We start from the raw sequence: 113,977 nt of genomic DNA on the forward strand, positions 1-113,977 counted from the left end.
GGAAGCGCTCCTCGTACCAGCGCGCGATGTCGCTCGTGCGCGCGTCGACGTACACCGTGAAGTCGAACAGGTCGCTGACCGCGAGGCCGTGGCCGGGCGCAGGCGGCTGCAGCACGTTCAGTCCCTCCACGATCAGCACGTCGGGTCGGCGGACCACGATCTCCGCGTCGTGCACGATGTCGTAGGAGAGGTGCGAGTAGAACGGCGCGCGCACCTCGGCGGCCCCGCCCTTCACCTCCGAGACGAAGCGCAGCAGCGCCCGGCGGTCGTACGACTCCGGGAAGCCCTTGCGGCTCATCAGCCCTCGCCGCTCCAGCTCCTTGTTGGGCAGGAGGAAGCCGTCGGTCGTCACCAGCTCGACGCGCGGGGTGTCGTCCCAGCGGGCGAGCAGCTCGCGGAGCAGGCGGGCGATGGTCGACTTGCCGACCGCGACCGAGCCGGCCACGCCGATCACGAACGGGGTGGGCTGCGCGCGCTCGCCGAGGAACGTGCTCGTCGCCCGGTGCAGCTGGCGCGCGCCCCCGGCGTAGAGGGTGAGCAGTCGCGACAGCGGCAGGTAGACCTCGGCGACCTCGGTGAGGCTCAGCCGGTCGCCGAGCCCGCGCAGCTGCACGACCTCGGTCTCGCTCAGCGGCAGCTCGGTGCTGCGGGCGAGCTCGGCCCAGTCGGAGCGGACGATCTCGACGAACGGGGAGGGGTGCGCCTCGCGCCCGGGTTCGCGAGCTGACGAGGACATCTGCACGATCCTAGCGGCCGCTGCGGCTCTGGCCCGTCGCCGCGGGAGCGCCCCCGCGCGCGATTAGGATCGAGCGCATGTGTGGAATCGTTGGATACGTCGGCGCGCGCGACAGCCTGGCCGTGCTGCTCGGGGGACTGAAGCGACTGGAGTACCGCGGGTACGACTCCGCCGGTGTGGCCGTGATCGACGCCGACGGCCGGATCGACAGCCGCAAGCGCTCCGGCAAGCTCAGCGTCCTGGTCGACGACCTCGAGGCGCACCCGATGGCGCAGGGCACGACCGGCATCGGGCACACCCGCTGGGCGACGCACGGCGGCCCGACCGACCGCAACGCGCACCCGCACCTCGCGGACGACGGGCGCCTGGCCGTCATCCACAACGGCATCATCGAGAACTTCCAGCCGCTCAAGGAGGAGCTGCTCGCGGAGGGCGCGGTCTTCGAGAGCGAGACCGACACCGAGGTCGCCGCGCACCTGATCGCGCGGGAGCACCGTCGCACCGGCGACCTGGTGCTCGCCTTCCAGGCCGTCGTCGCCCGCCTCGAGGGCGCGTTCACGCTCCTCGCGCTGCACCAGGACCAGCCGGGTGTCGTCGTGGGCGCCCGCCGCAACTCGCCGCTCGTGATCGGCCTCGGCGACGGGGAGAACTTCCTCGGCTCCGACGTCGCCGCGTTCGTCGAGTTCACCCGCCGCGCAGTCGCGATCGGGCAGGACCAGATCGTCACGATCACGCCCGAACTCGTCACCGTCACCGACTTCTTCGGCAACCCCGTCGAGACCGAGCCGTTCGAGATCGCCTGGGACGCGTCCGCCTCCGAGAAGGGCGGCTGGTCGAGCTTCATGGCCAAGGAGATCAGCGAGGGCCCGGAGGCCGTCGCCAAGACGCTGCTCGGCCGCCTCCAGGACGGCGTGGTCGTGCTGCCCGAGCTCGCGGCGCTCGACGCCACCCTCGCGGACATCGACCGCATCACCGTGATCGCCTGCGGCACCGCCGCCTACTCCGGCATGGTCGCGAAGTACGCGATCGAGAAGTGGGCGCGCGTGCCCGTCGAGGTCGAGCTGAGCCACGAGTTCCGCTACCGCGACCCGGTGCTGACGCCGCGCACGCTGGTCGTCTCGATCAGCCAGTCCGGCGAGACCATGGACACGCTGATGGCCGTGAAGTACGCCCGGGAGAAGGGCGCCAAGACGCTCTCCGTCTGCAACACCCAGGGGGCGACGATCCCGCGCGAGTCCGACGCCGTGCTCTACACCCACGCCGGTCCGGAGGTCGCGGTCGCCTCGACCAAGGCGTTCGTCGCGCAGATCGCGGCGCTGTACCTCTTCGGTCTGCACCTGGCCGCGGTCCGCGGTGCGGCCTCGCCCGAGCTGATCGCCTCGCAGGCCGCGCAGCTCGCGGCCATCCCGGAGAAGCTCTCGCGCGTGCTGGACGCCTCGGAGGCGATCGCCCAGCTCGCCGGCTGGATGGCGGACACCCGCGCGGTGCTCTTCCTCGGCCGCCACGTGGGCTACCCGGTGGCCCTCGAGGGCGCGCTCAAGCTCAAGGAGCTGGCCTACATCCACGCCGAGGGCTTCGCCGCGGGCGAGCTGAAGCACGGGCCGATCGCGCTGATCGAGCCGGGACAGGTCGTCTTCGTCATCGTGCCGAGCCCGAGCGAGTCGTACGAGCTGCAGCGCAAGGTGATCTCGAACATCCAGGAGATCAAGGCGCGCGGCGCCCGGGTCATCGCGATCGCGGAGCAGGGCGATGCCGCCGCCATCCAGATCGCCGACGAGGTCGTGCCGATCCCGCTGGCCGACCCGCTGTTCGAGCCGCTGCTCGCCGTCACGCCGCTGCAGATGTTCGCGATGGAGCTCGCCTCCGCCAAGGGCCTCGACGTCGACCAGCCGCGCAACCTCGCCAAGTCGGTCACGGTCGAGTGACCCTGCCGTGATCGTCGGGATCGGCGTGGACGTGGTGGATCTCGCGCGCTTCGAGCGGGCGATCACGCGCACCCCGCGACTGCGGGAGCGGTTGTTCGCCGAGAGCGAACGCGATCTCCCGACGGCGTCGCTGGCGGGGCGGTTCGCGGCCAAGGAGGCGCTGATCAAGGCGCTCGGCGACTCGGCGGGTGCGCGCTGGCACGACATGGTGGTCGAGCGCGACGAGCACGGGAACCCCTCCTTCGCCCTGCACGGGGCGGCCCGCGCGGCGGCCGAGTCGCGGGGGATCGTCCGCGTGCACCTCTCGATGAGCCACGACGCCGGCGTCGCCTGCGCGTTCGTGGTGGCCGAGTCGTGATCGCGCCGCTCGCCTACCGCGAGGCGCTGATCGACCTGGACGCCGTCGCGGCGAACACGGCGCGGCTCCGGGCGCTGACGGCCGCACCCCGGCTGATGGCGGTCGTCAAGGCGAACGCCTACGGACACGGCGCGCTCGCGGTGGCGCAGGCGGCGCTCGCCGGCGGGGCGGACGCGCTCGGCACCGCCGATCTCGAGGAGGCGGTGGCGCTCCGCGAGGCCGGGATCCTCGCGCCTGTGCTCTGCTGGCTGCACGACCCCGAGCAGGACTTCGACACCGCCCTCGAGCACGGCATCGAGGTCGCCGTGTCCTCGGTCGCGCAGCTCGACCGGCTCGCGCAGGCCGCCGAGGACCGCGGCGTGCGCGGCGCGGTGCAGCTGAAGGTCGACACCGGTCTGAGCCGCAACGGGGCGCCGGAGGCGGAGTGGGCGCCGCTCGCGCAGTCGCTCGCCCGGCACGCGGCGCGCGGCTCGCTGCAGCTCACCGGTCTGTTCTCGCACCTCTCGAACACCTCGCGCGAGGAGGACCTGGCGCAGCTCGCGGGACTGCGCCGGGCGGAGGAGGTGCTGCGCGCGCACGGGACGCCGGCGCCGCTGGTGCATCTCGCCGCGACGGCCGCCGCGCTCCGCCTGCCGGAGGCGCGCCTGGACCAGGTGCGCACCGGCATCGGCGTGTACGGGCTGTCGCCGTTCGACGACGAGACGTCCCTCGGGCTCGGCCTGGTGCCGGCGATGACTCTGCAGGGCCGCGTCGCCGGACTGCGCCGGGTTCCCGCCGGAACGGGGGTCAGCTACGACTACGCCTACCGGGCCGCCGGCGAGACGACGCTCGCGCTGGTGCCGTTCGGCTACGCGGACGGGATCCCGCGCGCCGCGTCCGGTGTCGCCGAGGTGTCGATCGGCGGGCGCCGCCACCGCATCGCCGGACGGGTCGCGATGGACCAGTTCGTGGTCGACGTCGGCGACGCTCGCGTCGCGGTCGGCGACCCGGTGACCCTCTGGGGCGACCCGACCACCGGCGTCCCGTCGGTCGACGAGTGGGCGCGCTGGTGCGGGACGATCAACTACGAGCTGGTCACCCGGATCGGGCACCGCGTCCCGCGCAGGACGGTCGGCGGCCCCGCGGGAGGCGCCCGTGCCTGAGCGCGGCTGGTTCGCCGACCGCACCGTCGAGATCGCGGATCCGGAGGCGATGGAGGAGCTCGGCCGCTCCCTCGGGCAGGTGCTGCGCGCCGGCGACCTGCTGGTGCTGACCGGGCCGCTCGGCGCGGGCAAGACGACCTTCACCCGCGGCCTCGGTGACGGGCTCGGCGTGCGCGGGCCGGTCACCAGCCCGACCTTCGTGATAGCGCGGACGCATCCTCCGCTGCACGGCGGGCCGCCGCTCGTGCACGTGGACGCCTACCGCGTCGGCTCCGCCGTGGAGCTGGACGATCTCGATCTCGACCTCGAGCACTCGGTCGTCGTGGTGGAGTGGGGCGCCGGGCTGCTCGACGGCGTGGCGGAGTCGTGGCTCGACGTCGTCCTCGAGCGTCCGACCGGCGGCTCCGACGCCGAGGACGGCGAGGAGCCGATCGAGCCGCGCACGGTGCGCTTCCGCGGCACGGGCTGGTCCTGACCGCTCTGCTCACGGCGGGTCCCGAGACGCCGCTGCGCGGCTGCTCGACCAGCACAGGGAGCGCCGCAGGCTCCGCGGCCGGTGCCCCGTCGCCCGCGGGTAGCCTGTCAGGGTGCTGCTCGCGATCGACACCTCCTCCGGTACCTCCGTCGCCGTCGTCGGCACCGACGGCGTGGTCCGCGCCGAGCGCACCGAGACCGACACCATGCGGCACGCCGAGGTCGTCGGCCGGCTGATCCAGGAGGCCCTCGAGGCGGCGGGCGTCGGCCCCGACGCGATCGCGGCCGTCGCCGTGGGCATGGGCCCCGGCCCCTTCACGGGCCTCCGAGTCGGCATCGCCGCGGCCCGCGCCTTCGCGTTCGGCCGCGACGTGCCCACCCTCCCGGTCGTCTCGCACGACGCGGTCGCGCTCGGCGCGCTGCGCCACGGCCGCGCCGACGGCTTCCTCGTCGTCACCGACGCGCGCCGCCGCGAGCTCTACTGGAGTGCCTACGCCGGCCTCGACGAGCAGGGCCTCCCCGTCCGCACCGCCGGACCCGGCCTCGACAAGCCGCCGGCGCTGCCCTTCCCCGAGCTGCCCCGCCTCGAGGCGGAGACGGTGTCCGCCGCCGAGCTGGGCGTGGTCGCCGCTCTCACCCGCGCGGCCGGCCGCGCTCCCGCGGCGGACGAGCCGCTCTACCTCCGCTCGCCCGACGTCACGCTCTCGGCCGGCCCGAAGCGGGTCACCGCGTGAGCGCCGAGCTGCGCGACGCCACCGTCGACGACCTCGACGCGATCATGGCGATCGAGGAGTCGGAGTTCACCAGCGACGCGTGGTCGCGCACGATGATGCGCGAGGAGATCCGGAGCCGGCACACCCGCTACCTCGTCGCCGAGGACGCGGGCGAGCTGGTCGGCTACGCCGGGCTCCTCTGCCCGGTCGGCGCGCACGAGGGCGACGTGCAGACCATCGCGGTGCTCGCCTCCGCCCGCCGCACGGGGCTCGGTCGACGCCTGCTGCGCGCCCTCGTCGCCACCGCCGCCGAGCGCGGCGCCCGCGAGGTCTTCCTCGAGGTCCGCGCCGACAACCCCGCCGCCCAGTCGCTCTACCGCTCGGAGGGCTTCGAGGAGATCGGGGTCCGCCCCGCCTACTACCAGCCCGACGGGGTCGACGCGCTCGTGATGCGCGCGCCGATCCCCGCCCCTCGACAGGAGTCGTCATGACCGCCGGTCCGCTCGTCCTCGGCATCGAGACCAGCTGCGACGAGACCGGGATCGGCATCGTCCGCGGCACGACGCTGCTCGCCAACACCATCGCCTCGTCGATGGAGGAGCACGCCCGCTACGGCGGCGTGGTGCCCGAGGTCGCCGCCCGCGCGCACCTCGAGGCGCTCGAGCCGACGCTGCGCACGGCGCTCGCCGAGGCCGGCGTCTCGCTGCAGGAGCTGGACGCGATCGCGGTCACGAGCGGCCCCGGCCTGTCGGGCGCGCTGATGGTCGGCGTCGGCGCAGCGAAGGCGCTGGCGGTCTCGCTGGGGAAGCCGCTCTACGCCGTCAACCACCTCGTCGGGCACGTCGGCGCCGACGTCCTGCGCGCCGACGGCAGCACCGGCAGCCCGGTGGAGGTGCCGACGATCGCGCTGCTCGTCTCGGGCGGGCACACGTCGCTCCTGCACGTGCGCGACCTCGTCTCGGACGTCGAGCTGCTCGGCGAGACCATCGACGACGCGGCCGGCGAGGCGTTCGACAAGGTCGCGCGCGTGCTCGGCCTGCCCTACCCCGGCGGCCCGCAGATCGACCGCGTCGCCGCCGATGGCGATCCGAAGGCGATCCGCTTCCCGCGCGGCCTCACCCTCCCCAAGGACCGGGAGAAGCACCGCTACGACTTCTCCTTCTCGGGGCTCAAGACCGCGGTCGCGCGCTGGGTGGAGAAGCGCCAGGACGTCGGCGAGGAGGTCCCGATCGCCGACGTCGCCGCCAGCTTCCGCGAGGCGGTGGCGGATGTGCTCCTGACCAAGGCGGTCGCGGCCTGCGTCGACCGCGGGGTGCCGCGGCTGCTGCTCGGCGGGGGAGTGGTCGCCAACACCCGTGTCCGCGAGCTGGCCGAGGAGCGCTGCTCGGCGGCGGGCATCGCTCTGCGGATCCCCGCGCTGTCGCTCTGCACGGACAACGGCGCGATGATCGCCGCCCTCGGCGCCCAGCTGATCGAGGCCGGACACCCTCCGTCGAGCCTCTCCTTCGGTGCCGATTCGACGCTGCCCGTCACCGAGATCCAGGTCCGCTGATCGGGCTACCGCACCGTCGCGCTGTGTCACAAGCACCGTCCAGCCTTTTGACAGCCCAGCGGGGACACTGCCACAGTGAGCCCACTCACTCGTTCCTGATCAAGGGGGATCCGCCATGACCACTCCGTACACGCCCGCGTCCGACCGCTACAACATCCTGGCGATCATCGGCTTCATCGCCTCGTTCTTCGTCTCGATCGTCGGCATCGTCCTCGGCTTCATCGCCCTGTCGCAGATCAAGCGGACCGGCGAGCGCGGTCGCGGCCTCGCCATCGCCGCTGTCGTGATCGGCTTCGTCGCCATCATCGTCACCATCATCTCCGTCGTCGCCCTGTTCTCGATCGCGGGACTGGCGAGCACGACGACGGACTACTGATCGACAGCGTCCCGCGCCCCACCGGGCGGGACGTGACGTGCTCGAGGAGGGCGACGTGAACGACGACACCACCGGCGATCCGGCAGCGGGGTCGGCGGCACCGCCGCCGCGGTACGCGCCGCCCTCCGTCCCGCCGTCGCCGGAGTACGCGCCCCCGACGGAGCGGCCGGAGGCGGCGGGAACCGGGGAATCCGGCTCCGCCGTCGCGCCCGACGGGTCTGCCGACGGCGACGGCCGCCCCGGTGCCCCCGCACCGCGCCCGCCGCTGAACGGCCTGGCCGTCGCCGCCCTGATCTGCGGCATCCTCGGTCTCGCCCCCGCCGCGATCGTCCTCGGTCACGTCGGCTTCGCCCAGGCGCGCCGCTCGGGGCAGCGCGGCCGCGGACTCGCGATCGCCGGCTTCCTCCTCGGCTACCTCGCGCTCGTGCTGCTGCTCGTCGGCGCTCTGGCCTACTCGGCCTTCGTCGGCGGGCTCCGGACGGACGGCTACCTCCCGGCCTGAGCCGGGCGGCGACCTCGTCCTAGACTTCGAGGCATGAGCGACAGCAGCCAGCCCGGTTCCGACGACCGACCGGGTCGCCCTCCCGTCCCCCCTGCTCCTCCCGTGCCCCCGGCGCCCCCGACCCCGCCCGCGTACTCCGCCGGAGCCCCGGCGGCCCCCGGCCAGGGCGTTCGCGACACCCCGCCGCCCGCCTACGGGACGCCGCTCCCGCCGGCCCCGACCGCCGCGCCGCCGCAGTACGCCTACGTCCCGGCCCCCACGACGGTGCCCAAGACGCTGAGCCTCACCGGCATGATCCTCGGCATCGTGGGCCTGGTGATCTCGATCTTCGGCTGGGGCTTCGGCTTCATCCTCTCGGCGCCCGCGATCGTGCTCGGCTTCCTCGGTCGCCGTCGCGAGCCGGGTGCCCGCGGTCTCGGGCTGACCGCGATCATCACCGGCATCGCCGGCGTCGTGATCTCGCTGATCTACCTGGCCGTCACGATCGTGCTCCTCGTGCTCGCGCTGGACGCGGCGAGCTCCCCCGGCGGGCTCTAGGCGGCAGCGGTCGGTCTCAGGACACGCGCTCGGCCAGCAGGGCGCGGTGGCGCCCCTGGATCCTCGTGAGGATCAGGACGGCGCTGCCCCGCCCCGCGAGGCCGAGCCTCCTGCGGAAGCGTGCGGGATCGACGTCGACCCCGCGCTTCTTGATCTCCAGGACTCCGATGCCGCGGGCGCGCAGCTCGCGCGCGAGGGTGCGCTCGTCCAGGGGCAGCTCCGCGAGCACGCGGAAGCTGCGGAGGAACGGCGAGACGGCCGGCTCGTCACCCGTGAGGTAGGCGATGCCCGGCGAGAGCATGCGCGAGCCGCTGGTGCGGGCCAGCTCGCCGAGCAGGCGCGCGCGGATGGCCGACCCGTCCGGCTCGTGGACGAAGGCGCCGAGGTCGCCCACCTCCTCGTCCTCGCTGTCGGCCGGCGCGGTGAGCTCGACGGCGCCGGTCGCCCCGAGCAGGAGCGCGGAGCGGCGCACGCCCGGCCGGGCCAGCGGACCGAACCAGAGCCCCGTCTCGACCAGCTCGCCGTCGACCGACACCCACTGCGCCTCCGCGTCCGCGGGGATCCGCTCGCGGTCGAAGCCCGGCCCGAGCTTCACGCCGACGGGCCGCGCCTCCGCCAGCCCGAAGGCGAAGTCGAGCGAGGGCGAGTAGTCGTCGGGATCGTCGAGGCGCCGGGTCTCCCGGTGGCCGGCGGTGCGGCGGGCCGGATCGAGGTAGACGGCGTCGAAGCCGTCCAGGTCGAACGCCTCGGCGTCGCCGTGCACGGCCTGCGCGGAGGGGAACGGGGCGAGATTGAAGCTGGCCAGGGTGGCGGTGATCTCGTCCGAGTCGACGGCGGTGACCTCGAGGTCGATGGCCGCCATCGCCAGGGCGTCGCCGCCGATGCCGCTGCCGAGGTCGGCGATGCGGGTGAGGCCGGCGGAGGAGAACCGGCCGGCGTGCAGCGCCGCGACCCGGAGCCGGGTGGCCTGCTCGAGTCCGGCGTCGGTGAAGAGCATCGACCGCGCGAACTCGCCGAACTTCCCGGTGGCCTTCGCGCGCAGCCGCGCCTGGGTCAGCACGGCCGAGACCAGGCCGGGGGAGTGGCCCGCGGAGCGGAGCGTCGCGACGGCGCGCACCAGGTCGTCCGCGCGGTAGCCGTCGAGCGAGTCGAGGAGCCGGAGGCCCTCGGGGGAGAGGAGCTCGACCAGCTCGGCGCGTTGCATCCGGCCATGCTAGGCCACCGTCTCCGACCGTCGCGGCGCGCCTGCCTGGCACTCTGATTGCACGAGTGCCAGCGGAGCCTCTACAGTGGAGCTAGCACTCTCGGAGCGTGTCTGCCAACGGCGGCGCTCCGCCCCCGTCGTCGTCAAGAAAGAGGTCAACCGTGTCGGTGTCCATCAAGCCGCTCGAAGATCGCATCGTCATCAAGCAGGTCGAGGCCGAGCAGGTCACTGCTTCCGGTCTCGTCATCCCCGACACCGCCAAGGAGAAGCCCCAGGAGGGCGAAGTCGTCGCCGTCGGCCCCGGCCGCATCGACGACAACGGCAACCGCGTCCCGCTCGACGTGGCCGTCGGTGACAAGGTCATCTACTCCAAGTACGGCGGAACCGAGGTCAAGTTCGGTGGAGACGACCTCCTGGTCCTCTCCGCTCGCGACGTCCTCGCGGTCGTCGTCCGCTAGAGACGGATCCCCGAAGGGCCCGGCGACGACAGTCGCCGGGCCCTTCGTCGTCCAGCGCAGTGGGCCCGGCGACGGGAGTCGCCGGGCCCTTCGTCGTGCGCCCGCGGTCCTCTTCGCAACCGGTGGCCTGATCCTGACGTCGGGTGACCGTTCCGGGCGGTCGGCGGGTCCGCGTCCTGCGTAGCATCGGACGGGTGCCCGCCTCCCGCCTCCCCGCCGACCCCGCCTCGCCGACGACGAGCGACGCCGCGGCCGGCGAGGGCGTCGAGGCGCTCCCGGTGAAGGGCTCCGGTGGAGCGCTGTCGTCGACCGGCCTGTGGTTCGGCTTCTCCGCCTACCTGCTGTGGGGCGCGATGCCGCTCTACTTCATCGCGATGGCGCCCGCCTCGCCGTTCGAGATCGTCGCGCTGCGGGTGCTCTTCTCGCTGGTCTTCTGCCTGCTCCTGCTGACGGTGACCCGCAGCTGGCACGGCTTCACGGTCCTCTTCCGCGAGCCGAGGCTGCTGGGCGTGATGGCGATCGCCGGCGTGCTGATCTACATCAACTGGCAGGTCTACGTCATCGCGACGACCACCGGCCACGTGATCGAGGCGGCGCTGGGCTACTTCATGAACCCGCTCGTGACGGTGCTGCTCGGCGTGATCGTGCTCCGCGAGCGGCTCCGCCCGGCGCAGTGGGTCGCGATGGGGATCAGCGCCGTCGCCGTCCTCGTCATCGCCGTCGGCTACGGCTCCTTCCCCTGGGTCTCGCTGGCGCTCGCGTTCTCCTTCGGCCTCTACGGCCTGGTGAAGAGCCGCGTCGGCGGACGGATGGACGCGGTGAGCGGCCTCACGCTCGAGACGCTCTGGCTCACGCCGCTCGCGATCGTGCAGCTGCTGGTGGTCGGCTCGATGGTCGGGCTGACGCTCGGCACCGAGGGGACGGGGCACGCGCTCATCCTCGCCTCGGCCGGCATCGTCACCGCCGTCCCGCTGCTGCTCTTCGCCGGGGCGGCACGGCGACTCCCGCTCTCGATCGTCGGCTTCATCCAGTACCTGACGCCGGTGCTGCAGTTCGTCGTCGGCGCGTTCGTCCTGCACGAGGAGATGCCGCCGGAGCGCTGGGTCGGGTTCGCGCTGGTCTGGGCGGCCCTGGCGATCTTCTCAGTCGACCTCGTCTCGGCCGAGCGCCGGAGGCGCCGCGCGACGGCCCGACCTGCGGATCGCGTCGCCGCAGAGCGCTCCCACGACGAAAAGTAACGATCAGGTCGCGAAACGCATCTGAAACACCCCCGTATTGTTCACGGCTTCTCCGAAGGTTAGGTTGGCCGAGCGGTTGCCTCCGGCGCCGCTCCCACGACAGAACCTCTCAAGGAGAAACATGCGCGTTCACGCGAAGGCCGGGACGGCCCGTACGCGATCCCTCCGGGCGACCCTCGGCGGCGTCGCCTTCCTGGGCGCCAGCGCTCTCGTCCTCGCCGGTTGCGCCAGCGGCGGCGGCGGAGACGCGGGCACCGACGGCGGCGAGTCCGGCGACCTGTCCCTCAAGATCGGCACGATCCTCCCGCAGACGGGCACCCTGGCCGTCCTCGGCCCGCCCGAGATCGCGGGCGTCGACCTCGCCGTCAAGGACATCAACGACGCCGCTGCCGGCCTCACCATCGACGTCGAGCAGAAGGACTCGGGCGACACCACGACCGACATCGCGACCCAGTCCGCGACCTCGCTCATCGCCGACGGCGCGAGCGTCATCATCGGCGCGGCCTCCTCGGGCGTCTCGAAGACGTTCATCGACCAGGTGACCCAGGCGGGCGTCGTCCAGATCTCGCCGGCCAACACCTCGCCGGACTTCACCACCTACGACGACGACGGCTACTACTGGCGCACCGCTCCCTCGGACGTGCTCCAGGGCCGCATCCTCGGCAACAAGATCCTCGGCGACGGCAAGACCAACGTCTCGATCCTGTACCTGAACGACGCGTACGGCACCGGCCTCGAGTCGAACATCAAGGAGACCCTCGAGGCGGGCGGCGCGACCGTCGCGGCCGAGGAGATCTTCGAGCCGGCCTCGACCGACTTCAACTCGGCGCTGACCTCGCTGCTCGCCCCGAACCCGGACGCGCTCGTCGTGATCTCCTTCGACGAGATCACCACGATCGCGGAGCAGCTGGCCGCCAAGGGCTTCGACTTCGCGAACCTGTACGGCACGGACGGCAACTACGGCGTCATCACCGACGCGGACACCAACGTCGACATCGCCGGTGCGCAGTTCACCAACCCCGGTGTGCAGGCGTCGGACGAGTTCCAGTCGAACCTCCAGGCCCTCGTCGAGGAGCAGGGGAACGACGCGCTGACGGTGTTCAGCTACGCCCCCGAGTCGTACGACGCCACGGTGCTCGCCGCTCTCGCCGCTCTCGCGGGCGGTGCGACGGACGGTGCGACCATCCGCGACAACCTGCAGGACGTCTCGACCGAGGGCACGAAGTGCACCACGTTCGCCGACTGCGCCACGATGCTCGCCGACGGTGAGGACATCGACTACGACGGCCTCTCCGGCCCGATCTCGTGGGACGAGAACGGCGACCCGACCGAGGCGTCGGTGTCGATCTACAAGTACGGCACCGGCAACGTCACCTCGTTCGAGGAGACCGTCGACGGCTCGCTGAACTAGCACCCCGCTCGCGGCTCCGGCCGTGACGCGCGAAGGGGCCCGGTCATCCGACCGGGCCCCTTCGTCGTGCCCGGGGTCTCGATACGCCGCTGCGCGGCTACTCGACCAGCATGAAGCGCCGGCTTCCCGTCGCGGTGGAGCGAGTGCTCGAGGAGGGCGAGCCGCCTGATGCCGGAGGGGAGGCAGGCCGCCCCATGCCGGAGAGGAGGCGGGCCGCCCCATGCTGATCGAGTGGCCCTCGGAGAGGGCGTATCGAGATCCACCACCGGACGATCGTGGGTCCCCGCTCCGTCCCTCCCGGGGCCGCACACTGCAGCGAGCGCGCGCCCCCGAGGGGACGCGCGCTCGCTCAGAGCTCGGTGCGGCTCAGGAGGCGCGCAGCAGCTCGGCCTCCTGGGCCAGGCGGTAGGTCACGAACGAGCGGCTGTAGTTGCGGCGCTTGCCGCCGGTGGTCTCGGCGATCACGACCTGCGCGTAGACGCCGACGACGGACCAGCGCTCGTAGTCGCCGATCGCGCCGGTGCCGAAGGTCGCGCCGAGGGCGACGGGGGCGGGGGTGTAGCTCTTCATGGGTCGGCTCCTTCGAAGACGGGGACCGCGGCGCCGGAGGGGGCCGCGGAAGAGGGCAGGAGTCGGTGCCGAGGAGGCCGGGATCCGCCCCCTGATCAGGTGGGGAGGACTCGGGCGGAGCCGCGGGCGCCGACGTTTCTTGTCCCCAAAATTACGGCACGACGCCCTCCTGACCGGCCCTCGGAAGGGGGACGTGGGCGGAGAGAGAGACTCGGTGTCCCGGAGGTCCCCCAGGTCACTCCCAGTGGCAGGAGTCCCGGGCGATGAAGCGGTAGAGCGCTCCTCTCACGGCGTCGGAGACCCCGATCGCGACGACGCCCGACGTGCCGTCGTCGAGGGTGACGGCGACCGGGAGGAACGTCCCGCGCTTGTCCTCCGAGACGGTGTGCGTGCTGCAGTTGCTCGGCACGATCGCGAGGTCGACGCGGGTCGCCGCAGTGCCGGAGTCGACGCGCACGCCGACGGGCCAGGCGTCCTCGCCGGAGGCCGGGCGGAGCAGGATCGTGCGCCCGATCGATGCGATGGAGACGCCGCCGTCCGCCCCCGTCGGCGTCAGGGTCAGTCCGAGGTACGCGACGGGCGTCCCGCTCTCCTGAGCGACCGCGACGGCGTCTCCGGGCACGATCGAGACGACCTCCGCCACCCGCTGCGCGAGGCAGTCCTCGGCGTGGATGCGCGGCAGGCTGCCGAGCGGATCGTTCGGCGCGATCAGCGCCGTCCCCGAGACCTCGCCCTGCGTGAAGGCCACTCGCACCTGGGCCTCCGCACCGGTGCCGGTGCAGTCGGGCGGGGCGAGCTGCAGCCGGAGCGCGGTCGTCGTCCCCGGACGCACGGTGGTCGGGCCGTCAGTGCCGGCCGCCTCGGTGAAGGCGGGGGAGTCGAGCCGCGCCTCCCAGACGTCGAGCGGCTCGGTCGAGCCGTTCGTCACCAGGACCTCGAGCCGTCGAGGGCCGTAGTCGTCGCGGTTCTGCTGCACGCCCACGGAGACGCCCTCCGGCAGCTCGGAGACGGGGCCGGACCCGCAGCCCGTGAGGAGCCCCGTCGCGACCACGACGGCGAGCACGGCGGCGGTGCGGCGCATCCGGTCCTCCTCCTCGACGACGACGGGGCCCGCCGCCGCCGGAGCGGCGGACGACGGGCCCCGGAGGGTGCGGCGGGATCAGCCGCCGACGGTGGGCGTGCTCGTGGTGACCTCGTTGGTCGTCGCGAGCGTGCCGAGGTAGAGCTCGATCACCTTCGGGTCGTTCATCAGCTCGCGGCCGGGGCCCTCGTAGGCGTCGCGGCCCTGGTCGAGCACGTAGCCGCGGTCGCAGATCTGCAGGGCGCGACGGGCGTTCTGCTCGACGATCATGATCGAGACGCCGGCGCGGTTGATCCGCTGGACGTTGACGAACGTCTCGTCCTGGCGCATCGGCGAGAGCCCGGCGCTCGGCTCGTCGAGCAGCAGCATCGACGGGTCCATCATCAGCGCCCGCGACATCGCGACCATCTGGCGCTCGCCGCCCGAGAGGGAGCCCGAGCGCTGCTTGAGGCGCTTGGTCAGCTCGGGGAAGAGCTCCGTGACGAACTCGAGGCGCTCCTTGAACCGCTTCGGCTTCTGGTACATGCCCATCTCGAGGTTCTCCTCGATGGTGAGCGACGGGAAGACGTTGTTGTTCTGCGGCACGAAGCCGACGCCCTTCGAGACCAGCTTGTCGGCCTTGAAGCCGGTGATGTCCTCGCCGTTGAGCAGGACCGTGCCCTGGCGGATGTTCACCAGCCCGAACATCGCCTTGAGCAGCGTGGACTTGCCGGCGCCGTTGGGGCCGATGATGCCGACGAGCTCGCCCTTCTTCACGTAGACGTTCGACCCGTTCAGGATGTTGACTCCCGGCACGTACCCCGCGTGGAGGTCGTGCGTCTCGAGCGTGTTCTGGGTCACTTCTCGTCCTTTCCGAAGTCGACGGCGGGAGCGTCGGTCGTCGGCGCGATGCTCGTCGGGGCGCCGTCCGCGGGGGCGGCCGTCGCGGGGGCGCCCGTCGCGGGGGCGGTGCTCGCGGCGTGCGCGACGGCGGGGGAGGGCGCAGCGGTGGCCGCGGCGTCGTGGTGCGGGGTCACCGCGACACCGGCCGCCTCGGCCCGCTTCTCGACGTCCTCGCGGACCAGGTCCGAGTCCATCTCCTCCGCGACCTCGAGCTGGCCCTCGATCGTGCCGAGGTCGGTGTCGTGGTGGGCGCCGAGGTAGGCGTCGATGACCGCGGGGTCGTTCATCACGGTCGAGGGCGGACCCTCTGCGACGACCTTGCCCTCGGCCATCACGATCACCCAGTCGGCGATCGTGTTGACCATGTGCATGTCGTGCTCGACGAAGAGCACGGTCATGCCCTCGTCCTTCAGATTGACGATGTGCCCGAGCAGCGACTGCGTCAGTGCGGGGTTCACGCCCGCCATCGGCTCGTCGAGCATGACCAGCTCGGGCTCCGACATCAGCGCGCGCGCCATCTCGAGCAGCTTCTTCTGTCCGCCGGAGAGGCTCGACGCGTAGTCGTCCTTCTTGGTGTCGAGCTTGAACTTCTCGAGCAGCCGGATGGCCCGGGTCTCGATCGACTCCTCCTCCTTCGACCACAGCGGCCGGATGAGCGACGTGAGGATGTTCTCGCCCTTCTGGCCCTTGGCGCCGAGGAGCATGTTCTCGAGCACCGTCATGCCGCCGAGGGCCTTGGTGAGCTGGAAGGTGCGCACCATGCCCATCCGCGACACCTTGTACGCCGGGACGTTGGCGAGGTTCTTGCCCTTGAAGTTCCAGCGCCCGGTGTTGGGCTTGTCGAAGCCCGTCAGCAGGTTGAAGAACGTGGTCTTGCCGGCGCCGTTCGGGCCGATCAGGGCTGTGATCGAGCCGCGCGGGATCTCGACGTGGGCGACGTCGACCGCGGTGAGGCCGCCGAAGCGGCGGCTGACGCCGTCGGCGACGAGGATGGGGTCCTTCTTCGTGACCCCGGGGACGATTTCCTGCTCGGTGATGTCCGAGACCGGCGTTTTAGGCAAAGTGCAGATCCTTCTTCTTGCCGAAGATGCCCTGGGGTCTGAAGATCACCAGGAGCATGAGGGCCACACCCACCACGATGAACCGGATCGGTCCGGTCTGCACGGTGGTGAGCTTGATGAGGTCGTTGTTGAGGACCCCGGTGTCGATCCCGAGCGTGAGCAGTCCGTCGGTCAGACCGAGGACGACCCAGAAGATGATCGAGCCGACGACCGGTCCGAAGACCGTCGCGGCACCGCCCAGCAGCATGATCGTGTAGAGGAAGAACGTCAGCTGGGTGCCGTAGTTGTCGGGCTGCAGCGAGCGCGGCAGGATGAACAGCGCTCCGGCCAGGCCGCCCAGCACACCGCCGAGGATCAGGGCCTGGATCTTGTAGGAGAAGACGTTCTTGCCGAGCGAGCGCACGGCGTCCTCGTCCTCGCGGATGCCCTTGATGACGCGGCCCCAGGGGCTGCGCATCAGCAGGAAGACCAGCAGGCAGGCCAGGAGCACCAGGCTCCAGCCGACGATGCGGACCCACCACTGGTCCTGGTTGTAGGTGAGGATGCCGAGGCCGAAGCGCCCCTCGGGAAGCGGGTTGAGGTCGTTGAACGCCTTCGCCGCGCCGTTGATGCCCTCCGAGCCGCCGGTGACCGCCGAGAACTCGGGCGTCTTGACCGAGAGCCGGACGATCTCCGCCGCCGCGATGGTGACGATCGAGAGGTAGTCCGCCCGCAGTCTCAGCGTCGGGATGCCGAGGATGAGGGCGAAGAGGGTCGCCGCGACGATCGTCGCGAGCAGGGAGCCCCAGACGGGCCATTCGAACTTGACCGAGGTGATGGCGAAGGCGTAGCCGCCCACCGCCATGAAGCCGGCCTGGCCGAAGTTGAGGAGGCCGGTGAATCCGAAGTGGATGACCAGGCCGATCGTCGCGAGCGCGTAGGCGGCGACGGTGGGATCGACGATCTGCCCGATCGCCAGCCAGATGAAGTTGAGGTTCATGGTGTCAGCCGATCCGTTCCTTGCGACCGAGGATGCCCTGCGGTCTGACCAGCAGGATGATGATCATGAGGACGAGCGGAGCCACGTACTTGAGGTTCTCCGGGATCCAGATCGTCGAGATGTTCATCATCAGGCCGATGATGAGCGAGCCGACCAGGGCTCCGTAGGCGGAGCCGAGGCCGCCGAGCGTGATCGCCGCGAAGATCAGCAGCAGGATCGATGCTCCGGTGTCCCAGCGCAGCGACTGGTAGTAGCCGATGTAGACGCCGGCCAGCGCGGCGAGGGCTCCGGAGAGCACCCAGACCACGCGGATGACGCGCTCGACGTTGATGCCGGAGGCGGAGGCGAGGGCCCGGTTGTCGGACACCGCGCGCATCGCCTTGCCGATCTTGGTCTTCGTGAGCAGCAGGGCCACGCCGACGATGCAGACGATGCCGACGGCCGCGCCGACGAGGTCGGTGAACTTCAGGCTGATGCCGAGCGCCGGCACCGTGAAGAACGGCGCCGTGCTGTTGGGCAGCGAGAGCCGGTCCGCGCCGAAGAAGAAGACGAAGGTGTAGCGCAGCGCGAGGGACAGGCCGATGGTCACGATCATCAGCGGGATCAGCTGGATGTTCTTCTTGCGCAGCGGCTTCCAGAGCAGGCCGTCCTGCGCGAAGCCGAACACCCCGCCGAGGATCACCGCGATCGGGATGGCGAGCAGCGCCGGCAGCCCGAAGACGCCGGAGAAGAGGTACGCCATCAGCGCGCCGAAGGTGACCAGCTCGCCGTGGGCGAAGTTGTTCAGCCCGGTGACGCCGTAGATCAGGGAGGCGCCGATCGCCGCGAGGGCGATCAGGAGTCCGAAGATCAGGCCGGTGACGACCTTGGGCCAGAAGATGATCCAGAAGGTGTCCGCCGAGACCGGCTGGTTCGCCGCGCTCGACGTCCCGTCCGGATTCGTCGCGTCGTTGCCCGTGGTGCCCTCGGTGGCGGGGCTCGTCGGGGCGGCGGAGTCGCTGGGCACCGGAGCGCTCGCGCCCGTGCCGATCGGGTTCGCCGTCGAGACGATGAAGTTCACGATCTGGTTCTGCGAGGAGACGATCGTCACCTGCTTCGGGTTCTGACCCGCAGCGGGGTAGCCCTTGTCGGCGGGGAGCGTCGCCTCGTCGACCGTCACGCTGAACGTGCCGGCCTCCTCGAGCGGGAAGACGGCGCGGCCGTCGTCGCCCGTGGTCAGGGTCGCGGTGGCGTCGCCGCCGAGCTCGACGGTCACGCCCACGAGGTTCTCGTTCGTGCCCTGCACGCGGACCCAGGCGATGATCGACTGGTCGGCCGTGGTCTCGGCCGTCGCGGCGGGGGCTGCCGCGGCGACGCCGGTCAGGGTCGCGGCGAGCAGGCCGAGCGCGACGATGCCGTCGCGGAGCGTGCGCAGTGTGGGGAGCCTCCTAGGCACGGGGGGCCTCCCGGTCCGTCGGATGCAGGGTCGTCGCGCGCTTGTGGCGCGTCGAACGGCTGGCTGTGAGCAAGACGTCTACCTCTCGTCAGGGTGCACAGACGGATGGGGTCCTCGGGCGCGCCCGGATCGCCGTCGTCAAACAACGTTGGTTGACCATACGTTCCGCATGTGTCGGCAGTGTTTCCCACCTGCACTACTGCGTGACGACATTATGCGGGGCGGAGAGCGCTCCAGCGTCCCCCACACGGGTAGCGAGCGCGTCCGGAGCACATCGGAGGGGCGGCCGGGCAGGAATACCGGGGGCGTCCACGCGCTTAAGATTGAGCATCCGGGACACCCGTGACCGGATGCGCGACCACCACCTCCGGGCCACCCGCTCGACCTCATAAGGGGCATTGATGGACCAGCCGGATCCCTTCGGATTCCTCGGACTCACCTACGACGACGTCATGCTCCTCCCCGGGCACACGGACGTCATCCCGAGCGAGGCCGACACGGCCTCCCGGCTCACCAAGCGCATCACGGTCGCGACGCCGCTGCTCTCCGCGGCGATGGACACCGTCACCGAGTCGCGGATGGCGATCGCCATGGCCCGCCAGGGCGGGCTCGGCGTGCTGCACCGCAACCTCTCCATCGCCGACCAGGCCGATCAGGTCGACCGCGTGAAGCGCAGCGAGTCCGGCATGGTGTCGAACCCCGTCACCACGACGCCGGACGCGACCGTCGCGCAGGTCGACGAGCTCTGCGGGCAGTACCGGATCAGCGGCCTCCCCGTCGTCGACGGGAGCGGCGTCCTCGTCGGCATCATCACCAACCGCGACATGCGCTTCGTCTCGCCGTTCGAGAAGGCTTCCACCCTCGTCCGCGACGTGATGACCAGCACCGGCCTCATCACCGGCCGCGTCGGCATTCCCGACAGCGAGGTCATCGCCCTCTTCGCGCAGCACAAGATCGAGAAGCTGCCCCTCGTCGACGCGCAGGGCAAGCTCGCCGGGCTCATCACGGTCAAGGACTTCGACAAGTCCGAGCAGTACCCGAACGCGACCAAGGACGAGGAGGGGCGCCTGCGCGTCGGCGCCGCCATCGGCTTCTTCGGCGACGCCTGGCAGCGCGCCACCGCGCTCCTCGACGCGGGTGTGGACGTGCTCGTCGTCGACACCGCCAACGGCGACTCCGCCGGCGTGCTCGAGATCATCCGCCGCCTGAAGTCCGACCCCGCGTTCGCCGGCGTCGACGTCATCGGCGGCAACGTCGCCACCCGCTCCGGCGCCCAGGCGCTCGTCGACGCGGGCGCCGACGCCATCAAGGTCGGAGTCGGCCCCGGCTCCATCTGCACCACCCGCGTCGTCGCCGGCGTCGGCGTCCCCCAGGTGACCGCGGTCTACGAGGCGTCGCTCGCCGCCCGCGAGTCGGGCGTCCCGGTGATCGCCGACGGCGGGCTGCAGTACTCCGGCGACATCGCCAAGGCCCTCGTCGCCGGTGCCGACACCGTCATGCTCGGCTCGCTCCTGGCCGGCTGCGAGGAGAGCCCCGGCGACCTCGTCTTCCAGAACGGGAAGCAGTTCAAGACCTACCGCGGCATGGGCTCGCTCGGCGCGCTGCAGACCCGAGGCGAGCGCACCTCCTACTCGAAGGACCGCTACTTCCAGTCCGACGTCCCCACCGACGACAAGCTCATCGCCGAGGGGATCGAGGGCCAGGTGCCGTATCGCGGGCCGCTCGCGAACGTGGCGTACCAGCTGGCGGGCGGGCTGCGGCAGTCGATGTTCTACGTCGGCGCGCGGACGATCGCGGAGCTGAAGCAGCGGGGGAAGTTCGTGCGGATCACGGCGGCGGGGCTGAAGGAGTCGCACCCGCATGATGTGCAGATGGTGGTGGAGGCGCCGAACTACCGGCGCTGATGCTGCTGGGGTTCTGAAGGGGGTCGGCGTCGGGTCGTGAGGGCGGCCCCTCTGCCCGATGGGCCTTCGGCCCATACGCCCACCACACCGGAGGGGCCGCCCTCACGACCCGCCGCCTCCCACTCGGGCCGCGCGGACCTGTGGAAGACCGAGGGACGCAGCGCGAGCGGCGCTGAAGCGCCGCCGCGACTGCGGCCGCTGTCGGCAGCGCGAGCGCGCTGCGCCCGCCGCGACTGCCCCGCCAGGGACGCTCGGCAGCAAGGTGGGAGCGCTATCCGGCGATCCGCGTGTCAGCGGATCGGCGTGCGCGGACGCGGGACGCTCTGCGGGACGCGACCACCTGCCTGAGCCGACTGCGGCCGTGCAACGAGCGCAGCGAGGCGCACGGCGCGGGAAGCGCCGCCCGACTGCGGGTGAGCGACGAGCGGAGCGAGGAGCGAGCCACCGGTAACATCGCCCTCATGGAGATCGAGATCGGGCGCGCCAAGCGCGCTCGCCGCGCGTACGCCTTCGACGACATCGCGGTGGTCCCCAGCCGCCGGACCCGCGATCCGGAGGTGGTGTCGGTGAAGTGGGCGATCGACGCCTACCAGTTCGGCACTCCGATCCTCGCGGCGCCGATGGACTCGGTGGTGTCGCCGGCGACGGCGATCACGCTGGGCCGGCTGGGGGCGCTGGGCGTCCTCGACCTCGAGGGGCTGTGGACGCGCTACGAGGACCCGGAGCCGCTGCTGGCGGAGATCCGCGAGCTGCCGACGGAGCGGGCGACGCAGCGCATGCAGGAGATCTACTCGGAGCCGGTGAAGCCGGAGCTGGTGACGGCGCGTCTGGCCGAGATCCGCGCGGCGGGAGTGACGGTCGCGGGCGCGCTGTCGCCGCAGCGCACCGCCGAGCTGTACCAGACGGTCGTCGACGCGGGGGTCGACGTCTTCGTCATCCGGGGCACGACCGTGTCCGCCGAGCACGTCTCGCGGGACACCGAGCCCCTCAACCTCAAGAAGTTCATCTACGAGCTGGACGTGCCGGTCATCGTCGGCGGGGCGTCGACCTACACGGCCGCTCTGCACCTGATGCGCACCGGCGCCGCTGGTGTCCTCGTCGGCTTCGGCGGCGGCGCGGCCTCGACCACCCGCGCGACGCTGGGCATCCAGGCGCCGATGGCGACCGCGGTCGCGGACGTCGCCGGCGCTCGCCGCGACTACCTCGACGAGTCCGGCGGACGCTACGTGCACGTGATCGCGGACGGCGGCCTCGGCACCTCCGGCGACATCGTGAAGGCCGTCGCGGTCGGCGCGGACGCCGTGATGCTCGGCTCCGCCCTCGCCCGCGCGACCGACGCTCCCGGCGGCGGCTGGCACTGGGGCGCCGAGGCGCATCACCAGCAGCTCCCGCGCGGCCGCCGCGTCCAGGTCGGCACCGTCGGCACGCTCGAGCAGGTCCTCTACGGCCCCGCGACCGACGCGAACGGCACCGCCAACCTGATCGGCGCGCTCCGCCGCTCGATGGCGACCACCGGCTACTCCGACCTCAAGGAGTTCCAGCGCGTCGAGGTCGTCGTCGCCCCCTACCAGCCCAGCTAGCCGGGCGGCCGGCCGAGGCGTCCCCGAACGGACCCGCATCGGGCTCCGATCGCCGCGGGGAGCCCGGAACGCGTCCCCTCGAGGGCTGCGGTCCGCGCGAGTCGACCCGGACCGCGGACCGCGGCGGCGGCGAGCCCCGACGGGAGTCGTCTGACGCGTCCGCCCTCGCTCGTCCTTGCTGGTCGAGGAGCCCCGGAGGGGCGTATCGAGACCCGTCGTCGTCCGCAGGCGGGGTCGGCAGACCTGACTTCTGGTGGACGTGGATCTCGATACGCCCGCTTCGCGGGCTACTCGATCAGCGGAGGGGACGGCTCGGCGCCGGCGACCGGTGACCTGGTCCTCCGTGGGCGAACGGGGGACGGGGGTGGGCGGTGGCCGCCTAAACTGGGAGGAATCCCGAGGTCGGAGCGCTGCGAGGCGCGGATGGAGCACGCATGGTCGAGGTCCGCAGGGTCAAGCTGCCCGGTGTCGGTGTCCTGCACACCTTCCTCACCGCCGACGGCGGCAAAGTCGGCGTCATCGCGCACCGCTCGGGTCACAGCGACCTCATCACCTTCGCCGAGGGCGACCAGGACGGTGCGAAGGTCTCGCTCCGGCTCAGCGACGACGAGGCGCACACCCTCGCCGAGCTCCTCGGCGGCACCCAGATCACCGAGTCGCTGACCGCGCTCGACCAGATCCCCGGCCTCTCGATCGACTGGTTCACCGTCGATTACGACGACCACATCGCGGGCCAGCAGCTCGGCAAGCCCGCCGACCGCGGGATCGTCGGCCTGACGGTCGTCGCCGTCGTCCGCGGCGACGCGGCCAACCCCGCTCCCGCCCCCGACTTCCGGGTGTTCCCCGGCGACACGCTCGTCGTCGCCGGCAGCCCCGAGAAGGTCGCCAAGGCCTTCGCCTTCTTCCGCTCCGGCGTCTTCGCCAAGGCTCCCGAGACGCCGCCCGGAGTCTGAGGATGCACCACGGCGAAGACCTCATCGTCCTCGGTGTCCTGTTCGTCGTCGCCTACGTCCTCGGGCGGCTGGGGCGCACGATCGGCCTCCCGGCCATCCCGATCTACATGGTCGTCGGCCTGCTCGCGAGCCCGAACTTCCACCTCTTCCCGCTCGACTTCGAGTCGTCCTACATCGAGCTGACGGCGGTCTTCGGGCTGATCCTGCTGCTGTTCAACCTCGGCCTGGAGTTCGATCAGGACGAGTTCTACGGCAACGCGGGGCGGCTGATCCTCTCCGGCGGCTCCTACATCGCCGTCAACATGGCCGCCGGGCTCGCCTTCGGCTTCCTGCTGGGCTGGGGCAGCCGCGAGGCGCTGATCATCGCGGGCATCACGGCGACGAGCTCGAGCGCGATCGTGACGAAGCTGCTGATCGAGCTCAAGCGCCTCGCCAACCCGGAGACGCCGATGATCCTCGGCGTGACGGTGGTCGAGGACATCTTCATCGCGGTCTACCTGGCGATCGTGTCGGTCGTGCTCTCGGGCGAGACCGAGCCGTGGCCGGTCGTCCTCAAGCTGGTCATCGCGTTCGCGTTCCTCGTGGTGATGTTCGCGATCGCGCGCTGGGGCGGCCGGGTGGTCTCGCGGTTCTTCCGCACCCGCGACGACGAGCTGTTCACGATCCTCTTCTTCGGGCTCGCGATCCTCTTCGGCGGGATCGGCGAGGTCCTCGGCGTCACCGACGCGATCGGCGCGTTCCTCATCGGCCTGGTGATCGGCGCCACCCGCTTCCGCGCGCGGGTCGAGCGGATCGCGATCCCGCTCCGCGACGTCTTCGGCGCCTTCTTCTTCGTCAACTTCGGCCTCGGCCTGGATCCCGGTGCCTTCCCCGATGTGGTCCTGCCGGTGATCGCCGCCTCCGTGATGACGATCGTGCTCAACCTCGGCGCCGGCCAGTTCGTCGCCTGGCTGAACAAGCTCGGCCCGCGCGCCGGGCTGAACGCGGCCTTCATCCTGCACAACCGCGGCGAGTTCGCGCTCATCCTGGCGACGCTCTCGCTCTCGGCGGGGCTCGACGAGCGGATCCAGCCGTTCGCCGGCCTCTACGTCCTGATCATGGCGATCGTGGGCCCGATCCTGGCGTCGCGCTCGGAGAGCATCGGGCTGTTCCTCTCGCGCCGACGGCACCGGCCGAAGCCGGCCGCCCGCAGCGCGATGGCGGAGGAGGACTTCGCCCTGGTCGAGGCGGCGATGGCGGAGGGCGGTGCGGACGAGCGCCCGCAGAGCGACGCGCCGGACGCGCGGGTCGCCGAGCCGGCACCACGTCCGCGCCGCCCGGTCGAGCCCGACGAGCTGGACGACGAGTTCCCGGATCCGATGCGGCAGGCCCTGATCGACCAGGCGATGCAGCAGTCCGACGGGATCGACTCCGACCGGCCGCGGCGCCCGCGCGAGCCCGACTACTGATCCGCCGGCCGCCGACCCGCTCCGCAGCCGATCCGAGGGTCCTCCCACCCTGGTTGGCTAGGCTTCGTCGGTCCGCCGTCGCTGAGCGGATCCGCCCCCGAACGAGGAACGCATGACGCAGAGCCGCCCGCCGCAGAGCACGGTCTGGCAGGTCGCCCGCCGCCCGCGCTGGCTCGCGGCCCTCGTCCTGGCCCTCGTCATCGCCGGGCTGTTCGCGGCCCTCGGCCAGTGGCAGGTCGGACGCGCGGTCGAGGCCGCGGCCCCCGACTCCGGGATCTCCGAGACCGTGCTGCCGCTCGACGAGGTGGCCGCCCCGTCGCGCCCGATCACCGCGACCGCCGACGGCCAGCGCGTGGACGGGACCTCCGAGCTCGTCCCGGGCGGCGCCGAGATCCTCGGCGGACGTCTGAACGGCGAGCAGCCGGGCTGGTGGGTCATCGCGCGCACCCGCACCGCTGACGCCGACCTCGTGGTCGCCTACGGCTGGACCGCGGACCGCGAGCAGGCGGAGAGCGTCGCCGAGCGCCTGAACGACGGTGCACAGACCGCTCCGACCGCGTTCACCGGACGCCTGGTCGCGAACGAGGCGGCCGAGGTGCCCGCCGAGGGCACCGACCCGATGACCCTGACCGCGCTGTCGATCCCCGCGCTGATCAACCGCTGGACCGACCCGCCGCTGGACGTCTACCAGGGCTACGTCGTCGTCGATCAGCCGATCGCGGGGCTGGAGGCGATCGACTCGCCGGCCCGCGTCACCGACGTCTCGCTGAACTGGCTCAACGTCTTCTACGCGATCGAGTGGGTCGTCTTCGCCGGCTTCGCGCTCTACCTGTGGTTCCGCCTCGTCCGCGACGCCTGGGAGCGCGAGACCGAGGAGGCCCTCGAGGCCGAGCAGCTCGCGCAGAGCCCGGTCACCGCCTCCGCCCCGTAAACTGGACCCCATGCCCCTCGAGCCCAAGCCCGCGCAGTTCCCTGCGATCCGGAGCGCGCTGCGCTTCTACCGGGTGACCTCGATCATCACCGGCGTGATGCTCCTGCTGCTCTGCGCCGAGATGCTGCTGAAGTACGTGTTCCACCTCGAGCTGTTCGTCTTCGGGCAGCAGGGGATCGCGCACTTCGCCCCGATGTACGAGGTGCCGGGCGGCGAGTGGAAGTCGAGCGGGACGGGCGCGAACCTGTCCACCGGCATCCTGATCGCGCACGGCTGGTTCTACGTCGTCTACCTCTTCGCCGACTTCCGCCTGTGGAGCCTGATGCGCTGGCCGTTCTCGCGGTTCGTCCTCATCGCGCTCGGCGGAGTGGTGCCCACCCTGTCCTTCTTCGTCGAGACCCGCATCGCCCGCGAGGTCGAGCAGTACCTCGAGCGGCGCACCGCCGCCCTCGAGCCGACGACCCCGTCCGACTCCGTGGAGGCCCCCCATCAGTGAGCAGTCCGGCGCCAGCGCGCCGCAGTCCGCCCCGCAGCCGCACCTCGCCGCCCAGCCCGTGCTCGTCGTCGACTTCGGCGCCCAGTACGCGCAGCTGATCGCGCGGCGCGTCCGCGAGGCGAACGTGTACTCCGAGATCGTCCCGTCCGGCACGACGGCCGCCGAGATCGCCGCCAAGTCGCCGGTCGGGATCATCCTCTCCGGTGGCCCCTCGAGCGTCTACGAGGAGGGGGCGCCGCAGCTCGACCCCGCCATCTTCGATCTCGGCATCCCCGTGCTGGGCATCTGCTACGGCTTCCAGGTGATGGCGAAGACGCTCGGCGGCGAGGTCGCGAACACGGGCCTGCGCGAGTACGGCGCGACCGACGCCTCCGTCTCGGCCGACGGCGGCGTGCTCCTCGGCGACCAGCCCGTCGACCAGACGGTGTGGATGAGCCACGGCGACCAGGTCTCGAAGGCCCCCGCCGGCTTCGACGTCCTCGCCTCGACCGGCTCGACCGCCGTCGCCGCGTTCGGCAGCGACGAGCGCCGACTCTACGGCGTGCAGTGGCACCCCGAGGTGAAGCACTCCGCGCACGGCCAGGCGGTCATCGAGAACTTCCTGCACCGCGCGGCGGGCATCCCCGCCGACTGGAACTCCTCGAACGTCATCGACGACCAGGTCGCGCTGATCCGCGAGCAGGTCGGCACCGGTCGCGTCATCTGCGGCCTGTCCGGCGGCGTCGACTCCGCCGTCGCCGCGGCGATCGTGCACCGCGCGGTCGGCGACCAGCTGGTCTGCGTCTTCGTCGACCACGGCCTGCTGCGCAAGGACGAGCGCCGCCAGGTGGAGGAGGACTACGTCGCCGCCACCGGTGTGCGCCTGGTGACCGTCGACGCGCGCGAGCAGTTCCTCGACGCGCTCGCCGGCGTCAGCGACCCCGAGCAGAAGCGCAAGATCATCGGCCGCGAGTTCATCCGCACCTTCGAGGGCGCCGCCGAGGCGCTCGTGCTCGAGGCGCAGGGCGAGGGCACGTCGATCGACTTCCTCGTGCAGGGCACGCTCTACCCCGACGTCGTCGAGTCGGGCGGCGGCACCGGCACCGCGAACATCAAGTCGCACCACAACGTCGGCGGCCTCCCCGAGGACCTGCAGTTCGCGCTCGTCGAGCCGCTGCGGACCCTCTTCAAGGACGAGGTCCGCGCGATCGGCCGGGAGCTCGGGCTGCCCGAGGCCATCGTCGGCCGCCAGCCCTTCCCCGGCCCCGGCCTCGGCATCCGCATCGTCGGCGAGGTCACCCAGGAGCGGCTCGACCTGCTCCAGGAGGCCGACGCGATCGTCCGCGCCGAGCTCACCGCCGCCGGCCTCGACAGCGAGATCTGGCAGTGCCCGGTCGTGCTGCTCGCCGATGTCCGCTCGGTCGGCGTCCAGGGTGACGGCCGCACCTACGGCCACCCGATCGTGCTGCGCCCCGTCTCCTCCGAGGACGCGATGACGGCCGACTGGACGCGGCTTCCGTACGACCTGCTGGCCCGCATCTCCAACCGCATCACCAACGAGGTGAGCGGCGTGAACCGCGTCGTCCTCGACGTGACCTCCAAGCCCCCGGGAACCATCGAGTGGGAGTAGCCGCGACCGCGGTGTGAGAACGGGCCTCCTCCGGGGGCCCGTTCCTCGTCGTGGGCGGGTGGTCCGATTCGCAGGTGCTCCCGGCGCGAGAGCGCGCTCACCCGCGTCGGGCGTGAACGGGCGGCCGGATCGCCTGCGGATCGGACCGGGGCAGGCGGGACGGGCGGGTCAGACGGGGGTGTCGAGGACGCCGACGAAGCGGGTGCCGATGCCGTCGTACTCGTCGCGGCGCCGGCCCTCCGGGTGGTGCGGCCACTCGTCGGGGGAGTGGTCCTCGCAGACGAGGAAGCTGAACTCGGGCCACCACTTCTTCGGGCGCGCCGCCTCGGAGCGGCCGCAGATCGCGCACTCGAGCGTCACCCAGACCGGGCGCCTGCCCGTGCGGTTCTCGCGCGACTGGGCGAGCCAGGCGGGCGGGTCCTGCTCGAGGGCGACGAGCTCCTCCTCGGAGAGGCGGGTGGGCAGCCCGTGGCGCGTCGCCATCTCGACGGGGATGTCGAGGCGCTGAGCGGCTTCGCGTCGCGTGATCATCGGATCACCCTAGCCGAGCACCGGCCGGGCGGCCCGGGTCCGCGGCCGGAGCGAGGCCCGCGCGACCAGCCACTCCAGCGGCCCCTGCCCGACGAAGCGGCGCCAGAGCAGCGCGCCCAGCACGGACACGACGATGAAGGACGCGAGCAGGGTCCAGCTCTGCCAGGCCGCGAAGTCGAAGGGCTCGAAGGGGATCAGGTAGACGGCCAGCGCGACGAGCTGCACGGAGTACACCGTCAGCGGCATCGCCCCCACCGCGGCGAGCGGGGCGGTGACCGCGCGGACGGCGGCGAGGCGAGCAGCGAGCGCGGTGAGCGACCCGATCGCGACGGCCGCGATGCCGCCGGCGCCGAGGATCTCCGCGGTCGTGCTCGAGTGCGCCTCGACGCTCTCCGGCCCGCCGAGAGCGAGGCCGACGCCGTAGCCGAGCGCCGCGGCGATCGCGCCGCCGATCACGAGCCAGCGCTGCGTCGCGGCCGAGCGGATGTCGCAGCGCGCGATCAGCAGGCCGAGCATCACGTAGGCGAGCCAGGAGGGCACGGGGTAGTACTGCGTCAGCCAGGTGAGCGGCATCCGCGCGAGCAGGGCGTCCTCGGGGGAGAGCGTGGCGATCCAGTCGTCGCCGGCGGTGACGATGCGGTCGACGAGCAGGGGGCCGCCGATCGCGAAGACGGCGGCGAGGACGGCGAGCACCGCCCGCGGCAGGAACATCAGCACCGCCGCGACGACGAACATCAGGCCGTAGTGCGGCAGGATCACCGCGATCGGCGTGCCGAGCAGATTCAGACCGACTCCGATCACCAGGAGGTAGAGGCCTCGCAGGAGGATCGAGCCCGTGTCCTGGAACGGACGGGTCGAGCGCCGGGCGCCGCCGGACATCAGTCCGATCGAGACGCCCGCGAGCACTGCGAAGAGCACGGCGCTGCGGCCGTCCCAGGCCGCCTCGCGCTCGACCGGGGCGAGGTGCGCCGCGAACATGCCGAGCACGGCGAGACCCCGGGCGACGTCGAGTCCGACGATGCGGGACGAAGGGGCGGCCATCATTCCTCCATCGTGTCAGGAGCGGCTGGGCAGGGGCGCGTGGCCCGGCCGCGGAACGACGACGGGCGCCCGACCGGTGAGGTCGAGCGCCCGTCGAGCCGGTCCGGATCGCTCCGGATCGGGTGTGCAGACGACTACTGGCGGAAGATCGAGATCAGCCGCAGCAGCTCGAGGTACATCCAGACGACGGTGACGAGGATGCCGTAGGCGCCCGTCCAGCCGTAGATGCGCGGGGCGCCGTTGCGGACGCCCTGCTGGATGAACTCGAAGTCCATCACGAGGGAGTAGGTGGCGAGCGCGATGGCGATGAGGCCGATCACGATGCCGATGAAGCCGGTGCGCAGACCGAAGCCGCCGCCGACGCCGAACAGGCCGAGGCCGAGGTTGACGAGCGAGAAGACCGCGTAGCTGATCATGCCGATGAAGAAGATCTTGTTCAGCTTCGGCGAGGTGCGGATCTTGCCGTTCATGAACAGCGCCAGGGTGACACCGATCACGACGACGGTCGCGAGCAGGGCCTGGACGACCGCGCCCTCGTACGCGCTCTCGAAGAAGCGCGAGATCGCGCCGACTCCGATGCCCTGGGTCGCCGCGTAGCCGAGGATCAGGGCGGGCGAGGGCACCTTCTTGAAGGCGTTGACGATGCCGAGGACCAGTGCGACGAGCACGGCCGGGAGCATCAGACCGGGGACGAACCAGCCCACCGCGGCACCCGCGAGGAGCACGACGAAGGCGAGGGCCGTCTTCGCGAGGGTGTCCTCGACGGTCATCCGGTTGGTGTCGGCCGAGCCCGCGGCCGGACGGTTGTACATCTGGTCGAGCGTGCCGGGCGACACGTCCGGGACGTCCTGCACGCGGCCGGCGTAGCCCCGGTTGCTGAACTCCGGACGACCGAACGCCGGGTTGTTGCTTGCCATGGTTCCTCTTCTCTCAGGTGCGCTCGACGGTGACGGGAGGACCCGTCGGGACTCGCGGAGCTGAGTCGCTGTGACTGCGGGATCCGCCGGCTGCCCTCTCGGGACCACAAGCGGTACGCCCACAGTATCTGAGAACATCTCTCAGAGTCTGGCTATTCCCTTCGCGGGAGCCCCGGTTACGCCCGGAGGCGACGGCCCGCGCCCGTAGGATCGCCGCATGCCGCCCCGCCCCGTCCCGCTCGTCATCGGCCACCGCGGTGCCAGCGGCTACCGCCCGGAGCACACCCGATCGGCCTACGAGCTGGCGATCGCGCTCGGCGCCGACGCCGTCGAGCCGGATCTCGTCGCCTCGCGGGACGGCGTGCTGGTGCTCCGGCACGAGAACGAGATCTCCGGCACGACTGACGTGGAGCGTCGCCCCGAGTTCGCTCAGCGTCGCACGACCAAGCGCGTCGACGGCAAGGAGATCACCGGCTGGTTCACCGAGGACTTCACCTGGGCGGAGCTGTCGGCGCTGCGGGCGCGGGAGCGGATCCCGGCCGTGCGCGCCTCCAGCGCCACCTTCGACGGGCAGTTCCCGATGCTGCGCTTCAGCGATCTCCTCGCCCTGCTCGACCGGGCGGGGGAGGAGTCGCCCTCGCCGCCGCCGGGGCTCGTCGCCGAGATCAAGCACGCGACGTACTTCGACGCGCTGGGACTGCCGCTGGACGTCCTCCTCGAGCAGGAGCTGGCCGCGGCGGGCTGGGCGCGGACCGATCCGCGGCTGACGATCGAGAGCTTCGAGAAGACCGTCCTCGAGCGCCTCGCGGTCCGAGGGGTGGGCACGCGGCGCGTCTACCTGATCGAGTCGCGGGGGACTCCGCCGGACCTCGTCGCCGCGCACGGCTCCCGGGCGACGCCCTACGCCGACTTCGTCACTCCCGCGGGTCTGCGCGGACTCGCCGGGACCGTCGACGGCGTCAGCGTCGACAAGAGCATGCTTTTCTCCCGGGACGGCGCGGGGCGGGCCACCGGGACGAACGCGCTGGTCGCCGAGGCGCACGCCGTCGGCCTGCAGGTGTACACCTGGACGCTGCGCGCCGAGAACCGCTTCCTCGAGAAGGTGCACCGGATCGGCAAGGAGCCGGAGGCCTACGGCGCCTGGCAGGACGAGTTCCGCGCGATCCTGCGCACCGGCATCGACGGCGTCTTCGCGGACCAGCCGGATCTGGCGATCGAGGCGCGCGCGGCCGAGGACGAGGCGAGGGGCCGCGCCGGCTGACCCGCCGTCCCGCGCTCCGGCGCGTGCGGAGGGAACGGGGAGCCTCCGCTGGCATCATCGGGCCCACGCGTCCCGAGTCCGGGCCGCGCCCGACCCGCCCCACCCGCAGCCCGACCCTGACCCGCCGAGAGGAGTCCGACCGTGAAGACCCGCGCCCGCATCACCCGCCGCTGGATCGTGTTCGCCGTGCTCGCCGCTCTCGGCGTGGCGGCCGTCTACTGGCTCGCCGTGCTGACCCCGCAGGGCCAGGCGGCCGAGAACTCCGGCCTCCGCGGCGCCGACCTCGTCTTCGGCCGTGCCACGGGCACGGCGGCGGGGGCGCTCGCGGACGTCACGCCGGTGTCGATGATCGGCGGTGCGCTGCTGGTCGCGGCGATCGCGCTGATCCGCCGGCGCCCCGCGCTGGCACTCGCCTCCGTCGGCTCGATCGTCGTCACGGCGGGGCTGACTCAGCTGCTCAAGAACGTCGTGCTCGAGCGGCCGCTGCTGGTGGAGACCGACTCCTGGTACACCGGCGGCAGCTTCCCGAGCGGGCACACCGCGGCGGCGGTGTCCGTGGTCTTCGCGCTGGCGATGGTCGTCCCGGGGCCCGGGCGCACGGTCGTGCTCGTGGTCGGCGGCGCCGTGGTGGTGCTGGTCGGCAATCTGACGATGGCGGCCTCCTGGCACCGCGCGAGCGACGTGCTGGGCGCCGATCTGGTCGGCCTGGCCTCCGCCTCGCTCGCCTGCGCCTGGCTGTCGACGCGGGCGCAGGTGGGCCGGGCGCCGCGGAAGCCGCCGCGCCGGGCGGTGCTGCGGGTCCTGCTCGTCTGCTCGGTCGTGCTCGTGCTGACCCTCGGGGCGCTCGCCGTGCAGGGCATCCAGTACTACCCGGACGACACGAAGGATCTCACCGCGTTCGTGCTGCTGCAGGTGCTCGCGGCGGCGACCTCCACGGTCGCGGTGGTCGGCTTCGCGCTGGCCTGGCGCGGCCTGGACATCGGCGGGACGCTCACCGCGCCCGTGCGGCGCCAGCGCGCCGCCTGACCGGGCGCCGGCCGAGCGGGGCGGCGTCCCGCGGCGGGGTGTCGGAGGGGCGATCTACACTCGGAGGGACATGAGCCTCCTCTTCGATCCGAGCGATTCCCGCGCCACCCCGGTCATCGTCGGCGCGCCCGGCGGGCCCTCCGGCGACTCCGCGCGCACCGACCCCGAGCACGAGCGGCTGGTGGCAGGTCTGAACCCGCAGCAGCGCGAGGCGGTCGAGTACCGCGGCGACGCGCTGCTCATCGTCGCGGGCGCCGGCTCGGGCAAGACCAGCGTGCTCACGCGGCGCATCGCCAGCCTGCTCGGCAGCGGCGAGGCCTGGCCGAGTCAGATCCTCGCGATCACCTTCACCAACAAGGCCGCCGCCGAGATGCGCGAGCGCGTCGAGAAGATCGTCGGCCAGGCCGCCGAGGGGATGTGGATCTCGACGTTCCACTCCGCCTGCGTGCGGATCCTGCGCCGCGAGGCCGAGAACTTCGGCATGACCTCGTCGTTCACCATCTACGACTCGGGCGATCAGCGCGCCCTGCTCAAGCGGATCGTGAAGGACCTCGAGGCGGACTCGCTCGGCATCACGGTCGCGAGCGCCTCGTCCAAGATCTCCAAGCTCAAGAACGAGCTCGCCGACGTCGACTCCTACGCGCGGACCGCGAACATGAGCGACCCGAACGAGGAGATGTTCCTCCAGGTCTTCCGCGCCTACTCGCGCGCCCTCGAGAGCGCGAACGCCTTCGACTTCGACGACCTGATCGCGCAGACGGTCTACCTCTTCCGGGCGTTCCCGCACGTCGCCGCGAAGTACCAGCGCCGCTTCCGGCACGTGATGGTCGACGAGTACCAGGACACGAACCACGCGCAGTACTCACTGATCCACGAGCTGACCCGGGCCGTGCCGCCCGCGACGATCGCCGCTGCCGCCTTCGACCGCCCCTACCGCGGCCCGGTGACGGCCGACGGCTCGATCCCCGGGGCCTCGCTCACCGTCGTGGGCGACTCGGACCAGTCGATCTACGCGTTCCGCGGGGCGGACATCCGCAACATCGTCGAGTTCGAGCGCGACTTCCCGGGCTGCCGGGTGATCCTGCTCGAGCAGAACTACCGCTCGACGCAGAACATCCTCTCGGCCGCGAACGCCGTCATCTCGAACAACTTCGACCGCCGCGCGAAGAACCTCTGGTCGGCCAGCGGCGAGGGCGAGAAGATCATCGGCTACACGGGGTACTCCGGCCACGACGAGGCGCAGTTCGTCGTCGACGAGATCGCCCGGATCCACGCGGCCGGCACCGGCTACGACGAGATCGCCGTGTTCTACCGCACCAACGCGCAGACCCGCGCGCTGGAGGAGATCTTCATCCGCTCGGCGCTGCCCTATCGGATCCTCGGCGGCACCAAGTTCTACGAGCGCGCCGAGATCAAGGACGCGCTCGCGTACCTGATCACCGTCGCGAATCCGGCGGACGTGCTGGCGCTGCGCCGGATCATGAACACGCCCAAGCGCGGCATCGGCCCGGCGACGGAGGCGCAGCTGCAGTCCTTCGCCGACACCAACGCGGTGACCCTGCGCGAGGCGATGCGCAATGCCGGGTCGCTCGGCATGGGGCCGAAGGTGACGAAGGCCATCGTCGACCTCGCGATGCTGCTCGACGAGTGCGCCCTGATGCTCGATCCGGCGCGGCCCGAGGGCGAGGCGAAGGTGCACGAGGTGCTCACGGCGCTGCTGACCCGCAGCGGCTACATCGACATGCTCCGCGCCAGCCGCGACCCGCAGGACGAGGCGCGCGCCGAGAACGTCGACGAGCTCATCGCCGTGACGAAGGAGTTCGCCCGCAACAACCCCGACGGCGGTCTCGTCGACTTCCTGACCGAGGTGTCGCTCGTCGCCGCGGCGGACGACCTGGACGACGACTCCGGGACCGTGTCGCTGATGACCCTGCACACCGCGAAGGGCCTCGAGTACGACGCGGTGTTCCTCACCGGCATCGAGGAGGACCTGCTCCCGCACCGCATCTCGGCGAACGAGCCGGGCGGCCCCGCGGAGGAGCGGCGGCTGTTCTACGTGGGGATCACCCGTGCGCGGAAGCGGCTCTACCTCTCGCTCGCGATGACACGGGCGCAGTACGGCGAGACCTCGGTCGCGATGCCCAGCCGGTTCCTCCAGGAGATCCCGGCCGAGCTGATCGAGTGGCGCCAGTCGCCGGGGGCCGCGACCTCGCGCGGCGGCACCCAGCCGCGGGCGCTCAACGCGCAGCGGCCCGGCTTCGGCCGCTCGAAGTCGAACACCGAGTTCCGCCAGGCGCTCGCCGCGGCGCCGAAGGCCAAGGGCGAGTTCCCCAACCGGATCACCGGGATGGTGCGCGACAACGGCGACCTCGAGCTGATCGCGGGGGACCGCATCCGGCACACCGACTTCGGCGAGGGCCGCGTCAACGCGGTCACCGGCGAGGGCAGCAAGCGGGTCGCGCACGTGCTCTTCGACCAGGTCGGCGCCAAGAAGCTGCTGATCAAGGTCGCGCCGATCGAGAAGCTCTGAGCCCGTCGGGCGGTGCGGGGGCCGACGCCGTGACCGGGCGCGGTCCGCTCGCGGCGCGGGTGGCGACCGAGGCGTTCGCGCCGCCGGTCCTGGCGATGGTCGTGCCGCTGATCGTGGGCGCGCGGGTCGCGGATCCGCCGCTGCTCGGGGTGGCCTGGGGCGCGCTGGCGGCGCTGTTCGTGGGGGTGCTGCCGTATCTCGTCGTGCGGCTGCTGATGCGCGCGGGGCGGATCCGCGGGGATCACCACGTGCCTGATCGGCGGGAGCGCGCGCTGCCGATCGGCCTCGCGCTGGTCTCGATCGTGGTCGGGCTCGTGCTGCTCGCGGCGCTCGGGGCGCCGGCCGCGGTGACGACCTTCGGCGTGGTGACGGTCGCGGTGCTCGTCGTGATCGGGATCGTCAACCTCGGCTGGAAGCTGTCGGGCCACGCGGCCGTCGTCGCGACCTGCGCGGTGGTGGTGCTGATCGCCTACGGCCCGTGGTCCCTGCTGATCACCGTGCCGGTCGCGCTCTGGACCGGCTGGTCGCGGGTGCGCCTCGGCGCCCACACGCCGGCCCAGGTGATCGCGGGAGCCGTGGTCGGTGCCGTGCTCGCCTCGCTCGTCTGGTCCCTCCTGGGCTGAGGGGGCTACTTGTCGCAGGCGACGCCGTCGCCGTCGCGGTCGAGGTCGTACTCGTCAGGGCCGACGACCGTCACCGGGCCCCGGATGTAGACGGGGCCATCGCCGCTGCCGGAGGCGCAGTCGCCGTCGGAGGCGATCGGGACGCACTCGCCGGCGTAGCTGGGGTGGCAGCCTGCGTCGGCCGCCGCGGCCGCCGGTGCCGGAGCCGGGACCATCGTGCCAACCCGGGTGACGTCGTCGACGGCGGGAGTGGTGACCGCCTCCGACAGCTGGGCGCGGGAGACCTCGACGCCGTCGTGCTTGACGACCTCGAAGGTGCGGGTGAGCACGCCGTCGACGCCCGCGACGACGGTGCTCGTGCCCTGCGCGGCGGTCGGGTCGTCCTCGGTGCGCGAGGCGCGGGCGATCGGGGCGGTCTCGGTGACCTGCTCGGTCGTGATGACGACGGTCGGGGTGGGGGTCGGCGTCGGGGTGGGGGTGGGAGACGGCGTGGCCGCGCGAGTCGGCGCGGCGGCGAAGGACGCCGGGCTCTCGGCCCCGGACGCCACGGCCTGCTCCTCGGCCGGTGCCGGCGCGGACGTGGATCCGAACGCCGAGGTGCTCAGGACGAGCACGAGCATCGCCACGGCCCCCGTCATCGCCGAGGCTCGGCGGCGGCGCGGCAGTCCGAGCCAGGTCGGCCGGCGCAGGAGCACGCCGTAGGCGGCCGTGATCAGCACGACGAGGGCGATCATGATCAGCGCCGACCAGGGTCCGCCCGTCAGCCAGGCGACGAGGGCGAGGAAGAGGGTGACCCCGCCGACGATCCACTGCAGCGGAGTGAGGCGGAGCCGGGTGAGCCGCAGCGATCCCCAGTGCAGCGGGCGGCGTCCGGAGGGACTGCGATCGGCGACGCCGGCGGGCGCGCTGTCCTGGACCCTGCGCTCGAATGGCCGGCTCGGGGCGGGCCGCCGGTCGTCGGAGCGGCGGTTCCGCCGGGAGCGTCCAGGCAGATCGGGCGGGAGGTGCGGGTGGCGGGGGCTCATGGCGGTTCTTCCTGGTGGCGCGGCGGGACGCCTCAGCATGCCCCACGCGGCCCCTCCTCCGTGTCCCCCGTAGAGGTCGGCGTCCGAAGGATGCCCGCCCCCGCGAGATGCCACTTGTGCACGCGACACGCCGGGAGAGGCGTGCACAAGTGGCATCTCGCGGGGAAGAGGGGACCCGGGCGGGGTCAGGAGTACTGGGCGACGAGCTCGCGCTTCAGGATCTTGCCACTCGGGCCCAGGGGGAGAGTGTCGACGAGCTCGATGCGGCGGGGGTACTTGAAGGCGGCGAGGTGCTCGTTCGCGTAGGCGATCAGCTCCTCCGCGGTCGCCGTCGCCGAGGGCAGCAGGACCACGGCGGCCATGATCTCCTGGCCGTGCTTCTCGTCCGGCACGCCGAAGACGGCGGCATTGGCCACGTCCGAGTGCCCGATCAGCACCTCCTCCACCTCGCGCGGGTACACGTTGTAGCCGTTGCGGATGATCATGTCCTTGGTCCGGTCGAGGATGCGGATGTAGTCCTCGTCGTCCTTCGTACCGAGGTCGCCGGTGCGGAACCAGCCGTCGACGACCGCCGCGGCCGACGCCTCGGGATTGCCGAGGTAGCCCTTCATCAGGTTGTGGCCGCGGACCACGATCTCGCCCAGCTCGCCGCGCGGGAGCAGCTCGATCCGGTCGGTCACCTCGGCCCGGGCGACCTCGACGTCCACGCCCCAGATCGGCGTGCCGACGGTGCCGGCACGCGGCGGGACGCCGACGTGGTTGAAGGTGGCGACGGGCGAGGTCTCGGTCAGGCCGTAGCCCTCGTAGATCTCGACGCCGAACACCTCGCGGAAGCGCTCGATCACGGCGACGGGCAGGGCCGCTCCGCCGGAGACCGCGTAGCGCAGCGGCGGGCGGTCCTCGCGGCGGGTCGCGGCGTCGAGCAGCGCGACGTACATCGTCGGGACGCCCTCGAACACGGTGCAGCCGTGCGCGATCATCGCCTCGAGCGCCGCGTCGCCGTCGAATCTGGGCACGAGCACGACGGTCGCCGCGGTGCGGAACGCCGTATTCATCGCGCAGACCTGGCCGAAGGTGTGGAAGAGCGGCAGCGCGCCGAGCACGACGTCGCCCTGGTGCAGGTCGAAGGTGTTCATCAGGAGCACGTCGGACTGCGAGACGATCGCGAAGTGCGTGCCCTCAGCCCCCTTCGGCCGGCCGGTGGTGCCGCTGGTGTAGAGGATCGTCGCGGTGTCGAACGGCGAGCGCGGCACGTAGGTGTCGATCGGCGTCCCGTCGGCGGCGAGGTCCTCGAGGCGGGGGAAGGGGCTCTCGGTGCCGTCGGGCACCAGCACGCTCAGCACGGGGACGTCGGCCAGGGCTGCTCCGGCGGCGCCCTCGGCCAGCAGCGGGGCGGCGCAGATCAGGGCGGTCGCTCCCGAGTCGCGGAGGACGTAGGCGATCTCGTCGTGCTTCAGAAGCGCGTGCACCGGCACGACGACGGCGCCGAGGGCGAGGACGGCGAAGTAGCCGCGCGGGAAGTCGGGGACGTTGGGGATCAGCAGGGCCACCCGGTCGCCGGGGCCGACGCCCTGTGCGCGGAGGGCGCCGGCGTAGGCGCGGGTCTGGTCCCAGAGGGTCCGGTAGTCGATGGCCTGCGGGCCGACCCGGACCGCGATCGTCGTCGGCGTGCGGCGGGCCGCCTCCGCCAGGATCGCCGCGACCGAGACGGTGCCGAACCCGGCCGTGGGCGGGGGTGCGGCGGGTGCCTCGGTCGTGCGCGGTTCGGTGATGCTCATCGGGGCTCCAGTCGTCGTTGACCGCCACGGCGCTGTGCCGGGTGCTTCACGGTAGAGCCGCGGACGGCGCCGTTCAAGGGCGCCGCACCGGATGCTCAGCGAGCGCGCTCGGGATGCCGCAGAACGACGAGCGGACCCGGCACCGTCAGCGCGAGGCTGTGACTGACCGAGCCGAGCAGCAGGCGCAGGAACGCGCCGCGCCCGTGACTGCCGAGGACGAGCAGCCGGGACGAGGCCGCGAGCGCGGTCAGCCGCTCGACCGGGTTCCCGCGGACGAGCGAGCGGCGCACCTCGAGGTCGGGATGGGAGTCGCCGAGGCCGACGAGCGACTCGGCGAGCAGGAGGTCCTCGTCCTCCTCGATCGCATCGATGACCCGGCGCTCGACGGGGGTGGAGTCGCTCCAGGTGCCGGGGAGCTGCCAGGCGTGCAGGGCGAGCAGCGGCTCGTGGCGGCGGTCGGCCTCGTCGGCGGCGAAGCGGATCGCCGTGAGCGAGACCTCGGAGCCGTCCACCCCGACCGCGACTCCGGACCGGATCGGCTCGTCACCGTCGGGTTCGGGGATCAGCGCGACGGCGGAGCGGGAGGCCGCGGCGACCCGCACGGCCACCGGGGCGCTCCGTGCGACGGCGCGGCGGCTCAGCGGGTGGGCGCCGAGGACGAGCAGGGCGCCGGGCGGTGCCGCCTCGGCCAGCACGGGCACGAGGTCGCCCTGGAGTGGGCGCGCTCGCACGGGGACGTCCGGGAAGTCCGACGCCGCGAGCGAGCGGGCCCGGTCGAGGGCGTCGTCCGCGAGCACGCGCTGACCGGCATCGGCTCCGCGGAGCCGGGCCCGGGGCGGCTCGACCACGGCGACGAGCTCGACGGGCAGCCGGTGCGCCCGCGCGAACTCGAGCGCCCAGCGCAGGGCGGCCCCGCTCGGGCCCGCTCCGCCGACTCCGACCACGACCGCGTCCATGAACGCCTCCTCTTCGAGTGTCCAGCAGGCCCCATCATCCTCCCCGGAGGGCGAGAAGGGGAGTGGCTGCGGTGCCGCGCCGGCGCCCGTACAGTCGGACCGGCCGCGGTGTCGATCGGACGGACCCGGCGGTGACTCGGCGACGACGGAGGAGGCGGTCATGCGCGGCGAGGCGACGCTCTACACCGAGACGATCGCGACGGCGCCCTTCGCGCTCGCCGTGATCGCCGAGGCGACCGGCTCGCGGGTGGTCGGCGCGCGGACCGCGGACGCGCACGTCCCGCTCTACAGCGGGCCCACCAGCGCCCGGGTCTCCGTCGCGGGGTTCGGCGACAGCGTGCCGATCGCGGTCGACGTCCGCGACGAGCGCGGGCAGGACGAGGCGCGGGCGGCGGCGCAGGCGCTCGGGCTCGAGCTGGCGGCCTACGCGGGCTGGACGATCACGCCCGGCTTCTGACGCGGGCGGCCGCTCCGCTATCGGACTCCGCGCGCACCCGGGCCAGGAAGAAGCGGCTCGGCGCCGTGCGCACCGCCGTCGGCAGGGCGCGGTAGACGGCGAAGGTGCGGGAGAGCGCCCGGTCGAACCTCGCCTGCTGCCGGGTGCTCCAGCGGAAGCCGAACGGCGCGCGGAGCTCCGGCGGCAGCAGGCCCGCCGTCATCAGCCGGAGGTAGGGGCCGACCGGGCGCAGCCACCAGACGGCGATCCCGCCGTCGAGCAGGTCGTGGGCGACCCGGCGCGCGGCGGGCGTGACCTCGAGCCGGGTGAGCTCCCGCTCCCAGTAGGCGTCGAACGCCGCGCGCGAGTCGGGCCAGAGCTCCTCGGGCATCTGCAGCGCGGTGCCGACCACGCGCGAGCGGTGCACGATGTCGTCCGCCTCCTCGCGGCCGAGCGGACCGAAGGCGCCCTCGTGGAGCTGCAGCATCGACTGGGTGATCGTCGCGGCGACCCAGCGCTGCAGCTCCGGATCGAACGCGGTGTAGCCCGGGCCGCGGACCGGGGCGTGTGCGCGGTTCACCCGGCGCTGCACGGTGCGGACGTCGTCCTCGGTCCCGAACTGCAGCGCGTAGAGGTAGGAGAGCGTGCCGAACAGCCGGCCGAGCGCGCGGTGCACGAAGTCGGAGTGCTCGGCGACGCCGGCGCCGACCGCGGGGTGCGCGATCTGCAGCAGGATCGCGCGCGCTCCCGCGACGAGGAAGACGCCCTCGCGGAAGACGTCGCGGTCGACGGGGGTGCGCACGGGCATCCGTCCACGGTACGCGGCGCGAGCACTCCTCCCCAGTCCGCGGCACCGGCATCCCTCCACCCACCGCTCCGCGGCACAGGAACGGCTCGCGGGGTCCGGAGTAGAGTTGGCGCGGCCCAGGAAGAGTGCCGACACAGAACCGTGCCGAGACTCCGGACAGCGCGCAGCGGACGAGCGGCGCGGATCCGGACAGCACGGATCGCGACGGCGCCGTGGGCCGACCTCGGACTCGGAACGCAAGCGCGCTCGGCGCGGAATGGGAATGCAGCGTGGATCTCTTCGAATACCAGGCCCGTGATCTGTTCGAGAAGTACGGCGTGCCCGTGCTCCCCGGCATCGTCGCCGACACGCCGGAGGAGGTGCGCGCCGCGGCGGAGAAGCTGGGCGGCGTCACCGTCGTCAAGGCGCAGGTCAAGATCGGCGGCCGCGGCAAGGCGGGCGGCGTGAAGGTCGCGAAGACCGCGGACGACGCGTTCGAGGCGGCGAAGTCGATCCTCGGCCTGGACATCAAGGGCCACGTCGTCAAGCGCGTCATGGTCGCCGGCGGCGCCCGCATCGACCGCGAGTTCTACTTCTCGGTCCTGCTCGACCGGGCCAACCGCTCCTACCTCTCGCTCACCTCCTACGAGGGCGGCATGGAGATCGAGCAGCTCGCCGTCGAGCGGCCCGAGGCCCTCGCCCGCGTCGAGGTCGTCCCCGGCCAGGGCATCGACCAGGCCAAGGCCGAGGAGATCGCCCGCGCGGCGAAGTTCCCGGAGGAGCTGATCGCCAAGGTCGCCCCCGTGCTCGTGAAGCTCTACGACGTCTACACCGGCGAGGACGCGACGCTCGTCGAGGTCAACCCGCTCGTGCTCACCGAGGAGGGCGACATCGTCGCGCTCGACGGCAAGGTCTCGCTCGACGAGAACGCCGGCTTCCGCCACGCCGAGCACGCCGCGCTCGAGGACAAGGACGCGGCCGACCCGCTCGAGGCCAAGGCCAAGGAGAACGACCTCAACTACGTGAAGCTCGACGGCGAGGTCGGCATCATCGGCAACGGCGCGGGCCTGGTCATGTCGACGCTCGACGTCGTCGCCTACGCCGGCGAGAAGCACAACGGCGTCAAGCCGGCCAACTTCCTCGACATCGGCGGCGGAGCCTCCGCCCAGGTGATGGCGAACGGCCTCGACGTGATCCTCGGCGACGAGCAGGTCAAGAGCGTCTTCGTCAACGTCTTCGGCGGCATCACCGCCTGCGACGCGGTCGCCAACGGCATCCTGCAGGCCCTCGAGATCCTCGGCGACTCGGCCACCAAGCCGCTCGTCGTGCGCCTCGACGGCAACAAGGTGGAGGAGGGCCGCGCGATCCTCGAGGCCGCCGCCAACCCGCTCATCACCCTGGCCGCGACGATGGACGAGGGCGCCGACAAGGCCGCCGCACTCGCCGCCGCGTAACGACCCCCTCGACTCAAGGAATCAGAGAACAAGCATGTCGATCTTCCTCAACAAGGACTCCAAGGTCATCGTCCAGGGCATCACCGGCGGCGAGGGCACCAAGCACACCGCGCTGATGCTCAAGGCCGGCACGAACGTCGTCGGCGGCGTCAACGCCCGCAAGGCCGGCACGACCGTCACCCACGGCGACGTCGAGCTCCCCGTCTTCGGCACCGTCAAGGAGGCCATCGAGGCCACCGGCGCCGATGTCTCGATCGCGTTCGTCCCGCCCGCCTTCTCGAAGGACGCCGTCATCGAGGCGATCGACGCCGAGATCGGCCTCCTCGTCGTCATCACCGAGGGCATCCCGGTGCAGGACTCGGCCGAGTTCTGGGCCTACGCGCAGGAGAAGGGCAACAAGACCCGGATCATCGGCCCGAACTGCCCCGGCATCATCACGCCGGGCGAGTCGCTCGTGGGCATCACCCCCGCGACGATCACCGGCAAGGGCCCGATCGGCCTCGTCTCGAAGTCGGGCACCCTGACCTACCAGATGATGTACGAGCTGCGCGATCTGGGCTTCTCGACCGCCATCGGCATCGGCGGCGACCCGATCATCGGCACCACGCACATTGACGCCCTCGCGGCGTTCGAGGCGGACCCGGAGACCAAGGCGATCGTGATGATCGGCGAGATCGGCGGCGACGCCGAGGAGCGCGCGGCCGACTTCATCAAGGCGAACGTCACCAAGCCGGTCGTCGGCTACGTCGCGGGCTTCACCGCTCCCGAGGGCAAGACGATGGGCCACGCCGGCGCCATCGTCTCCGGCTCCGCGGGCACGGCGCAGGCGAAGAAGGAGGCCCTCGAGGCCGCCGGCGTCCGGGTGGGCAAGACGCCCTCCGAGACGGCCGACCTGCTCCGCGAGGTCTACGCGGCGCTGTAGCGCACCCACGTCCCGCGCGCGCCGCGGGACACGATCGGACGGGATCCTCTGCCTTGGCAGGGGGTCCCGTCGGTCGTTCGGGCCCCCGGCGGCGGTAGCGTGCAGGGGTGACCCGCCGCCTCGGACTCGACTTCCTGACCTTCGTCCCCTACCCGGAGGGCCCCGAGCAGCCGGGCGACGCGGCGCGGAGCCTGGAGGACGGCCTCGCGCTGTTCGAGCTCGCGGAGGAGCTCGGCTACGACACGGGCTGGGTGCGCGTGCGGCACTTCGAGCGCTTCCTCGCCTCGCCGATGACCTTCTTCGCGGCCGCCTCGCAGCGCACCAGCCGCCTCCGTCTCGGCACCGCGGTGATCGGCGCGCGCTACGAGTCGCCCGTCCGGCTCGCCGAGGACGCGGCGACCGTCGATCTTCTCTCCGGCGGCCGCCTCGACCTCGGCGTCAGCAGCGGCTTCGCGCACCTCGCCTCGGTCTTCGACGGCGTCTTCGGCCAGGCCGAGGGCGACTTCCGCGCCGAGGCGCAGGAGCGGATCGAGCGCCTGCGCGAGGCGCTCTCGGGCTCGGTGCTGGGCATCGCGGAGTCGGCCCTGATGTCGGTGCCGGTCGGCGACCCGCTCGTCCAGCAGCCGCACGCCCCCGGCCTCGCCGACCGGCTCTGGTACGGCGCCGGTACGACCTCCTCCGCCGTGCGCGCCGGCGAGCAGGGCATGCACCTCCAGGTCTCGACGCTCAACACGGAGGAGACCGGGCTGCCGTTCGCCGAGCAGCAGGCCGCGCAGATCCGCGCCTACCGCGAGGCGTTCGCCGCGGCCCACCCTGGACGCACCTCGCGGGTCACGGCGGGGCGGATCGTGCTGCCGCTCACCGGCCCCGCCGACGAGGAGGCGCACCGCCCCTTCATCGAGGGCTATCTCGCGCGGATGGACGACGACGGCCGGCCGCGCACCGCCGATCGCTCGATCATCGCGGCGCCGATGCGGTTCAGCCCGCTGCACGTCGGCACGGTCGAGGAGATCGTCGCGTCGCTCACGGCCGATCCCGCGCTGGCGGAGGCGGACTCGCTCACGATCACGCTGCCCGCGGTCGGCGGGGTCGCGTCCCACCGGCGGATCCTGGAGACGATCGCGCAGGACATCGCGCCGCGTCTGGGCTGGACGCCGGCCGCCTAGCCCCGGCGGTGCAGCAGCGCCGAGAGCGGCCGCTGCAGGATCAGCAGCAGCAGCCACCAGAGCCCGATCGACGGCAGGATCAGCGCGAGTGCGAGAGCGAGCACGAGGAGGGCGAACGGGACGACGGCCGGTGAGAGCCGGACCGGCCCGGCGCCCCCGCGCAGCAGTCCCGCGCGCCTTCTCAGCCGCAGCTCGATCAGCAGCAGGGCCCCGCTGACCACGACCATCGTGCCGATGTAGAGGCCGATCGTCGCGCGGGAGTCGGGCAGCAGCGCGATGGCGCTCGTCGAGAACGGGAAGAACGCGATCGCCACCAGCCAGAGCAGATCGAGCCAGACCAGCCCGGCGTCGTAGTCGCCGGCCAGCTCGAAGACCCGGTGGTGGGGAATCCAGAACACCGCGATCAGCGTGAAGGACAGCGCGAAGGCGAGCACCGTGTCGAGGTGCTCGACGAGGACCGCGCTCACGCCGCCGCCGTCGCGGGCGATCTCGGGGGCGAGCTCGACCAGGGGGAGCACGAGGATCGTGATCGCGATGGCCACGGTCGCGTCGGAGAAGTTCACCACGCGGTCCAGGCCCCGCTCGGTGCGCGCCGGGCGGTGCCGCTCGGGCGAGTGCCCGCGGTGCACCAGGCGCTCGATCGGGCCGGAGAGCAGCAGCAGCAGGAGCGCGAGCATGTTGACGCTCGGCACGGCGACGGCGAGCACGAGCGCGACGAGCAGCAGGGCGATCACGATCAGCGAGCGCGACAACGAGCGCGGCACGTCGACGCCGGGGGCGAGCAGCTCCGGGTCGCGCCGCACGATCAGCTGCATCGCCAGGGTCGCGGTGCTCGCGACGATCATGGTGCCGATGTAGAGCGCGAACACGCTCGGGTCGGTGGCGAAGACGTTCGACAGCAGATTCGCCGCGAACGGCAGCAGCACGATGGCCGCGAGCCAGACGAAGTTCACCGCGACCAGGGCGGGGGAGTAGCGGGCCACGCCCTCGAACACCGCGTGGTGCACCAGCCACAGCCGCCCGATCACGGCGAAGGTGATGAAGAACGCCGTGAGCGTGCCGGAGTGGCCGGCGAGCAGGGCGCCGAGGTCGGTCGCGCCGCCCTCCTCGACGACGTCGACGAGGGGGAGCACGAGGAACGTGATGGCGATGGCGACCGTGGCGTCGGTGAAGTTCACGAGGCGGTCGAGTCCGCGCTCGGTCCGCTCGCCGGTCGTCGTCACGGCTCGACCCTAGGGGACGGTCCGTCCTGTGAGGCGGGTGGATCTCGACGCGCCCGCTGCGCGGGCTACTCGACCAGCATGAGCAGCCCATGCTGGTCGAGTAGCCCCGGAGGGGCGTATCGAGACCCGCCCGCCTCAGCGCTGCTTCCGACGCTGGTCGGTCGCCGCTCGTCCGGGGCGTCGCTGAGCCGTCGCGGGCGGGGCCGCCGATAGGCTCGACAGGCTCATGAACCGGATCACCGTCGCACTCCTCGCCGCCTTCGACGCCGCGCTCTCGGCGCTGATCGGCCTCGCGATCCCGCTCGTGCCGCTGACGATCCTCTGGGCCGTCCAGTACGACACGGCGGTCGACTGGAGCGTCTTCTGGCGCGTCGCCGCCGACGCCTGGCTGCTCGGTCACGGCGCGGATCTGCGGGCCGCCTTCGCCCCCGACTCGCCGCTCGCGCTCGGGCTGCCGGACGGCGGGCAGCCCTTCGCGATCACGCTCGCGCCGCTCGCCTTCGCCCTCCTCGCGATCCTCCTCGGCGCCCGCACGGGCCGTCGTGCGCAGGAGTCGCCCTACCGGCTGCTCGGCATCGGCTCGGCGATCGCCACCTACCTCCTCGTCGCCCTCCTGGTCACCCTCGGTGCGACCACCGACGTCGCGCGGGTGGACGTCGTGCAGGGCACCCTGCTCCCGCCGCTCGTCTTCGCGCTCGGCGTGGTGATCGGAGCGGCGACCCACTCGGCCCGCAGCGGCGAGCGCGACCCGATCGGCGAGTTCGCCGAGCGGACGCTGCACCGCCTCCCCGAGCCGGCCGCGCCGCTCGTCCTCGCCTCGCTGCGGGGCGGGACGCTCGCAGCGGCCGGCGTGATCGGGGTCGCCGGCGTGCTCGTCGCGGTGCTGCTGGTGGCGGACTACGCCGCCGTCGTCGCGCTCTACGAGGGCCTCGGCGGCGAGGCGCTCGGCGGCCTCGCGCTGACGCTCGGGCAGCTGGCGATCCTCCCGAACCTGGTGATCTGGGCGGCGAGCTGGCTGATCGGGCCGGGCTTCGCCCTCGGCGCCGGGTCGTCCGTCGCTCCGGCCGGCACACTCCTCGGCCCGATCCCGTCGATCCCGGTGCTCGCCGCGCTGCCGCAGGGCGAGCTGTCGTTCGCCTTCCTCGGGCTGCTCGTGCCGCTGCTGGCGGGCTTCCTCGCCGGCTGGCGCCTGCGCGCGGAGGTCGTCGACGGGCTCGACGGCCGGTCGCTGCTGCGCTGGGGTGCGGCCGCGGCGGGTGGCATCGGCGTGGTCGGCGGTCTGCTGCTCGGGCTGCTCGCCTGGTTCTCGGCCGGGGCGGCCGGGCCGGGGCGCCTCGTGCAGGTCGGCCCGGACCCGTTGCTCGTCGGGGCGTTCGCGGCGCTCGAGCTGGCGCTCGCCGCGGGCCTCGGCCTCGCCGCCGGCCGCATCCGCCGCGGCTGAGCGCCGGGCCCGAGCGCCGGTGGTCGCCGCGGAGGCGTCCCCCTAGACTTGCGCAGTGCTGAAGTTGGTCGTCCTCATCTCCGGCGGTGGCTCCAATCTCCGCGCGCTGCTCGAGGCGACGCGCGACGACCGCTTCCCCGCCCGCGTCGTGGCGGTCGGCAGCGACACCGACGCCGACGGCCTCCGCCACGCCGAGGCGCACGACGTCCCCTCCTTCACCGTCACGCCCGGCGCGTTCGCCTCGCGCGACGCCTGGGGCGCCGAGCTGCTCGCGCAGATCCAGGGCTGGCAGCCCGACCTCGTCGTCTGCGCCGGCTTCATGCGGATCCTGCCGCCCGTCGTCGTCGACGCGCTCAGCCCGCGGATGATCAACACGCATCCCGCGCTGCTGCCGCACTTCCCCGGGGCGCACGCCGTCCGCGACGCCCTGGCCGCCGGCGCGACCGAGACCGGAGTGACGGTGCACGTCATCGACACCGGCGTCGACACCGGCCCGGTCATCGCCCAGGAGAGCCTCGCCGTGCTCCCGGGCGAGAGCGAGGCCGCGCTGCACGAGCGCATCAAGACCATCGAGCGTCGCCTGCTGGTGCAGACGGTGCTCGACATCGCCCACGGAACCGTCGACCTCGAGGAGCTCGCCCGCGCATGAGCATCACCGCACACGACCCCAGCAGCTACGACGACCGCGACGTCGTCCCCGTCCGCCGGGCGCTGATCTCGGTCAGCGACAAGACCGGACTGCTCGAGCTCGCCTCGGCGCTCGCGGGCGCCGGCGTCGAGCTGGTCTCGACCGGCTCGACCGCCGCGACCATCCGCGACGCGGGCCACTCCGTGACCGACGTCTCGGCCGTGACCGGCTTCCCGGAGTCGCTCGACGGCCGGGTGAAGACCCTGCACCCCGGCGTGCACGCGGGCATCCTCGCCGACGTCCGCCTCGCCTCGCACCGCGAGCAGCTCGAGCAGCTCCGGATCGCGCCGTTCGAGCTCGTCGTGGTGAACCTCTACCCGTTCCGCGAGACCGTCGCCGGGGGCGCCGACGCGGCGACCGTGGTCGAGAACATCGACATCGGCGGCCCCGCCCTCGTCCGCGCCTCGGCGAAGAACCACGCGAACGTGGCGATCGTCGTCGACCCGGCCGACTACTCCGGCATCGTCGCCGCGCTCGGCAGCGGCGGCACGACCCTCGCCGCCCGCCGCACCCTCGCCGCGCGCGCCTTCGCGCACACCGCCTCGTACGACTCCGCCGTCGCCGCCTGGTTCGCCGGGCAGGAGGCGGGCGGAGAGTCGGAGTTCCCCGGCTCGGTCGAGATCCGCGGCACCCGGCAGCAGGTGCTCCGCTACGGCGAGAACTCGCACCAGAAGGCCGCGCTCTACGTCTCGCCCGACGGCACCGGCATCGCCCAGGCGCGCCAGCTGCACGGCAAGGAGATGTCGTACAACAACTTCGTCGACGCCGACGCGGCCGTCCGCGCGGCCTACGACTTCGTCCTCCCCGCCGTCGCGATCATCAAGCACGCCAACCCCTGCGGCATCGCCATCGCCGGAGCGAAGGCGATCGACCCGATCGCGTCCGCGCACCGCCGCGCTCACGAGTGCGACCCGGTGTCGGCCTTCGGCGGCGTCATCGCCGCGAACCGCACCGTCACCCTGGCGATGGCCGAGACGGTGAAGGAGATCTTCACCGAGGTCCTCGTCGCCCCCGGCTTCGAGCCCGAGGCCCTCGAGGTGCTCAAGACCAAGAAGAACCTGCGCCTGCTGCAGCTGCCGGACTTCTACGCCCCCGTCGAGACCGAGTTCAAGCAGATCTCCGGCGGCATCCTGCTGCAGGAGCCCGACCGCTTCGTCGGCGGCCCCGGCGAGGTCAGCTCCGGCTGGGAGCTCGTCGCCGGCGAGCCCGCCGACGCGGACACCATGCTCGACCTCGAGTTCGCCTGGAAGGCCTGCCGCGCCGTGAAGTCAAACGCGATCCTGCTCGCGAAGGGCGGCGCCTCCGTCGGCGTCGGCATGGGCCAGGTCAACCGCGTCGACTCCTGCCACCTCGCCGTCTCCCGCGCCGGCGACCGCGCCCCCGGCTCCGTCGCCGCCTCCGACGCGTTCTTCCCCTTCGCCGACGGCCTCGAGGTCCTCCTCGCCGCCGGCGTGAAGGCCGTCGTCCAGCCCGGCGGCTCCGTCCGCGACCCCGAGGTCATCGACGCCGCGAAGCGCGCCGGCGTCACCATGTACACGACGGGGGAGCGGCACTTCTTCCACTGAGCGCCGCAGGCGCTCAGTGGGCGCTGTCTTCCACGCCGCTCCCTGCGCGGCGTGGCGCGGTCGGCTCCTCGGGGTGGTGCGTTCCGCAGAGCGGGTCGCGTCGGCCGCCGCGGGAATCGCTTGGCACGCGATCCCCGCCGAGCGCCCTCTCCCGGCGCTGTCTTCCACGCCGCTCCCTGCGCGGCGTGGCGCGGTCGGCTCCGCGGGTGGTGCGTTCCGTATAGCGGGTCGCGTCGGCCGCCGCGGGAATCGCTTGGCACGCGATCCCCGCCGAGCGCCCTCTCCCGGCGCTGTCTTCCACGCCGCTCCCTGCGCGGCGTGGCGCGGTCGGCTTCTCGGGGTGGTGCGTTCCGCAGAGCGGGTCGCGTCGGCCGCCGCGGGAATCGCTTGGCACGCGATCCCCGCACGCGCCCTCTCCCTTTCGGGAGTCGCGGTCTCGACGCGTCACTCTCCCCAAGTTGCGGTAGTGGCGCGCGACTACCGCGACTTGTGAGGAGTGGCGGGGGAGCGGGCGCGGCACGGCCCGGGCGCCGCTCTCAGACTGCTGCGAGGGTCCGGCCAGGGGCGGCAGGGGTGCGGGCGCGTAAGGTCTGCGGGTGCCCTCCGACTCGACGCTCCGCGCGCCCACCGCCCCGCCCGCCGCCACCGCCCCGACCGTGAGGCGGCGCCTGCTGACGGCGCTCGCCGCCGCGGCCGCCACGGCGGTCGCGGCCCACCTCGCCAATCTGCTCGCCTTCTTCATCGGCAACCAGCTGGCGCCGACGTCGATCCCGCAGGTCAACGCCTACTTCCTGCTCTCGAGCGTGCTCGCCTTCGTGGTGGTGCTCGTGCTCGCCGCGGCCGGGCTGCTCGCCCGCGCGTGGACGGCCGCGATCGCCGGACTCGTCGCGGGGCTCGTCGGCGCCGTCTTCGGCACCCTCGTGCAGGCCAGCGCGACGGGCGACCCCATCACCGGCGCGGTCTGGTTCTCCATCGTGCAGACCTTCGGCGGGCTCAACCTCGTCTTCCTGCTCGCCTTCGTGATCGCCGCCGCCACCCTCGGCCACCGCATCGCCATCGCCTCGACGGCCACCCGCGCCACGACGGCCGCCGCCGCCCGTCCGGAGCGCCGCATCGCCCTCGTCCGGCAGCCCGCGACCGACCTCGACGCCGGCGAGCTGACGCACCTCGACCGCGTCCCCGTCGACCGGGAGAAGGCGCAGCAGCAGTGGGAGGCCTACGTCGACGCGCTCGAGGAGGCCGGCTGGGAGACCGTCGAGGTCGCTCCCGCGCTCGCGATGCCCGACTCCGTCTTCCTCGAGGACGCGCTGCTCGTCGTCGACGGCCACGCCGTCCTCACCCGCCCGGGCGCCGCGTCGCGCCGCGGCGAGGTCGAGGGCGCGGAGGAGGCCGCCCGCGCCCTCGACCTGGTCGTGCACCGGATCGAGGCGCCCGGCACCCTCGAGGGCGGCGACGTCCTGCGCGTCGGCTCCACCGTCTACGTGGGCCGCGGCGGCCGCACCAACGCCGACGGGATCGCGCAGCTGCGGGCCCTGCTCCGCCCGCTCGGCCTGGCGGTCGTGGCGGTCCCGCTCACCCGGGTGCTGCACCTCAAGAGCGCGGTGACCGCGCTGCCCGACGGCACCGTGATCGGCTGGGAGGCCGTCGTCGACGAGCCGCGGCTGTTCCCCTCGTTCCTGCCGATGCCGGAGGAGGGCGGTGCGCACGTGGTCGTGCTCGCCCCGGACACGCTGCTGATGGCGGCGTCCGCGCCGCGCAGCGCGGAGCTGCTCCGCGACCTCGGCTACCGCGTCGTGTCCGTCGACGTCTCGGAGTTCGAGAAGCTCGAGGGCTGCGTCACCTGCCTGTCGGTGCGGGTGCGCTGACGCCGGGCAGCGGCCCGGGTGCCGGCCGCGTCGGCGCTGCGGGGATCCGCGACAGTGGTCGCGGGCGGCACTGGACGCCGTCGGCGGGCCGGGTATAGCCTTCAAGGCTGCCCAGGGCCCGGAACGGGCCGGCGGCATCCCCGGCCCCCTGAGTGCTCGCGCATCCGGAGGGCTCCGTCCTCCGTCGCGAAAGCCCAGCACCGTGCTCGCACAGTCCTCTCCGCCCGCCGCTCCGAAGCGCCCGAACACGCTCCGCACCCTGCTGCGCCTGGTCCCGTTCGTCGGCGACGCGCTGCCGCGCCTGGTCGGCGGCATCGCGATCGCGCTCGTGGCGAGCCTCGTCTCGCTCGCGATCCCGATCGTCCTGCAGCAGCTGGTCGACGGACCGCTCGGCGACGGCGCGACCGCCGCCGGCTCCGGCGACCTCGGCCCGCTGATCGGCCCGGTCGTCGTCGTGCTCCTGCTCGGCGTGCTCGAGGCCGCCGCGATCGCGCTGCGGCGCCGGATGGTGCTCACGCCGAGCACGCGCGTCGAGGCGCGGATGCGCACCGCGCTCTACCGCCAGCTCCAGGACCTGCCCGTCTCGTTCCACGACCGCTGGCAGAGCGGGCAGCTCCTCTCCCGGGCGATGAGCGACCTCAGCCTCATCCGCCGCTGGATCGCCTTCGGCTTCGTGCTGCTCGTGGTGAACGCGCTGACGATCGTCGTCGGCTTCGGCGTGCTCGTCTACTGGAACCCGATCCTCGGCGCGCTCTTCGTGGCCTGCTCGATCCCGGTCTGGATCTACGGCTTCGCCTTCGAGAAGCGCTATTCGAGCATCGCGCGCCGCAGCCAGGACCAGGCCGGCGACCTCGCCACCACGGTCGAGCAGTCGGTGCACGGCATCCGCGTCCTCAAGGCCTTCGGCCGCCACCAGCACGCGCTCGCCGGCTTCGCCGACCAGGCGGAGAAGCTGCGCGGCACGGAGGTGGAGAAGGCGAAGGCCATCGCGGGCATCTGGGTGGTCCTGCTGCTCATCCCCGACATCGCCTTCGCGCTCTGCCTCCTCGCCGGCGTCTGGCTCGCCGCGGACGGGCAGCTCAGCGTCGGCGAGCTCTTCGCCTTCTTCGCCACCGCCACGGTGCTGCGGTGGCCGGTCGAGTCGATCGGCTTCCTCCTCTCGATGACGTTCGACGCGCGCACCGCCGTCGACCGCTACTTCGAGGTGATGGACAGCCGGAACACGATCATCGATCCGGAGTCGCCCGAGACGATCGCCCGTCCGCTCGGCCGGGTGCGCTTCCGCGGCGTGCACTTCCGCTACCAGGACGCTCCGGAGCGCTTCCCGGACCTCCTCGACGGCGTCGACCTCGAGGTCGAGCCCGGTGAGACGATGGCGCTCGTCGGCCTCACCGGCTCCGGCAAGACCACGCTGACCGCCCTGCTGCCGCGGCTCTACGACGTGACCGGCGGAGCGATCGAGATCGACGGCGTCGACGTGCGGCAGCTGCGCCGCGACGAGCTGCGCTCCCACGTCGGCATGGCCTTCGAGGACGCGACGCTCTTCTCCACCTCGGTGCGCGAGAACGTGCTGCTCGGCCGCCCCGACGCGACGGAGGAGGAGCTGCTCGAGGCGCTCGAAATCGCACAGGCCGACTTCGTGCACACCCTTCCCGACGGGCTCGACACCACCGTCGGCGAGGAGGGGATGAGCCTCTCCGGCGGCCAGCGCCAGCGGCTCGCCCTCGCCCGCGCGATCGCTGCGCGGCCCGCCGTCCTCGTCCTCGACGACCCGCTGTCCGCCCTCGACGTCGACACGGAGGCACGGGTCGAGAAGGGACTGCGCCGCGTGCTCGGCGACACCACCGCGCTGATCGTCGCCCACCGCCCCTCGACGGTGGCCCTCGCCGACCGCGTCGCCCTCCTCGAGGAGGGCCGCGTCACTGCGGTCGGCACCCACACCGAGCTGCTCGCGAGCAGCCCGCACTACCGCTTCGTCATCTCGAGCCTCGAGGAGGACGAGCTCGCCCGCCCGCGCGGCACCGAGCGCGTCGGCTCCCGCCCGCGCATCGAGGCCGAGCTGACGGACCTGACCGACCTCACGGAGCTGGAGACCAGATCATGAGCACGCTCGGATCGACCGAGGAGCGCGACGACCTCACCCGCGCGGAGTCGGCGGCCCTGCGCCGGCGCTCGCTCGCCCTGCTGGGGTCGCTGCTGCGCCCGCTGCGGATGCGGCTGGTGCTGACCGCGGTCGTCGTGGTCGTCTCGACCGCGGCCCAGGTCGCCGGACCGGCGCTGATCGCGCTCGGGATCGACAACGGCCTGCCCGCCGTGCTCGACGGCGATGCGACCCCGCTCGCCCTCACCGTGATCGCCTACGTGCTGACCGGCGTGATCGGCGCGGTCCTCGTCGCCTGGTACACCGTGCTGTCCGCGCGGGTGAGCCAGACGATCCTGATCGACCTGCGCAAGCGCGTCTTCCTGCACACCCAGAAGCTGAGCCTCGAGTTCCACGAGAACTACACCTCCGGGCGGATCATCTCGCGCCAGACCAGCGACCTCGACTCGATCCGCGAGCTGCTCGACTCCGGCATCAACCAGCTGGTGCAGGGCGCCCTCTACATGGGCTTCGTCGCCATCGCGCTCGTCTCGCTCGACGGCGTCAGCGGTCTCGTGCTCGCCTGCGCGCTCGTGCCGCTCGCGATCCTGACCCGCTGGTTCCAGAAGCGGTCGCAGTCGCTGTTCCGCGGGACCCGCGTCGCCTCGTCCCGTCTGATCGTGCAGTTCGTCGAGACGATGACGGGCATCCGCGCCGTGCAGACCTTCCGCACCCAGGAGCGCAACGAGTCGGCCTTCGGCGTCGTCGTCGAGCGCTACCGGGTCGCCTACAAGAAGGTCTTCGGCGTCTTCGGCACCTTCGACCCCGGTCTCGTGCTGATCGGCAACGTGACGATGGCGGCCGTGCTCTTCTTCGGCGGGATGCGCGTGCTCGACGGCGGTCTCGAGATCGGCGCCCTGCTCGGCGTGCTGCTCTACACCCGCCGCTTCTTCGCGCCGGTGCAGGAGATGGCGATGTTCTACAACTCCTACCAGTCCGCCGCGGCCGCGCTCGAGAAGATCTCGGGCGTCCTCGCGGAGGAGCAGAGCGTCCCGGATCCGGCGCACCCGGTGGACCTGCGCGAGGCGCGCGGTGCGCTCGGCTTCGAGGGGGTCCGCTTCGCCTACACGACCGATCGCGAGATCCTGCCGCGCTTCGATCTGCGGATCCCCGCCGGCCAGACCATCGCGCTGGTCGGCTCGACGGGCGCCGGCAAGTCGACGCTGGCCAAGCTCATCTCGCGCTTCTACGACCCGACCGACGGAGTGGTGACGCTCGACGGCGTCGACCTGCGACAGCTGCACCCGAAGGACCTGCGCCGCGCGATCGTGATGGTGACCCAGGAGGCGTACCTCTTCTCCGGCTCCGTCGCCGACAACATCGCGATCGGCCGGCCCTCGGCCTCCTACGACGAGATCGTCGACGCGGCGAAGGCGGTCGGCGCGCACGCGTTCATCCAGGCGCTGCCGGACGGCTACGACACCGACGTGAACAAGCGCGGCGGGCGGGTCTCGGCCGGGCAGCGCCAGCTGATCTCGTTCGCGCGCGCATTCCTGGCGGACCCGGCGGTGCTGATCCTGGACGAGGCGACCTCCTCGCTCGACATCCCGAGCGAGCGGCTGGTGCAGCTCGGTCTGCAGACGCTGCTCGCCGATCGGACCGCGGTGATCATCGCGCACCGGCTCTCGACGGTCGCCATCGCCGACCGGGTGCTGGTGATGGAGCACGGCCGGATCGTCGAGGACGGGACCCCGGAGGCGCTCATCGCCGGCGACGGCCGCTTCGCCACCCTGCACGCGGCCTGGCGCGACTCCCTCGTCTAGCGGCCGGAGCGGCCGCCGCGGTCAGGGTGTCCAGCGCGCGGCGCGGACGTCCACCCGGTAGCCGCTCGGCGTCGTGACCAGCGGCGTGCCCTCGCGCTCGTAGTGCTCGCGGGCGCGCTCCTCGTGTCCGACGGCGGGAGCGCCGCCGGAGCGGACCACGCGCCACCAGGCGACGTCGGAGCCGTAGCGGGCGAGGACGGTGCCGACCGCGCGTGCGGCGCGGGTGCCGAGTACCGCGGCGATCTCTCCGTAGGCCATCACGCGGCCGGGCGGGATCGCCTCGACGACGGCGAGCACCGCGGAGACGAAGTCGGCGGGGTCCGCCTCTCCGTCCTCAGGACGAGCGGTCAGAGCTTCAGCGCCCCGATGTTCTCGCCGTACGGAGTCTCGCCGATGACCTCGAAGCCGATCCAGCGGAAGAACTGCTCGGGACCGTCCGCACCCGACTCCCAGATCACGGTGAGGGTGTCGAAGCCGCGGGCGCGCGCCTCGTCGGCGGCGGCGCGGACGGCGAAGGTGCCGACGCCGCGGCCCTGCTTCGCCGCGTCGATGTTGATCCGCCAGATGCAGCTGCGGAACTCCTCGGGCGCCTGCGGGTCGAAGTGCGCGTGGATGAAGCCGACGAGCTCGTCGCCGTCGAGGATCGCCCGCTGCCAGGCGGCGCCGGGGTCGATCACGGCGGCCGCGGCGGAGTACGACTCCGGTGCGACGAACTGCTCCTGACCCGGTTTGAGGCTCAGTCCGTTGACGGCGGAGATGTTCGCGGCCGACAGCTCTTCCAGGCGGAGGTCACTCATGCGGCCCAATCTAGCGGCCCGGCCGGACGGCGGTCATCCTCCTCGCGGACGACCGACGCGTTCCGCGGGGTGCGCGAGTCGGTCCGCCGCAGAACTGTCTCGACATCGAGATACTTCAGGCCTCGGGTAGGCTGGTCGAGGCCGTCTGGAGCGGCCGCGGAGCCACCCGTCCCTCGCAGCAGCGGGCCGGTGCAACGAGACCCTGGGAGTGCAATGTCGAAGATCAAGGTTGAAGGAACCGTCGTCGAGCTCGACGGCGACGAGATGACGCGGATCATCTGGCAGAAGATCAAGGACACCCTGATCCACCCGTACCTCGACGTGAACCTCGAGTACTACGACCTCGGCATGGAGTACCGCGACCAGACCGACGACCAGGTCACGATCGACGCGGCCCACGCCATCCAGAAGCACGGCGTCGGCGTCAAGTGCGCGACCATCACGCCCGACGAGGCGCGCGTCGAGGAGTTCGGCCTGAAGAAGATGTGGAAGTCGCCCAACGGCACCATCCGCAACATCCTCGGCGGCGTCATCTTCCGCGAGCCGATCATCATCTCGAACATCCCGCGCCTGGTGCCCGGCTGGAACAAGCCGATCATCATCGGCCGCCACGCCTTCGGCGACCAGTACCGCGCCACCGACTTCGTCTTCAAGGGCAAGGGCACGCTCACCGTCGAGTTCACCCCCGAGGACGGCTCCGAGCCGATGAAGTTCGAGGTCTACAAGGCCCCCGACGACGGCATCGCGCAGGTCCAGTACAACCAGGACTCGTCGATCCGCGACTTCGCGCGCTCCTCGCTCAACTACGGCCTGACCCGCAACTACCCGGTCTACCTCTCCACGAAGAACACGATCCTCAAGGCCTACGACGGCCGCTTCAAGGACATCTTCGAGGAGATCTTCGAGACCGAGTTCAAGGAGCGCTTCGAGGCCGCCGGCCTCACCTACGAGCACCGCCTCATCGACGACATGGTCGCCTCGGCCATGAAGTGGGAGGGCGGCTACGTCTGGGCCTGCAAGAACTACGACGGCGACGTCCAGTCCGACACCGTCGCGCAGGGCTTCGGCTCGCTCGGCCTGATGACCTCGGTGCTCTCCACCCCCGACGGCAGCGTCGTCGAGGCGGAGGCGGCGCACGGCACCGTCACGCGCCACTACCGCCAGCACCAGGCCGGCAAGCCCACCTCGACGAACCCGATCGCCTCGATCTACGCCTGGACGCGCGGCCTTGCGCACCGCGGCAAGCTCGACGGCAACCAGGAGCTCATCGACTTCTCGCTGACCCTCGAGGACGTCGTCATCAAGACGGTCGAGTCCGGCAGCATGACGAAGGACCTCGCGCTCCTCGTCGGCCCCGACCAGGCCTGGCAGACGACCGAGGAGTTCCTCGCGACGCTCGACGAGAACCTCAAGGCGCGCATGGCGAGCTGATCTCCGGCTCGCACGAACGGCTCCGGCCCGCGGGAATCCTCGGATTCCCCGGGCCGGAGCCGTTTCCGCGTGCCGAGGGAGCACCGGGGCGGCGACCCGTCAGAGCACGCGGGCCAGCTGCTCCATCGCCGCGGCGGCGTCGTCGCCGATCGGGACGAGCACCGTGCTGGCCGCCCCGGCCGCGTGCAGCTCGTCGATCCGCGCGCGAGCGGTCTCCGGCGTCCCGACGACCGCGAGCCGGTCGACCCACTCGTCGGGCAGGTCCCGGACGAAGGCGGCGCGGTCGGCGCTCCGGGCGCGCAGCTGTGCGAACTCCTCGGCGAAGGGCAGCGGCTCGAGGTGCGGCGCCCAGTCCGGCTCGCCGATCCACTCGAGTCCGGGCCGCACGGCGTCGCGCGCGGTGACGGCGTCGTCCGCGACCGCCGCGACGTTGTAGGCGACGACGCGGCCGGGCGTCCCCATCTGCTCCCGGGCGCGGGCGAGGTACTCCGGAGCGACCGGCTCGGCGAGGATCGCGCCGTCGGCGATGCGCCCGGCCAGCTCGAGCGAGCGCGGCCCGCGCACCCCGGCCAGCAGCGGCGGCACGACCCGCGGCGGCGACTCGAGCCGCAGGCCGTCGACGTGCACGTAGCGCCCGTCGCGCGTCACCTCCTCGCCGGCGAGCAGCGCGCGGATCGCGTCGAACTGCTCGGAGAGCAGGGTCAGCGGGCTCCTCGGCCAGACGCCGAGTCCGCGCATCCAGCCCGGCATGCCGTGGCCGATGCCGGCGTGGACGCGGCCGGGGAAGAGCTCGGCGAGGGTGCCGAGCTCCATCGCGGTGAAGGCGGCGGTGCGGACGGCGGCCGGCAGGATCCCGATGCCGACGACGATCCGCTCGGTCGCGGCGAGGACGGCAGCGGCCTGGGCGATGCCGCCGCGGAAGCCGAGGTCCTCGACGACCCAGAGCTCGTCGAAGCCGAGCTCCTCGGCGCGGCGAGCGTAGGGCAGGACCTGGGCAGCGGGGAGATCGCGGGGGAGCAGGACGCCGACGGCGGCGTCGGGATTCGGGGTGCGCATCCCGTCAGCGTAGGACGACGACGGGCACGTCCCCGAAATGGGGGCAGGCGGATCCCCGCGAATCCGACGCGGCTGTCCCCCGAAGGAGGACTTCGTTACCTGTTCGTAACAGAGCCGGGCGATCCAGTTCGTAGGGTCGACTCTGTGCGAGAACCGATCCGGTTCCCAGCAACTGTGAGTAAAGGACATCGATTGCCGCTTCACTTGTCCCACCGTCCACCCGTCCGCCGCGCTGAGAAGCGCCTCCTCGCCGGCCTCGCCGCCCTCGGCATCGCCGCCTCGGGCGCGTTCGCCGTCCAGGCCGCGTCGGCCGCCCCGCTCGTCGGCGGCGCCGCTCTCGTCGGCGGACTCTCCTCGCTCCAGACCTTCGACGACGGCGAGTACGTCGTCACGCTCGTCGAGCCGTCCGCCGCGACCTACGAGGGCACCGACGCCCGCTTCGCCCGGACCGCTCCGGACGCCGGCGCTCAGCTGCAGGCCCGCTCGGCTCCCGTCGAGGACTACTCCGCGCACCTCGAGCAGCGGCAGGACGACGTGGCCGCCGCCGTCGACGCCGCGATCGGCTACCACTACACGGTCGCCCTCAACGGCTTCTCCGCCTCGCTGACGAGCGCGCAGGCGAGCACCCTCGCCGGCCGCAAGGACGTCGCGCAGGTGCGGGAGGTCGAGGATCTGAAGCTCGACCGCGCCCCTGCGTCGACCGCTCCGGCCCCCGCTGCCACGGGCGACGCGGGCATCCCCGTCCCCGACACCGGTCAGGAGTCGTCCACGAGCTTCCTCGGCCTGGACGGCGACGGCGGAGTCTGGGACACCGTCGGCGGTGTCGACGAGGCGGGCGAGGGCATCGTCGTCGGAGTGATCGACTCCGGCATCGCCCCCGAGAACCCGTCGTTCGCGGGCGCTCCGCTCGCGACCTCCGCGGGTGCCGCTCCCTACACCGACGGCACCACCGTCAGCTACGCCAAGTCCGACGGCACCACCTTCGTCGGCTCCTGCTCGCCCGGCCTCGCCGCGTCCGAGCAGTGGGACGGCGGCGAGTGCAACCAGAAGCTGATCGGCGCCCGCTGGTTCCTGGGCGCGAACGAGAAGGCCGGCTCGACCGACAACCCGGAGTACCGCTCGCCGCGCGACGCGGACGGCCACGGCTCGCACACCGCGAGCACGGCGGCCGGCAACGCCGACGTCGAGGCGTCGGTGGACGGCTACGACTACGGCACCATCTCCGGTGTCGCCCCCGCCGCGAAGGTCGCCGCCTACAAGGTCTGCTGGAACGGCGACGTGAACGGCACCGACGACGACGACTACTGCTCCGGCAGCGGCATCCTGGCCGCGATCAACGCGGCCGTCGCCGACGGCGTCGACGTCATCAACTTCTCGATCGGCGGCGGTTCCGCCGTCTCGACGCTGACCCCCTACGACGAGGCGTTCCTGAACGCCGCGGCCGCGGGTGTCTTCGTGGCCGCCTCGGCCGGCAACTCCGGTCCCGGCGTCTCGACCCTCGACCACGCCTCGCCGTGGTACACCACGGTCGCCGCCTCCTCGATCCCGACCTACACCGCCACCGCCACCCTCGGCGACGGCCAGGCCTTCGTCGGCGGATCGATCAGCGTGCACGACGACGTCACCGGTCCGCTCGTGAACAGCGCCGACGTGGTCGTCGCCGGGACCGAGAACCCCGACATCTGCGCGCCGGGCTCGCTCGACGCGGCGAAGGTGGCCGGGAAGATCGTCGCCTGCACCGCGGGCGTCACCGCCCGCGTCTCCAAGTCGGCCGAGGTCGACCGGGCCGGCGGCATCGGCATGCTGCTGCTGAACCCGTTCCCGAACGCCCTGCACGTCGACGACCACTCGGTCCCGTCGATCCAGATCGACTCGCAGGCCTACGACGCGATCACCGCGTACGCCGGCACCGCGGGCGCGACGGCGACGCTGACCGAGGGCAACGCGACCGGCACCGAGATCCCGGTGCCGCAGGTCGCAGGCTTCTCCTCGCGCGGTCCTGCCGAGGCGGACGGCACGGACGTGCTCAAGCCCGACCTCACGGCGCCCGGCGTCGCGATCCTCGCCGACAGCTTCAACGCCGAGGGCGACGACCCCGCCTTCGCGTTCGAGTCCGGCACGTCGATGTCCTCCCCGCACATCGCGGGACTCGCCGCGCTCATCCTCGGCACGACCCCGAACGCGTCGCCGTCGGCGGTCAAGTCGGCCATGATGACGACCTCCTACGACAGCGTCGACCAGGCGGGGAACGCGTCCGGGGACGTCTTCGCGCAGGGCGCCGGACACGTCGACCCGACGGCGTTCCTCGACCCCGGTCTGCTCTACGAGAGCGGCACGAGCGACTGGATCGCGTTCCTCAAGGGGGCCGGCTACGTCTTCGCCGACCCCGAGCTCGACGCGGTCGAGGAGATCGACCCGTCCGACCTCAACCAGGCCTCGATCGCGATCGGCGCCCTCGCGGGGACCCAGACGATCACCCGCACGGTGACCTCCACCGAGGCCGGCAGCTACACCGCCGCCCTCGACATCCCGGGGATCGACGCCGTCGTCTCGCCGTCGACCCTCTCCTTCACCGGAGCGGGCCAGACCGCCGAGTACACGGTGACCTTCACGAGGACCGACGCCGAGCTCGCCGAGTTCGCGACCGGCTACCTCATTTGGTCGAGCACCGAGCACGAGGTCCGCAGCCCCGTGGCCGTCCGCCCCGTGCTGCTGGACGCGCCCTACGAGGTCTCGGGCTCCGGCTCGACCGGCTCGACGAGCGTCGAGATCGTCCCCGGCATCGACGGCGCGCTGCCGCTGACGCCGAGCGGTCTCGCGGTGGGAGTCCTCGCCGAGGACGCGACCGCGGCCGACGGCCACACGGGCACGCTGCCGGAGGGCGAGACGTTCGAGACGACCGTCGAGGTCCCCGAGGGCACCGAGTTCGCCCGGTTCGACCTCGACTCGCTCGACGACACCGCCGACCTCGACCTGACGGTCTCGCAGATCGTCGACGGTGAGGCTGTGGCCACGGCGACCAGCGCGACGGGCTCCGCCGACGAGCGCGTCGACCTGGTCGACCCCGAGGCCGGCAGCTACCTCGTCTCGGCCGACATCTACGCGGTGGGCGCGGACCCGGAGGCGACCTTCGACCTCCGGAGCTTCCTCATCGCGGCGGACGGCGGCGAGGGCTCGCTGAGCACCGCTCCCGAGGCCGTCGACGCCGTCCTGGGCGAGCCGACGAGCTACTCCGTCTCCTGGACGGGCCTCGCCGGCCCGGCGCAGTACCTCGGCAGCATCGCCTACGCCGACTCGGGTCTCGCGACCCTCGTCAGCGTGGACGTCACCGAGGCGTCGACGCCGGTGCCGACGGCGACGCCCACCGCCGGACCGACGGCCGAGCCGACCGCGACGCCGACGGCGGGACCGACGGCGACGCCGGCTCCGACCGGCACGCCGACCGCCGGACCGACCGCGCCTCCCGCGCCGACCTCGACGCCCACCGCCGGACCGGGCGCGCCCGGCCACGGCTCGGGCGGCCTGCCCTCCACCGGCTTCGGCGGCGGACTGCTCGGCGCCGGCGCCCTGGCGCTGATCGGCGCCGGAGCGGTGCTGACGGGACTGCGCCGCCGCGCGGCCGCGCAGCGTGAGGCGGGCGCCGCGGAGTAGCCTCCGCAGCCCGTCGCGACGGCCGCTCCGCTCGCCCCTCCGGGGGCGGCGGGGCGGCCGTCCGTCGTGGTGCCGATCCCGGACGCCGTCCGGTCGACGCGTCCCGCCTCGACCGACGTTCCGCGCCGCGTCGCGGTGGCGTCCCGCGTCGTCTCCTCGTCTCCACCTCGGTCGCCGATCCCCGGCATCACGCGGAGGCGACCGGTCCTCGCGCCTTCCGTCTCCTGCCCGTGATGTGAACGACGCGTCCTGATCTAGGGTCGATCCAGTGCTGAGGATCGATCGTTTTCTCGGCGAACCCCCGAGTTAGGACTCCGGCGTGCCGTTCCCTCCCTCCCCTCGTCCCCCTGTCCGCCGCCCCGGGAGGCGCCTCCTCGCGGGCCTCGCCCTGCTGGGCATCGCCGCATCCGGCACGTTCGCGGCCTCCGCGGCCTCGGCCGCCCCGAGTGCCGGAACCGGCGTCCTGACCGGCGGTCTCTCCGAGCTGCGGAGCCTCGACGACGGCCACTACGTCGTCACCCTCCTCGAGCCTCCCGCCGCGACCTACGAGGGCACCGACGCTCGCTTCGCCCGGACCGCCCCGGAATCGGGCTCGCAGCTGCAGGCCGATTCGGCGCCGGTCGAGGACTACTCCGCGCACCTCGAGCAGCGGCAGGACGACGTCGCGGCCACCGCCGACGTCGCGATCGGCTACCACTACACGGTGGCGCTCAACGGCTTCTCCGCCGAGCTCACCGGCGAGCAGGCGAGCGCGCTCGCCGGCCGCACGGACGTGGCACAGGTCCAGAAGGTCGAGGACCTCACGCTCGACCGCGCTGCCGAGACCTCACGGGCCGGCGCGATCGCGAAGGCCTCGGAGATCGCTCGGGCGGCCGCGATCGCGCAGGCCGCCGGAGCGGGGTCGCCTGTCCCCGACACCGGTCAGGAGTCGTCGACGAGCTTCCTCGGCCTCGAGGGGCCGGACGGGGTCTGGAGCGCCGTCGGCGGCCCCGGCCGGGCGGGCGAGGGCGTCGTCGTCGGCGTCATCGACTCCGGCATCGCCCCCGAGAACCCGTCGTTCGCGGGCGCACGGCTGGCGAGCGCCCCCGGTTCCGCCCCCTCCACCGACGGCACGACGATCGCCTTCGCGAAGTCCGACGGCAGCACCTTCACCGGCTCCTGCTCGCCCGGCCTCGCCGCGTCCGAGCAGTGGGACAGCGGTGAGTGCAACCAGAAGCTCATCGGCGCCCGCTGGTTCCTCGGCGAGAAGCAGAAGGCGGGCTCGACCGACAATCCCGAGTACCGCTCGCCGCGCGACGCGGACGGCCACGGCTCGCACACCGCGAGCACGGCGGCCGGCGACGCCGACGTCGCAGCGTCGGTGGACGGCTACGACTACGGCACCGTCTCCGGTGTCGCGCCGGCCGCGAAGGTGGCCGCCTACAAGGTCTGCTGGAACGGCGATGTGAACGGCACCGACAAGGACGACTTCTGCTCGGGAGCGGGGATCATCGCCGCCATCGACGCGGCGGTGAAGGACGGCGTCGACGTGATCAACTTCTCGATCGGCGGCGGCTCGGCCACGTCGACGCTGACCGCGATCGACCAGGCCTTCCTGAACGCCGCGGCCGCGGGTGTCTTCGTGGCCGCCTCCGCCGGCAACTCGGGCCCCGACGCCTCGACCCTCGACCACGCGTCGCCGTGGTACACGACGGTCGCCGCCTCGTCGATCCCGACCCACACGGCCACCGCCACCCTCGGCGACGGCCGGGCCTTCGTCGGCGGATCGGTCTCCGTGCATCGCGACGTGACCGGCCCGCTGGTGACCAGCGCGGCCGTCGCTGTCACCGGAGCGGAGGATCCCGAGGTCTGCGCCGCCGGCGCCCTCGACCCGGCGAAGGTCGCGGGCAGGATCGTCGCCTGCACGGCCGGCACGACCAGTCGCGTCTCCAAATCGGCCGAGGTGGAGCGGGCGGGGGGCATCGGCATGCTGCTGCTGAACCCGTTCCCGAACGCCTTGCACGTCGACGACCACTCGGTCCCGTCGATCCAGATCGACTCGCAGGCCTACGACGCGATCACGGCCTACGCCGGCACGGTCGGCGCGACGGCGACTCTGTCGGAAGGCGACTCGACCGGTGTCGGCATCCCGGTGCCTCAGGTCGCGGGCTTCTCCTCGCGCGGTCCGGCCGAGGCGGACGGCGCGGACGTGCTCAAGCCCGACCTCACGGCCCCTGGCGTCGCGATCCTCGCCGACAGCTTCAACGCCGAGGGCGACGACCCCGCCTTCGCGTTCGAGTCCGGCACGTCGATGTCGTCGCCGCACGTCGCGGGACTCGCCGCCCTGATCCTCGGCGTCACGCCGACGGCGTCGCCGTCGGTGGTGAAGTCGGCCATGATGACGACCGCGTACGACAGCGTCGACCAGTCGGGCGATGCGTCCGAGGACGTCTTCGCGCAGGGTGCCGGACACGTCGACCCGACGGCGTTCCTCGACCCCGGTCTGGTCTACGAGAGCGGCACGAGCGACTGGGTCGCGTTCCTCAAGGGCGCCGGCTACGTCTTCGCCGACCCCGGGCTGAACGCGGTCGACGCGATCGACCCGTCGGATCTGAACCAGGCGTCGATCGCGATCGGCGCTCTGGCCGGGGCGCAGACGGTCACTCGCACGGTGACCTCGACGGAGGCGGGCAGCTACAGCGCCGCCCTCGACATCCCGGGGATCGACGCCGTCGTCTCGCCGTCGATCCTCTCCTTCACGGGAGCGGGCCAGACCGCGGAGTACACGGTGACCTTCACGAGGACCGACGCCGAGCTCGCCGAGTTCGCGACCGGCTACCTCACCTGGTCGAGCACCGAGCACGAGGTCCGCAGCCCGGTCGCCGTGCGCCCGGTGCTGCTGGACGCGCCCTACGAGGTCTCGGGCTCCGGCTCGACCGGCTCCGCGAGCGTCACCGTCACGCCCGGCGTCGGCGACCCTCTGCCGCTGATGCCGAGCGGGCTCGTGGCAGGAGTGCTCGCCCAGGACGCATCCTCCTCGGGCGGTCACACCGGCACCCTGTCGGGCAGAGCGTCGTTCTCGACGACCGTCGAGGTCCCCGCGGGCACCGACTTCGCCCGCTTCGATCTCGACTCGCTCGATCAGACCGCCGATCTCGACCTCACGGTCTCGCTGCTCGCCGACGGGAAGCCGGTCAGGACGGCGTCCGGCCTCACTCCCGCCGCCGACGAGCGGGTCGACCTCGCCGTCCCGGAGGCGGGCCGCTACCGGGTCACCGTGATCGCCGCGGGAGCGGGAGCCGGGCCGGAGGTCGCCTTTGACCTCCGCAGCTTCCTCGTCGCCGCCGAGGGCGGCGTCGGATCGCTCCGCACCGCGCCGACGGTGATCGCCGCCGCTCCGGGCAGGCCGACGGACTACTCCGTCTCCTGGAGCGGTCTCGCCGGTCCCGGCACGTACCTCGGGCGGATCGCCTACGGCGACTCGGCACGCGCGACGCTCATCAGCATCGACGTGGCGAGCGCGCCCGCCCCCACGCCCGCCCCCACGGGGGCGCCGGCTCCCGAGCCGACCCCGACCGGGGCGCTGGTGCCTGCGCAGCCGGCGCCGCCCGCGGTCCCGGGCTCCGGACGGGCGCCGGAGCCCGCACCGGCCTCCCTCGCCGCATCGGGCTCGCCCGCGCGCGGCTCGGGCGGGCTGGCCTCGACCGGCTTCGACGGCGGCCTGCCAGGAGCGTGCGCTCTGGCGCTGATCGGCGCGGGAGCGGTCTTCACCGGCCTGCGTCGCCGGGGACGCGCGCAGCGTGCGGCGGGTGCGGCGGAGTAGCCTCCGCAGCTCGTCGCGACGGCCGTTGCGCTCGCCCTTCCGGGGGCGGCGGGGCGGCCGTCGCTCGTCGTCGGCGCGGACCTCGATGCATCCGCTGCGCGGGCTGCTCGATCGGCACGGGTGCGCTCGTCCGCGCGTCGTCAGCTCAGCGCGCGGCGCCCCGAGACCACGCCGGACACCACGGCGACGACGCCGAAGACGATCGCGACGACCGGCTGGCCGAGATCGAGCCAGGCGAGGGCGGCGGCGCCCATGATCACCAGCTCGATCAGCGAGCGGCCGTAGACGTCGATCGCGAGGACGGCGCGGGGCGAGAGGAAGAGCGCCCAGAGCAGGATCGCCAGCACCGGGGCGCCCACGCCGAAGACGATGCTCCACGGCAGATCCCAGGACAGGAAGCCCCACAGCCCGAGGCTGACGAACGCGAACAGCTCGAGCACGAGGCGCAGCACGTCGTTCGGTCCGACCGAGGGATCGGTCCGTGCAGTGCCCGCTGTCGCTCGATTCACGCGGACCATCGTATCCGCCCGCGGCGAGTCGCCCGAGAGGGCTCGTTCTCCCGCCGGTCCAGCAGCCGTTCCGGGTGACCCGGCACCGCCCGCGGGGGCGGCGGAGGTGTCAGTGGAAGATGATGGTGCGCGCCCCGTCGAGCAGCACCCGGTCCTCCGCGAACCACTTCACGGCCTGGGTCAGCGTGCGGCTCTCCTCGTCCTGCCCGATCGCGACCAGCTGCGCGGGGGAGTGCGAGTGGTCGACCCGCACGACGTTCTGCTCGATGATCGGGCCCTCGTCGAGGTCGCTCGTCACGAAGTGCGCGGTCGCGCCGATCAGCTTCACCCCGCGGGCGTGCGCCTGCTTGTAGGGGTTCGCGCCCTTGAAGCCGGGCAGGAAGGAGTGGTGGATGTTGATCGCGCGGCCGGCCAGGCGCGCGCAGAGCTCGGGGGAGAGGATCTGCATGTAGCGAGCGAGGACGACGAGCTCGACGTCGTGCTCCTCGACGACCTCGACGACGCGCTCCTCGAACGCGCGCTTGGTCTCGGGCGAGGTGACGGCGCGCGACTCGAACGGCACGCCGTAGAACCCGGCCAGGTCCTCGAGGGTCCCGTGGTTGGAGAGGATCAGCGGCACGTCGATCGCGAGCTGACCCGCGCGCTGGCGGAAGAGCAGATCGTTCACGCAGTGCCCGGCCGTCGAGGCGAGCAGCAGGGTCCGGAGCGGCCGCCCGACGACGTCCAGCCGCCAGGTCATGCCGTAGTGCTCGGTGACGGGGAGCAGCGCGGCCGCGAACTCGTCGCGGGTGACGGGCGACTGCACCTGCAGCCGCATGAAGAAGCGGCCGGTGTCGGCGCTGGAGAACTGCTGGCTCTCGGTGATGTTGCCGCGGGCCTGGACCACCGCTCCCGAGACCGCGTGCACGATGCCGGGGAGGTCGGGGCAGGCGAAGGTCAGCGTCCAGTGGTTGCCCGGACCGCCGTCGGAGCCGCCGATCGCCGCGGCGGCGGCGGTGCGGTCGGGAGCGGGAGCGGCGGAGTCGGTCTGCATCCGCTCAGGATATCGGCCGTCCGTTGCTACACTGGCCGCGTCGCGACTGGCGTTCGGATGGGTGACCATCAGGGAGCGGCACCTTTCTCCGGAGACGTCTTCCGGACACTTTTCCTGCCGCTCGCCTGGGCCGGAACGGATACCGTTGTTCCGCGTGCCCGAGCGTGCCTCGTCGCCTCGCGGACGCCATCCGTCTCGCAGCCAAGGAGCGCCCGTGTCCTCTTCTCCCGCCCCGAGCACCGCCAGCACCGGTGTCTCCGCCTCGTTCAACGAGCCCGTCTCGGTCGTCGATCCCGAGATCGCGGCCGTCCTGCAGCAGGAGCTCGACCGCCAGCGCGGCTACCTCGAGATGATCGCGAGCGAGAACTTCGTGCCGCGCGCGATCCTCGAGTCGCAGGGCTCGGTCCTCACCAACAAGTACGCCGAGGGCTACCCGGGCCGCCGCTACTACGGCGGCTGCGAGTACGTCGACGTCGCGGAGCAGCTCGCCATCGACCGCGCCAAGGCCCTCTTCGGCGCCGAGTTCGCGAACGTGCAGCCGCACTCCGGCGCGACCGCCAACGCGGCGGCGCTCGCCGCCCTCGTCCAGCCGGGCGACACCATCCTCGGCCTCGAGCTCGCGCACGGCGGCCACCTCACCCACGGGATGAAGCTCAACTTCTCGGGCAAGCTCTACAACGCCACGGCGTACGGAGTCGACCCGCAGACCTTCCGCATCGACATGGACGCGGTCCGCGAGAAGGCCCTCGAGGTCCGCCCGCAGGTCCTCATCGCCGGCTGGTCGGCCTACCCGCGCCACCTCGACTTCGAGGCGTTCCGCGCGATCGCCGACGAGGTCGGGGCCAAGCTCTGGGTCGACATGGCCCACTTCGCCGGGCTCGTCGCCGCCGGGCTGCACCCCTCGCCCGTCCCGCACGCCGACGTCGTGACCACGACGGTGCACAAGACGCTCGCGGGCCCGCGCTCCGGCCTGATCCTCGCGAAGCAGGAGTACGCCAAGAAGCTCAACTCGGCCGTCTTCCCGGGCCAGCAGGGCGGTCCGCTCATGCACGTCATCGCCGCCAAGGCGACCGCGTTCAAGCTCGCGGGCGAGCAGGAGTTCGCCGACCGCCAGGCGCGCACCATCCGCGGCGCGCAGATCCTCGCCGAGCGCCTCACGGCCGCCGACTCGAAGGCCGAGGGCATCGACGTGCTCACCGGCGGCACCGACGTGCACCTCGTCCTCGCCGACCTGCGGAACTCGCCGCTGGACGGCAAGCAGGCCGAGGACCGCCTGCACGAGGTCGGCATCACCGTGAACCGCAACGCGGTCCCGTTCGACCCCCGCCCGCCGATGGTGACCTCGGGACTGCGGATCGGCACCCCCGCCCTCGCGACCCGCGGCTTCGGCGACACCGAGTTCGCCGTCGTCGCCGACGTCATCGCCGAGGCGCTCAAGCCCTCGGCCGACCTCGAGGCGCTGCGCGCGCGCGTCAAGGGGCTCACGGACGACTTCCCGCTCTACCCCGGGCTGTAGGGCGCAGCGCCCCTCCGGGCACCACCCGCGCTCGGCAGGGTCCGGGGCGCCGAGCGCGCCCCCGGACCCCGCCGGCGCCACCGCAGGACAGGCGCGGGAGCGCCGACGAACGAGGAGTTCCACGATGACGGCACAGGTACTCGACGGCGTCGCGACCGCCGCGACGGTCAAGGCGGAGATCGCCGAGCGCGTGGCGGCGCTGCGCGAGAAGGGCGTCGTGCCCGGCCTCGGCACGCTGCTGGTCGGCGACGACCCCGCCTCGCGCTCCTACGTCGCGGGCAAGCACCGCGACTGCGCCGAGGTGGGGATCGAGTCGATCCGCGTCGACCTGCCCGCCACTGCGTCCGCCGAGGACATCCGGGCGGCCATCCGGCAGCTCAACGAGTCGGACTCGGTGACCGGCTACATCATTCAGCTCCCGCTGCCGAAGGGCATCGACGAGAACGCGATGCTCGAGCTGATGGACCCGGACAAGGACGCCGACGGGCTGCACCCGACCAACCTGGGGCGGCTCGTGCTCGGCGTCGAGGGAGAGCTCGACAGCCCGCTGCCGTGCACGCCGAACGGCATCGTCGAGATGCTGAAGCGCCACGACATCCCGATCTCGGGGAAGCACGTCGTCGTGGTCGGCCGCGGGCTCACGGTCGGCCGCCCGCTCGGGCTGCTGCTGACCCGCAAGGGACTCGACGCGACGGTCACGCTGACCCACTCGCGCACCGCGGATCTCGCGGCGGAGGTGCGCCGGGCGGACATCGTGGTGGCGGCCGTGGGCGTGCCCGGACTGATCGCGGGGGACTGGGTGAAGCCGGGGGCGGCCGTGCTCGACGTGGGGATCACGCGGGTCGAGAACCCGGAGACGGGGAAGGCGAAGCTGACGGGCGACGTCGCTCCGGAGGTGGCCGAGGTCGCGGGCTGGCTGTCGCCGGTGCCCGGCGGGGTCGGGCCGATGACGCGGGCGATGCTGATCCACAACGTGGTGGGGGCGGCGGAGCGGGCTCTGCGCTAGCTCGATCTCCGGGGGTTCCTGCTTGCTGCCGCTGTTCTGACGGGGGAGGGGCGCGGTGCCTCGTCGCGGCTCCTTCCCGCGCGCCTTCGGCGCGCCCGCCAGACCCGAGCCAGGAGCCGCGACGAGACACCGCGCCCCTCCGGGGCGACGGACGGGAGAGACCGCGCCCCTCGGGGGCGACGGACGGGGATACCGCGCACCTTCGGTGCGGCGGATGGGAGAGACCCCGCCCCTTTCGGGGCGAAGGAGAACCGGGCGGGGCGGCGGTCAGGCGTGGAGGTGGACCTCGGCGCCCGGCGTGAGGTGGGCCAGGGTGTCGAGGGAGGGGGCGGCGACGACGGCGACGACCGGGTAGCCGCCGGTCGTGGGGTGGTCGGGGCCGAAGACGACGGGGAGTCCCGAGGGCGGGAGCTGGATCGAGCCGTGGACGAGGCCCTCGCTGGGCAGCTCGTGAGCGCCGCCGGTCGGCAGCGGGGTGCCGGCGAGGCGGAGGCCGACGCGGTCGGCGGACGGGCTCAGCCGCCAGGGGCCCGCGAGGAGGCGCTGCCACGTGCCCGGGGGCAGGAGATCGAGGCGGGGGCCGGGGAGCACCCGCACGGCCGGGTCCCGGGGCGGGTCGAAGGGCCACCAGTCGGGGAGGAGGACCTCGCCGTCGGGCACCCCGACGGCGAGCCGGTCGCCGGCGCGGAGGGGCTCCGGTCCGAGGCCGGAGAGGGTGTCGCGGGAGCGGGAGCCGAGCACGGATGGCGCGGCGATGCCGCCTCGGACGCCGAGGGTGCGGCGCAGGCCCGCCGTCAGGGGGCCGAGTCTCAGGACCGAGCCCGCAGGCGCGAGGGCGGGCAGGACGCGGGCGAGGGCGGCGCCGTCGAGGGTCGCCGCTCCGGCGGCTCCGGTCAGGCTGATCCACTCGGGGGTCTCGAAGCGGGCGGTGAAGCCGGCGCCGAGCAGTTCGAGCGCGGCCGCGTCCGGGGCGTTGCCGAGCAGGCGGTTCGCGAGCCGGAGGGCGCCGCGGTCCATCGCGCCGGAGCGCCCGACGCCGACGGCGGCGTGGCCGGGGCGGCCCTCGTCCTCGAGGAGGGCGAGCGGGCCGGGGTCGAGGACGCGCAGGCTCACGGCAGCGCTCGGAAGCGGATCTCGTCGCCGGGGGCGAGCAGGGCGGGCGGTGTCCGCTCGGTGTTCCAGAGGACGGCATCGGTCGAGCCGAGCAGCTGCCAGCCGCCGGGGGAGGCGCGCGGGTAGACACCGGAGTAGCCGGCCGCGAGGGCGACCGCGCCGGCGGGGACGCGGGTGCGGGGCTCGGCACGGCGGGCGACCTCCGGCCAGGGGGCGAGTGCGACGAGGTAGGCGAAGCCGGGGGCGAAGCCGCCGAAGGCCGCGCGCCACGGGGTCGTCGTGTGGCGGTGGACCAGTTCGGCGGGGCTCCAGCCGAGGGCGCTCGCCGTCTCGGCGAGGTCGGCGCCGTCGTAGCGGACGGTGATCTCGTGCCGGCGGCCGATCGCTGACGGACCAGCGGCCTCCGCGGCCGCCGCTGTGCGGGCGATCCAGCGGGACGCCTCGGCGACCGGCAGGGCGCCGTCCAGCACGACGAGGACGGTCTGCGCGGCGGGGACCAGGTCGAGGACGCCTGCGGGGCGGGACCGGTCGAGCGCCGCTGCCAGCGCGAGCGCCTCGTCGAGGCCGTCGACCTCGGCCAGCACGGCGCGGTCGCCGGAGGGCAGCAGGCACACCGGGATCACGGTGCGGCGCTCGCCAGGGCGACGCCCGCCCTCGCGAGTGCGGCGCGCACCGCCTCCGCCATCACGACGGCGCCCGGGGTGTCGCCGTGCACGCAGAGGGAGTCCACGACGAGGGAGAGGTCCTCACCCGTGGCCGTCGTCACCCGGCCCTCGAGGACCATGTGAACCGCACGGGACGCGACGGCCACGGGGTCGCTCAGCAGATCGCCCCGCTCGCCCCGAGGGACGAGCGTGCCGTCGGCCCGGTAGCCGCGGTCGACGAAGGCCTCGCGCAGGAAGGGCAGGCCGGCGCGCGCCGCCGCCTTCTCGACGGCGGAGGACGCGAGCCCGAGCAGGGGCAGCCCGGGAGCGGCGTCGCGGACCGCGGCGACCACGGCCTCCGCCTGCCGCTCGTCGTGCACGATGCGGTTGTAGAGGGCCCCGTGCGGCTTGACGTAGCGCACCTCCGTGCCCGCGGCCCGCGCGACGGCCTGCAGGGCGCCGAGCTGGTAGACGACGTCGGCGTGCAGCTCGTCGGGTCCGACGGGGAGCTCGCGGCGGCCGAAGCCGGCGAGGTCGCGGTAGGCGACGTGGGCGCCGATCGCCACACCGCGCTCGGCGGCGGTGCGGCAGGTGGCGAGCATGATCGAGGGGTCGCCGGCGTGGAATCCGCAGGCGACGTTGGCGCTCGTGACGATCCGGAGCATCGCGTCGTCGTCGCCGAGCGACCACAAGCCGAAGCCCTCGCCGAGGTCGGCGTTGAGGTCGATCGTCCTCCGCATCCTCCGAGCCTACGGGCGGCGTCCAGCCGGGGCTCGATAGCGTGGGCAGACGCGCTCGCGTTCCCACCCCCTCCGGACCACCGCTCGAGCGCGCCCCCACGAAGGAGAAAACATGCTGACCGTCAACGCCTACGCCGCCCCCTCCGCCACCGAGCCGCTCGTCCCCACCACGATCGAGCGCCGCGACGTCGGAGCGCACGACGTGCTCATCGAGATCGCCTACGCGGGCATCTGCCACTCCGACATCCACACCGTCCGCGGCGAGTGGGGCCCCGTCCACTACCCCCTCACCGTCGGCCACGAGATCGTCGGCGTCGTCGCCGAGGTCGGCTCCGAGGTGTCCAAGCACAAGGTCGGCGACCGCGTCGGCGTCGGCTGCATGGTCAACTCCTGCCGCGAGTGCGAGAACTGCCTCGCCGGCGAGGAGCAGTACTGCCTGAAGGGCAACACCGGCACCTACGCCTCCGTCGACCGCGACGGCACCGTCACGCAGGGCGGCTACTCCACCCACGTCGTGGTCGTCGAGGACTTCGTGCTCCGCGTCCCGGAGTCGATCCCCTACGAGGCCGCCGCGCCGCTGCTCTGCGCCGGCATCACCACCTACTCGCCGCTGTCGCACTGGGAGGCGGGCCCCGGCAAGCGAGTCGCCGTCGTCGGTCTCGGCGGGCTCGGCCACATGGCCGTCAAGTTCGCGCACGCGATGGGCGCCGAGGTCACCGTGCTCTCGCAGTCGCTGAGCAAGAAGGAGGACGGCCTCCGTCTGGGCGCCGACCACTACTACGCGACGAAGGACGAGGAGACGTTCTCCACGCTCAAGAACACCTTCGACATCATCATCAACACGGTGAGCGCGCCGCTCGACCTGGACGCCTACCTCGGCCTCCTGCGCCGCAACGGCACGATGGTGAACGTGGGCGCTCCGGCCGAGGCGCTGCCGCTGCACGTCTTCACCCTGTTCGCCGCGCGCCGCTCCTTCGCGGGCTCCGGCATCGGCGGCATCCGCGAGACCCAGGAGATGCTCGACTTCTGCGCCGAGAAGGGCATCGCGAGCGAGGTCGAGGTCGTCTCGGCGTCGCAGATCAACGAGGCCTACGAGCGCGTGCTCGCCTCGGACGTGCGCTACCGCTTCGTCATCGACATCGCGACGCTCACGAAGTAGCGGTTGTTCCACCGGCCGCGGGGTCGGCTACGGTCGTTCGCATGAGCGAGCGCAGCCACCCCGCGGTCGACCGCGTCCTGGCCGATCTCGAGGCGCACGGGGTGCGGCCGCCGGTCCGCTGGCTCGATGAGGCGGCATCGACGGCGGCGCTCGCCGCGGCCGCCCTCGGCATCGAGGTCGGCCAGATCGCGAACTCCCTGGTGTTCCTCCTCGACGGGTCGCCGCTGCTGGTCCTCACCAGCGGTGGCCACCGCGTCGACACTCACTGGCTGGGCGCCGAGCTCGGCGGGACGATCACCCGCGCCTCGGCGTCAGTCGTCAAGGCCGCGACGGGCCAGACCATCGGCGGCGTCGCCCCGGTCGGTCATCCGATCCCGCTGCCCACCGTGGTCGACTCCGCCCTGGCCGAGTACGACACCGTCTGGGCGGCCGCCGGCCACGCCCACACCGTCTACCCGACGAGCGCTGCGGAACTCGTCCGCGTCACCGGCGGCGCGCTGCGCCCGGTCGTCCCACCGGCAGGCACGCCGGCCGAGTAGCCCGCGCAGCGGGCCACCCATGCTGATCGAGCAGCCCGCAACGCGGGCGTCTCGAGATCCGTCGTCAGCGCACGCGACCCGCGCCGTCGGCCGCCGTCACGAGGAACAGCTCGGGCGTGCGGAAGCCCTTCTCGGCGAAGGCGGCGAGGACCGCCGCGCGGACCTCCTCCTCCTTCTCGACCGGGGTGAGCGCGATGGCCGAGCCGCCGAAGCCGCCGCCCGTCATCCGCGCGCCGATCGCGCCGGCGGCCCGGGAGGCCTCGACCGCGGTGTCGAGCTCGGGGATCGAGATCTCGAAGTCGTCCCGGAGCGAGACGTGCCCGGCGTCGAGGAGCTCGCCGATCGCGCGCGGCCCCTGCTCGCGGAGGGTGCGGACGGTGGTGAGCACGCGGGCGTCCTCCGTCACCACGTGCTTGACCCGGCGGTAGGTCACATCGTCGAGGAGCTCCTCGGCGCGCGGCAGATCGTCGACCGAGAGCTCTCGCAGCGACTCCACGCCCAGCGTCGACGCACCGAGCTCGCAGGACGCACGGCGCTCGGCGTAGCCACCGGTGGCGTGCGCGTGCTCGACCCGGGTGTCGATGACGAGGAGCACCAGCCCGGCCTCCTCGAAGCCGAGGGGCACGACCTCGGTGTCCAGGCTCCGGCAGTCCAGGAAGACCGCCGCGTCGCGCTCGCCGAACAGCGAGGCGGACTCGTCCATGATCCCGGTCGGGGCGCCGACGGCCACGTTCTCGGCGCGACGGCCCACGCGGGCGAGTGTCGCGCGGTCGAGCCCGAGCTCCCAGAGCTCGTTCAGTGCCACGGCCATCGCGCACATCAGCGCGGCCGAGCTGGAGAGACCGGCGCCGACCGGCACGTCGGAGTCGACGAACGCGTCGAAGCCCGAGCGCGCGCCGAGGTCGACGCCGTACTCGGTGAGCGCCCAGACGACGCCGAGCGGGTAGGCCGACCAGCCGTCGAGCGCGTCCGGCCCGAGGTCGTCCAGCGAGATCTCGACGTGCTCGGGCGAGAAGGCGCTCGAGATCCGGACGACCCGGTCCTCGCGCGGCGAGACCGCCATCGCCGTGGCGCGGTCGATGGCGAACGGGAAGACGAAGCCGTCGTTGTAGTCGGTGTGCTCGCCGATCAGGTTGACCCGGCCGGGCCCGGCCCAGACGCCGGCGGCCGGGTGGCCGTAGGCGCGCTCGAAGTCCTGAGCGGCGCGCTCGGCGACGGCGTCGAGGGAGGCGGAGGTGGTCATCGGTTCTCCTCGGGGGTGGTGTCGGCGGCGGGGAGCGACGCGTCGGGGTTCGCGGCCGTCTCGGCGGCCAGGGTGGCGGCGTCGGCGCGCTCGATCGCCTCGCGCAGGGCGGCGGCGCTCGTCTCGGGAGCGATGTCGCCGATCCAGGCGCCCATCGCCGCCTCGCTGCCGGCCAGGTACTTGAGCTTCGTCGCCGCACGCCGCGGGGAGGTGATCTGCAGCATGAGCCGCACCTCGTCGCGCCGCTCGTGCACGGGAGCCTGGTGCCAGGCCGAGATGTAGGGGGTGGGGGAGTCGTAGAGCGCGTCGATACCGCGGAGGAGACGCTGATAGACCACGGCGAGCTCGTCGCGCTCCTCGGGCGTCGTCTCGCTGATGTCGGCGACGTGGCGGTGCGGCAGCACGTGCACCTCGATGGGCCAGCGCGCGGCGAAGGGCACGAACGCGGTCCAGCGCTCGCCGCGGACGAGCACGCGCTCGCCGGCCTGCTCGAAGGCGAGGACGTCCGCGAACATCCCGGGGCCGTAGGCGTCGAGCGAGGCGAGGAGCCGCGTCGTGCGCGGGGTGACGTACGGGTAGGAGTAGATCTGCCCGTGCGGGTGGTGCAGCGTGACGCCGATCGCCTCCCCGCGGTTCTCGAACGGGAAGACCTGCTGCACGCCGGGCAGCGCCGACAGCGCGGCGACGCGGTCGGCCCACGCCTCCACGACCGTGCGGGCCCGCGAGGCGGAGAGCGTCGCGAACGAGCCCTCGTGCTCGGGGCTGAAGCAGACGACCTCGCAGCGGCCGACGCTCGTCAGCGTCCGGCCGAGGCCGAGCGTGCGGAGGTCCTCGAGGGACTCGGGCGCGTCCTCGTCCTCGAGCAGCGGCCCGAACGACGGCGACCGGTTCTCGAAGACGGCGACGTCGTAGACGCTCGGCACCTCCGACGGGTTCGTGGGCGAGGCGGGAGCCAGCGGGTCGAGCTCGGCCGGCGGCAGGAAGACGCGGTTCTGCCGGGAGGCGGCGATCGACACCCACTCGCCGGTGAGGACGTCCTGGCGCATGCGCGCGGTCGCGGGGCGGGGGTCGAGCTCGCGGGCATCCGCCGAGCGCTCGGGAGGGAGGGACGTGTCCGCGTCATCGAAGTAGATGAGGTCGCGGCCGTCGGCGAGGACGTGCGGGCGCTTGACGACGCCGGCGGAGAGGGGGATCGCTTCGTTCATGGCGTCGACCACGATAGACCGCGGTCTTCGGAAAGGAAAGGCCGGTTTCTCTTTGACAAGTCGCTGGCGCGCGGGACACGATGGGGCGATGAGGACGGACGGGGAGCAGGAGGGCCGCTCGGCGCTCGAGCGCCGCCTCGAGATGCGGCTGCTGGCTGAGAAGCTCGGCTTCGTCTCCGTCGCCGACCTCTCCGACCGCCTCGGCGTCTCCGTCGTCACCGTCCGCTCGGACCTCGACCGGCTCGCCGGCGAGGGGACCGTCCAGCGCGTCCGCGGGGGAGCCGTGCCGACCGGCGAGCGCTCGGGGGAGCGCTCGTTCGAGGAGGGCCTCGCCGCCGCCTCCGACGAGAAGGCCGCGATCGGCCGCGAGGCCGCCGCCTCGGTCGCCTCCGGCGAGAGCGTGATCCTCGACGTCGGCACCACGACGCTCGCGATCGCCCACGCGCTCGTGGCGCGGGACGACCTCCGCGACGTCACCGTCATCACCAACGGCCTCAGCATCGCCCTCGCGCTCGAGCCCGCCATCCCGCGCTTCACGGTCGTCGTCACCGGCGGCACGCTGCGCCCGCTGCAGCACTCCCTCGTCGAGCCGCTGGCCTCCGAGGTGCTCGAGCGGCTCCGCGCCGACGTCGTCTTCATCGGCTGCACGGGGGTGCATCCCGAGGCCGGTGTGACCAATGTGAACCTCCCCGAGGCCACGCTCAAGCGCCGCATGCTGCACGCCGCCGCCCGCCGCGTCGTCGTCGCGGACTCGAGCAAGCTCGGCGTCGTCGATCTGGGCCGGGTCGCCGGCACCGAGGAGTTCGACCGCCTGCTCACGGGCGCCGCCGCGGGCGACGCCGTCGTCGAGCGGCTCGAGGCGGCCGGTCTGCCCGTCACCCGCTGCGGCACGGAGCAGCCCGGTCCGCACGCCGGCGACGGTGCCGGTCCGTAGGATTCAGGAATGGCCGACTTCACTCCCGCCCCCGCAACCGGGCGCCAGTTCGCCCTCGACCTCACCGCCGAGGGCCGCACCCTGCACGCCGTCGTCACGGAGGTGGCCGCAGGGCTGCGCCACCTCTCCGTCGACGGCGTCGAGATCACCGCCGGATACCCCGAGACCGTGGTTCCGCCGTTCGGCTCGGGCATCGTCCTGATGCCGTGGCCCAACCGGGTCAAGGACGGCCGCTGGCACCACGCCGGCCGCACCCAGCAGCTCGACATCACCGAGCCCAAGTACCACAACGCGATCCACGGCCTGCTGCGCAGCGCCTCCTACCGCGTCGTCGAGCAGGGCCCGTCCTTCGTCGAGCTCGCCGCGCCCGTCGTCCCGCAGAGCGGCTACCCGTTCCACCTCGAGACCACGGTCCGCTACGAGCTGCAGGCCGACGGCCTGAAGGTCGTGCACCGCGTCGTCAACGTCGGAGCGGACGAGGCGCCCGTCGCGATCGGCACGCACCCCTTCCTCGCCATCGGCGACGTCCCGACGGACGAGCTCGAGATCACGGTCGACGCGGCCGTGCACATCGAGGTCGACGAGCGGCTCAACCCCACCGGTCAGAGCCCGGTCGACGGCACCGAGTGGGACCTCCGCGGCGGCCGCCGCATCGGCGAGCTCGAGCTGGACGACGCCTGGGCCGACGTGTCGATCGTCGACGGCGAGAGCGTCCACGGCCTCCGCGCCGCCGACGGCCGCCGGGTGCTGCTCTGGGCCGACGCCTCGCACAACTTCATCCAGGTCTTCATCACCCGGATCTTCCCCGACGGCGACGACGTGAAGACCGCCATCGCGGTCGAGCCGATGACGGCCCCCGCCGAGGCGCTCAACTCCGGCCAGGGCCTGCGCTGGCTCGAGCCGGGCGAGGAGTGGAGCGTCGCCTGGGGCATCCGCCACGAGGGATTCCCCACCTCCGCATGACGACCAGCAGCGCGGCCGCCGTCCGCACCGCCGCCGGGCGCGACGACGACGCGAAGCGCGCCGCCCTCGTCGCGATGAAGCGGCTCGCCACCGGGCTGCTCGTGCTGATGGCGATCGTCTTCGCCGTCTCGTTCGCGCTGCAGGACCGCTACCCGTGGCTGCAGTGGGTCCGGGCGGCGAGCGAGGGCGGGATGGTCGGCGCCCTCGCGGACTGGTTCGCCGTCACGGCGCTCTTCCGGCGACCGCTCGGGCTGCCGATCCCGCATACGGCGATCATCCCGACGAAGAAGGACGAGATCGGCGCGAGTCTCGCCCAGTTCGTGGAGGAGAACTTCCTGCAGGGCGCGATCGTGCGGGAGAAGCTCGACTCGTTCGGCATCGCCCGCCGCGCCGGGTTCTGGCTCGCCGAGCCCGAGAACGCCCACCGCGTCGGCGGCGAGAGCGCCGCGGCGGTGCGCTCGGCGATCGCGCTGCTCGACGACTCCGACGTGCAGCGGGTGATCGAGGCGCTCGCCCGGCGGCACCTGCTCGACCCGCAGTGGGGTCCGCCGCTGGGCTCGCTCGTCGGCAGCGTCGTCGAGGCGGGGCACCACCGCCGGCTCGTCGACACGCTCGTCGAGCAGGCCGAGGCCTGGCTGATCGCGAACCCGGAGAGCTTCACGAGGATGGTCAGCGGCCGACTGCCGAGCTGGCTGCCCTCCGCGGTCAGCCGTGCGGTCGACGAGCGGCTCTACCGCGAGGCGCTCGTGCTCGTGGAGACCGTCCGCGGCGATCAGGGCCACCCCTTCCGGCTCGCGGTGGACGGCTACCTCGCCACGCTCGCGACGGACCTCGGCAGCGACCCGGACCTCATCGCCCGCGTCGAGGAGATCAAGAATCGCGCCTTCGACAGCCCCCGGGTGCGCGAGCTCGCGGGGGACGCCTGGGAGGCCACGAAGGCGTCGCTGCTCGGCGCGATGGACGACCCGGCCAGCCCGCTCCGCGCCAGCATCGAGTCGATCGTCGTGGACCTCGGCCGCCGGCTCTCGACCGATCCGGCGCTCGCCGCGACCGTGGACACCTGGATCGGCACCGTCGCCGCGAACCTCGTCGACCGCTACCGCGGCGACATCGCCAGCATCATCGGCGAGACGATCGGCCGCTGGGACCCGCAGGAGACCTCTGAGAAGCTCGAGCTGCAGGTCGGCAAGGACCTGCAGTTCATCCGGATCAACGGCACCGTCGTCGGCTCGCTCGCCGGTCTGGTCATCTTCACCGTCGCGCACGCGCTCCTCGGCTCCTGACCGAAGAGGCGCGGGGCGGCGAGGTGCGGCAGGAACGGGCCGCGCGGGCCCGCTCCGCAAGCCCTCGCCGGTGTCGGAGGTCGGGCGTACGGTCGCAGCATGAGCGACGACATCCCCAACACCACCGATCCCGACGTCAAGACCGAGGGCGACGTCCTCGGCGCCCGTGCCGATGACGGCAGCGACACCAGCGCCAGCAAGGACCCGTCCGACTGGGTCACCGGTGACGAGCCGATGACCGGCCCGCAGCGCAGCTACCTCGACACCCTCGCCCGCGAGGCCGGCGAGACCCTCCCGGCCGACCTGACGAAGGCCCAGGCCTCCGAGCACATCGACCGCCTGCAGTCCTCGACCGGTCGCGGCGACGGCAGCAACTGACCCTCGGGCCACCCCTGCGGGCGGCGCACGACGACTGAGCTTTGCTGCTGTCGTGCGCCCCCGTGCCGGGGCCGTCGCGCAGTCCTGACCCTCCCTAGGGTCGCGGGCATGACGATCTCCCGTACCACGCAGACGGCTCTCGATCTCATCGACGCGGTGCGGATCCCCTCGGGGATCGACCCGCGTCTCGCCCGCCAGGTCTCCCTCTCGCTGCGCCTGCTGCTCGAGTCCGACAGCTTCGGCCCGAGCGATCGCACGCTGCGCCGCCGCTCCCGCAGGCTGCGCGCCGGCCGCCTCGTCTGAGCAGCGGGTCGCAACATCCTCGTGTCCTCGCTGGGGGCAGACAGCGCTCTCCTCGCGGTCTAGAGTTCGGGTCATCCGGTCCGCCGGACGCCCGCGGAACCGCGCACCGAGGCGACCACGCCTCCCGTGCCGGGCCCGCCGTCCGCTCGCTCGACGAGCGCCCTTCCTGCCGACGCTCAGCGCCGACGCCGTCTCGATGAGGAGACCGTCATGCCGTCCTTCCGCTCCACCCTTCTCGCCCTCGCCGCCTCCGTCGCCCTCGTGGGCGCTGCAGCGACCCCCGCACTCGCCGATCACAACGCCGGCGCCAACCTCGACGGCTTCGCCTCGACCGACGTCTCGTCGAACGGCTCCTGCTACTACGGCGCCCTCCTCGCGGGCTCGCCCGACATCAGCCTCTCGACGACCAGCTACCGCTTCGTACGCACCGGAGCCTCGCTGACGCTGCTCTGCTCCTACACGGGGATCCCGTCGTTCATCCCCGGCACCGAGCAAGGCGACGGCGGGGACTGGTACGCCCCGAAGAAGCCGACCCGCTACGTGGCTCAGGACTCCTGTCTGCCGCCGGGCGTCGATTCGGCCGGAGAGGAGTACCTCGACGATCCCGGTCGCGCGGTCGACAAGGTCGACGCGAAGACGCTGTTCTACCGCTCGACCATGACGATGGTCTGCTTCTGGGCCGACGACCCGACCCGCTGACCCCCCCCCCCCAGGGGCGGCCGGCGGTGTCCCCTTCCGCCGGTCGCCCCGCCCACCGCCTAGGCAGAGCAGCGTCGCCCGTCGTCCCCCTATGCCGGTCGAGTAGCCGCTTTCAGCGGCGTATCGAGACCCGTCACCGACCGAGCAGCCGCACCGAGCGCCTCGCCCTCACCGCACCAGACAGGACCCGCACCGATGACCCACCGCCTCCAGAGCCACCAGAGCGTCACCGTCCGCCTCGTCCGCTGGTTCCGCACCGAGGACGGCTGGCGATCCGAGGTCGTCCGCGGCCGCCTCCTCGAGCACCGCGACGGCGTCTGGCGCCTCCTCGTCGTCGAGGACGACGCCCCGCGCGAGTACCCCGACTCCGACTGGTCCCTCTGCCACGAGTAGCGGCTGCGCCGTCGAGCCGTCGAGCTCCGGCCGGACCGCGGAAAGATCCGCGCAGCGCGCCCCGGCGCGACGTCGCGCGAGGAGGAGGCTCTGCAGGAGGGGGAAGTGGGCCCCGTCGGGCTCGAACCGACGACCCGCGGATTAAAAGTCCGCTGCTCTGCCAACTGAGCTAGAGGCCCGCGGCATCCAGGGTAGCGCCCCCGCGCGCCCGGACCGGCGTCGGGCATACCCGCACAGGCGCAGGCGTTACCCTCCTCGAACCCCCACGAAGCAGGACGCGTCCGCGCGCCCCGCCCGACCGCGGAAGGCGGCCCCATGACAGACGGCTTCCACAAGCCGACCAAGTTCCCCTCCCGCGTCTTCGAGGCGTTCCAGGGAGGCGAGGACCCCGCCCAGATCAGCCGGGTCGCGCACGAGACGGCGATCGCGCTGCTCAGCCGCGTGCGCGAGGACCCCGACCCGGTGGTCATCGACCGCCTGGTCGAGTACACGGACCACAACGGCATCGACGCCCTCGCCGAGCTCTGGGCGCGATCGAGCCCGTCCAGCCTCCCCGGCGCCCTCTGGCGCATCTACCTGCTGCGGCTCGTGATCCGGCAGGACCCGGAGAGCACGAGCTTCCTCTACCAGCGCGGCGTCGAGCTCTCGGCGACCATCGACCCGGTCGTCGCCGGCGCTGTCACGCCGACCGGACCGGCCGAGATCACCGAGCTGGCCGACCGCATCCTCCGCGGGGTGTTCGACGGCGACTTCGCCGTCGCCCTCGACCGGGCCGCGGCCTTCTGCCGCGTGAGCGCCTCCGGGGCCGCCTCGGTGGCCGACGACGTCGAGCTCATCGACGGACCGCGCGCGAGCCAGCTGACCACCCGGGCGCTGCGGCTCTCGACCACCGCGGCCGAGCTGGTGAGCTGCGCGCGCCTCTGGCGCAGCGATTCGCTGGAGTAGGACCGAGCCCGCTGTCCGATCTCCCTCCCGCTACCCGATCCTCCCGCGAGCGGCACCCCGCGTTCTCGCTCCGCGAACGCCCCTCGCGGGCCTACGGGGGACAGCCGGTACACTGGTCGTGGCCGGATCGCAGTAACCCCGGGCTCCACTTATAGCCGCTTCGAGCGGCCTCGCGCCGAGAGGCGTTTCTGCGGTCCGGCCCCTTCTCCACTCGACAGCATCCGGCAGCGGATCCCGAAGGGTCGGGCGAGGGCCCAGTGGCGGGCGGTCGGAGGCTCGAGTCCTCCCCTCCCGGCAGAGTCCCCGACAGACAGGCGACATCCGGAATGAAGAACCGCAGGGCCCTCCGGATCGGCGCGCGGTGGTGGGCCGGACTCGCTCTCCTCGTCATCGCCGCTCTCCTCTTCTTCTCCGCTCCGAGCGTCGACGACGAGGTCGGCGCCCTCCTCGGCAACGGGGTCGTCTTCTCGCAGGGGGCGCTGATGCGCACGCTCGCCGTCCTCGATGTCGCCGCCGGCCTCTGGGTCCTGATCCGCCCGCGCAGCTACGCGGGCCTGACCGCCGCACTGATGGCGGTCATCGCCCTCTGGCTGGCCCCGCGGATGGCTGCGCCGGCGCTGCTCGAGGTCGGCTCCCTCGCCCTCGACGTCCGATTCGTCACCCTCCCGCTCGAGGTGTCGGTCCTGATCGCGGGACTCGCCGTGACAGCCTTCTGGATGACCCGGAATCTGAAGTCCCGGGCGCGAGCAGGGCAGGGCGCATGAGCGACGACACCACCGCCGAGGGCACCGCACCGGACCTCGGCGCCCTCCTCGAGCGGATCGCCGCGGGCGAGCAGGCCGCGTTCTCCCAGCTCTACGACCTGGTCGCGTCCCGCGTCCTCGGCCTGATCACCCGGGTCCTGGTCGATCGCGCGCAGTCCGAGGAGGTGGCTCAGGAGGTCTTCCTCGAGATCTGGCAAACCGCTGGACGCTTCGCTCCGAATAAGGGAAGTGCGACGACCTGGATCCTCACGATGGCACACCGCAGGGCCATCGATCGGGTTCGCGCGGCCCAAGCGGGCCGCGATCGGGACGTCCGCATAGGAATCCGCGACCTCGGTCGCGACTACGACCAGGTCGCCGAACAGGCGGAGGTGTCCCTCGAGCACGAGAAGGTCACCGCCGCCCTGGAGCGGCTGACCGAGCTCCAGCGTCAAGCGCTGCAGCTCGCGTACTACGGCGGCTACTCGCACAGCGAGATCGCCGGGATCCTGAACTGCCCCGTCGGTACCATAAAAACGCGCCTGCGCGACGGGATGATACGACTGAGAGAAGAGATGGGGGTGGCCCTGTGAACGACGTGCAACTCCCCGAAGATCCGCGCGAACTCGCAGCAGGACACGCACTCGGCATCCTCACCCCGGACGAGACCGCCCGGTACGAGAGATTCCTGGACGAGAATCCGGAGGCGCGCGGCGAGGCCGACGCCTTCTCCGCCGTGGCCGAGGCGCTGGCCGCCGACGCACCGCCGATCGCACCGTCGCCGGCCCTCAAGGCAGACCTGATGGCGCTGATCGCGACCACTCCGCAGCTCCCGCGGGACGACGCATCCGATTCCCCGGCCGAGGAGGCCGCCGAGCAGCAGCAGCCCGCACGCACCCTGCGCGCCGTCGAGCCCTCGCCCGCGACCGCCGCCACCCCGACCTCCGGTCGTCACGGCGCCGAGGCCCGCGCCCGTGGCCGCTGGTTCACCCGTCCCGCCGTCTACCTCTCCGCTGCCGCCGCCGCGGCGGTGATCGTCGTCGGGGGAGTGGCGCTCCCGCCCCTGCTGACGCCCGACGCCGGCCAGAGCCAGCAGTTGAGCGCCCTGGAGCAGATCCGCAGCGCACCCGACGTGCAGGAGACCGCCGGCGCCGTCGCCACCGGCGAGACCGCGACCCTCGTCTGGTCGGCCTCGCTCGGCCGCTCGGCGCTCGTCGTCGACGACCTCGCGCCCCTGCCCGAGGACAAGACCTACGAGCTCTGGTACATCGGCTCGTCCGGCCCGGTCTCCGCGGGCACGTTCGACGGCGGTGACGGCCGCACGGTCGCTCCGCTCGAGGGCACGCTCGCCGAGGGCGCCGTCGTCGCCGTGACCGTCGAGGACGCGGGCGGCTCGGAGGCGCCGACCACCGACCCGATCCTGGCGATCGCGACCGCCTGACACCGCCACAGCACTGAGCGCAGAAGAGCCGCACCCCCCGAGGGGGTGCGGCTCTTCTGCGCTCCCCGCCGGGGGCCGCCGGCTGCAGACGGCTCTCACGGGCCCCCGGACAGCAGAAGAGCCGCACCCCCGGGGGAGTGCGGCTCTCGTGCGAGCGGTCGGCGACTCAGCCGAAGCGGCCGGAGACGTAGTCCTCGGTCGCCTGGACGGACGGCCGCGAGAAGATCGTGGCGGTGTCGTCGTACTCGATGAGCTTGCCGGGCTTGCCGGTGCCCGCGATGTTGAAGAACGCGGTGCGGTCCGAGACGCGCGAGGCCTGCTGCATGTTGTGGGTCACGATCACGATCGTGTACTCGTTCTTGAGCTCCTCGATCAGGTCCTCGATCGCGAGCGTCGAGATCGGGTCGAGGGCCGAGCACGGCTCGTCCATCAGCAGCACGTCGGGGGAGACGGCGATGGCGCGGGCGATGCACAGCCGCTGCTGCTGGCCGCCGGAGAGGCCGGAGCCGGGCTTCTCGAGCCGGTCCTTGACCTCGTTCCAGAGGTTCGCGCCCTGGAGCGACTTCTCGACGAGGTCGTCCGCGTCGGACTTCGAGATGCGGCGGTTGTTCAGCTTCACACCGGCCAGGACGTTGTCGCGGATCGACATCGTCGGGAACGGGTTGGGGCGCTGGAAGACCATGCCCACCTGGCGGCGCACGAGCACCGGGTCGACGCCCGGGCCGTACAGGTTGTTGCCGTCGATCAGCACCTCGCCGTCGACGTAGGCGCCGGGGATGACCTCGTGCATGCGGTTGAGCGTGCGGAGGAAGGTCGACTTGCCGCAGCCGGAGGGCCCGATGAACGCCGTGACGGTGCGGGGCTCGATGGTCAGACCGACTCCCTCGACCGCGAGGAACTTGCTGTAGTAGACGTTGAGGTCGTTGACTTCGATGCGCTTGGACAACGGAGATCCTTAGGGTTAGCGGCCGAGCTTGGGGGCGAAGATGCGCGCGACCAGGCGAGCGAGCAGGTTGAGGAGCATGACGATCAGGATGAGGACCAGCGCGCCGGTCCAGGCCCGATCGATGTAGGCGGCGGCGTCCGCTCCCTGATCGGCGTACTGGCGGAACACGAAGACCGGGAGGGTCATCATCCGGTCGTCGAACGGGTTGTAGTTCATCGACTGGGTGAAGCCGGCGACGATGAGCAGCGGAGCGGTCTCGCCGATGACGCGGGCGATCGAGAGCATGACGCCCGTCACGATGCCGGCGATCGAGGTCGGCAGGACGATCTTCACGACGGTGAGCCACTTGGGCACGCCGAGCGCGAAGGACGCCTCGCGGAGCTCGTTCGGCACCAGGCGCAGCATCTCCTCGGTGGAGCGCACGACGACCGGGATCATCAGCACCGAGAGCGCGATCGCGCCGCCGAAGCCCATCCGGATGCCGTCGCCGAACAGGAGCACGAGCAGCGCGTAGGCGAAGAGGCCGGCGACGATCGAGGGGATGCCGGTCATCACGTCGACGAAGAAGGTGATGCCGCGGGCGAGCGCGCCCCGGCCGTACTCGACCAGGTAGATGGCCGTCATCAGCCCGATCGGGATCGAGATGACCGCGGCCAGGGCCGTGATGATCAGCGTGCCCATGATCGCGTGCAGCGCGCCGCCGCCCTCGCCGACGACGTTGCGCATCGAGGAGGTGAAGAAGAGGACGTCGAAGCGCGCGGCTCCGGCGGTGACCGCCGTGTACATCAGCGAGATCAGCGGGATCAGCGCGACGACGAACGCCGCGGTGACCAGGGTGGTGACGACCCGGTCCGTGGCGCGGCGGGGGCCCTCGACGAGGCGGGCGAGGACGAAGACGGCGATCGTGTAGAGCACGGCGCCGAAGAAGACGGTGCCGACGACGTCGAAGCCCTGCGTGGTGCCCGTGACGGCGAGGAGGGCGTAGACGAGCGCCATCAGGGCGATGCTGCCGAGCAGGAGGGCGACGGGCGCCCACTTGGGCAGCTGGCCGCTGGTGAGCGTGTTGACCGGCGCAGGGACCGCGTCCTCGACGCGGCGCTGGCGGGGCGGAGTCATCGTGACCATCAGTTCGCTCCCGAGAAGGCCTTGCGGCGGTTGATGATGTAGCGGGCGAGCATGTTGACGAGCAGCGTGATGACGAAGAGCATCAGGCCGGAGGCGACCAGCTCGTTGACCTTCAGGCCGTAGGCCTCGGGGAAGCTCAGCGCGATGTTCGAGGCGACCGTGTTCGAGTTCGTCGACTGCAGCAGGGCGAAGTTCACGACGAACGAGGGCGAGAGCACGATCGCGACCGCCATCGTCTCGCCGAGGGCGCGGCCCAGGCCGAGCATGGACGCGGAGATGATGCCGGGGCGGCCGAAGGGCAGGACCGCGGTGCGGACCATCTCCCAGCGGGTCGCGCCGAGGGCGAGCGCGGCCTCCTCGTGCAGCGTCGGCGTCTGCAGGAAGACCTCGCGCGAGATGGCGGTGACGATCGGCAGGATCATCACCGCGAGCACGAGGGCCACGGTGAGGATCGTGCGGCCCGTGCCGGAGACGGGGCCGTTGAAGAGCGGGAACCAGCCGAACGCGTCCGTGAGGAACGCGTAGAACGGCTGGACGAAGGGGGCCAGGACGGTGATGCCCCAGAGGCCGAAGACGACCGACGGCACGGCGGCCAGCAGGTCGATCACGTAGCCCAGGCCCTGCGCGAGCTTGCGCGGGGCGTAGTGCGAGATGAAGAGCGCGATGCCGATCGCGATCGGCACGGCGATCACCATGGCGAGTGCAGCGGCGTAGACGGTGCCGAAGACCAGGGGACCGACCCAGGCCCAGAAGCCCGCGCCACCGGAGATCGTGTCCGGGGCGGCGGTGAGGGCCGGGACCGACTGGACGACCAGGAAGAGGGCGACGGCGGCGAGGATGACGAGGATCAGCGCGCCGGAGGCGACTGCCGTTCCGGAGAAGATCCGGTCTGCGGGCCGCTGCTTCGCCTTGATGGCGCCGACGGGCCGCTCTGCGGTGGTCATGTGGGTGTCCCTGCGTTCGGTGTGGGGGAGGGGGCCGAGCCGCGATGCGGCCCCGGACCGGTGGAGGTCCGGGGCCGCGTCACGAGGGGGAGATTACTTGATCGACTCGACGGCCGTCGCGACCTGGGCCGACAGCTCGGACGAGAGCGGCGCGGCGCCGGCGGAGGTGGCGGCCTCCTCCTGGCCCTCTTCGCTCGTCACGTAGCCGAGGTACGCCTTGACGAGCTCGCCCGTCGCGGCGTCCTGGTACTCCTGGCAGGCGATGAGGTAGCTCACCAGGACGACCGGGTAGACGCCGGACTCCTCGGAGGCGTAGTCGATCTCGTAGACGATGTCGTTCTCGGGACGGTCGGTCGCCTCGGGCGAGGCGTCGACGATCGCGGCAGCGGCCTCGGGGGAGTACTCGACGAAGTCGTCGCCGACCTTGACCTTGGCGGTGCCGAGGTCACCGGCGCGCGAGGCGTCGGCGTAGCCGATGGTGTTCTGGCCGTTGGTGACGGTGTCGATGACGCCCGAGGTGCCCTGGGCGGCCTCGCCGCCCTGGTAGGGCCAGACTCCGTCGGGCTCGGCGTCCCAGACGTCGGGCGCGGTCGCGTTGAGGTACGCGGCGAAGTTCTCGGTGGTTCCCGAGTCGTCCGAGCGGTGCACGGCGGTGATGTTCGAGGACGGGAGCGTCGCGTCGGGGTTCAGCGCGGCGATCTCGGGGGCGTTCCAGGTGGTGATGGTGCCCTTGAAGATGCCCGCGATGGTGGCGGCGTCGAGGTTCAGCTCGTCGACGCCCTCCACGTTGAAGACGATCGCGATCGGCGAGATGTAGGCCGGGACGTCGATGGCGGAGGTGCCCTCGACGCACTTGCCGAAGGAGCCGTCGAGCTCCTCGAGCTTGAGCGCGCGGTCGGAGCCGGCGAAGTCGGCGCCGCCGGCGATGAACGCCTCACGGCCCGCGCCGGAGCCGTCGGGGGAGTAGTTGACGGTGACGCCGGTGTTCGCCTGCTGGAAGGCGGAGACCCAGGCCTCCTGGGCGGAGCCCTGCGAGGAGGCGCCGATGCCGTTGAGGGTGCCCTCGAGGGTGCTGGCGGAGCCGGAGGAGGACTCGCCTGCGGAGGCGCCTCCTTCGTTGGCAGCACAGGAGGTCAGCGTGATGGCTGCGACGGCGGCGATGACGGCCGCCTGGCCGAGACGCGAGAAACGCACAAGTATCCCTTTCGGGTAGGAAAGCAGGGGGGGATGGACGGGCTTGGTGCGGCCCGCCAGCGAGAGTACGGAGGGGTCGTGTCCTGCCCCCGTCCGCTCGGTGAACGCGCGGTGAACGACGGGTCGCCGCCAGGCGGAGCGGAGCGCGGAGGAGCAGTATTCGCGCGGCACGTCTGCGCCGCGCACGGGCTCACTCCAGCGGCGCGTGGGTCTCGATGGCGACGATGCCGGAGCCCGGGTGCTCGACGGAGAGGTGCACGACGGCGAAGCCGCCGGTCGGCAGATCGGAGGCCTCGTCGAGGTACGGGCCGATCGGGGTCGCGGTGGCCAGCGCGAGCTCGCGCAGGATCTCGGGGATCACCGGCCGGTGGCTGCAGAGCACGGCGCTCTTGCGCGCCCGCACCCGCTTGCCGACCAGGGAGCGGATGTCGGCCGACCCGTGCTCGCCCGCCTCCTGGCTGAGGTCCTCCGAGAGGCGGACGGGCCGCTTGAGCAGCGTGGCGAGCGGAGCGATCGTGGCCCGGCAGCGCTTCGCCGTGCTCGTGACGAGCCGGCGGGGCCGCCAGGCGGCGACGGCGCGGCCCGCCGCGGCCGCCTCCTCGACGCCCCGGCGGTTGAGCCGCCGCGTCGAGTCACGGCCGTCCCAGGAGGAGGCAGGGACCGCCTTCGCGTGCCGCAGCACCACGACGGCGAAGGTGTCGTGCGTGCCGCGCGCGACGATCCGCGCGAACTCGTCCACGATCTCGATGTCGTGCGGGTACGTGAGGTAGCTGCGGGCGCGCTTGATCGTGACCCACTCGAGCGCCTCGACCTCGCGGTTCGGCACGAAGTCGGAGGCGAGCACCGCCTTCTCGGTCACCCGGGCCGCCCAGTAGTGCACGGTCTTCGGGCGCCCGTTCGGCAGCGTGTACTCCACGGTGCCGAGCGGCACTCCGAGCGCGACCGCGAAACCGGTCTCCTCCCGGATCTCGCGGACCGCGGTCTCGGGCAGCGACTCGCCGGGGTCGACCTTGCCCTTGGGCAGGCTGACGTCCTTGCGGTGCGGCCGGTGGATCACGAGGACGTGCGGACGCCCCTCGATGATCCGCCAGCACACGGCGCCGGCCGCGAAGACGGTTCCCGTCACGGCGTCAGCGGGTGGAGGCTCGGGAGCCGGTCCGCGTCGCCGTGCGCTTGCGATGCGTGATGTGCGCCATCAGCCGGTTCTGCAGATCGGAGAGGGGAGCGCCGTCCTCGTCGAGGTGGTGGCGGGTCCAGATCCCGTCCGGGCCGAGCCACCAGGAGGCCGTCTTCTCGTCCATCGCCCGGTCGAACATGTCCGCGATCTCGCTGAGGTGCGCCGGCTCGACGATCCGGACGAGGGCCTCGACGCGGCGGTCGAGGTTGCGGTGCATCATGTCGGCGCTGCCGATGAACACCTCGGGCTCGCCGCCGTTGACGAAGCTGAAGATGCGGGAGTGCTCGAGGTAGCGCCCCAGGATCGAGCGGACGCGGATGGTCTCGGAGAGCCCCTCCTGCCCGGGCTTCAACCCGCAGATGCCGCGGACCCACACGTCGACGGGCACGCCGGCCTGGCTCGCCCGGTACAGCGCGTCGATCACGGACTCGTCCACGATCGAGTTCATCTTGATCCGGATACCGGAGGGGCGGCCGGCGCGGGCGTTCTCGGTCTCGGCGGCGATGCGCTTGAGCAGTCCCTTGCGCAGGTGGCGCGGTGCGACCAGCAGGCGCTTGAACTTCTTCTCGATCGCGTAGCCCGAGAGCTCGTTGAAGAGGCGGGTCAGGTCCTTGCCGACCTCGGGGTCGGCGGTCAGCAGGCCGAGGTCCTCGTAGATGCGCGAGGTCTTCGGGTTGTAGTTGCCGGTGCCGATGTGGGAGTAGTGCCGGAGCACCCCGCCCTTCTCCTGCCGGATGACCAGCGCGAGCTTGCAGTGCGTCTTCAGCCCGACGAGGCCGTAGACCACGTGCACGCCGGCCTTCTCGAGCTTGCGAGCCCAGGAGATGTTGGCCTTCTCGTCGAAGCGCGCCTTGATCTCGACGAGCGCGAGCACCTGCTTGCCCGACTCCGCCGCGTCGATCAGCGCCTCGACGATGGGGGAGTCGCCCGAGGTGCGGTAGAGCGTCTGCTTGATCGCGAGCACGTCCGGGTCGGCCGCCGCCTGCTCGAGGAACGCCTGGACGCTCGTCGCGAAGGACTCGTAGGGGTGGTGCAGCAGCACGTCGCCGCGCGAGACGGCCTTGAAGATGTCCTGGCGCTGGTTCGGCTCGCTCGGCGAGAGCTGGACGGCCGTCGTCGGGACGTGATTCGGGTACTTGAGGTCCGGCCGGTCGATCTTCTGCAGGCTGAACAGACCGCCGAGGTCGAGCGGCGCGGGGAGCTTGTAGACCTCCTGCGTGGTGATGTCGAGCTCGCGGACGAGGAGCCCGAGGGTCTCGTCGTCCATGTCGTCGGTCACCTCGAGGCGGATGGGCGGGCCGAAGCGACGACGCAGCAGCTCCTTCTCGAGCGCCTTGATCAGGTTCTCGGTCTCGTCCTCGTCGACCTCGACGTCCTCGTTGCGGGTGACCCGGAAGACGTGGTGGTCGAGGATCTCCATGCCCGGGAAGAGGTCGTCGAGCTGGTTCGCGATGAGGTCCTCGAGCGAGATGAAGCGCATCGGCTCGCCCGGGGCGGCGACACCCGCGATCCGCACGAAGCGCGGCAGCATCTGCGGCACCTTGAGGCGGGCGAACTCGGTCTTCTGGGTCTTCGGATTGCGCACCCGGACCGAGAGGTTGAGCGAGAGCCCGGAGATGTAGGGGAACGGGTGCGCCGGGTCGACGGCCAGCGGCATCAGCACGGGGAACACCTGCGCGGAGAAGTAGTCGTCGAGCACCGCGCGCTCGGCGTCGCTGAGCTCGCTCCAGCGCACGATGTCGATGCCGGCGTCCCGCAGGGCCGGCTCGACGAGCTCCTTGAAGGCGCGCGAGTGCCGCTGCTGCAGCAGGTGCGCCTTCTCGGAGATGTCGGTCAGCACGTCGACCGGCACCCGCCCGATGTTGGTCGGCAGCGCCAGGCCGGTGAGGATGCGGCGCTTCAGCCCGGCCACGCGGACCATGAAGAACTCGTCGAGGTTGGACGAGAAGATCGCGAGGAAGTTGGCGCGCTCGAGCGCGGGCACCAGCGGGTCCTCGGCCAGCTCGAGCACGCGCTGGTTGAACGCCAGCCAGCTCAGCTCGCGGTCGAGGTAGCGGTCGTCCGGCAGCAGGGGGTCGGAGTGACCCTCCTCCTCGTCGTCGAAGTCGTCGTCGAGGTCATCGCTCAGGCCGTCTTCGAGAATCAGGTTGTCGCCGTCCATGCGACCATCCTGGCACCGCGCCGGACGCGCTCGCGCCGCCCGTGGTGAATGCCGGGTGAACCCGGCCCGGGGAGGAGCCGCGGAGTCGGTGGACCGGTCAGCGCACCGCGGGGCGGCGGTGCAGGTACTGCACGTCGACGGCGGCATCGGTGAAGCCGAGGGAGCGGTAGAGCGCCACCGCGGAGCGGTTCTCCGCCTCCACGTAGAGGTCCGCGACGGTGCAGCCGCGCGCGACCATCCGGGCGAGTCCCGCCCCGAGGAGCGTCCGGCCGAGTCCGCGACCCGCCGTCTCGGGGGCCACGCCGAGCACGTAGATCTCGCCCGTGGTCGACTCCGGCTCGATCTTCAGCCAGTCGTAGCCGACCAGCGCGCCCTGGGCGTCACGGAGGAGAAGGAAGTCCTCGTCCTCGTACCAAGGCTCGGCCCGGCGCGCGGCCAGGTCGTCCTCGGTGATCCGCCCCTGCTCGGGATGCGCGGCGAAGACGCGGGCGTTGAGGGCGACCCACTCGGCCGGATCGAGGTCGCGCGCGTCCGAGAGCGTGAAGCCCTCGGGGACGCGCACCGGCGGGGCGACGAGCGGGTCCAGCGCGAGGTGCAGGAGCGTCCGCACCGGCGCGAAGTCGTGCGAGGCGGCGAGGGCTCTGGCCGCCGGGTGGTCGCCGTGCGCCCAGGCCAGCAGCCCGGTGCGCCCGCTCGCCAGCACCTGGTCGAGGACGGCGCGGCCGAAGCCGACCCCGCGCCACTCCGGATCGACGACGAACTCGAGCTCGCCCTGGCCGAGCACGGCGGCTGCGACCACGACGTCGGCGCGGAGGCCGACGAGCAGCGTCCGCGAGCCCGCGCGCGCGTCGATCAGCGTCTGATCGCTGAACGGCGGCCGGCCGTCGAACCAGGAGGCCCGGCCGATCAGGTGCTCGAGCCCCGCGGCGACGGCGGGATCGGCCAGGTTCTCAACCGAGAGATTGAGCGACTCGTTCATTGTCCTCTTCGTACACGTTGAAGCGGTAGCCGACGTTGCGCACCGTGCCGATGAGCGATTCGAGATCGCCGAGCTTGGCGCGCAGGCGGCGCACGTGCACGTCGACCGTGCGGGTGCCGCCGAAGTAGTCGTAGCCCCAGACCTCGCTGAGCAGCTGCTCGCGGGTGAAGACGCGCGACGGGTGGGTCGCGAAGAAGCGCAGCAGCTCGAACTCCTTGAAGGTGAGGTCGAGCGGTCGCCCGTGCACCTTCGCCGAGTAGCTCGCCTCGTCGATGACGACGCCGGAGGCCTGGATCCGCGAGGTCGACTGCTCCTGCGCGAGGCGGCCGATGACGAGGCGGATGCGCGCGTCGACCTCGGCGGGGCCGGCGGAGTCGAGGATGACGTCGTTCACGCCCCAGTCGGCCGAGACCGCGGTGAGCCCGCCCTCGGTGAGGATCAGGATCAGCGGGACGTTGATGCCGGTGGTGGTCAGGATCTTGCAGAGCGACTTCGCACTCGCCAGGTCCTGCCGGGCGTCGACGAAGATCAGATCGCAGCTGGGAGCGTTCACGAGGTGCGCCGGCTCCGCGGGGATCTGCCGGGTCTTGTGGCTGAGCAGGCCCAGCGCGGGGAGGACCTCGGAGCCACCGGCTGAGGTCAGTATCAACAACTGCGCCACGGATCCTCCAGTAATGGTCTCCGGCAATACTAGCGGCGGGTCGGGAAGCCCGATTCCCTGGGGCACAATTGGGGGATGGGCAGGGATCGCGCGGGAGTGGGAGTGGTCTGGGCGCTCGCGCTGGCCGGCTCCGTCGTCACCCTCGTGCTCGCCCCGTCCGGGTCGCAGCAGCTCTGGCTGGCGCTGACCTTCGGCGGCTGCGTCCTCGCGACCTTCGCCGCGCAGCTCGCCGTCGCGAAGGCGGACGGCTACCTGGTGCGCACGATGACGAGCGTGGTCGGCGCGATGATCGTCGTCGCCATGGCGAGCGGCATCGCCGCCCTCACCTCGCTCTGACAGCCCTCCTCCGCGTCGGTGCCGCCGGATAGGATGGAGCCATGCTTCTCGCCCTCGAACTCTTCTATCTCGGACTGCTCGGGCTCGCCTCCCTCGCGATCGCGTGGGTCTCCGGCGTGGTCGTCTACAAGCTCTACCGCGGCCAGCGCTAGCCGCCGCCGGAGCAGGTTTGATCTCCCTCCCCTCGGGCCTCCCGCCCGAACTCGTCCCGCTCTCCTGGTTGCTCGGCGTCTGGGAGGGATCGGGCGTCATCGACTACGCCGTCGGCGACGACTCCGTGCAGGCCGAGTTCGGCCACCGCGTGAGCTTCAGCTACGACGGCCTGCCGTACCTCAACTACAGCTCGTACACCTGGCTGCTCGAGGACGACAGCGAGGTCGGCCACCGGCCGCTCGTGAGCGAGATGGGCTACTGGCGGCTCAGCAGGCCGCTCACCGACGCCGACGCGGGCCCCGCGATGCTGCCGGGTCGCGGCGCTCCCGCCTTCCCCGACGCCGAGTCGGTCGAGACGCTGCGCAACGGCGCGGGCGGCTTCGACATCGAGGTCGCGCTCGTGCACCCCGACGGCGTCAGCGAGCTCTACCTCGGCCAGGTCAAGGGCCCGCGGATCGACCTCGCGACCGACGCGGTCATGCGCACCGCGGCCGCGAAGGACTACGCGGCCGCCACCCGCCTCTACGGCCTCGTCGACGACCACCTGCTCTGGGCATGGGACATCGCCGCGCTCGGCCAGGGGCTCCGCACCCACTCCTCCGGAAGGCTCGCCCGTGTCGAATGAGGCCGTGTCCTCCGAGCCGGTGCCGATCTCGCCGCTCCTCTCCGCGCCCGGCGCCGTCGTCGGCACCAGCGCGGCCGAGCCCGGCGTCGCCGCGCACTACGGCGAGCCGTTCCGCGAGCAGCGGGCGCTCGCCGCGGGCACCGCGGTCGTCGACCTCTCGGGCCGCGGCGTCGTCACCGTCACCGGCCCCGACCGCCTCACCTGGCTCGACTCGCTGACCAGCCAGGCGCTCACGCGCCTCGCCCCCGGCGACTCGGCCGAGACCCTGCTGCTGGACCCGTCCGGCCGGATCGAGCACCTGATCCGCGTCGTCGACGACGGCGAGACCGCGTGGCTGCTCCTCGACCGCGACGAGACACCGAGGCTCGCGGCCTGGCTCGACCGCATGCGCTTCATGCTCCGCGTCGAGATCGCCGACCGCACGGCCGAGTTCGCGACGCTCGCGACGCTCGGCGACGGCCCCGCCACCGCGCTGGCCCTCGAGCTCGCGGGGGAGTCCGGCATCAGCTGGCTCGACCCGTGGGCGCAGGTGCAGCCCGGCGGCTGGCAGTACGCCCTCGCCCCGGTCCACCCCGCGACCGGGTGGACCGCCCGCGAGACCCTCGTCCCGCGCGAGGCGCTCGAGCGGCTCGCGGACCGGGCCCGCGTCGCCGGCGTCACCCTGGCCGGCTCCGACGCCCTCGAGGCGCTCCGCATCGCCGCCTGGCGCCCGCGGCACGCGACCGAGGTCGACGACCGGTCGATCCCGCACGAGCTCGACCTGCTCCGCTCCTCCGTGCACCTGGCCAAGGGCTGCTACCGCGGGCAGGAGACGGTCGCCAAGGTGCACAATCTCGGCCACCCGCCCCGCCGCCTCGTGCTGCTGCAGCTCGACGGCTCCGACTCCGCCCTGCCCGGGCACGGCGACGTCGTCACGGCACTCAAGGGCGGCGAGCCCGTCGAAGTGGGCACCGTCACCGCGAGCGCCTGGCACTACGAGGAGGGCCCCATCGCCCTCGCCGTGGTGAAGCGCTCGGTTCCGGTCGACCTCGAGCTCACCGTGCTCGCCGGCGAGATCCGCGTCTCGGCCGCGCAGGAGGTCGTCGTCCCGCCCGGTGCCGGTGCGGAGGCGGGAGTGCCCCGCCTGCCCCGGCTCGGGGCAGCGACCAGGTAGGCCACGCCGTGGTGGCCGCAGGACCCGCTCGGCGGGATCGGGCGGCCGCGCGGATCCGCGCCCTCGTCCGTGTCGACGACCTCCGGCCCGGCCGGGGCGTCGCGCGCGCCGCGGCGTCGCTGCCCGCGGTGCTGCAGATCGTCCTCGCGGCGATCCTCGCCTACTCCGTCTCGCGCTTCGTCTTCGGCCACCCGGCTCCGGTGCTGTCGCTGACGGCGACCATCTCCAGCCTGGGCATCGCGCGCGACACCCGGCCGAAGCAGGTCGCGGAGACCGCGATCGGGATGCTGATCGGCATCACCGCGAGCGAGGTGCTGCTCCTGCTCTGGGGCACCGGCGTCTGGCAGCTCGCCGTGGTGCTCGCTATCGTCTTCACCGTAGGGCGGGCGCTTTCGCCCTCGCCCGGCTTCGCGGTGGCGGCCGGCACGCAGGCGATGCTGGTGATGATCCTGCCCGCGCCCGACGGGGGAGTGTTCACGCGGAGCCTCGACGGTCTCGTCGGCGGTCTCGCGGCGCTGCTCTGCACCGCAATCGTGCCGCGCAACCCGCTGCGGGCAGCGCGCGCCGAGGCGCGACGGCTGGTGGCGGCGCTCGCCGAGACGGTCGACGCGCTCGCCGACGCGCTCCGCCGGGGCGACCAGTCCGCGTCCGCGACGGCACTCGAGCGCGTCCGCGGCACGCAGCCCGTGATCGACGGCTGGACGGCCGCCCTCGACTCGGCGATCGGTGTCGCGCGGATCTCGCCGTTCGTCCGGCGGCACCGCGCCGAGCTGGAGCGGCAGCGCACGATGCTGGCCGCGCTCGACCTCGCGACCCGCAACCTCCGCATCGTCGCTCGGCGGACGGACTTCCTGGTGGGCGACGCCGTCCCGCGCGCGGCACTCGCGGACGTCGTGCTGCGCTTCGGGACAGGCGTCGCCCTGCTCGGCCGGGCCGTCACCGAGCCCGCGGTGCTCGCCCTCGCGCGTCAGGACCTCGTGCTGCTCGCGACGACCCTCGATCCGCAGGTGCTCCTCCCGGACGCGCGGCTGGCGGAGAAGACGCTGCTGGTCATCCTCCGGCCGCTGGTCGTCGACCTGCTGACGGCCACCGGGGCGAGCTCGGCCGAGGCGAGAGCCGCGCTGCCCGAGCTCGCCTGACCGGCCGGGCCCCGCCTGCGATCAGGCGTTGGTGGCGTCCTGCACCTCGCCGACGAGCTCCTCGATGATGTCCTCGAGGAAGAGCACGCCGGTGGTGCGACCCTCGGCGTCGACCACCCGCGCGAGGTGCGCGCCGGTGCGGCGGAGCGCGGCGAGCGCGTCCTCCAGCTCGTCGCCCGCCGAGACCGCGGCGAGGCGGCGGATCCGTTTGGCGGGCACCGGAGCGTCCGTCGCGTCGAGGTCGGAGACGTCCTTGAGGTGCAGGTAGCCGCCGGGCAGGCCGTCGGCGTCCGCGAGCAGGTAGCGGGAGTAGCCGTGCTCGGCGACCGCTCGGCGCACGTCCGCGGGAGTCGCCGCGGCGGGCAGCAGCACCAGCCGCTCGATCGGCACCGCGACGTCGACGACCCGCTTGGTCGTGAACTCGAAGGCCGCGGTGACGGTGCCGGAGGCGTCCACCAGCACGCCCTCGCGGGTCGACTGGCGCACGATCGCCGCGACCTCGTCGAGCGTGAAGGCGCTCGTCGCCTCGTCCTTCGGCTCGACCCGCACCAGGCGGAGGATGCCGTTCGCGACCGCGTTCAGCGACCAGATCAGCGGCTTCACCAGGCGCGAGACGAGCACGAGCGGCGGGGCGAGCAGCAGCGCGGCGCGGGTCGGCACCGAGAACGCGAGGTTCTTCGGCACCATCTCGCCGAACACGACGTGCAGGAAGGTGACGAGCAGCAGCGCCGCGACGAACGCGATCACGCCGATCGCCTCGGCGGAGAGCGCTGTGAAGCCCAGCGGGATCTCGAGCAGGTGGTGGATCGCCGGCTCGGAGACGTTGAGGATCACCAGCGAGCAGACGGTGATGCCGAGCTGGCTCGTCGCGAGCATCAGCGTGGCGTGCTCCATCGCCCACAGCGTGGTCTTCGCCGCGCGGCTGCCCGCGTCGGCCCTCGGCTCGATCTGGGAGCGGCGGGCCGAGATCACGGCGAACTCGGCGCCGACGAAGAAGGCGTTGACGATCAGCAGGACCACCAGCCAGGCGATCCCGGGCAGGTACTCACTCATGGACGGCCCCCTCGGCTCGGAGCGCGGCGACACCGGTGGCATCGCCTCCGTCGGCAGCGTCTCCGCCGGCGGCCGGGGTGAAGCGGACGCGGTCGACGCGGTGCGCGGCGACCCGGTCGACCCGCAGCACGCCGCCCGTCACGGCGACCTCGTCGCCGAGCTCGGGCACGCGGCCGAGGGTCGAGGCGAGGAAGCCCGCGACCGTGTCGTAGTCCTCGCCCTCGGGCACGAGGACGCCGAGGCGCTCCGCGACCTCGTCCGGGCGCAGCTCGCCGCCGAAGGTCGCCGAGCGGCCCGAGCGGATGACGCCGGCCCGGCTGCGGTCGTGCTCGTCCTCCAGCTCGCCGACGATCTCCTCGACCAGGTCCTCGAGGGTCACGACTCCCGCGGTCCCGCCGTACTCGTCGACGACGACCGCGATGGCGAGGCCGCTGCCGCGCAGGGGAGCGAGCAGGGCGTCGGCGCGAGCGGTCTCCGGCACGCGGATCGGTGCGATCATCAGCGACTCGGCGGTGACCGTCGAGCGGAGCGACGGCTCGAGAGCGAACGCGTGCTTGACGTGCAGGACGCCGCGGATGTCGTCGGAGTCGCGGCCGAGGACGGGGAAGCGGGAGAATCCGGTGCGGTTCGCGAGGCCCACGACGTCCTCCGCGGTGCTCTCGAGCGCGACGGAGGCCATCCGGACCCGCGGCGTTATGACGTCGGCGACGCTGCGGCTGGAGAAGCGGAGCGTGCGGTGCAGCAGGTCGGCGTGATCGCGGTCGAGGGTGCCCTCGAGCACCGAGCGGCGCACGAGCGAGCCGAGCTCGTCGGCGCTCCGGGCTCCCGAGAGCTCCTCCTTCGGCTCGATGCCCATCGCGCGGATCAGGGCGTTCGCCGTGTTGTTGAAGAGCAGGATCACGGGCTTGAAGACCGTGGTGAAGAGGATCTGGAACGGCACGACGACCTGCGCGGTCTTCAGCGGCAGCGCCAGCGCGAAGTTCTTGGGGACCAGCTCGCCGATCACCATCGAGAAGACGGTGGCCAGCACGACGCCGACGACCGTGCCGATGCCGGGCACGATCTCGGCCGGGACGCCGAGGGAGCGCAGCGGGCCGTCCAGCAGCGAGCTGATCGCCGGCTCGAAGGTGTAGCCGGTCAGCAGCGTGGTGAGCGTGATGCCCAGCTGTGCGCCGGAGAGGTGGGTCGAGGTGATCCGCAGGGCGGAGATCGTCGGATCGAGGCGCTTCTCGCCACGGGCGCGGCGCTCCTCGAGCTCGTTGCGGTCGAGGTTGACCAGCGCGAACTCGGACGCGACGAAGAGTCCGGTGCCGACGGTGAGGAGGAGGCCGATGACGATGCCGAGCCATTCAGGCACCCGCGGCACCGCCGATCAGGGTCGAGGTCGGTGCGGCGGGCGAGGGTTCGGTGCCCGAGGGTTCAGGGGGAGGGTCGTCCATGGGGCACGACGGTAGCGGTCCTGAATATGAGAATGCTCACAGTGACGGGGTCGCGTCGTGCGGAGCCACCGCGTCCCAGGCGATGGTCACCTCGCCCAGCCGCCAGCGTCGCGGTCCGCCGAGGATCGGCCACTCGCCCCGCAGCGACGCGACGGAGGCGATCCAGCGCTGCGTCGGCCCGTACACGGCGAGCGGGGCGGCGTGCAGCCAGGCCCGCTCGAGCGCGAGCAGGAAAGCGTGCACCGGCTCGCCCGCGACGTTGCGGTGGATCAGCGCCTTCGGCAGCCGCTCGGCCGCGATCATCGGCGAGGGCACGGCGCCGAGCCGGAGCGACAGGGTGAGGGAGCGGGGACCCTCGCGCCCGATCTCGATCCAGGTGCAGATCCGGCCGATCTCGTCGCAGGTCCCCTCCACCAGGACGCCGTCCGGGGTCAGCCGGTCGGTCATCGTGTGCCACGCCTCGGCGACCGCCGACTCGTCGTACTGCCGGAGGACGTTGAAGGCGCGGATCACGCTCGCCCGCTGCCGCCCGGCCAGGGGGACCTCGAAGCCGCCGCGCTCGAAGCGCACCCGGGCGTCGGCGGGGAAGGCGGTCCCGCCCTCGCGGACGCGATCGAGCTGCCGTCGCGCCGTCTCGACGCGGGCCGGCTCGATCTCGAAGCCGACCACGTCGACGCCGGGCGCCGTGCGGACCAGGCGGCGGTGCAGCTCGAGGGTCGTGACGGCGCTCGCACCGAAGCCGAGATCGACCACGATCGGCTCCGCGGTCGAGCGCAGCACCGGCAGCTCGGCCAGGCGGCGGTCGACCCGGCGGAGGCGGTTGGTGCCCGTCGTGCCGCGGGTGACGGCTCCGATCGGCATGGTCTCCAGCGTATCCGGGGGCGGAGGGGCCGCCTCTAAACTGGACGCATGTCCGAGACCTACACCCTCATCCTCGTGCGCCACGGCAACAGCGAGTGGAACCAGAAGAATCTGTTCACCGGCTGGGTCGACGTGCGGCTCACCGAGCAGGGCGTCGCGGAGGCGACCCGCGCCGGCGAGCTGCTGACCGAGGCGGGGCTGCACCCCGACGTCGTCTACACCTCGCGCCAGACCCGCGCGATCCAGACCGCGAACATCGCGCTCGAGAAGGCCGATCGCCTGTGGATCGACGTGAAGCGCTCCTGGCGCCTCAACGAGCGCCACTACGGCGCGCTGCAGGGCAAGGACAAGGCGCAGACCCTGGCCGAGTACGGTCCCGAGCAGTTCATGACCTGGCGCCGCTCGTTCGACGTGCCGCCGCCCCCCATCGACGACGAGGACCAGTACTCGCAGGCGCACGACGAGCGCTACGCCGACCTCGGCGACGACCTGCCCCGCACCGAGTCGCTCAAGCTCGTGATCGAGCGGATGCTGCCGTACTGGGAGTCGGACATCAAGCCGGACCTCGCCTCGGGCAAGACCGTCATGATCACCGCGCACGGCAACTCGCTGCGTGCGCTGGTGAAGACGCTCGACGGCATCTCGGACTCGGACATCGCCGAGCTCAACATCCCGACCGGCATCCCCCTCGTCTACACCCTCGACGAGAACTTCGAGCCGATCGGCGAGGCCCGCTACCTCGACCCGGAGGCCGCCGCCGCCGGCGCCGCCGCCGTCGCCGCCCAGGGCGCGAAGAAGTAGCCCGCCCCCCTCGCACCGCCGCACGGCCCGCCGGAGTCTCCACTCCCGCGGGCCGTCCGTGTCTGCACCCGCCCCCCGTGGAGCCGGGCGCTCTGACACCTCGAGCCCTCGCGACGGTGGATCTCGATACGCGCGCTGCGCGCGCTACTCGATCACCACGGATGACCGAGCCAGGTCGCGGAACGCGCCCCTTCCCTGCTGGCGCTGCTCGATCACCACGGATGCGAGAGCGAGGTCGCGGAACGCGCCCCTTCCCTGCTGGCGCTGCTCGATCACCACGGATGCGAGAACGTGGTCGCGGAACGCGCCCCTTCCCTGCTGGCGCTGCTCGATCACCACGGACGCGAGAACGAGGCCGCGGAACGCGCCCCTTCCCTGCTGGTCGAGTAGCCGCGGTACGCGGCGTATCGAGACCCCGCGTCCATTCGACGGTGGATCTCGACACGCGCGCGGCACGCGCTACTCGATCAGCAGGGAAGTGCGGGCACCGACCAGCGAGGCACGGCCGCTGTCACTCGATGACCGAGCGCTGAGAGTCGAGACCAGCCGCCCCCCACAAGGCGAACGAGTGAATCGCGTGCCAGCGATTCGCTCTAGGTGTTCGCGCCCCGCTCTGCGGAACGCAAGCAAGCGGTCTGCCGACCGCGGTCGATATCGCGCTCGCGCGACATCGACAAATGGACTCAGCCCCAGTCGCCCGAGATGAGGTACTGGACCTTCTTCGCGATGGACACCGCGTGGTCGGCGAAGCGCTCGTGGTAGCGGCTGGCGAGGGTGGCGTCGACGGTGTCGGCGGCCTGGCCCTTCCAGGCCTCGCTGAGCACCTTGTCGAAGACGCTGACGTGCAGCTCGTCGATCTTGTCGTCCTCGTCGCGGATCTCCTCGGCTAGGCGGGGGTCCTGCGTGCGCAGCAGCTCGGTGAGCTTGTGCGCGACGACCACGTCCAGGCGGCCCATCTCGACGAAGGTCGGGCGGAGCGTCTTCGGCACGACCTTGTCGGGGAAGCGGTAGCGGGAGAGCTGTGCGATGTGCTCGGCGATGTCGCCCATCCGCTCGAGCGAGGCGCTGATCCGCAGCGCGGACACGACGGTCCTCAGGTCGCGGGCGACCGGTCCCTGGCGGGCGAGGATGTCGATCGCCAGCTCGTCGAGGCTGATGGCCAGCTCGTCGATGCGGGCGTCGCTGGCGATGACCTCCTCGGCGAGGGAGACGTCGGAGTGGTTGAACGCCTGGGTCGCCTTCTCGATCGCGATCTCGACGAGTCCGGAGATCTCGACGAGCCGATCCTGGACTTCGGCCAGCTCCTGCTGGAAAACTTCGCGCATCTTCTTCTCGACCCTCTCTGCGGCACGCACGGAGGACGGTGCCGTTCCACGCCGCGCACGACGCTGCGACTGCACCAGGTCGGCGCAGGCGCAGTCATGATGACCACGGCAGGTTAACGAACGGTGCCGAGCGTTTGAACAGTACTCGACCCGCGACCCGTCGCCGGGCATCCGGTAGGGAGACGGGCGGTGGATGGATAGCCTGGGAGCGTGGATCCGGGCCTGATCGTCGTGCTGTCGCTCGTTCTCGGCATCGTCATCGGCGTCGTCCTGACGAGTGTCGTGTCGCTCGCCGCACGCCAGGGGCGGATCGCCGCCGAGGTCGTCACCGTCGGCCTGCCCGAGGGGATCGGCGCGATCATCGACGCCGTCGGAGCGCCCGCCTTCGTGACGGATCCGTCCCACAACGTGCTCAAGGCGTCCGCTCGCGCGATCTCGCTCGGCCTCGTCTCGCAGGACACGCTGCTGCATCCCGACCTTGTCGCGATCGTCGACCGGGTGCGCCGCTTCGGCGACGACATCGAGCAGGACCTGGAGCTGGCGACGAGTCCGCTCTCGGACGCCGCGGTCACCCTGGTCGTGCACGCCACGCGGCTCGGCTCCCGCTTCGTGCTCGTCCTGGCCGAGGACCACACGGAGGCCCGCCGCCTGGAGGCGGTGCGCCGCGACTTCGTGGCGAACATCTCGCACGAGCTGAAGACACCGATCGGCGCGGTCGGCCTCCTCGCCGAGGCCCTCGACTCCGCCGCCGACGACCCGAAGCAGGTGCGCCGCTTCGCGCACCGGCTGACGCAGGAGTCGCACCGCCTTGCGAAGATCACCCGCGAGATCATCGAGCTCTCCCGCCTGCAGTCCGCCGACGTCGCCGGCTCCGCCGAGGTCGTCCGCGTCGACGACATCGTGGTCGCCGCGCTCGAGACGACCCATGTGATGGCGGAGTCGCACGACGTCACCCTCGTCAAGGGCGGGATGAAGAAGGCGTACGTCGCCGGCCAGGAGAAGATGCTCGTCTCTGCGCTGCACAACCTGCTCGCCAACGCCATCCAGTACTCGCCGCCCGGCTCCCGCGTCGGCATCGGCGTCCGCTCCACCGGCGGCGTCGTCGAGATCGCCGTCACCGACCAGGGCATCGGCATTCCGGAGGAGGACCTCGACCGCGTGTTCGAGCGCTTCTACCGCGTCGACCAGGCCCGCTCGCGTCACACCGGCGGCACCGGCCTCGGCCTCAGCATCGTCAAGCACGCCGTGCAGAACCACGGCGGCGACGTCCGCGTCTGGTCCAAACCCGGTCGCGGCAGCACCTTCACCATCCGACTCCCCGAAGTAGACCCGGCCAGGACGCCCTTCGCGTCCGCCGCCCCGATAGGAGACACCGCGTGACCAGCATCCTGCTCGTCGAGGACGAGAGCGCCCTCAGCGAGCCGCTCAGCTACCTGCTCGAACGCGAGGGCTACGACGTCACCGTCGCCGAGGACGGCCTGCGCGCCGTCGCCGCCTTCGACGACGGCGAGTACGACCTGATCCTGCTCGACCTCATGCTCCCCGGCATGCCCGGCACCGAGGTGTGCCGCGAGATCCGCACCCGCTCCGCGATCCCGATCATCATGGTCACCGCGAAGGACTCGGAGGTGGACATCGTCGTCGGGCTCGAGCTCGGCGCCGACGACTACGTCACCAAGCCGTACTCGACCCGGGAGCTGCTCGCCCGCATCCGGGCCGTCCTCCGCCGCCGCACCGAGGACCCGGGGGAGGAGCGCATCGTCGTGGCCGGACCCGTCCGGATGGACATCGAGCGGCACACCGTCGAGGTCGACGGCGTCGAGACCCCCATGCCGCTCAAGGAGTTCGAGCTGCTCGAGATGCTCCTCCGCAACGCCGGCCGCGTCCTCACCCGCGGCCAGCTGATCGACCGCGTCTGGGGCAGCGACTACTTCGGCGACACCAAGACCCTCGACGTCCACGTCAAGCGCATCCGCTCCAAGATCGAGAAGACGCCCAAAGAGCCGGTGCTCCTGGTGACCGTCCGCGGCCTCGGCTACCGCTTCGACGCCTGATCGCGGGGCCTGGCGGGGGCGTCTGCGGCGTTGCCGTCGGTTGCGATACCGCCGGTATCGCGCCCTCCTCCGCCTTGCATCCACCCCCACCAGGCCCCGCGATCCACTTCTGACGGCGGGGGCAGCGAGCCGCCGTCTGCAGAGGTGCGGGCGCTGGTCGGGCCGTCGCTGTGCGACGAGCGGTCTGCAACAGGGCCATCGCTGTGCGACGAGCGGGTTCGGCGGAACATGCTGGTCGAGTAGCCCCGCAGGGGCGTATCGAGACCCGCGCGCCGGAACGACGAAGGGCCGCCCACCGCAGTGGACGGCCCTTCGCGAGGAGCGGGTGCTACTCCGCCGGGGCGTCGACGCCGGGCTGCACGGTCGGGGTGGGCAGCGCCGTCTGCGCCGGGTTCGCCGTGGGCGTGACCGTCGGGGTGGCCGACGGGGCCGGAGTCAGCGTCGCGTACGCCTCGAGGGCGTTCGTCAGGATCGGGACGAGGAGCTCCCTGCCCTCCTCCGAGCCGTACTGGAAGTAGACGGGGAACAGGCTGCCCGGGAGGGTGTCGAGGCCCTCCATCGTGACCGCCTCGGTGCTGTCCGGCCGGACCTCCGTGCGACCGGGGACCGCGTCCACGGTGTCGCTCGTCCGGCCCGTGCTCGCCTCGTACTGCACCTCGACGCTCACCGTCTCGTCGGTGTCGTTGATCAGCGAGACGACGAGCGTGCCGACCTCGCCGTCCTCGGAGATGATCATCGCGTTGCGGATGGACACGTCGCCGACGGTCGCACCCACCCCGTCGCTGGGGTCGTAGATGGCCCGGGTCGCCTGCGGGGCCACCAGGTTGCAGCCGGCGGTGGCGAACGCGACGCCGACCGCGAGAACGACGGATGCAGCGATACGCGCCTTCACGGGTTCCTCCAGATCATCGGCCCCGCCCACCCCGGGCAGGGCGGATTCGAGGTGCAGGAGCCGGAAAAAGAATAGCGCAGCCGCGCTCTCGTCCCGGCCGGGCTGCCCCCTCCGCCCGCCCGCTGCTACTGTGACCGGCGGCGAAAGGACGTCCCGTTGCACACCGTCACCGGATCGACGCCGAGCGCGGCCGTCGTCATCGTCGCCGCCGGCAGCGGCACCCGCCTCGGGCGCGAGCTGCCCAAGGCGTACGTCCAGTGCGCGGGTGTCACGATCCTCGAGCGCAGCCTCCGGAGCGTCCTCAGCCTCGCCGAGCCGGTGCAGGTCGTCGTCGTCGCCCCGGAGTCCCTCGTCGACACGACCGTCGAGCTGTGCCGCAGCGCCTCCGGCCCCGAGGTCGAGGTCCTCGTCGCCGCCGGCGGAGCCACCCGGCAGGACTCCGTGGCCCGCGGGCTGGCGCTCCTGCTCCCCGGCGTCGAGACCGTCCTCGTGCACGACGCCGCCCGGGCCCTCACTCCCGTCGCCCAGTTCGAGCGCGTGCTCGCCGCCGTCCGCTCCACCGGCGGTGGAGTCATCCCGGGACTCCCCGTCACCGACACCATCAAGCGCGTCGACGCCGATGCCGCGATCCTCGACACCGTCGACCGCTCGCAGCTCGCCGCCGTGCAGACGCCGCAGGGCTTCCCGCGGCAGCTGCTCGACGAGGCCTACGCCGCCGCCGACCGCGAGTTCACCGACGACGCGGCCCTGCTCGCCTCCCACGGCCGCGGCTCCGTCGTCGTCCCCGGCGACCCGCTCGCCTTCAAGATCACCACCCCCTGGGACCTCGCCCGGGCGGAGCAGCTGCTCGCGCCGCCGCCGTCGGCCGCGGTGCCGCGGGTCGGCATCGGCACCGACGTGCACGCCTTCGACGACGCGTCGCCGCTGTGGGTCGCCGGCCTGCACTGGCCGGGGGAGCGCGGGCTGTCCGGGCACAGCGACGGCGACCCGGTCGCGCACGCGATCTGCGACGCCCTGCTCGCCGCGGCGAACCTCGGCGACATCGGCTCCCGCTTCGGCACCGACGACCCTCGCTTCCAGGACGCGCACGGCGAGGTCTTCCTCCGCGCGACCCGCGAGCTCGTCGAGGCCGCCGGCTTCACGATCGGCAACGTGTCGGTCCAGCTCATCGGCAACCGGCCGAAGTTCTCTCCGCGGCGGGAGGAGGCGCAGCAGCTGCTGTCCGCGCTCCTCGGCGCACCGGTCAGCGTCGCGGCCACCACCTCCGACGCCCTCGGCTTCACCGGACGGGGGGAGGGGGTCGCGGCGACCGCCACGGCCCTCGTCCTCCCCACCCCTGGATCCGGGCGCTGATCCACCGCGCGGAAGAGCCGCCCGGGCGCGACCGCCCCGCCCGGTAAACTCGCGGCGTGACTCTGCGACTGCATGACTCGAAGGCCCAGGCCCTCGTCGATTTCGTCCCCCTCCGCGAGAACGAGGTCGGGATGTACGTCTGCGGACCCACGGTGCAGTCGTCCCCGCACATCGGGCACCTGCGCTCCGCCCTGGTCTACGACCAGCTGCGCCGCTGGCTCGCCTACCGCGGCTACCGGGTCACCCTGGTCCGCAACGTGACCGACATCGACGACAAGATCCTCGCGATCGCCGAGCAGGCGCGTCGAGCCGCCGGCGAGGGCGAGCCCTCCGAGCAGTGGTGGGCCCTCGCCTACCGCGTCGAGCTCGAGTTCACGGCCGCCTACTCCGCCCTCGGCATCCTGGCGCCGACCTACGAGCCGCGGGCGACCGCGAGCATCGCCGAGATGGTCGCGCTCGTGCAGCGCCTGATCGAGCTGGGCCACGCCTATCCCGCTCCCGACGACTCCGGCGACGTCTACTTCGACACCCGCTCCTGGCCCGACTACGGCGCGCTCACCCACCAGCGCCTCGAGAGCATGGAGGCGGCGACCGACGCCGACCCGCGCGGCAAGCGCGACCCGCACGACTTCGCCCTGTGGAAGGGCATGAAGCCGGAGGAGCCGGAGTCCGCCTCCTGGGCCTCGCCCTGGGGCAGGGGCCGCCCCGGCTGGCACATCGAGTGCTCCGCCATGTCGACGAAGTACCTCGGCACGCAGTTCGACATCCACGGCGGCGGGCTCGACCTGCGCTTCCCGCACCACGAGAACGAGCTCGCGCAGTCCACCGCGGCGGGCCACGCCTTCGCCAGCTACTGGCTGCACAACGGCCTCGTCTCGGTCACCGGCCAGAAGATGAGCAAGTCGCTCGGCAACTCCGTCTTCGCCTCCGAGCTCCTCGACTCCGCCCGCCCGCTGGTCGTGCGCTACTACCTCGGCTCGGCGCACTACCGCTCGACGCTCGAGTTCCACGACGGCGCGCTCGAGGAGGCCGAGGCCGCGCTCGAGCGGATCGAGGGCTTCCTCGACCGCTCGCGACGGCGCCTCGAGGGCACCCGCTTCGCCGCGGTCGGCGAGCCGGTCGTGCCCGAGGAGTTCGCCGAGGCGATGGACGACGACCTCTCGGTCCCGCAGGCCATCGGTGTCCTGCACGAGACCGTGCGGGCCGGCAACGCCGCCCTCGACGCGGAGGACCTCGGCACGGTGTCCGCGCTGCGCACCCAGGTCCTCGCGATGGCCTCGGTCCTCGGCATCGACCCCGAGGCACCCGAGTGGGCGCGCTTCGACGACGAGCCCACCTACCGGGCCCTCACCGTGCTCGTCGACCGCCTGGTCGCCGAGCGGCAGACCGCGCGCGAGCAGCGCGACTGGGCGGCCGCCGACCGCATCCGAACCGATCTCGCTGCTGCGGGAATCACGATCGAAGACACCCAGACGGGTGCGCATTGGAGTCTCGATGGCGAATAAGCCCGGCCGCCCAGGAGCGGTCCGCAAGAAGAGCAAGGGCAAGGCCGTCGGTTCCGGCGGTCAGGGCCGTCAGGCCCTCGAGGGCAAGAAGCCCACGCCCAAGGCCGAGGACCGGCCGTACCACCCCGCGGGCAAGGCGAAGCTGGCGCGCGAGCGCTTCGTCGCCGCCGGCGGCAAGGGCCGGCCCGGAGCGGCGCTGAGCGGCGCGGCTCGCGGTCAGGGCCGCCCTGCCCCGTCCCGGAAGCCCAAGAGCGGTGACGAGTCCGAGATGGTCACCGGCCGCAACTCGGTCCTCGAGGTGCTCCGCGCCAAGATCCCCGCCACCACGCTCTACCTCGCCACGCGCATCGAGATGGACGACCGGGTCAAAGAGGCGCTCAAGCTCGCCACCGCGCGCGGCCTCCCCGTCCTCGAGGTCATGCGCCCCGAGCTCGACCGCCTCGCCGGACCCGACTCCGTGCACCAGGGCCTCGTGCTCAAGGTGCCGCCGTACGAGTACGCGCACCCGAGCGACCTGCTCGAGCGCAGCGTCTCCCGCGGGGTCGTCCCGCTGTTCGTCGCGCTCGACGGCATCACCGACCCGCGCAACCTCGGCGCGATCATCCGCTCCGTCGCCGCCTTCGGCGGGCAGGGCGTCATCGTGCCCCAGCGCCGCTCCGTCGGTCTCAACTCGGCGGCGTGGAAGACCTCGGCCGGCGCCGCCGCGCGCGTGCCCGTCGCGATGGCCTCCAACCTCACCGCGATGATCAAGGACTACAAGCGCGAGGGCGTCTTCGTCATCGGCCTCGACGGCGACGGCGACACGATGCTCCCGGGCCTCGAGCTCGCCGACCGTCCGCTGCTCGTCGTCGTCGGCAGTGAGGGCAAGGGCCTCTCGCGCCTCGTCACCGAGCAGTGCGACGCCGTGGTCTCCATCCCGATCAGCGCCGCGACCGAGTCGCTCAACGCGGGCATCGCCGCGTCGGTCGCGCTCTACGAGATCTCCAAGCTCCGCGCCGCCTCCGAGTAGCGCGGGCAGCGCGGGCGCCGGCACGGCGATCTGCGGCGTTGTCGTCGGGCGCGATACCGCCGGTATCGCTTCCTCCTCCGCCTTGCAGCTCACCGCACCGGCACCCGCGCTGGCGCCGGGACGGCGATCTGCGGCGTTGTCGTCGGGCGCGATACCGCCGGTATCCCTTCCTCCTCCGCCTTGCAGCTCACCGCACCGGCACCCGCGCTGACGCCGGGACGGCGATCTGCGGCGTTGTCGTCGGGCGCGATACCGCCGGTATCCCTTCCTCCTCCGCCTTGCAGCTCACCGCACCGGCACCCGCGCTGACGCCGGGGGAGGGGCAGGGGGCGCCGCCTTCGGCGAGCGGCGGCGGAGAGGCGCCGACTTCGGCGAGCTGACGGGCGGGCGAGCATGCTGATCGAGTAGGCCGCGCAGCGGGCGTACGAGATCTGCGTCAGCACATGCCGCGGACGACGGAGGGCTCGTGCCGGATCCAGGATCCGCACGAGCCCTTCGGTGTGCCGGGGTCAGACGTTCTTCATCCAGTCGACGTCCGCGTCCTCGTCGGTCAGCTCGGCGTCGCCCGCCTCGTCGAGCACGAGGTTCGGCAGCGTGATCGCCTCGGTCGGCGGTGCGATGACCGTCGCCTCGTCGCGGCGGTGCCGCAGGATGTCGTTCACGTACGCGGTGACCGCCTCGGCCAGCGGCACGTCGCGCGCCTGCTGCTGCGACATGAACCAGCGGTGCTCGAGCAGCTGGTGGAACATCTCCGCCGGCTCGAGGCGCCCCTTCAGATCGCGCGGGATCGACCGGATGACCGGCTCGAACACCTGCGCGAGCCACTCGTGCGCGACCATCTCCTCGTCCAGCCCCTGCTTGTCGTAGGTGGCGGTGTACGAGTCGAGGTCGTTCAGCAGCCGGCGCGCCTGGTTCTCCTGCGCGTCCAGTCCGGTGAGCCGCAGCAGCCGGCGCTGGTGGTGACCCGCGTCGACGACCTTCGGCTGGATCCGCACGGTCGAGCCCGACTCGTCGGTCTTGATCGCGAGCTCCTCGATGTCGAAGCCGAGGTCGTTGAGCCGGTTCACCCGGTCGTTGATCCGCCAGCGCTCCGAGGTCGAGAACGACTCCGCTCCGGTCAGCTCCTTCCAGAGGCTGCGGTAGGCGGCGACGATGCCGTCCGAGACCGTGATCGGATCGAGGTCGTCGTCGACGCGTCCGCCCGCCTCGAGGTCGAGCAGCTCGCCGGCGATGTTGACGCGGGCGATCTCGAGGTCGTTCTCGCGCTGGCCGTTGGAGAGGCCGCCCGAGTAGAGCTGCCCCGTCTCGGCGTCGACGAGGTACGCCGCGAACGCCCCGGCGTCGCGACGGAACAGCGTGTTCGAGAGCGAGACGTCGCCCCAGAAGAAGCCGATGACGTGCAGGCGCACGAGCAGCAGCGCCAGCGCGTCGACGAGGCGCGTGGCCGTGTCCGGCCGCAGCGTCTGCGAGAAGAGGGCGCGGTAGGGGAGCGAGAACTTCAGGTGCCGAGTCACCAGCACGGCGGGCAGCTCGTCGCCCTCGTCGTCGCTGCGGTTCGTGATGACGGCGCCCGGCACGACGCACGGGACGTCGAGGCGCTGCAGCGTCTTGAGCATCTCGTACTCGCGGCGCGACATCTCCGCGGTCGTCTCCTTGACGGCGACGACGTGACCGGAGAGGTGCGCGAAGCGGACCGTGTGCCGCGAGATGCCCTTGGGCAGTGCGGCGATGTACTCGTCGGGCCAGTCGTTCAGCCGCAGGTTCCACGGCAGGTCGAGGAGGGCGGGGTCGACCGTGGCCGAGGTGATGTTCAGGGAGCCGGACATGGCACGCCGTTCGTGTCGTGAGTCGGACGGTGGAGGGGCCCGGACGAACGCTGCCGCCGCCTCGGAGGAGACGGCGGCAGCGTGTGCGCGGGGGCGGAGCCTAGGAGAGGCGCAGTCCCGATTCGCCGTCGAAGATGTGCACGCGGTGGTTCGCGGTCACGTAGACGCGGTCGCCCGCGGTCGGGTGCACGCGGCCGTCGACGCGCGCGACGATGTCGGTGCGGCGTCCCTCGACCTCGGTGTGGCCGTAGAGGTAGCCGTCCGAGCCGAGCTCCTCGATCAGGTCGACCTCGATCGGCAGGCCGCCGGGCTGGGTCGAGACGGTGACGTCCTCGGGGCGCACGCCGAGCGTGACGACCTTCTGGGTGGTCTTCGCGAGCGCCTCGCGGGCGATCGGGAGGACGGTGTCGCCGAACTTGACGCCGCCGTCGGTGACGTCCGCGTGGAACAGGTTCATCGCGGGCGAGCCGATGAAGCCAGCCACGAAGACGTTGTTCGGGTTCTCGTAGAGGTCGCGGGGCGTTCCGACCTGCTGGAGCAGTCCGTCCTTGAGGACCGCGATGCGGTCGCCCATGGTGAGCGCCTCGGTCTGGTCGTGGGTGACGTAGACCGTGGTGATGCCCAGGCGGCGCTGGAGCGTGCCGATCTGCGTGCGGGTCTGGACGCGGAGCTTGGCGTCGAGGTTCGACAGCGGCTCGTCCATGAGGAACACCTGCGGCTTGCGGACGATGGCGCGACCCATCGCGACGCGCTGACGCTGACCACCCGAGAGGGCCTTCGGCTTGCGGTTGAGGTAGGGCTCGAGGTCGAGCATCTTCGCGGCCTCGAGGACCCGCGCGGCGCGCTCGTCCTTGTTGATGCCGGCGATCTTGAGCGCGAAGCCCATGTTCTCGGCCACCGACATGTGCGGGTAGAGCGCGTAGTTCTGGAACACCATCGCGATGTCGCGGTCCTTCGGCGGAACGTCCGTGACGTTGCGGTCGCCGATCAGGATGCGGCCCTCGTTGACCTCTTCGAGGCCGGCGAGCATGCGCAGGGAGGTGGACTTGCCGCAGCCGGAGGGACCGACGAGGACGAGGAACTCGCCGTCTCCGACCTCGAGGTTCAGCTTGTCGACCGAGGCACGCGTGGCCCCGGGGTAGACGCGGGACGCGTTGTCATAGGTTACGGACGCCATTGTTCTTGCTCCTTCACCGGCAGGTACGTGCCGGACGATCCGAGTGAATGGAAGTGACGGTCGTCGTCGCGTGGGCGACTCCGACCAACCGTCACAGTATGCCACGCGGTGCCGGGACGGGGAGTCGGTGCCCGATGCCGGCCGCCGGGGCGGGCGGTATCCGTCGTTTGGAGGTTTCCCAGGGCTCGCGCGTAGGATTCCGGCGAGTCGCAGCCCGGCGGCACTTCCTCCTCTCTCATTCGGAGCGTTCTTGTCATGACCATCGGCGGAGCCAACGACCGTCTCTCGAAGAACCAGCGTCGAGAGGCCGCGCGCGAGAAGGCCCGCCGACTCCGCGAGCAGCAGAAGCGCCGCGATCGCGTCGGCCGCTTCGCCCTGCAGGGCGGTCTCGCGATCGTCGTGATCGCGATCGTGGCGGTCGTGGTCTTCGCCGTCACGTCGAGCATCCGCCCGGCCGGCCCCGGCCCCGCCAACATGGCGAGCGACGGCGTCCTCGTCACCGAGGGCCTGGTCGCCTCGACCACCCCGGCGATCCCGGCCGACGGCAGCCCCACCCCGAGCGTCCTCGACACCTCCACGGGCACCGTCGACATCCGGGTCTACCTCGACTACCTCTGCCCCTACTGCGGCCAGTTCGAGCAGACCAACGGCGATCAGATCAAGGAGTGGGTCACCAGCGGTGCCGCCACGGTCGAGATCCACCCGATCGCCATCCTGACCACCCGCTCCAACGGCACCAAGTACTCCGAGCGCGCGGCCAACGCCGCCGCCTGCGTCGCCGACGAGTCGCCGGACTCCTTCTTCGACTTCAACGCCGCGCTCTTCGCCGAGCAGCCGGCCGAGGGCACCGACGGCCTCTCGGACGACGAGCTCAAGCAGGCCGCCGCGGACGCGGGCGTGGAGGACACCGCCGCCGTGAACACCTGCATCGACGAGCAGTCCTTCGTCAGCTGGGTGCGGGCGGCCACGGAGCGCGCGACGTCGGGCCCGCTGCCCGGCACCGAGGTCGCCTCCGTCTCGGGCACGCCGACGGTCCTCGTCAACGGCGAGGCCTACACCGGCTCGCTCACCGACGCCGACGCCTTCAGCTCGTTCGTGCTCTCAGCCGCCGCCGACACCTACTCGTCGGCCACGCCGACCCCGACGCCCGCCGCGGGCTGATCCGCGACCCCGCCGAGACGGGACGGAACACACGAGGGGCCCCGGGAGACCGGGGCCCCTCGTCGTGCGCAGCCGGGCGCCGGACGTCGTCGCCGCAGGAGGACGCGCGGCGGGTCCGAGGTCCGCGCGCGATCCACGACAGGTCGTTCCGCGCCTCAGCACCGGCCGACCGCGGGCGTGGATAGGCTCACCCGATCTCACCGGAGGGCCCCCTATGACCACGACACCGATCGGCATGCGGACGACCGCCGACCGACCGCTCTTCGAGGGCGTCCAGGTCCTCCGCTTCGTCGCAGCCCTCCTCGTCGTGTTCACGCACAGCAGGTTCTACGCGAGCGAGCACCTGGACGCCTCCATCGGCGTCTGGGGCGGCGGTGCCGCGGGCGTCGACCTCTTCTTCGTCGTCTCCGGCTTCGTGATGGCGGTGACCGCCGCTCCCTTCGAGGTGGCGGGCGGCTGGCGGTTCTTCGCCGTCCGCCGTCTGATCCGCATCGTCCCGATGTACTGGATCGCCACCACGCTCACCGTCGTCGCGATCCTCGCGCAACCGGGCGCCGCCCAGCAGGCCGGCCTCACGCCGTGGTCCGCCGTCGCCTCCTACCTCTTCCTGCCGACCCGGGATCCGGACGGTCAGATCGCGCCGCTCCTCGGCGTCGGGTGGACCCTCACCTTCGAGGCGGCGTTCTACGTCGTCTTCGCCCTCGGGCTC

The 113,977-nt window shown here is 72.4% G+C and carries 106 protein-coding genes and 1 tRNA gene (2 of these 107 only partly in view); 64 read left to right on the forward strand and 43 right to left on the reverse strand.

The window, feature by feature from the left end:
• On the reverse strand, positions 1-736 hold the 5' portion of the coding sequence (coaA, locus tag GTU73_RS05530; protein WP_160087647.1) for a type I pantothenate kinase. The gene continues 221 nt to the left of window position 1, outside the view; only the first 736 of its 957 coding nucleotides appear in the window; its start codon is at positions 734-736; its stop codon lies off the left edge, out of view.
• 77 nt (positions 737-813) lie between these two features.
• Between coaA and glmS the strand changes: the two genes are divergently transcribed.
• From glmS to GTU73_RS05580, 10 genes are all read left to right on the forward strand, one after another.
• Positions 814-2,661 (forward strand): glutamine--fructose-6-phosphate transaminase (isomerizing), encoded by a 1,848-nt coding sequence (glmS, locus tag GTU73_RS05535; protein ID WP_160087648.1) that lies wholly within the window; start codon positions 814-816, stop codon positions 2,659-2,661.
• Between the two features lie 7 nt (positions 2,662-2,668).
• Positions 2,669-3,019 carry a holo-ACP synthase gene (locus GTU73_RS05540; RefSeq protein WP_160087649.1) on the forward strand — a complete coding sequence of 117 codons (351 nt, stop codon included), beginning with the start codon at positions 2,669-2,671 and terminating at the stop codon, positions 3,017-3,019.
• Positions 3,016-4,161 (forward strand): alanine racemase, encoded by a 1,146-nt coding sequence (alr, locus tag GTU73_RS05545; RefSeq protein WP_160087651.1) that lies wholly within the window; start codon positions 3,016-3,018, stop codon positions 4,159-4,161. Before GTU73_RS05540 ends, alr begins: the two co-directional genes overlap by 4 nt.
• 49 nt (positions 4,162-4,210) lie before the next feature.
• Positions 4,211-4,636: a tRNA (adenosine(37)-N6)-threonylcarbamoyltransferase complex ATPase subunit type 1 TsaE gene (gene tsaE, locus GTU73_RS05550; RefSeq protein WP_160091230.1), complete on the forward strand. Its 426-nt coding sequence runs from the start codon at positions 4,211-4,213 to the stop codon at positions 4,634-4,636.
• 112 nt (positions 4,637-4,748) lie between these two features.
• Entirely contained in the window at positions 4,749-5,369 is a 621-nt protein-coding gene (gene tsaB / locus GTU73_RS05555) for a tRNA (adenosine(37)-N6)-threonylcarbamoyltransferase complex dimerization subunit type 1 TsaB (protein WP_160087653.1), read from the forward strand.
• A complete protein-coding gene (gene rimI / locus GTU73_RS05560) occupies positions 5,366-5,839 on the forward strand; it encodes a ribosomal protein S18-alanine N-acetyltransferase (protein WP_160087655.1) in 474 nt (157 codons plus the stop codon). Before tsaB ends, rimI begins: the two co-directional genes overlap by 4 nt.
• Positions 5,836-6,900: a tRNA (adenosine(37)-N6)-threonylcarbamoyltransferase complex transferase subunit TsaD gene (gene tsaD, locus GTU73_RS05565; protein ID WP_160087657.1), complete on the forward strand. Its 1,065-nt coding sequence runs from the start codon at positions 5,836-5,838 to the stop codon at positions 6,898-6,900. Before rimI ends, tsaD begins: the two co-directional genes overlap by 4 nt.
• Before the next feature lie 115 nt (positions 6,901-7,015).
• Positions 7,016-7,276: a DUF4190 domain-containing protein gene (locus GTU73_RS05570; protein ID WP_160087659.1), complete on the forward strand. Its 261-nt coding sequence runs from the start codon at positions 7,016-7,018 to the stop codon at positions 7,274-7,276.
• A 55-nt stretch (positions 7,277-7,331) separates the two neighbouring features.
• Entirely contained in the window at positions 7,332-7,778 is a 447-nt protein-coding gene (locus GTU73_RS05575) for a DUF4190 domain-containing protein (protein WP_160087661.1), read from the forward strand.
• 102 nt (positions 7,779-7,880) lie between these two features.
• Positions 7,881-8,315 carry a DUF4190 domain-containing protein gene (locus GTU73_RS05580; RefSeq protein WP_160087663.1) on the forward strand — a complete coding sequence of 145 codons (435 nt, stop codon included), beginning with the start codon at positions 7,881-7,883 and terminating at the stop codon, positions 8,313-8,315.
• 16 nt (positions 8,316-8,331) lie between these two features.
• Here GTU73_RS05580 and GTU73_RS05585 read toward each other — a convergent pair whose 3' ends face one another.
• Positions 8,332-9,519, reverse strand: a complete 1,188-nt coding sequence (locus GTU73_RS05585) for a class I SAM-dependent methyltransferase (RefSeq protein ID WP_160087665.1) — start codon at positions 9,517-9,519, stop codon at positions 8,332-8,334.
• Positions 9,520-9,680: 161 nt separating this feature from the next.
• On the opposite strand from GTU73_RS05585, the gene groES reads away from it, so the two are divergent.
• The 3 genes from groES (at position 9,681) to GTU73_RS05600 (ending at position 12,626) form a co-directional block, all read left to right on the forward strand.
• Entirely contained in the window at positions 9,681-9,977 is a 297-nt protein-coding gene (gene groES / locus GTU73_RS05590) for a co-chaperone GroES (protein ID WP_068251574.1), read from the forward strand.
• A gap of 278 nt (positions 9,978-10,255) precedes the next feature.
• Positions 10,256-11,215: an EamA family transporter RarD gene (gene rarD / locus GTU73_RS05595; protein WP_244231898.1), complete on the forward strand. Its 960-nt coding sequence runs from the start codon at positions 10,256-10,258 to the stop codon at positions 11,213-11,215.
• Positions 11,216-11,336: 121 nt separating this feature from the next.
• Positions 11,337-12,626, forward strand: coding sequence for an ABC transporter substrate-binding protein (locus tag GTU73_RS05600; protein WP_160087667.1), 1,290 nt, complete (start codon positions 11,337-11,339; stop codon positions 12,624-12,626).
• Positions 12,627-12,992: 366 nt separating this feature from the next.
• Here GTU73_RS05600 and GTU73_RS05605 read toward each other — a convergent pair whose 3' ends face one another.
• From GTU73_RS05605 to GTU73_RS05630, 6 genes are all read right to left on the reverse strand, one after another.
• A complete protein-coding gene (locus tag GTU73_RS05605; RefSeq protein ID WP_123445088.1) occupies positions 12,993-13,196 on the reverse strand; it encodes a hypothetical protein in 204 nt (67 codons plus the stop codon).
• A gap of 235 nt (positions 13,197-13,431) precedes the next feature.
• Entirely contained in the window at positions 13,432-14,277 is an 846-nt protein-coding gene (locus GTU73_RS05610; protein WP_160087669.1) for a hypothetical protein, read from the reverse strand.
• Positions 14,278-14,355: 78 nt separating this feature from the next.
• Positions 14,356-15,117 carry an ABC transporter ATP-binding protein gene (locus GTU73_RS05615; protein ID WP_160087671.1) on the reverse strand — a complete coding sequence of 254 codons (762 nt, stop codon included), beginning with the start codon at positions 15,115-15,117 and terminating at the stop codon, positions 14,356-14,358.
• Positions 15,114-16,220, reverse strand: a complete 1,107-nt coding sequence (locus GTU73_RS05620; protein WP_160087674.1) for an ABC transporter ATP-binding protein — start codon at positions 16,218-16,220, stop codon at positions 15,114-15,116. Before GTU73_RS05620 ends, GTU73_RS05615 begins: the two co-directional genes overlap by 4 nt.
• On the reverse strand, positions 16,213-17,199 hold the full coding sequence (locus GTU73_RS05625; RefSeq protein WP_160087676.1) for a branched-chain amino acid ABC transporter permease: 987 nt from the start codon (positions 17,197-17,199) through the stop codon (positions 16,213-16,215). The genes GTU73_RS05620 and GTU73_RS05625 overlap by 8 nt, the downstream gene beginning before the upstream one ends.
• Positions 17,200-17,203: 4 nt before the next feature.
• Entirely contained in the window at positions 17,204-18,634 is a 1,431-nt protein-coding gene (locus GTU73_RS05630; protein ID WP_244231781.1) for a branched-chain amino acid ABC transporter permease, read from the reverse strand.
• A gap of 401 nt (positions 18,635-19,035) precedes the next feature.
• Here GTU73_RS05630 and guaB point away from each other — a divergent pair, with 401 nt between their 5' ends.
• The 7 genes from guaB (at position 19,036) to guaA (ending at position 27,555) form a co-directional block, all read left to right on the forward strand.
• The gene (gene guaB, locus GTU73_RS05635; RefSeq protein WP_160087678.1) at positions 19,036-20,538 is read left to right on the forward strand and encodes an IMP dehydrogenase; all 1,503 of its coding nucleotides are present in this window, start codon (positions 19,036-19,038) and stop codon (positions 20,536-20,538) included.
• Between the two features lie 461 nt (positions 20,539-20,999).
• Positions 21,000-22,118, forward strand: a complete 1,119-nt coding sequence (locus GTU73_RS05640) for a GuaB3 family IMP dehydrogenase-related protein (protein ID WP_160087680.1) — start codon at positions 21,000-21,002, stop codon at positions 22,116-22,118.
• Positions 22,119-22,552: 434 nt separating this feature from the next.
• Positions 22,553-23,071, forward strand: coding sequence for a TrkA C-terminal domain-containing protein (locus tag GTU73_RS05645; RefSeq protein WP_085475074.1), 519 nt, complete (start codon positions 22,553-22,555; stop codon positions 23,069-23,071).
• 2 nt (positions 23,072-23,073) lie between these two features.
• On the forward strand, positions 23,074-24,519 hold the full coding sequence (locus tag GTU73_RS05650) for a cation:proton antiporter (protein ID WP_160087682.1): 1,446 nt from the start codon (positions 23,074-23,076) through the stop codon (positions 24,517-24,519).
• A 112-nt stretch (positions 24,520-24,631) separates the two neighbouring features.
• Entirely contained in the window at positions 24,632-25,450 is an 819-nt protein-coding gene (locus tag GTU73_RS05655; RefSeq protein ID WP_160087684.1) for an SURF1 family cytochrome oxidase biogenesis protein, read from the forward strand.
• 10 nt (positions 25,451-25,460) lie between these two features.
• Entirely contained in the window at positions 25,461-25,946 is a 486-nt protein-coding gene (locus tag GTU73_RS05660; RefSeq protein WP_160087686.1) for a DUF3817 domain-containing protein, read from the forward strand.
• 58 nt (positions 25,947-26,004) lie between these two features.
• Positions 26,005-27,555 (forward strand): glutamine-hydrolyzing GMP synthase, encoded by a 1,551-nt coding sequence (guaA, locus tag GTU73_RS05665; protein WP_208543740.1) that lies wholly within the window; start codon positions 26,005-26,007, stop codon positions 27,553-27,555.
• A 168-nt stretch (positions 27,556-27,723) separates the two neighbouring features.
• Here the strand turns inward: guaA and GTU73_RS05670 are convergent, their stop codons facing one another.
• From GTU73_RS05670 to GTU73_RS05680, 3 genes are all read right to left on the reverse strand, one after another.
• Positions 27,724-28,086, reverse strand: a complete 363-nt coding sequence (locus GTU73_RS05670; protein ID WP_160087688.1) for a hypothetical protein — start codon at positions 28,084-28,086, stop codon at positions 27,724-27,726.
• Positions 28,087-28,095: 9 nt separating this feature from the next.
• Positions 28,096-29,130, reverse strand: a complete 1,035-nt coding sequence (locus tag GTU73_RS05675) for a DUF418 domain-containing protein (protein WP_160087690.1) — start codon at positions 29,128-29,130, stop codon at positions 28,096-28,098.
• 131 nt (positions 29,131-29,261) lie between these two features.
• Complete coding sequence (locus tag GTU73_RS05680) at positions 29,262-30,044, reverse strand: Bax inhibitor-1/YccA family protein (RefSeq protein WP_123702166.1); 783 nt, start codon at positions 30,042-30,044, stop codon at positions 29,262-29,264.
• 217 nt (positions 30,045-30,261) lie between these two features.
• On the opposite strand from GTU73_RS05680, the gene GTU73_RS05685 reads away from it, so the two are divergent.
• The 4 genes from GTU73_RS05685 (at position 30,262) to GTU73_RS05700 (ending at position 35,484) form a co-directional block, all read left to right on the forward strand.
• Complete coding sequence (locus GTU73_RS05685; RefSeq protein ID WP_160087692.1) at positions 30,262-31,305, forward strand: glycerophosphodiester phosphodiesterase family protein; 1,044 nt, start codon at positions 30,262-30,264, stop codon at positions 31,303-31,305.
• 141 nt (positions 31,306-31,446) lie between these two features.
• Positions 31,447-32,331, forward strand: coding sequence for a phosphatase PAP2 family protein (locus GTU73_RS05690; RefSeq protein ID WP_160087694.1), 885 nt, complete (start codon positions 31,447-31,449; stop codon positions 32,329-32,331).
• 70 nt (positions 32,332-32,401) lie between these two features.
• Positions 32,402-34,861, forward strand: a complete 2,460-nt coding sequence (locus tag GTU73_RS05695; RefSeq protein ID WP_160087696.1) for a UvrD-helicase domain-containing protein — start codon at positions 32,402-32,404, stop codon at positions 34,859-34,861.
• Between the two features lie 29 nt (positions 34,862-34,890).
• Positions 34,891-35,484, forward strand: a complete 594-nt coding sequence (locus GTU73_RS05700) for a phosphatase PAP2 family protein (protein ID WP_160087698.1) — start codon at positions 34,891-34,893, stop codon at positions 35,482-35,484.
• Positions 35,485-35,489: 5 nt separating this feature from the next.
• Here GTU73_RS05700 and GTU73_RS19245 read toward each other — a convergent pair whose 3' ends face one another.
• From GTU73_RS19245 to GTU73_RS05715, 3 genes are all read right to left on the reverse strand, one after another.
• Positions 35,490-36,509, reverse strand: a complete 1,020-nt coding sequence (locus GTU73_RS19245) for a G5 domain-containing protein (protein WP_244231782.1) — start codon at positions 36,507-36,509, stop codon at positions 35,490-35,492.
• Between the two features lie 185 nt (positions 36,510-36,694).
• Positions 36,695-38,287: a long-chain fatty acid--CoA ligase gene (locus GTU73_RS05710; protein ID WP_160087700.1), complete on the reverse strand. Its 1,593-nt coding sequence runs from the start codon at positions 38,285-38,287 to the stop codon at positions 36,695-36,697.
• Between the two features lie 95 nt (positions 38,288-38,382).
• On the reverse strand, positions 38,383-39,243 hold the full coding sequence (locus GTU73_RS05715; RefSeq protein WP_160087702.1) for a universal stress protein: 861 nt from the start codon (positions 39,241-39,243) through the stop codon (positions 38,383-38,385).
• Positions 39,244-39,403: 160 nt separating this feature from the next.
• Here GTU73_RS05715 and GTU73_RS05720 point away from each other — a divergent pair, with 160 nt between their 5' ends.
• A complete protein-coding gene (locus GTU73_RS05720; RefSeq protein ID WP_160087704.1) occupies positions 39,404-39,700 on the forward strand; it encodes a hypothetical protein in 297 nt (98 codons plus the stop codon).
• Here the strand turns inward: GTU73_RS05720 and GTU73_RS05725 are convergent.
• Positions 39,684-40,487, reverse strand: coding sequence for an oxygenase MpaB family protein (locus tag GTU73_RS05725; protein WP_160087706.1), 804 nt, complete (start codon positions 40,485-40,487; stop codon positions 39,684-39,686). The genes GTU73_RS05720 and GTU73_RS05725 overlap by 17 nt on opposite strands.
• A 269-nt stretch (positions 40,488-40,756) precedes the next feature.
• Here GTU73_RS05725 and sucC point away from each other — a divergent pair, with 269 nt between their 5' ends.
• The 3 genes from sucC to GTU73_RS05740 all read left to right on the forward strand — a co-directional run bounded on the left by sucC (position 40,757) and on the right by GTU73_RS05740 (position 44,008).
• The gene (sucC, locus tag GTU73_RS05730; protein WP_160087708.1) at positions 40,757-41,920 is read left to right on the forward strand and encodes an ADP-forming succinate--CoA ligase subunit beta; all 1,164 of its coding nucleotides are present in this window, start codon (positions 40,757-40,759) and stop codon (positions 41,918-41,920) included.
• 34 nt (positions 41,921-41,954) lie between these two features.
• The gene (gene sucD, locus GTU73_RS05735) at positions 41,955-42,842 is read left to right on the forward strand and encodes a succinate--CoA ligase subunit alpha (RefSeq protein WP_123445113.1); all 888 of its coding nucleotides are present in this window, start codon (positions 41,955-41,957) and stop codon (positions 42,840-42,842) included.
• Positions 42,843-42,949: 107 nt separating this feature from the next.
• The gene (locus tag GTU73_RS05740) at positions 42,950-44,008 is read left to right on the forward strand and encodes an LLM class flavin-dependent oxidoreductase (protein ID WP_160087710.1); all 1,059 of its coding nucleotides are present in this window, start codon (positions 42,950-42,952) and stop codon (positions 44,006-44,008) included.
• Here GTU73_RS05740 and GTU73_RS05745 read toward each other — a convergent pair.
• The gene (locus GTU73_RS05745) at positions 44,005-45,231 is read right to left on the reverse strand and encodes a TMEM175 family protein (protein ID WP_160087712.1); all 1,227 of its coding nucleotides are present in this window, start codon (positions 45,229-45,231) and stop codon (positions 44,005-44,007) included. The two genes, GTU73_RS05740 and GTU73_RS05745, sit on opposite strands and share 4 nt — an antisense overlap.
• A gap of 226 nt (positions 45,232-45,457) precedes the next feature.
• Here GTU73_RS05745 and GTU73_RS05750 point away from each other — a divergent pair, with 226 nt between their 5' ends.
• The 6 genes from GTU73_RS05750 (at position 45,458) to GTU73_RS05775 (ending at position 54,693) form a co-directional block, all read left to right on the forward strand.
• A complete protein-coding gene (locus GTU73_RS05750) occupies positions 45,458-46,672 on the forward strand; it encodes a DUF6350 family protein (RefSeq protein WP_160087714.1) in 1,215 nt (404 codons plus the stop codon).
• Positions 46,673-46,727: 55 nt separating this feature from the next.
• A complete protein-coding gene (gene purN, locus GTU73_RS05755) occupies positions 46,728-47,321 on the forward strand; it encodes a phosphoribosylglycinamide formyltransferase (RefSeq protein WP_160087716.1) in 594 nt (197 codons plus the stop codon).
• On the forward strand, positions 47,318-48,925 hold the full coding sequence (gene purH / locus GTU73_RS05760; protein WP_160087718.1) for a bifunctional phosphoribosylaminoimidazolecarboxamide formyltransferase/IMP cyclohydrolase: 1,608 nt from the start codon (positions 47,318-47,320) through the stop codon (positions 48,923-48,925). The genes purN and purH overlap by 4 nt, the downstream gene beginning before the upstream one ends.
• Before the next feature lie 596 nt (positions 48,926-49,521).
• Complete coding sequence (gene ddaH / locus GTU73_RS19465; RefSeq protein WP_279630805.1) at positions 49,522-50,790, forward strand: dimethylargininase; 1,269 nt, start codon at positions 49,522-49,524, stop codon at positions 50,788-50,790.
• 202 nt (positions 50,791-50,992) lie between these two features.
• Positions 50,993-52,894 carry an ABC transporter ATP-binding protein gene (locus GTU73_RS05770; protein ID WP_160087720.1) on the forward strand — a complete coding sequence of 634 codons (1,902 nt, stop codon included), beginning with the start codon at positions 50,993-50,995 and terminating at the stop codon, positions 52,892-52,894.
• Positions 52,891-54,693, forward strand: coding sequence for an ABC transporter ATP-binding protein (locus GTU73_RS05775; protein WP_160087722.1), 1,803 nt, complete (start codon positions 52,891-52,893; stop codon positions 54,691-54,693). The genes GTU73_RS05770 and GTU73_RS05775 overlap by 4 nt, the downstream gene beginning before the upstream one ends.
• A gap of 21 nt (positions 54,694-54,714) precedes the next feature.
• On the opposite strand, the gene GTU73_RS05780 is transcribed toward GTU73_RS05775, so the two are convergent.
• Together GTU73_RS05780 and GTU73_RS05785 are read right to left on the reverse strand one after the other, a co-directional pair.
• On the reverse strand, positions 54,715-54,990 hold the full coding sequence (locus GTU73_RS05780) for an MGMT family protein (RefSeq protein WP_244231783.1): 276 nt from the start codon (positions 54,988-54,990) through the stop codon (positions 54,715-54,717).
• 50 nt (positions 54,991-55,040) lie between these two features.
• Positions 55,041-55,490, reverse strand: a complete 450-nt coding sequence (locus GTU73_RS05785; RefSeq protein WP_123445122.1) for a GNAT family N-acetyltransferase — start codon at positions 55,488-55,490, stop codon at positions 55,041-55,043.
• 213 nt (positions 55,491-55,703) lie between these two features.
• On the opposite strand from GTU73_RS05785, the gene GTU73_RS05790 reads away from it, so the two are divergent.
• Positions 55,704-56,921, forward strand: a complete 1,218-nt coding sequence (locus tag GTU73_RS05790; RefSeq protein WP_123445123.1) for an NADP-dependent isocitrate dehydrogenase — start codon at positions 55,704-55,706, stop codon at positions 56,919-56,921.
• A 99-nt stretch (positions 56,922-57,020) separates the two neighbouring features.
• Here GTU73_RS05790 and GTU73_RS05795 read toward each other — a convergent pair whose 3' ends face one another.
• Entirely contained in the window at positions 57,021-57,977 is a 957-nt protein-coding gene (locus GTU73_RS05795) for an LLM class flavin-dependent oxidoreductase (protein WP_160087724.1), read from the reverse strand.
• Between the two features lie 204 nt (positions 57,978-58,181).
• Between GTU73_RS05795 and GTU73_RS05800 the strand changes: the two genes are divergently transcribed.
• Together GTU73_RS05800 and GTU73_RS05805 are read left to right on the forward strand one after the other, a co-directional pair.
• Complete coding sequence (locus GTU73_RS05800) at positions 58,182-61,628, forward strand: S8 family serine peptidase (RefSeq protein ID WP_160087726.1); 3,447 nt, start codon at positions 58,182-58,184, stop codon at positions 61,626-61,628.
• A gap of 319 nt (positions 61,629-61,947) precedes the next feature.
• Positions 61,948-65,430, forward strand: a complete 3,483-nt coding sequence (locus GTU73_RS05805; protein WP_160087728.1) for a S8 family serine peptidase — start codon at positions 61,948-61,950, stop codon at positions 65,428-65,430.
• A gap of 140 nt (positions 65,431-65,570) precedes the next feature.
• On the opposite strand, the gene GTU73_RS05810 is transcribed toward GTU73_RS05805, so the two are convergent.
• On the reverse strand, positions 65,571-65,939 hold the full coding sequence (locus GTU73_RS05810; RefSeq protein WP_244231784.1) for a YrdB family protein: 369 nt from the start codon (positions 65,937-65,939) through the stop codon (positions 65,571-65,573).
• Between the two features lie 109 nt (positions 65,940-66,048).
• On the reverse strand, positions 66,049-66,972 hold the full coding sequence (gene purU, locus GTU73_RS05815; protein ID WP_160087732.1) for a formyltetrahydrofolate deformylase: 924 nt from the start codon (positions 66,970-66,972) through the stop codon (positions 66,049-66,051).
• A 214-nt stretch (positions 66,973-67,186) separates the two neighbouring features.
• Here purU and glyA point away from each other — a divergent pair, with 214 nt between their 5' ends.
• Both glyA and GTU73_RS05825 read left to right on the forward strand, forming a co-directional pair.
• Positions 67,187-68,488: a serine hydroxymethyltransferase gene (gene glyA, locus GTU73_RS05820; RefSeq protein ID WP_160087734.1), complete on the forward strand. Its 1,302-nt coding sequence runs from the start codon at positions 67,187-67,189 to the stop codon at positions 68,486-68,488.
• Between the two features lie 124 nt (positions 68,489-68,612).
• Positions 68,613-69,494, forward strand: a complete 882-nt coding sequence (locus tag GTU73_RS05825) for a bifunctional methylenetetrahydrofolate dehydrogenase/methenyltetrahydrofolate cyclohydrolase (protein ID WP_160087736.1) — start codon at positions 68,613-68,615, stop codon at positions 69,492-69,494.
• 267 nt (positions 69,495-69,761) lie between these two features.
• On the opposite strand, the gene GTU73_RS05830 is transcribed toward GTU73_RS05825, so the two are convergent.
• Genes GTU73_RS05830 through GTU73_RS05840 form a run of 3 tightly spaced genes read right to left on the reverse strand, consistent with a single transcriptional unit; the run spans position 69,762 to position 71,991 of the window.
• Entirely contained in the window at positions 69,762-70,607 is an 846-nt protein-coding gene (locus GTU73_RS05830) for a biotin-dependent carboxyltransferase family protein (RefSeq protein WP_244231785.1), read from the reverse strand.
• Positions 70,604-71,230: a carboxyltransferase domain-containing protein gene (locus GTU73_RS05835; protein WP_244231786.1), complete on the reverse strand. Its 627-nt coding sequence runs from the start codon at positions 71,228-71,230 to the stop codon at positions 70,604-70,606. Before GTU73_RS05835 ends, GTU73_RS05830 begins: the two co-directional genes overlap by 4 nt.
• A complete protein-coding gene (locus GTU73_RS05840) occupies positions 71,227-71,991 on the reverse strand; it encodes a 5-oxoprolinase subunit PxpA (RefSeq protein ID WP_160087738.1) in 765 nt (254 codons plus the stop codon). Before GTU73_RS05840 ends, GTU73_RS05835 begins: the two co-directional genes overlap by 4 nt.
• Before the next feature lie 112 nt (positions 71,992-72,103).
• On the opposite strand from GTU73_RS05840, the gene GTU73_RS05845 reads away from it, so the two are divergent.
• Positions 72,104-73,150, forward strand: a complete 1,047-nt coding sequence (locus GTU73_RS05845; RefSeq protein ID WP_160087740.1) for an NAD(P)-dependent alcohol dehydrogenase — start codon at positions 72,104-72,106, stop codon at positions 73,148-73,150.
• Positions 73,151-73,191: 41 nt separating this feature from the next.
• Positions 73,192-73,689 (forward strand): YbaK/EbsC family protein, encoded by a 498-nt coding sequence (locus GTU73_RS05850; RefSeq protein WP_160087742.1) that lies wholly within the window; start codon positions 73,192-73,194, stop codon positions 73,687-73,689.
• A gap of 64 nt (positions 73,690-73,753) precedes the next feature.
• Here the strand turns inward: GTU73_RS05850 and galK are convergent, their stop codons facing one another.
• Both galK and galT read right to left on the reverse strand, forming a co-directional pair.
• A complete protein-coding gene (gene galK / locus GTU73_RS05855) occupies positions 73,754-74,932 on the reverse strand; it encodes a galactokinase (RefSeq protein WP_160087744.1) in 1,179 nt (392 codons plus the stop codon).
• Positions 74,929-76,137 carry a galactose-1-phosphate uridylyltransferase gene (gene galT, locus GTU73_RS05860; RefSeq protein ID WP_160087746.1) on the reverse strand — a complete coding sequence of 403 codons (1,209 nt, stop codon included), beginning with the start codon at positions 76,135-76,137 and terminating at the stop codon, positions 74,929-74,931. Before galT ends, galK begins: the two co-directional genes overlap by 4 nt.
• 88 nt (positions 76,138-76,225) lie before the next feature.
• Here galT and GTU73_RS05865 point away from each other — a divergent pair, with 88 nt between their 5' ends.
• From GTU73_RS05865 to GTU73_RS05895, 7 genes are all read left to right on the forward strand, one after another.
• Positions 76,226-77,071, forward strand: coding sequence for a DeoR/GlpR family DNA-binding transcription regulator (locus GTU73_RS05865; RefSeq protein ID WP_244231787.1), 846 nt, complete (start codon positions 76,226-76,228; stop codon positions 77,069-77,071).
• A 9-nt stretch (positions 77,072-77,080) separates the two neighbouring features.
• Entirely contained in the window at positions 77,081-78,034 is a 954-nt protein-coding gene (locus GTU73_RS05870) for an aldose 1-epimerase family protein (RefSeq protein WP_160087748.1), read from the forward strand.
• A complete protein-coding gene (locus GTU73_RS05875; RefSeq protein WP_160087750.1) occupies positions 78,031-79,317 on the forward strand; it encodes a DUF445 domain-containing protein in 1,287 nt (428 codons plus the stop codon). Before GTU73_RS05870 ends, GTU73_RS05875 begins: the two co-directional genes overlap by 4 nt.
• Positions 79,318-79,416: 99 nt before the next feature.
• Positions 79,417-79,695 (forward strand): DUF3072 domain-containing protein, encoded by a 279-nt coding sequence (locus tag GTU73_RS05880; RefSeq protein ID WP_160087752.1) that lies wholly within the window; start codon positions 79,417-79,419, stop codon positions 79,693-79,695.
• A gap of 108 nt (positions 79,696-79,803) precedes the next feature.
• Positions 79,804-79,998, forward strand: coding sequence for a hypothetical protein (locus GTU73_RS05885; protein ID WP_160087754.1), 195 nt, complete (start codon positions 79,804-79,806; stop codon positions 79,996-79,998).
• A gap of 210 nt (positions 79,999-80,208) precedes the next feature.
• Positions 80,209-80,697: a hypothetical protein gene (locus tag GTU73_RS05890; RefSeq protein WP_160087756.1), complete on the forward strand. Its 489-nt coding sequence runs from the start codon at positions 80,209-80,211 to the stop codon at positions 80,695-80,697.
• A gap of 195 nt (positions 80,698-80,892) precedes the next feature.
• Positions 80,893-81,090: a hypothetical protein gene (locus tag GTU73_RS05895; RefSeq protein ID WP_160087758.1), complete on the forward strand. Its 198-nt coding sequence runs from the start codon at positions 80,893-80,895 to the stop codon at positions 81,088-81,090.
• A gap of 106 nt (positions 81,091-81,196) precedes the next feature.
• Here the strand turns inward: GTU73_RS05895 and GTU73_RS05900 are convergent.
• Positions 81,197-81,269 (reverse strand) — tRNA-Lys (locus GTU73_RS05900).
• Positions 81,270-81,405: 136 nt separating this feature from the next.
• On the opposite strand from GTU73_RS05900, the gene GTU73_RS05905 reads away from it, so the two are divergent.
• The 4 genes from GTU73_RS05905 (at position 81,406) to GTU73_RS05920 (ending at position 84,219) form a co-directional block, all read left to right on the forward strand.
• Entirely contained in the window at positions 81,406-82,035 is a 630-nt protein-coding gene (locus GTU73_RS05905; RefSeq protein WP_123445137.1) for a DNA-directed RNA polymerase subunit beta, read from the forward strand.
• Positions 82,036-82,361: 326 nt separating this feature from the next.
• Positions 82,362-82,799, forward strand: coding sequence for a hypothetical protein (locus tag GTU73_RS05910; protein WP_160087760.1), 438 nt, complete (start codon positions 82,362-82,364; stop codon positions 82,797-82,799).
• Positions 82,796-83,371, forward strand: a complete 576-nt coding sequence (gene sigK, locus GTU73_RS05915) for an ECF RNA polymerase sigma factor SigK (RefSeq protein WP_123445139.1) — start codon at positions 82,796-82,798, stop codon at positions 83,369-83,371. Before GTU73_RS05910 ends, sigK begins: the two co-directional genes overlap by 4 nt.
• Before the next feature lie 5 nt (positions 83,372-83,376).
• Complete coding sequence (locus tag GTU73_RS05920) at positions 83,377-84,219, forward strand: anti-sigma factor (protein WP_160087762.1); 843 nt, start codon at positions 83,377-83,379, stop codon at positions 84,217-84,219.
• A 166-nt stretch (positions 84,220-84,385) separates the two neighbouring features.
• Here GTU73_RS05920 and pstB read toward each other — a convergent pair whose 3' ends face one another.
• The 8 genes from pstB to GTU73_RS05960 all read right to left on the reverse strand — a co-directional run bounded on the left by pstB (position 84,386) and on the right by GTU73_RS05960 (position 93,406).
• A complete protein-coding gene (pstB, locus tag GTU73_RS05925; RefSeq protein WP_132435969.1) occupies positions 84,386-85,165 on the reverse strand; it encodes a phosphate ABC transporter ATP-binding protein PstB in 780 nt (259 codons plus the stop codon).
• 15 nt (positions 85,166-85,180) lie between these two features.
• Positions 85,181-86,281, reverse strand: coding sequence for a phosphate ABC transporter permease PstA (gene pstA / locus GTU73_RS05930; protein ID WP_160087764.1), 1,101 nt, complete (start codon positions 86,279-86,281; stop codon positions 85,181-85,183).
• Between the two features lie 8 nt (positions 86,282-86,289).
• On the reverse strand, positions 86,290-87,234 hold the full coding sequence (pstC, locus tag GTU73_RS05935) for a phosphate ABC transporter permease subunit PstC (protein ID WP_160087766.1): 945 nt from the start codon (positions 87,232-87,234) through the stop codon (positions 86,290-86,292).
• A gap of 93 nt (positions 87,235-87,327) precedes the next feature.
• A complete protein-coding gene (locus tag GTU73_RS05940) occupies positions 87,328-88,428 on the reverse strand; it encodes a phosphate ABC transporter substrate-binding protein PstS (protein WP_160087768.1) in 1,101 nt (366 codons plus the stop codon).
• Positions 88,429-88,618: 190 nt separating this feature from the next.
• On the reverse strand, positions 88,619-89,554 hold the full coding sequence (locus GTU73_RS05945) for an NUDIX domain-containing protein (RefSeq protein ID WP_160087770.1): 936 nt from the start codon (positions 89,552-89,554) through the stop codon (positions 88,619-88,621).
• Between the two features lie 4 nt (positions 89,555-89,558).
• The gene (locus GTU73_RS05950; RefSeq protein WP_160087772.1) at positions 89,559-91,766 is read right to left on the reverse strand and encodes an RNA degradosome polyphosphate kinase; all 2,208 of its coding nucleotides are present in this window, start codon (positions 91,764-91,766) and stop codon (positions 89,559-89,561) included.
• 97 nt (positions 91,767-91,863) lie between these two features.
• Positions 91,864-92,745, reverse strand: a complete 882-nt coding sequence (mshD, locus tag GTU73_RS05955) for a mycothiol synthase (protein ID WP_160087774.1) — start codon at positions 92,743-92,745, stop codon at positions 91,864-91,866.
• On the reverse strand, positions 92,717-93,406 hold the full coding sequence (locus tag GTU73_RS05960) for a response regulator transcription factor (protein ID WP_123445147.1): 690 nt from the start codon (positions 93,404-93,406) through the stop codon (positions 92,717-92,719). Before GTU73_RS05960 ends, mshD begins: the two co-directional genes overlap by 29 nt.
• A gap of 75 nt (positions 93,407-93,481) precedes the next feature.
• Between GTU73_RS05960 and GTU73_RS05965 the strand changes: the two genes are divergently transcribed.
• The 4 genes from GTU73_RS05965 (at position 93,482) to GTU73_RS05980 (ending at position 96,812) form a co-directional block, all read left to right on the forward strand.
• Positions 93,482-93,742: a hypothetical protein gene (locus tag GTU73_RS05965; protein WP_160087776.1), complete on the forward strand. Its 261-nt coding sequence runs from the start codon at positions 93,482-93,484 to the stop codon at positions 93,740-93,742.
• Positions 93,743-93,911: 169 nt separating this feature from the next.
• Positions 93,912-94,520 (forward strand): FABP family protein, encoded by a 609-nt coding sequence (locus GTU73_RS05970; RefSeq protein ID WP_160087778.1) that lies wholly within the window; start codon positions 93,912-93,914, stop codon positions 94,518-94,520.
• Between the two features lie 4 nt (positions 94,521-94,524).
• A complete protein-coding gene (locus GTU73_RS05975; protein ID WP_244231788.1) occupies positions 94,525-95,673 on the forward strand; it encodes a folate-binding protein in 1,149 nt (382 codons plus the stop codon).
• A gap of 8 nt (positions 95,674-95,681) precedes the next feature.
• Positions 95,682-96,812, forward strand: a complete 1,131-nt coding sequence (locus GTU73_RS05980) for an FUSC family protein (protein ID WP_160087780.1) — start codon at positions 95,682-95,684, stop codon at positions 96,810-96,812.
• 21 nt (positions 96,813-96,833) lie between these two features.
• On the opposite strand, the gene GTU73_RS05985 is transcribed toward GTU73_RS05980, so the two are convergent.
• The 3 genes from GTU73_RS05985 to GTU73_RS05995 form a co-directional block, all read right to left on the reverse strand.
• The gene (locus GTU73_RS05985; RefSeq protein WP_160087782.1) at positions 96,834-97,865 is read right to left on the reverse strand and encodes a hemolysin family protein; all 1,032 of its coding nucleotides are present in this window, start codon (positions 97,863-97,865) and stop codon (positions 96,834-96,836) included.
• Complete coding sequence (locus GTU73_RS05990) at positions 97,858-99,222, reverse strand: hemolysin family protein (protein WP_160087784.1); 1,365 nt, start codon at positions 99,220-99,222, stop codon at positions 97,858-97,860. Before GTU73_RS05990 ends, GTU73_RS05985 begins: the two co-directional genes overlap by 8 nt.
• 118 nt (positions 99,223-99,340) lie before the next feature.
• Positions 99,341-100,165: a class I SAM-dependent methyltransferase gene (locus GTU73_RS05995; protein ID WP_160087786.1), complete on the reverse strand. Its 825-nt coding sequence runs from the start codon at positions 100,163-100,165 to the stop codon at positions 99,341-99,343.
• Between the two features lie 48 nt (positions 100,166-100,213).
• Between GTU73_RS05995 and GTU73_RS06000 the strand changes: the two genes are divergently transcribed.
• A complete protein-coding gene (locus GTU73_RS06000; RefSeq protein WP_159985709.1) occupies positions 100,214-100,966 on the forward strand; it encodes a phosphoglyceromutase in 753 nt (250 codons plus the stop codon).
• 144 nt (positions 100,967-101,110) lie between these two features.
• Here GTU73_RS06000 and GTU73_RS06005 read toward each other — a convergent pair whose 3' ends face one another.
• Together GTU73_RS06005 and phoU are read right to left on the reverse strand one after the other, a co-directional pair.
• A complete protein-coding gene (locus tag GTU73_RS06005; RefSeq protein WP_160087788.1) occupies positions 101,111-101,302 on the reverse strand; it encodes a hypothetical protein in 192 nt (63 codons plus the stop codon).
• Between the two features lie 347 nt (positions 101,303-101,649).
• Positions 101,650-102,291, reverse strand: a complete 642-nt coding sequence (gene phoU / locus GTU73_RS06010; protein ID WP_160087790.1) for a phosphate signaling complex protein PhoU — start codon at positions 102,289-102,291, stop codon at positions 101,650-101,652.
• A gap of 210 nt (positions 102,292-102,501) precedes the next feature.
• On the opposite strand from phoU, the gene GTU73_RS06015 reads away from it, so the two are divergent.
• Both GTU73_RS06015 and GTU73_RS06020 read left to right on the forward strand, forming a co-directional pair.
• Positions 102,502-103,671, forward strand: coding sequence for an ATP-binding protein (locus tag GTU73_RS06015; RefSeq protein ID WP_160087792.1), 1,170 nt, complete (start codon positions 102,502-102,504; stop codon positions 103,669-103,671).
• The gene (locus GTU73_RS06020; protein ID WP_160087794.1) at positions 103,668-104,345 is read left to right on the forward strand and encodes a response regulator transcription factor; all 678 of its coding nucleotides are present in this window, start codon (positions 103,668-103,670) and stop codon (positions 104,343-104,345) included. The genes GTU73_RS06015 and GTU73_RS06020 overlap by 4 nt, the downstream gene beginning before the upstream one ends.
• Positions 104,346-104,673: 328 nt before the next feature.
• On the opposite strand, the gene GTU73_RS06025 is transcribed toward GTU73_RS06020, so the two are convergent.
• Entirely contained in the window at positions 104,674-105,237 is a 564-nt protein-coding gene (locus GTU73_RS06025; protein ID WP_160087796.1) for a hypothetical protein, read from the reverse strand.
• 156 nt (positions 105,238-105,393) lie between these two features.
• Between GTU73_RS06025 and ispD the strand changes: the two genes are divergently transcribed.
• Genes ispD through rlmB form a run of 3 tightly spaced genes read left to right on the forward strand, consistent with a single transcriptional unit; the run spans position 105,394 to position 109,104 of the window.
• Positions 105,394-106,590, forward strand: coding sequence for a 2-C-methyl-D-erythritol 4-phosphate cytidylyltransferase (ispD, locus tag GTU73_RS06030; protein ID WP_160087798.1), 1,197 nt, complete (start codon positions 105,394-105,396; stop codon positions 106,588-106,590).
• Positions 106,591-106,646: 56 nt separating this feature from the next.
• On the forward strand, positions 106,647-108,095 hold the full coding sequence (gene cysS, locus GTU73_RS06035) for a cysteine--tRNA ligase (RefSeq protein ID WP_160087800.1): 1,449 nt from the start codon (positions 106,647-106,649) through the stop codon (positions 108,093-108,095).
• Positions 108,085-109,104: a 23S rRNA (guanosine(2251)-2'-O)-methyltransferase RlmB gene (gene rlmB, locus GTU73_RS06040; RefSeq protein ID WP_160087802.1), complete on the forward strand. Its 1,020-nt coding sequence runs from the start codon at positions 108,085-108,087 to the stop codon at positions 109,102-109,104. The genes cysS and rlmB overlap by 11 nt, the downstream gene beginning before the upstream one ends.
• A gap of 509 nt (positions 109,105-109,613) precedes the next feature.
• Here rlmB and GTU73_RS06045 read toward each other — a convergent pair.
• On the reverse strand, positions 109,614-110,930 hold the full coding sequence (locus GTU73_RS06045) for a DUF4032 domain-containing protein (RefSeq protein ID WP_160087804.1): 1,317 nt from the start codon (positions 110,928-110,930) through the stop codon (positions 109,614-109,616).
• 100 nt (positions 110,931-111,030) lie between these two features.
• A complete protein-coding gene (ugpC, locus tag GTU73_RS06050; protein WP_123702257.1) occupies positions 111,031-112,107 on the reverse strand; it encodes a sn-glycerol-3-phosphate ABC transporter ATP-binding protein UgpC in 1,077 nt (358 codons plus the stop codon).
• 255 nt (positions 112,108-112,362) lie between these two features.
• Here ugpC and GTU73_RS06055 point away from each other — a divergent pair, with 255 nt between their 5' ends.
• Both GTU73_RS06055 and GTU73_RS06060 read left to right on the forward strand, forming a co-directional pair.
• Entirely contained in the window at positions 112,363-113,268 is a 906-nt protein-coding gene (locus GTU73_RS06055) for a thioredoxin domain-containing protein (protein WP_160087806.1), read from the forward strand.
• Between the two features lie 214 nt (positions 113,269-113,482).
• On the forward strand, positions 113,483-113,977 hold the start of the coding sequence (locus tag GTU73_RS06060) for an acyltransferase (protein ID WP_160087808.1). It continues 618 nt past the right edge of the window; 495 of the gene's 1,113 nt are visible here — the first part of the coding sequence; its start codon is at positions 113,483-113,485; its stop codon lies off the right edge, out of view.

The sequence above is a fragment of the Rathayibacter sp. VKM Ac-2804 genome (assembly GCF_009866655.1).
In the GTDB taxonomy this organism is placed as follows: domain Bacteria; phylum Actinomycetota; class Actinomycetes; order Actinomycetales; family Microbacteriaceae; genus Rathayibacter.

Excerpts from the sequence above, each read along its gene's own strand:
- pstC (WP_160087766.1), bottom strand. The coding sequence starts at position 87,234 with ATGACCACCGCAGAGCGGCCCGTCGGCGCCATCAAGGCGAAGCAGCGG.
- glmS (WP_160087648.1), top strand. The coding sequence starts at position 814 with ATGTGTGGAATCGTTGGATACGTCGGCGCGCGCGACAGCCTGGCCGTG.
- sigK (WP_123445139.1), top strand. The coding sequence starts at position 82,796 with ATGAGCGACGACACCACCGCCGAGGGCACCGCACCGGACCTCGGCGCC.
- GTU73_RS05645 (WP_085475074.1), top strand. The coding sequence starts at position 22,553 with ATGGTCGAGGTCCGCAGGGTCAAGCTGCCCGGTGTCGGTGTCCTGCAC.
- GTU73_RS05985 (WP_160087782.1), bottom strand. The coding sequence starts at position 97,865 with ATGAGTGAGTACCTGCCCGGGATCGCCTGGCTGGTGGTCCTGCTGATC.
- GTU73_RS05825 (WP_160087736.1), top strand. The coding sequence starts at position 68,613 with ATGACGGCACAGGTACTCGACGGCGTCGCGACCGCCGCGACGGTCAAG.
- GTU73_RS05720 (WP_160087704.1), top strand. The coding sequence starts at position 39,404 with ATGCGCGGCGAGGCGACGCTCTACACCGAGACGATCGCGACGGCGCCC.
- tsaD (WP_160087657.1), top strand. The coding sequence starts at position 5,836 with ATGACCGCCGGTCCGCTCGTCCTCGGCATCGAGACCAGCTGCGACGAG.
- GTU73_RS05895 (WP_160087758.1), top strand. The coding sequence starts at position 80,893 with ATGACCCACCGCCTCCAGAGCCACCAGAGCGTCACCGTCCGCCTCGTC.
- GTU73_RS05585 (WP_160087665.1), bottom strand. The coding sequence starts at position 9,519 with ATGCAACGCGCCGAGCTGGTCGAGCTCCTCTCCCCCGAGGGCCTCCGG.
- purH (WP_160087718.1), top strand. The coding sequence starts at position 47,318 with ATGAGCATCACCGCACACGACCCCAGCAGCTACGACGACCGCGACGTC.
- GTU73_RS06055 (WP_160087806.1), top strand. The coding sequence starts at position 112,363 with ATGACCATCGGCGGAGCCAACGACCGTCTCTCGAAGAACCAGCGTCGA.
- GTU73_RS05795 (WP_160087724.1), bottom strand. The coding sequence starts at position 57,977 with ATGCGCACCCCGAATCCCGACGCCGCCGTCGGCGTCCTGCTCCCCCGC.
- GTU73_RS05905 (WP_123445137.1), top strand. The coding sequence starts at position 81,406 with ATGACAGACGGCTTCCACAAGCCGACCAAGTTCCCCTCCCGCGTCTTC.
- GTU73_RS05610 (WP_160087669.1), bottom strand. The coding sequence starts at position 14,277 with ATGCGCCGCACCGCCGCCGTGCTCGCCGTCGTGGTCGCGACGGGGCTC.
- GTU73_RS05650 (WP_160087682.1), top strand. The coding sequence starts at position 23,074 with ATGCACCACGGCGAAGACCTCATCGTCCTCGGTGTCCTGTTCGTCGTC.
- GTU73_RS05840 (WP_160087738.1), bottom strand. The coding sequence starts at position 71,991 with ATGCGGAGGACGATCGACCTCAACGCCGACCTCGGCGAGGGCTTCGGC.
- GTU73_RS05660 (WP_160087686.1), top strand. The coding sequence starts at position 25,461 with ATGCCCCTCGAGCCCAAGCCCGCGCAGTTCCCTGCGATCCGGAGCGCG.
- GTU73_RS05790 (WP_123445123.1), top strand. The coding sequence starts at position 55,704 with ATGTCGAAGATCAAGGTTGAAGGAACCGTCGTCGAGCTCGACGGCGAC.
- GTU73_RS05625 (WP_160087676.1), bottom strand. The coding sequence starts at position 17,199 with ATGAACCTCAACTTCATCTGGCTGGCGATCGGGCAGATCGTCGATCCC.
- GTU73_RS05715 (WP_160087702.1), bottom strand. The coding sequence starts at position 39,243 with ATGGACGCGGTCGTGGTCGGAGTCGGCGGAGCGGGCCCGAGCGGGGCC.
- GTU73_RS05640 (WP_160087680.1), top strand. The coding sequence starts at position 21,000 with ATGGAGATCGAGATCGGGCGCGCCAAGCGCGCTCGCCGCGCGTACGCC.
- GTU73_RS19245 (WP_244231782.1), bottom strand. The coding sequence starts at position 36,509 with ATGAGCCCCCGCCACCCGCACCTCCCGCCCGATCTGCCTGGACGCTCC.
- galT (WP_160087746.1), bottom strand. The coding sequence starts at position 76,137 with ATGAACGAAGCGATCCCCCTCTCCGCCGGCGTCGTCAAGCGCCCGCAC.
- phoU (WP_160087790.1), bottom strand. The coding sequence starts at position 102,291 with ATGCGCGAAGTTTTCCAGCAGGAGCTGGCCGAAGTCCAGGATCGGCTC.
- GTU73_RS05675 (WP_160087690.1), bottom strand. The coding sequence starts at position 29,130 with ATGATGGCCGCCCCTTCGTCCCGCATCGTCGGACTCGACGTCGCCCGG.
- GTU73_RS05680 (WP_123702166.1), bottom strand. The coding sequence starts at position 30,044 with ATGGCAAGCAACAACCCGGCGTTCGGTCGTCCGGAGTTCAGCAACCGG.
- GTU73_RS05695 (WP_160087696.1), top strand. The coding sequence starts at position 32,402 with ATGAGCCTCCTCTTCGATCCGAGCGATTCCCGCGCCACCCCGGTCATC.
- purU (WP_160087732.1), bottom strand. The coding sequence starts at position 66,972 with ATGCAGACCGACTCCGCCGCTCCCGCTCCCGACCGCACCGCCGCCGCC.
- GTU73_RS06045 (WP_160087804.1), bottom strand. The coding sequence starts at position 110,930 with ATGTCCGGCTCCCTGAACATCACCTCGGCCACGGTCGACCCCGCCCTC.
- pstA (WP_160087764.1), bottom strand. The coding sequence starts at position 86,281 with ATGACTCCGCCCCGCCAGCGCCGCGTCGAGGACGCGGTCCCTGCGCCG.
- GTU73_RS05605 (WP_123445088.1), bottom strand. The coding sequence starts at position 13,196 with ATGAAGAGCTACACCCCCGCCCCCGTCGCCCTCGGCGCGACCTTCGGC.
- GTU73_RS05750 (WP_160087714.1), top strand. The coding sequence starts at position 45,458 with ATGAACCGGATCACCGTCGCACTCCTCGCCGCCTTCGACGCCGCGCTC.
- GTU73_RS05775 (WP_160087722.1), top strand. The coding sequence starts at position 52,891 with ATGAGCACGCTCGGATCGACCGAGGAGCGCGACGACCTCACCCGCGCG.
- galK (WP_160087744.1), bottom strand. The coding sequence starts at position 74,932 with ATGACCACCTCCGCCTCCCTCGACGCCGTCGCCGAGCGCGCCGCTCAG.
- ugpC (WP_123702257.1), bottom strand. The coding sequence starts at position 112,107 with ATGGCGTCCGTAACCTATGACAACGCGTCCCGCGTCTACCCCGGGGCC.
- GTU73_RS05965 (WP_160087776.1), top strand. The coding sequence starts at position 93,482 with ATGGGCAGGGATCGCGCGGGAGTGGGAGTGGTCTGGGCGCTCGCGCTG.
- GTU73_RS05670 (WP_160087688.1), bottom strand. The coding sequence starts at position 28,086 with ATGATCACGCGACGCGAAGCCGCTCAGCGCCTCGACATCCCCGTCGAG.
- GTU73_RS05655 (WP_160087684.1), top strand. The coding sequence starts at position 24,632 with ATGACGCAGAGCCGCCCGCCGCAGAGCACGGTCTGGCAGGTCGCCCGC.
- GTU73_RS05710 (WP_160087700.1), bottom strand. The coding sequence starts at position 38,287 with ATGAGCATCACCGAACCGCGCACGACCGAGGCACCCGCCGCACCCCCG.
- GTU73_RS05875 (WP_160087750.1), top strand. The coding sequence starts at position 78,031 with ATGACGACCAGCAGCGCGGCCGCCGTCCGCACCGCCGCCGGGCGCGAC.
- rlmB (WP_160087802.1), top strand. The coding sequence starts at position 108,085 with ATGGCGAATAAGCCCGGCCGCCCAGGAGCGGTCCGCAAGAAGAGCAAG.
- GTU73_RS05885 (WP_160087754.1), top strand. The coding sequence starts at position 79,804 with ATGACGATCTCCCGTACCACGCAGACGGCTCTCGATCTCATCGACGCG.
- GTU73_RS05685 (WP_160087692.1), top strand. The coding sequence starts at position 30,262 with ATGCCGCCCCGCCCCGTCCCGCTCGTCATCGGCCACCGCGGTGCCAGC.
- GTU73_RS05995 (WP_160087786.1), bottom strand. The coding sequence starts at position 100,165 with ATGCCGATCGGAGCCGTCACCCGCGGCACGACGGGCACCAACCGCCTC.
- GTU73_RS05950 (WP_160087772.1), bottom strand. The coding sequence starts at position 91,766 with ATGGACGGCGACAACCTGATTCTCGAAGACGGCCTGAGCGATGACCTC.
- GTU73_RS06000 (WP_159985709.1), top strand. The coding sequence starts at position 100,214 with ATGTCCGAGACCTACACCCTCATCCTCGTGCGCCACGGCAACAGCGAG.
- tsaE (WP_160091230.1), top strand. The coding sequence starts at position 4,211 with ATGGAGGAGCTCGGCCGCTCCCTCGGGCAGGTGCTGCGCGCCGGCGAC.
- GTU73_RS05910 (WP_160087760.1), top strand. The coding sequence starts at position 82,362 with ATGAAGAACCGCAGGGCCCTCCGGATCGGCGCGCGGTGGTGGGCCGGA.
- GTU73_RS05725 (WP_160087706.1), bottom strand. The coding sequence starts at position 40,487 with ATGCCCGTGCGCACCCCCGTCGACCGCGACGTCTTCCGCGAGGGCGTC.
- GTU73_RS05880 (WP_160087752.1), top strand. The coding sequence starts at position 79,417 with ATGAGCGACGACATCCCCAACACCACCGATCCCGACGTCAAGACCGAG.
- GTU73_RS05785 (WP_123445122.1), bottom strand. The coding sequence starts at position 55,490 with ATGAGTGACCTCCGCCTGGAAGAGCTGTCGGCCGCGAACATCTCCGCC.
- GTU73_RS05845 (WP_160087740.1), top strand. The coding sequence starts at position 72,104 with ATGCTGACCGTCAACGCCTACGCCGCCCCCTCCGCCACCGAGCCGCTC.
- GTU73_RS05850 (WP_160087742.1), top strand. The coding sequence starts at position 73,192 with ATGAGCGAGCGCAGCCACCCCGCGGTCGACCGCGTCCTGGCCGATCTC.
- GTU73_RS05865 (WP_244231787.1), top strand. The coding sequence starts at position 76,226 with ATGAGGACGGACGGGGAGCAGGAGGGCCGCTCGGCGCTCGAGCGCCGC.
- GTU73_RS05600 (WP_160087667.1), top strand. The coding sequence starts at position 11,337 with ATGCGCGTTCACGCGAAGGCCGGGACGGCCCGTACGCGATCCCTCCGG.
- mshD (WP_160087774.1), bottom strand. The coding sequence starts at position 92,745 with ATGAACGAGTCGCTCAATCTCTCGGTTGAGAACCTGGCCGATCCCGCC.
- GTU73_RS05570 (WP_160087659.1), top strand. The coding sequence starts at position 7,016 with ATGACCACTCCGTACACGCCCGCGTCCGACCGCTACAACATCCTGGCG.
- guaB (WP_160087678.1), top strand. The coding sequence starts at position 19,036 with ATGGACCAGCCGGATCCCTTCGGATTCCTCGGACTCACCTACGACGAC.
- sucD (WP_123445113.1), top strand. The coding sequence starts at position 41,955 with ATGTCGATCTTCCTCAACAAGGACTCCAAGGTCATCGTCCAGGGCATC.
- GTU73_RS05890 (WP_160087756.1), top strand. The coding sequence starts at position 80,209 with ATGCCGTCCTTCCGCTCCACCCTTCTCGCCCTCGCCGCCTCCGTCGCC.
- GTU73_RS05870 (WP_160087748.1), top strand. The coding sequence starts at position 77,081 with ATGGCCGACTTCACTCCCGCCCCCGCAACCGGGCGCCAGTTCGCCCTC.